The sequence below is a fragment of the Nonomuraea sp. NPDC003707 genome (genome assembly GCF_053587055.1).
Genome location: NZ_JBSFNK010000020.1, coordinates 1 through 110,907 on the forward strand (window position 1 = coordinate 1; position 110,907 = coordinate 110,907).

112 protein-coding genes, 2 tRNA genes and 1 pseudogene are annotated in these 110,907 nt (G+C 69.0%); 56 read left to right on the forward strand and 59 right to left on the reverse strand.

Going from position 1 to position 110,907, the window contains the following annotated elements; all coding sequences use genetic code 11:
• Positions 1-569: 2-deoxyribose-5-phosphate aldolase (gene deoC / locus ACWDRB_RS39620; protein WP_449903039.1), on the reverse strand; the 569-nt coding region annotated here is incomplete at its 3' end.
• A gap of 198 nt (positions 570-767) precedes the next feature.
• Here deoC and ACWDRB_RS39625 point away from each other — a divergent pair.
• On the forward strand, positions 768-914 hold the full coding sequence (locus ACWDRB_RS39625; RefSeq protein WP_192789639.1) for a hypothetical protein: 147 nt from the start codon (positions 768-770) through the stop codon (positions 912-914).
• Positions 915-1,029: 115 nt separating this feature from the next.
• Entirely contained in the window at positions 1,030-3,882 is a 2,853-nt protein-coding gene (locus tag ACWDRB_RS39630) for an ATP-binding protein (RefSeq protein ID WP_449902669.1), read from the forward strand.
• On the opposite strand, the gene ACWDRB_RS39635 is transcribed toward ACWDRB_RS39630, so the two are convergent.
• The 7 genes from ACWDRB_RS39635 to ACWDRB_RS39665 all read right to left on the reverse strand — a co-directional run bounded on the left by ACWDRB_RS39635 (position 3,868) and on the right by ACWDRB_RS39665 (position 8,987).
• Positions 3,868-4,449: a TMEM165/GDT1 family protein gene (locus ACWDRB_RS39635; protein ID WP_350733731.1), complete on the reverse strand. Its 582-nt coding sequence runs from the start codon at positions 4,447-4,449 to the stop codon at positions 3,868-3,870. The genes ACWDRB_RS39630 and ACWDRB_RS39635 overlap by 15 nt on opposite strands.
• A gap of 316 nt (positions 4,450-4,765) precedes the next feature.
• On the reverse strand, positions 4,766-5,803 hold the full coding sequence (locus tag ACWDRB_RS39640; RefSeq protein ID WP_350733729.1) for a UDP-N-acetylmuramate dehydrogenase: 1,038 nt from the start codon (positions 5,801-5,803) through the stop codon (positions 4,766-4,768).
• Between the two features lie 11 nt (positions 5,804-5,814).
• Complete coding sequence (locus tag ACWDRB_RS39645; RefSeq protein WP_449902672.1) at positions 5,815-6,660, reverse strand: hypothetical protein; 846 nt, start codon at positions 6,658-6,660, stop codon at positions 5,815-5,817.
• A gap of 378 nt (positions 6,661-7,038) precedes the next feature.
• The gene (locus ACWDRB_RS39650) at positions 7,039-7,467 is read right to left on the reverse strand and encodes a MaoC family dehydratase (protein WP_350733726.1); all 429 of its coding nucleotides are present in this window, start codon (positions 7,465-7,467) and stop codon (positions 7,039-7,041) included.
• A gap of 1 nt (position 7,468) precedes the next feature.
• The gene (locus ACWDRB_RS39655; RefSeq protein WP_192789633.1) at positions 7,469-7,918 is read right to left on the reverse strand and encodes a MaoC family dehydratase N-terminal domain-containing protein; all 450 of its coding nucleotides are present in this window, start codon (positions 7,916-7,918) and stop codon (positions 7,469-7,471) included.
• A 759-nt stretch (positions 7,919-8,677) separates the two neighbouring features.
• Positions 8,678-8,842: a 50S ribosomal protein L33 gene (gene rpmG / locus ACWDRB_RS39660; protein WP_019632658.1), complete on the reverse strand. Its 165-nt coding sequence runs from the start codon at positions 8,840-8,842 to the stop codon at positions 8,678-8,680.
• Between the two features lie 71 nt (positions 8,843-8,913).
• Positions 8,914-8,987 (reverse strand) — tRNA-Met (locus tag ACWDRB_RS39665).
• Between the two features lie 302 nt (positions 8,988-9,289).
• On the opposite strand from ACWDRB_RS39665, the gene ACWDRB_RS39670 reads away from it, so the two are divergent.
• Entirely contained in the window at positions 9,290-10,036 is a 747-nt protein-coding gene (locus ACWDRB_RS39670; protein ID WP_449902675.1) for a DUF2071 domain-containing protein, read from the forward strand.
• 633 nt (positions 10,037-10,669) lie between these two features.
• Here ACWDRB_RS39670 and ACWDRB_RS39675 read toward each other — a convergent pair.
• The 5 genes from ACWDRB_RS39675 to ACWDRB_RS39695 all read right to left on the reverse strand — a co-directional run bounded on the left by ACWDRB_RS39675 (position 10,670) and on the right by ACWDRB_RS39695 (position 13,248).
• A tRNA-Thr gene (locus tag ACWDRB_RS39675) sits at positions 10,670-10,742 on the reverse strand.
• A gap of 39 nt (positions 10,743-10,781) precedes the next feature.
• Positions 10,782-11,012, reverse strand: coding sequence for a transposase (locus ACWDRB_RS39680; protein ID WP_350733721.1), 231 nt, complete (start codon positions 11,010-11,012; stop codon positions 10,782-10,784).
• Positions 11,013-11,085: 73 nt separating this feature from the next.
• Positions 11,086-11,613 (reverse strand): C40 family peptidase, encoded by a 528-nt coding sequence (locus tag ACWDRB_RS39685; RefSeq protein WP_449902678.1) that lies wholly within the window; start codon positions 11,611-11,613, stop codon positions 11,086-11,088.
• An 88-nt stretch (positions 11,614-11,701) separates the two neighbouring features.
• Positions 11,702-12,664: a GH25 family lysozyme gene (locus tag ACWDRB_RS39690; protein ID WP_449902680.1), complete on the reverse strand. Its 963-nt coding sequence runs from the start codon at positions 12,662-12,664 to the stop codon at positions 11,702-11,704.
• A gap of 50 nt (positions 12,665-12,714) precedes the next feature.
• Positions 12,715-13,248, reverse strand: a complete 534-nt coding sequence (locus ACWDRB_RS39695; RefSeq protein WP_449902683.1) for an AAA family ATPase — start codon at positions 13,246-13,248, stop codon at positions 12,715-12,717.
• 247 nt (positions 13,249-13,495) lie between these two features.
• Between ACWDRB_RS39695 and ACWDRB_RS39700 the strand changes: the two genes are divergently transcribed.
• The 3 genes from ACWDRB_RS39700 to ACWDRB_RS39710 are packed head-to-tail and all read left to right on the forward strand — an operon-like array spanning position 13,496 to position 15,677.
• On the forward strand, positions 13,496-14,437 hold the full coding sequence (locus tag ACWDRB_RS39700) for an ATP-binding cassette domain-containing protein (RefSeq protein ID WP_449902685.1): 942 nt from the start codon (positions 13,496-13,498) through the stop codon (positions 14,435-14,437).
• Positions 14,418-15,161, forward strand: coding sequence for an ABC transporter permease (locus ACWDRB_RS39705; protein WP_449902687.1), 744 nt, complete (start codon positions 14,418-14,420; stop codon positions 15,159-15,161). The genes ACWDRB_RS39700 and ACWDRB_RS39705 overlap by 20 nt, the downstream gene beginning before the upstream one ends.
• A gap of 12 nt (positions 15,162-15,173) precedes the next feature.
• Positions 15,174-15,677 (forward strand): NUDIX hydrolase, encoded by a 504-nt coding sequence (locus tag ACWDRB_RS39710; RefSeq protein WP_363981537.1) that lies wholly within the window; start codon positions 15,174-15,176, stop codon positions 15,675-15,677.
• Here the strand turns inward: ACWDRB_RS39710 and ACWDRB_RS39715 are convergent, their stop codons facing one another.
• On the reverse strand, positions 15,678-16,025 hold the full coding sequence (locus tag ACWDRB_RS39715) for a hypothetical protein (protein ID WP_355206943.1): 348 nt from the start codon (positions 16,023-16,025) through the stop codon (positions 15,678-15,680). It lies immediately after the preceding gene.
• Between the two features lie 474 nt (positions 16,026-16,499).
• Here ACWDRB_RS39715 and ACWDRB_RS39720 point away from each other — a divergent pair, with 474 nt between their 5' ends.
• Entirely contained in the window at positions 16,500-16,766 is a 267-nt protein-coding gene (locus tag ACWDRB_RS39720) for a ribbon-helix-helix protein, CopG family (protein WP_350733709.1), read from the forward strand.
• Positions 16,767-16,786: 20 nt separating this feature from the next.
• Here the strand turns inward: ACWDRB_RS39720 and ACWDRB_RS39725 are convergent, their stop codons facing one another.
• Complete coding sequence (locus tag ACWDRB_RS39725) at positions 16,787-17,722, reverse strand: GlxA family transcriptional regulator (protein ID WP_449902690.1); 936 nt, start codon at positions 17,720-17,722, stop codon at positions 16,787-16,789.
• 71 nt (positions 17,723-17,793) lie between these two features.
• Between ACWDRB_RS39725 and ACWDRB_RS39730 the strand changes: the two genes are divergently transcribed.
• Positions 17,794-18,684, forward strand: coding sequence for an NAD-dependent epimerase (locus ACWDRB_RS39730; RefSeq protein ID WP_449902692.1), 891 nt, complete (start codon positions 17,794-17,796; stop codon positions 18,682-18,684).
• Here the strand turns inward: ACWDRB_RS39730 and ACWDRB_RS39735 are convergent.
• On the reverse strand, positions 18,681-19,814 hold the full coding sequence (locus tag ACWDRB_RS39735; protein ID WP_449902694.1) for an FAD-dependent oxidoreductase: 1,134 nt from the start codon (positions 19,812-19,814) through the stop codon (positions 18,681-18,683). The two genes, ACWDRB_RS39730 and ACWDRB_RS39735, sit on opposite strands and share 4 nt — an antisense overlap.
• Before the next feature lie 62 nt (positions 19,815-19,876).
• Here ACWDRB_RS39735 and ACWDRB_RS39740 point away from each other — a divergent pair, with 62 nt between their 5' ends.
• Positions 19,877-20,317 carry a MarR family winged helix-turn-helix transcriptional regulator gene (locus tag ACWDRB_RS39740; protein ID WP_387838082.1) on the forward strand — a complete coding sequence of 147 codons (441 nt, stop codon included), beginning with the start codon at positions 19,877-19,879 and terminating at the stop codon, positions 20,315-20,317.
• Positions 20,318-20,326: 9 nt separating this feature from the next.
• Here ACWDRB_RS39740 and ACWDRB_RS39745 read toward each other — a convergent pair whose 3' ends face one another.
• Positions 20,327-20,938, reverse strand: a complete 612-nt coding sequence (locus ACWDRB_RS39745; protein WP_449902697.1) for a TetR/AcrR family transcriptional regulator — start codon at positions 20,936-20,938, stop codon at positions 20,327-20,329.
• A 43-nt stretch (positions 20,939-20,981) separates the two neighbouring features.
• Here ACWDRB_RS39745 and ACWDRB_RS39750 point away from each other — a divergent pair, with 43 nt between their 5' ends.
• Entirely contained in the window at positions 20,982-21,998 is a 1,017-nt protein-coding gene (locus ACWDRB_RS39750) for a hypothetical protein (RefSeq protein WP_449902699.1), read from the forward strand.
• A 7-nt stretch (positions 21,999-22,005) separates the two neighbouring features.
• Here ACWDRB_RS39750 and ACWDRB_RS39755 read toward each other — a convergent pair whose 3' ends face one another.
• Genes ACWDRB_RS39755 through ACWDRB_RS39765 form a run of 3 tightly spaced genes read right to left on the reverse strand, consistent with a single transcriptional unit; the run spans position 22,006 to position 24,115 of the window.
• Positions 22,006-22,638 carry a 2'-5' RNA ligase family protein gene (locus tag ACWDRB_RS39755; protein WP_449902701.1) on the reverse strand — a complete coding sequence of 211 codons (633 nt, stop codon included), beginning with the start codon at positions 22,636-22,638 and terminating at the stop codon, positions 22,006-22,008.
• Positions 22,639-22,686: 48 nt separating this feature from the next.
• The gene (locus ACWDRB_RS39760; protein ID WP_449902703.1) at positions 22,687-23,574 is read right to left on the reverse strand and encodes a hypothetical protein; all 888 of its coding nucleotides are present in this window, start codon (positions 23,572-23,574) and stop codon (positions 22,687-22,689) included.
• Positions 23,575-23,590: 16 nt separating this feature from the next.
• Positions 23,591-24,115, reverse strand: a complete 525-nt coding sequence (locus tag ACWDRB_RS39765) for a MauE/DoxX family redox-associated membrane protein (RefSeq protein WP_350733700.1) — start codon at positions 24,113-24,115, stop codon at positions 23,591-23,593.
• A gap of 87 nt (positions 24,116-24,202) precedes the next feature.
• On the opposite strand from ACWDRB_RS39765, the gene ACWDRB_RS39770 reads away from it, so the two are divergent.
• From ACWDRB_RS39770 to ACWDRB_RS39790, 5 genes are all read left to right on the forward strand, one after another.
• A complete protein-coding gene (locus tag ACWDRB_RS39770) occupies positions 24,203-26,923 on the forward strand; it encodes a tetratricopeptide repeat protein (protein ID WP_449902706.1) in 2,721 nt (906 codons plus the stop codon).
• 179 nt (positions 26,924-27,102) lie between these two features.
• On the forward strand, positions 27,103-27,288 hold the full coding sequence (locus ACWDRB_RS39775; RefSeq protein WP_350733697.1) for a hypothetical protein: 186 nt from the start codon (positions 27,103-27,105) through the stop codon (positions 27,286-27,288).
• Positions 27,289-27,351: 63 nt separating this feature from the next.
• Complete coding sequence (locus ACWDRB_RS39780; RefSeq protein WP_449902708.1) at positions 27,352-27,900, forward strand: TlpA family protein disulfide reductase; 549 nt, start codon at positions 27,352-27,354, stop codon at positions 27,898-27,900.
• Positions 27,897-29,738: an ABC transporter ATP-binding protein gene (locus tag ACWDRB_RS39785; protein ID WP_449902710.1), complete on the forward strand. Its 1,842-nt coding sequence runs from the start codon at positions 27,897-27,899 to the stop codon at positions 29,736-29,738. The genes ACWDRB_RS39780 and ACWDRB_RS39785 overlap by 4 nt, the downstream gene beginning before the upstream one ends.
• A complete protein-coding gene (locus ACWDRB_RS39790) occupies positions 29,735-30,223 on the forward strand; it encodes a S26 family signal peptidase (protein ID WP_449902712.1) in 489 nt (162 codons plus the stop codon). The genes ACWDRB_RS39785 and ACWDRB_RS39790 overlap by 4 nt, the downstream gene beginning before the upstream one ends.
• On the opposite strand, the gene ACWDRB_RS39795 is transcribed toward ACWDRB_RS39790, so the two are convergent.
• The 6 genes from ACWDRB_RS39795 to ACWDRB_RS39820 form a co-directional block, all read right to left on the reverse strand.
• Positions 30,196-32,001: an ABC transporter ATP-binding protein gene (locus ACWDRB_RS39795; protein ID WP_449902714.1), complete on the reverse strand. Its 1,806-nt coding sequence runs from the start codon at positions 31,999-32,001 to the stop codon at positions 30,196-30,198. The genes ACWDRB_RS39790 and ACWDRB_RS39795 overlap by 28 nt on opposite strands.
• A complete protein-coding gene (locus tag ACWDRB_RS39800; RefSeq protein WP_350733690.1) occupies positions 31,998-32,495 on the reverse strand; it encodes a hypothetical protein in 498 nt (165 codons plus the stop codon). The genes ACWDRB_RS39795 and ACWDRB_RS39800 overlap by 4 nt, the downstream gene beginning before the upstream one ends.
• A 242-nt stretch (positions 32,496-32,737) precedes the next feature.
• Positions 32,738-32,932 carry a hypothetical protein gene (locus tag ACWDRB_RS39805; RefSeq protein WP_192789616.1) on the reverse strand — a complete coding sequence of 65 codons (195 nt, stop codon included), beginning with the start codon at positions 32,930-32,932 and terminating at the stop codon, positions 32,738-32,740.
• Between the two features lie 74 nt (positions 32,933-33,006).
• Positions 33,007-35,907: a BTAD domain-containing putative transcriptional regulator gene (locus tag ACWDRB_RS39810; RefSeq protein ID WP_449902717.1), complete on the reverse strand. Its 2,901-nt coding sequence runs from the start codon at positions 35,905-35,907 to the stop codon at positions 33,007-33,009.
• A gap of 10 nt (positions 35,908-35,917) precedes the next feature.
• Positions 35,918-36,352, reverse strand: a complete 435-nt coding sequence (gene lepB, locus ACWDRB_RS39815; protein WP_355206899.1) for a signal peptidase I — start codon at positions 36,350-36,352, stop codon at positions 35,918-35,920.
• Between the two features lie 37 nt (positions 36,353-36,389).
• Positions 36,390-36,806: a hypothetical protein gene (locus ACWDRB_RS39820; protein WP_449902719.1), complete on the reverse strand. Its 417-nt coding sequence runs from the start codon at positions 36,804-36,806 to the stop codon at positions 36,390-36,392.
• A 190-nt stretch (positions 36,807-36,996) separates the two neighbouring features.
• Between ACWDRB_RS39820 and ACWDRB_RS39825 the strand changes: the two genes are divergently transcribed.
• On the forward strand, positions 36,997-38,238 hold the full coding sequence (locus ACWDRB_RS39825) for a sensor histidine kinase (RefSeq protein WP_449902721.1): 1,242 nt from the start codon (positions 36,997-36,999) through the stop codon (positions 38,236-38,238).
• The gene (locus ACWDRB_RS39830) at positions 38,223-38,870 is read left to right on the forward strand and encodes a response regulator transcription factor (protein WP_449902723.1); all 648 of its coding nucleotides are present in this window, start codon (positions 38,223-38,225) and stop codon (positions 38,868-38,870) included. Before ACWDRB_RS39825 ends, ACWDRB_RS39830 begins: the two co-directional genes overlap by 16 nt.
• A 4-nt stretch (positions 38,871-38,874) precedes the next feature.
• Here the strand turns inward: ACWDRB_RS39830 and ACWDRB_RS39835 are convergent, their stop codons facing one another.
• Positions 38,875-39,405 carry a DUF4240 domain-containing protein gene (locus ACWDRB_RS39835; protein ID WP_449902725.1) on the reverse strand — a complete coding sequence of 177 codons (531 nt, stop codon included), beginning with the start codon at positions 39,403-39,405 and terminating at the stop codon, positions 38,875-38,877.
• A 123-nt stretch (positions 39,406-39,528) separates the two neighbouring features.
• Between ACWDRB_RS39835 and ACWDRB_RS39840 the strand changes: the two genes are divergently transcribed.
• The 5 genes from ACWDRB_RS39840 (at position 39,529) to ACWDRB_RS39860 (ending at position 46,519) form a co-directional block, all read left to right on the forward strand.
• Complete coding sequence (locus ACWDRB_RS39840) at positions 39,529-40,191, forward strand: rhomboid family intramembrane serine protease (RefSeq protein ID WP_350733677.1); 663 nt, start codon at positions 39,529-39,531, stop codon at positions 40,189-40,191.
• 19 nt (positions 40,192-40,210) lie between these two features.
• Entirely contained in the window at positions 40,211-40,498 is a 288-nt protein-coding gene (locus ACWDRB_RS39845; protein WP_350733675.1) for a DUF1905 domain-containing protein, read from the forward strand.
• Between the two features lie 60 nt (positions 40,499-40,558).
• Positions 40,559-41,617: a threonine aldolase family protein gene (locus ACWDRB_RS39850; protein ID WP_449902728.1), complete on the forward strand. Its 1,059-nt coding sequence runs from the start codon at positions 40,559-40,561 to the stop codon at positions 41,615-41,617.
• 180 nt (positions 41,618-41,797) lie between these two features.
• Positions 41,798-45,928, forward strand: coding sequence for a molybdopterin-dependent oxidoreductase (locus ACWDRB_RS39855; RefSeq protein ID WP_449902731.1), 4,131 nt, complete (start codon positions 41,798-41,800; stop codon positions 45,926-45,928).
• 120 nt (positions 45,929-46,048) lie between these two features.
• Complete coding sequence (locus ACWDRB_RS39860) at positions 46,049-46,519, forward strand: hypothetical protein (protein WP_449902737.1); 471 nt, start codon at positions 46,049-46,051, stop codon at positions 46,517-46,519.
• A 3-nt stretch (positions 46,520-46,522) separates the two neighbouring features.
• Here ACWDRB_RS39860 and ACWDRB_RS39865 read toward each other — a convergent pair whose 3' ends face one another.
• The 3 genes from ACWDRB_RS39865 to ACWDRB_RS39875 are packed head-to-tail and all read right to left on the reverse strand — an operon-like array spanning position 46,523 to position 48,818.
• Positions 46,523-47,554 (reverse strand): ABC transporter ATP-binding protein, encoded by a 1,032-nt coding sequence (locus tag ACWDRB_RS39865; protein WP_449902739.1) that lies wholly within the window; start codon positions 47,552-47,554, stop codon positions 46,523-46,525.
• Positions 47,551-48,402 carry an ABC transporter permease gene (locus ACWDRB_RS39870; protein WP_397373848.1) on the reverse strand — a complete coding sequence of 284 codons (852 nt, stop codon included), beginning with the start codon at positions 48,400-48,402 and terminating at the stop codon, positions 47,551-47,553. The genes ACWDRB_RS39865 and ACWDRB_RS39870 overlap by 4 nt, the downstream gene beginning before the upstream one ends.
• Entirely contained in the window at positions 48,399-48,818 is a 420-nt protein-coding gene (locus tag ACWDRB_RS39875; protein ID WP_355206873.1) for a TOBE domain-containing protein, read from the reverse strand. Before ACWDRB_RS39875 ends, ACWDRB_RS39870 begins: the two co-directional genes overlap by 4 nt.
• 167 nt (positions 48,819-48,985) lie before the next feature.
• Between ACWDRB_RS39875 and ACWDRB_RS39880 the strand changes: the two genes are divergently transcribed.
• Positions 48,986-49,255, forward strand: coding sequence for a substrate-binding domain-containing protein (locus tag ACWDRB_RS39880; protein ID WP_449902742.1), 270 nt, complete (start codon positions 48,986-48,988; stop codon positions 49,253-49,255).
• 34 nt (positions 49,256-49,289) lie between these two features.
• Here ACWDRB_RS39880 and helR read toward each other — a convergent pair whose 3' ends face one another.
• The 6 genes from helR to ACWDRB_RS39910 all read right to left on the reverse strand — a co-directional run bounded on the left by helR (position 49,290) and on the right by ACWDRB_RS39910 (position 57,482).
• Positions 49,290-51,443 carry an RNA polymerase recycling motor ATPase HelR gene (gene helR / locus ACWDRB_RS39885; protein ID WP_449902745.1) on the reverse strand — a complete coding sequence of 718 codons (2,154 nt, stop codon included), beginning with the start codon at positions 51,441-51,443 and terminating at the stop codon, positions 49,290-49,292.
• Positions 51,444-51,517: 74 nt separating this feature from the next.
• Entirely contained in the window at positions 51,518-52,753 is a 1,236-nt protein-coding gene (locus ACWDRB_RS39890; RefSeq protein WP_449902748.1) for a glycosyltransferase, read from the reverse strand.
• Between the two features lie 270 nt (positions 52,754-53,023).
• Entirely contained in the window at positions 53,024-55,165 is a 2,142-nt protein-coding gene (locus tag ACWDRB_RS39895) for a peptidase domain-containing ABC transporter (protein ID WP_449902750.1), read from the reverse strand.
• Positions 55,166-55,225: 60 nt separating this feature from the next.
• Positions 55,226-56,263: a TIGR04500 family putative peptide maturation system protein gene (locus ACWDRB_RS39900; RefSeq protein ID WP_449902752.1), complete on the reverse strand. Its 1,038-nt coding sequence runs from the start codon at positions 56,261-56,263 to the stop codon at positions 55,226-55,228.
• Positions 56,253-57,257, reverse strand: a complete 1,005-nt coding sequence (locus tag ACWDRB_RS39905; protein ID WP_449902754.1) for an MvdC/MvdD family ATP grasp protein — start codon at positions 57,255-57,257, stop codon at positions 56,253-56,255. The genes ACWDRB_RS39900 and ACWDRB_RS39905 overlap by 11 nt, the downstream gene beginning before the upstream one ends.
• 87 nt (positions 57,258-57,344) lie before the next feature.
• On the reverse strand, positions 57,345-57,482 hold the full coding sequence (locus tag ACWDRB_RS39910) for a hypothetical protein (protein ID WP_350733660.1): 138 nt from the start codon (positions 57,480-57,482) through the stop codon (positions 57,345-57,347).
• Between the two features lie 163 nt (positions 57,483-57,645).
• Between ACWDRB_RS39910 and ACWDRB_RS39915 the strand changes: the two genes are divergently transcribed.
• The 3 genes and pseudogenes from ACWDRB_RS39915 (at position 57,646) to ACWDRB_RS39925 (ending at position 59,896) form a co-directional block, all read left to right on the forward strand.
• Positions 57,646-58,239 (forward strand): hypothetical protein, encoded by a 594-nt coding sequence (locus ACWDRB_RS39915; protein WP_449902758.1) that lies wholly within the window; start codon positions 57,646-57,648, stop codon positions 58,237-58,239.
• Between the two features lie 101 nt (positions 58,240-58,340).
• Positions 58,341-58,712, forward strand: a pseudogene (locus tag ACWDRB_RS39920) (hypothetical protein); the annotation flags it as partial.
• Positions 58,713-59,104: 392 nt separating this feature from the next.
• Positions 59,105-59,896 (forward strand): hypothetical protein, encoded by a 792-nt coding sequence (locus ACWDRB_RS39925; RefSeq protein WP_449902761.1) that lies wholly within the window; start codon positions 59,105-59,107, stop codon positions 59,894-59,896.
• 240 nt (positions 59,897-60,136) lie between these two features.
• On the opposite strand, the gene ACWDRB_RS39930 is transcribed toward ACWDRB_RS39925, so the two are convergent.
• On the reverse strand, positions 60,137-60,601 hold the full coding sequence (locus ACWDRB_RS39930; RefSeq protein ID WP_449902764.1) for a hypothetical protein: 465 nt from the start codon (positions 60,599-60,601) through the stop codon (positions 60,137-60,139).
• A gap of 116 nt (positions 60,602-60,717) precedes the next feature.
• Between ACWDRB_RS39930 and ACWDRB_RS39935 the strand changes: the two genes are divergently transcribed.
• Together ACWDRB_RS39935 and ACWDRB_RS39940 are read left to right on the forward strand one after the other, a co-directional pair.
• Positions 60,718-61,152 (forward strand): hypothetical protein, encoded by a 435-nt coding sequence (locus tag ACWDRB_RS39935; protein ID WP_449902766.1) that lies wholly within the window; start codon positions 60,718-60,720, stop codon positions 61,150-61,152.
• Complete coding sequence (locus ACWDRB_RS39940) at positions 61,152-61,511, forward strand: cupin domain-containing protein (protein WP_355206845.1); 360 nt, start codon at positions 61,152-61,154, stop codon at positions 61,509-61,511. The genes ACWDRB_RS39935 and ACWDRB_RS39940 overlap by 1 nt, the downstream gene beginning before the upstream one ends.
• A 124-nt stretch (positions 61,512-61,635) precedes the next feature.
• On the opposite strand, the gene ACWDRB_RS39945 is transcribed toward ACWDRB_RS39940, so the two are convergent.
• Entirely contained in the window at positions 61,636-62,817 is a 1,182-nt protein-coding gene (locus ACWDRB_RS39945; RefSeq protein ID WP_449902768.1) for an MFS transporter, read from the reverse strand.
• A 68-nt stretch (positions 62,818-62,885) separates the two neighbouring features.
• Here ACWDRB_RS39945 and ACWDRB_RS39950 point away from each other — a divergent pair, with 68 nt between their 5' ends.
• A complete protein-coding gene (locus tag ACWDRB_RS39950) occupies positions 62,886-63,875 on the forward strand; it encodes an ArsR family transcriptional regulator (protein WP_449902770.1) in 990 nt (329 codons plus the stop codon).
• A gap of 3 nt (positions 63,876-63,878) precedes the next feature.
• Here ACWDRB_RS39950 and ACWDRB_RS39955 read toward each other — a convergent pair whose 3' ends face one another.
• Together ACWDRB_RS39955 and ACWDRB_RS39960 are read right to left on the reverse strand one after the other, a co-directional pair.
• Positions 63,879-65,192: an aminoglycoside phosphotransferase family protein gene (locus tag ACWDRB_RS39955; RefSeq protein ID WP_449902773.1), complete on the reverse strand. Its 1,314-nt coding sequence runs from the start codon at positions 65,190-65,192 to the stop codon at positions 63,879-63,881.
• A 153-nt stretch (positions 65,193-65,345) separates the two neighbouring features.
• Complete coding sequence (locus ACWDRB_RS39960) at positions 65,346-66,431, reverse strand: cytochrome P450 (RefSeq protein WP_449902775.1); 1,086 nt, start codon at positions 66,429-66,431, stop codon at positions 65,346-65,348.
• Between the two features lie 169 nt (positions 66,432-66,600).
• Here ACWDRB_RS39960 and ACWDRB_RS39965 point away from each other — a divergent pair, with 169 nt between their 5' ends.
• Positions 66,601-67,257: a class I SAM-dependent methyltransferase gene (locus ACWDRB_RS39965; protein ID WP_449902778.1), complete on the forward strand. Its 657-nt coding sequence runs from the start codon at positions 66,601-66,603 to the stop codon at positions 67,255-67,257.
• Between the two features lie 71 nt (positions 67,258-67,328).
• Here the strand turns inward: ACWDRB_RS39965 and ACWDRB_RS39970 are convergent, their stop codons facing one another.
• A complete protein-coding gene (locus tag ACWDRB_RS39970) occupies positions 67,329-67,601 on the reverse strand; it encodes a hypothetical protein (RefSeq protein WP_449902781.1) in 273 nt (90 codons plus the stop codon).
• A 76-nt stretch (positions 67,602-67,677) separates the two neighbouring features.
• Here ACWDRB_RS39970 and ACWDRB_RS39975 point away from each other — a divergent pair, with 76 nt between their 5' ends.
• Positions 67,678-69,252, forward strand: coding sequence for a PucR family transcriptional regulator (locus ACWDRB_RS39975; RefSeq protein ID WP_449902783.1), 1,575 nt, complete (start codon positions 67,678-67,680; stop codon positions 69,250-69,252).
• Here ACWDRB_RS39975 and ACWDRB_RS39980 read toward each other — a convergent pair.
• The 3 genes from ACWDRB_RS39980 to ACWDRB_RS39990 are packed head-to-tail and all read right to left on the reverse strand — an operon-like array spanning position 69,240 to position 71,891.
• Complete coding sequence (locus ACWDRB_RS39980; protein WP_449902785.1) at positions 69,240-70,142, reverse strand: polysaccharide deacetylase family protein; 903 nt, start codon at positions 70,140-70,142, stop codon at positions 69,240-69,242. The genes ACWDRB_RS39975 and ACWDRB_RS39980 overlap by 13 nt on opposite strands.
• On the reverse strand, positions 70,139-71,266 hold the full coding sequence (locus tag ACWDRB_RS39985) for an oxidoreductase (RefSeq protein WP_449902788.1): 1,128 nt from the start codon (positions 71,264-71,266) through the stop codon (positions 70,139-70,141). Before ACWDRB_RS39985 ends, ACWDRB_RS39980 begins: the two co-directional genes overlap by 4 nt.
• Positions 71,267-71,273: 7 nt before the next feature.
• Complete coding sequence (locus ACWDRB_RS39990; RefSeq protein ID WP_449902790.1) at positions 71,274-71,891, reverse strand: DUF1989 domain-containing protein; 618 nt, start codon at positions 71,889-71,891, stop codon at positions 71,274-71,276.
• A 280-nt stretch (positions 71,892-72,171) separates the two neighbouring features.
• Here ACWDRB_RS39990 and ACWDRB_RS39995 point away from each other — a divergent pair, with 280 nt between their 5' ends.
• Positions 72,172-73,545: a serine hydrolase domain-containing protein gene (locus ACWDRB_RS39995; protein ID WP_449902792.1), complete on the forward strand. Its 1,374-nt coding sequence runs from the start codon at positions 72,172-72,174 to the stop codon at positions 73,543-73,545.
• 606 nt (positions 73,546-74,151) lie between these two features.
• On the forward strand, positions 74,152-74,646 hold the full coding sequence (locus ACWDRB_RS40000) for a monooxygenase family protein (protein WP_397373826.1): 495 nt from the start codon (positions 74,152-74,154) through the stop codon (positions 74,644-74,646).
• A 662-nt stretch (positions 74,647-75,308) separates the two neighbouring features.
• Here the strand turns inward: ACWDRB_RS40000 and ACWDRB_RS40005 are convergent.
• Positions 75,309-76,106, reverse strand: coding sequence for an alpha/beta fold hydrolase (locus ACWDRB_RS40005; RefSeq protein WP_449902794.1), 798 nt, complete (start codon positions 76,104-76,106; stop codon positions 75,309-75,311).
• A 124-nt stretch (positions 76,107-76,230) separates the two neighbouring features.
• Between ACWDRB_RS40005 and ACWDRB_RS40010 the strand changes: the two genes are divergently transcribed.
• The 3 genes from ACWDRB_RS40010 (at position 76,231) to ACWDRB_RS40020 (ending at position 80,089) form a co-directional block, all read left to right on the forward strand.
• Positions 76,231-76,446: a 2TM domain-containing protein gene (locus ACWDRB_RS40010; RefSeq protein WP_397373823.1), complete on the forward strand. Its 216-nt coding sequence runs from the start codon at positions 76,231-76,233 to the stop codon at positions 76,444-76,446.
• Between the two features lie 96 nt (positions 76,447-76,542).
• Positions 76,543-76,776 carry a hypothetical protein gene (locus tag ACWDRB_RS40015; protein ID WP_449902798.1) on the forward strand — a complete coding sequence of 78 codons (234 nt, stop codon included), beginning with the start codon at positions 76,543-76,545 and terminating at the stop codon, positions 76,774-76,776.
• Positions 76,777-76,792: 16 nt separating this feature from the next.
• Positions 76,793-80,089, forward strand: coding sequence for an ATP-binding protein (locus ACWDRB_RS40020; RefSeq protein ID WP_449902799.1), 3,297 nt, complete (start codon positions 76,793-76,795; stop codon positions 80,087-80,089).
• A 6-nt stretch (positions 80,090-80,095) separates the two neighbouring features.
• On the opposite strand, the gene ACWDRB_RS40025 is transcribed toward ACWDRB_RS40020, so the two are convergent.
• The 5 genes from ACWDRB_RS40025 to ACWDRB_RS40045 form a co-directional block, all read right to left on the reverse strand.
• A complete protein-coding gene (locus ACWDRB_RS40025) occupies positions 80,096-80,974 on the reverse strand; it encodes a bile acid:sodium symporter family protein (protein ID WP_449902801.1) in 879 nt (292 codons plus the stop codon).
• A 215-nt stretch (positions 80,975-81,189) separates the two neighbouring features.
• Positions 81,190-82,047, reverse strand: a complete 858-nt coding sequence (locus tag ACWDRB_RS40030; protein WP_449902804.1) for a hypothetical protein — start codon at positions 82,045-82,047, stop codon at positions 81,190-81,192.
• Between the two features lie 66 nt (positions 82,048-82,113).
• Positions 82,114-82,497: a peptidase inhibitor family I36 protein gene (locus ACWDRB_RS40035; RefSeq protein WP_449902807.1), complete on the reverse strand. Its 384-nt coding sequence runs from the start codon at positions 82,495-82,497 to the stop codon at positions 82,114-82,116.
• A gap of 401 nt (positions 82,498-82,898) precedes the next feature.
• The gene (locus ACWDRB_RS40040; RefSeq protein WP_363981386.1) at positions 82,899-83,453 is read right to left on the reverse strand and encodes an EF-hand domain-containing protein; all 555 of its coding nucleotides are present in this window, start codon (positions 83,451-83,453) and stop codon (positions 82,899-82,901) included.
• A gap of 407 nt (positions 83,454-83,860) precedes the next feature.
• Entirely contained in the window at positions 83,861-85,003 is a 1,143-nt protein-coding gene (locus tag ACWDRB_RS40045) for a hypothetical protein (RefSeq protein WP_449902811.1), read from the reverse strand.
• 94 nt (positions 85,004-85,097) lie between these two features.
• Between ACWDRB_RS40045 and ACWDRB_RS40050 the strand changes: the two genes are divergently transcribed.
• Complete coding sequence (locus ACWDRB_RS40050) at positions 85,098-85,664, forward strand: DUF6086 family protein (protein WP_449902813.1); 567 nt, start codon at positions 85,098-85,100, stop codon at positions 85,662-85,664.
• A gap of 66 nt (positions 85,665-85,730) precedes the next feature.
• On the opposite strand, the gene ACWDRB_RS40055 is transcribed toward ACWDRB_RS40050, so the two are convergent.
• Together ACWDRB_RS40055 and ACWDRB_RS40060 are read right to left on the reverse strand one after the other, a co-directional pair.
• Positions 85,731-86,240, reverse strand: coding sequence for an Imm21 family immunity protein (locus ACWDRB_RS40055; protein WP_449902815.1), 510 nt, complete (start codon positions 86,238-86,240; stop codon positions 85,731-85,733).
• A gap of 496 nt (positions 86,241-86,736) precedes the next feature.
• On the reverse strand, positions 86,737-87,342 hold the full coding sequence (locus tag ACWDRB_RS40060; RefSeq protein WP_449902818.1) for a TetR/AcrR family transcriptional regulator: 606 nt from the start codon (positions 87,340-87,342) through the stop codon (positions 86,737-86,739).
• Between the two features lie 87 nt (positions 87,343-87,429).
• Here ACWDRB_RS40060 and ACWDRB_RS40065 point away from each other — a divergent pair, with 87 nt between their 5' ends.
• Both ACWDRB_RS40065 and ACWDRB_RS40070 read left to right on the forward strand, forming a co-directional pair.
• On the forward strand, positions 87,430-88,611 hold the full coding sequence (locus ACWDRB_RS40065) for a cytochrome P450 (RefSeq protein ID WP_449902820.1): 1,182 nt from the start codon (positions 87,430-87,432) through the stop codon (positions 88,609-88,611).
• A gap of 5 nt (positions 88,612-88,616) precedes the next feature.
• A complete protein-coding gene (locus ACWDRB_RS40070; protein WP_449902822.1) occupies positions 88,617-89,150 on the forward strand; it encodes a class I SAM-dependent methyltransferase in 534 nt (177 codons plus the stop codon).
• A gap of 189 nt (positions 89,151-89,339) precedes the next feature.
• Here the strand turns inward: ACWDRB_RS40070 and ACWDRB_RS40075 are convergent, their stop codons facing one another.
• The gene (locus tag ACWDRB_RS40075) at positions 89,340-89,678 is read right to left on the reverse strand and encodes a hypothetical protein (RefSeq protein WP_449902824.1); all 339 of its coding nucleotides are present in this window, start codon (positions 89,676-89,678) and stop codon (positions 89,340-89,342) included.
• 319 nt (positions 89,679-89,997) lie between these two features.
• On the opposite strand from ACWDRB_RS40075, the gene ACWDRB_RS40080 reads away from it, so the two are divergent.
• Positions 89,998-90,285 carry a hypothetical protein gene (locus tag ACWDRB_RS40080; protein ID WP_449902826.1) on the forward strand — a complete coding sequence of 96 codons (288 nt, stop codon included), beginning with the start codon at positions 89,998-90,000 and terminating at the stop codon, positions 90,283-90,285.
• 46 nt (positions 90,286-90,331) lie between these two features.
• Here the strand turns inward: ACWDRB_RS40080 and ACWDRB_RS40085 are convergent, their stop codons facing one another.
• Complete coding sequence (locus ACWDRB_RS40085) at positions 90,332-90,886, reverse strand: hypothetical protein (RefSeq protein ID WP_449902828.1); 555 nt, start codon at positions 90,884-90,886, stop codon at positions 90,332-90,334.
• A gap of 1,666 nt (positions 90,887-92,552) precedes the next feature.
• Here ACWDRB_RS40085 and ACWDRB_RS40090 point away from each other — a divergent pair.
• The 4 genes from ACWDRB_RS40090 to ACWDRB_RS40105 all read left to right on the forward strand — a co-directional run bounded on the left by ACWDRB_RS40090 (position 92,553) and on the right by ACWDRB_RS40105 (position 94,973).
• Positions 92,553-92,927 carry a hypothetical protein gene (locus ACWDRB_RS40090; protein WP_449902831.1) on the forward strand — a complete coding sequence of 125 codons (375 nt, stop codon included), beginning with the start codon at positions 92,553-92,555 and terminating at the stop codon, positions 92,925-92,927.
• A gap of 16 nt (positions 92,928-92,943) precedes the next feature.
• Positions 92,944-93,312 carry a hypothetical protein gene (locus tag ACWDRB_RS40095; protein ID WP_449902833.1) on the forward strand — a complete coding sequence of 123 codons (369 nt, stop codon included), beginning with the start codon at positions 92,944-92,946 and terminating at the stop codon, positions 93,310-93,312.
• 540 nt (positions 93,313-93,852) lie between these two features.
• Positions 93,853-94,326 carry a DUF4279 domain-containing protein gene (locus tag ACWDRB_RS40100; protein ID WP_449902836.1) on the forward strand — a complete coding sequence of 158 codons (474 nt, stop codon included), beginning with the start codon at positions 93,853-93,855 and terminating at the stop codon, positions 94,324-94,326.
• A 272-nt stretch (positions 94,327-94,598) separates the two neighbouring features.
• Positions 94,599-94,973 (forward strand): hypothetical protein, encoded by a 375-nt coding sequence (locus ACWDRB_RS40105; RefSeq protein WP_449902838.1) that lies wholly within the window; start codon positions 94,599-94,601, stop codon positions 94,971-94,973.
• 153 nt (positions 94,974-95,126) lie between these two features.
• Here ACWDRB_RS40105 and ACWDRB_RS40110 read toward each other — a convergent pair whose 3' ends face one another.
• From ACWDRB_RS40110 to ACWDRB_RS40125, 4 genes are all read right to left on the reverse strand, one after another.
• The gene (locus ACWDRB_RS40110; RefSeq protein ID WP_449902840.1) at positions 95,127-95,375 is read right to left on the reverse strand and encodes a hypothetical protein; all 249 of its coding nucleotides are present in this window, start codon (positions 95,373-95,375) and stop codon (positions 95,127-95,129) included.
• Positions 95,376-95,588: 213 nt separating this feature from the next.
• On the reverse strand, positions 95,589-96,311 hold the full coding sequence (locus ACWDRB_RS40115; RefSeq protein ID WP_449902842.1) for a hypothetical protein: 723 nt from the start codon (positions 96,309-96,311) through the stop codon (positions 95,589-95,591).
• Positions 96,312-96,865: 554 nt separating this feature from the next.
• Positions 96,866-99,985, reverse strand: coding sequence for a tetratricopeptide repeat protein (locus ACWDRB_RS40120; RefSeq protein ID WP_449902845.1), 3,120 nt, complete (start codon positions 99,983-99,985; stop codon positions 96,866-96,868).
• 44 nt (positions 99,986-100,029) lie between these two features.
• Positions 100,030-100,461, reverse strand: a complete 432-nt coding sequence (locus ACWDRB_RS40125) for a hypothetical protein (protein ID WP_449902847.1) — start codon at positions 100,459-100,461, stop codon at positions 100,030-100,032.
• Positions 100,462-100,916: 455 nt separating this feature from the next.
• Here ACWDRB_RS40125 and ACWDRB_RS40130 point away from each other — a divergent pair, with 455 nt between their 5' ends.
• Positions 100,917-101,480, forward strand: a complete 564-nt coding sequence (locus ACWDRB_RS40130) for an NUDIX hydrolase (protein WP_449902849.1) — start codon at positions 100,917-100,919, stop codon at positions 101,478-101,480.
• On the opposite strand, the gene ACWDRB_RS40135 is transcribed toward ACWDRB_RS40130, so the two are convergent.
• On the reverse strand, positions 101,458-102,675 hold the full coding sequence (locus ACWDRB_RS40135) for an XRE family transcriptional regulator (protein WP_449902851.1): 1,218 nt from the start codon (positions 102,673-102,675) through the stop codon (positions 101,458-101,460). The two genes, ACWDRB_RS40130 and ACWDRB_RS40135, sit on opposite strands and share 23 nt — an antisense overlap.
• A 121-nt stretch (positions 102,676-102,796) precedes the next feature.
• On the opposite strand from ACWDRB_RS40135, the gene ACWDRB_RS40140 reads away from it, so the two are divergent.
• The 11 genes from ACWDRB_RS40140 to ACWDRB_RS40190 all read left to right on the forward strand — a co-directional run bounded on the left by ACWDRB_RS40140 (position 102,797) and on the right by ACWDRB_RS40190 (position 110,825).
• Positions 102,797-103,210: a hypothetical protein gene (locus ACWDRB_RS40140; protein ID WP_449902853.1), complete on the forward strand. Its 414-nt coding sequence runs from the start codon at positions 102,797-102,799 to the stop codon at positions 103,208-103,210.
• A 328-nt stretch (positions 103,211-103,538) separates the two neighbouring features.
• Entirely contained in the window at positions 103,539-104,018 is a 480-nt protein-coding gene (locus ACWDRB_RS40145; RefSeq protein ID WP_449902855.1) for a hypothetical protein, read from the forward strand.
• Between the two features lie 74 nt (positions 104,019-104,092).
• Positions 104,093-104,809 carry a GntR family transcriptional regulator gene (locus ACWDRB_RS40150; protein ID WP_449902857.1) on the forward strand — a complete coding sequence of 239 codons (717 nt, stop codon included), beginning with the start codon at positions 104,093-104,095 and terminating at the stop codon, positions 104,807-104,809.
• A gap of 122 nt (positions 104,810-104,931) precedes the next feature.
• Positions 104,932-105,357, forward strand: coding sequence for a plasmid replication, integration and excision activator (locus ACWDRB_RS40155; protein WP_449902859.1), 426 nt, complete (start codon positions 104,932-104,934; stop codon positions 105,355-105,357).
• Entirely contained in the window at positions 105,358-105,624 is a 267-nt protein-coding gene (locus tag ACWDRB_RS40160; RefSeq protein WP_363981294.1) for a hypothetical protein, read from the forward strand.
• Positions 105,621-105,938: a hypothetical protein gene (locus ACWDRB_RS40165; RefSeq protein ID WP_449902861.1), complete on the forward strand. Its 318-nt coding sequence runs from the start codon at positions 105,621-105,623 to the stop codon at positions 105,936-105,938. Before ACWDRB_RS40160 ends, ACWDRB_RS40165 begins: the two co-directional genes overlap by 4 nt.
• An 85-nt stretch (positions 105,939-106,023) precedes the next feature.
• Positions 106,024-107,451, forward strand: coding sequence for an FtsK/SpoIIIE domain-containing protein (locus ACWDRB_RS40170; protein ID WP_449902863.1), 1,428 nt, complete (start codon positions 106,024-106,026; stop codon positions 107,449-107,451).
• Complete coding sequence (locus ACWDRB_RS40175; RefSeq protein WP_449902865.1) at positions 107,448-107,651, forward strand: hypothetical protein; 204 nt, start codon at positions 107,448-107,450, stop codon at positions 107,649-107,651. Before ACWDRB_RS40170 ends, ACWDRB_RS40175 begins: the two co-directional genes overlap by 4 nt.
• Complete coding sequence (locus tag ACWDRB_RS40180; protein WP_449902867.1) at positions 107,648-109,261, forward strand: replication initiator; 1,614 nt, start codon at positions 107,648-107,650, stop codon at positions 109,259-109,261. The genes ACWDRB_RS40175 and ACWDRB_RS40180 overlap by 4 nt, the downstream gene beginning before the upstream one ends.
• Positions 109,258-109,449: a helix-turn-helix transcriptional regulator gene (locus tag ACWDRB_RS40185; protein WP_449902869.1), complete on the forward strand. Its 192-nt coding sequence runs from the start codon at positions 109,258-109,260 to the stop codon at positions 109,447-109,449. Before ACWDRB_RS40180 ends, ACWDRB_RS40185 begins: the two co-directional genes overlap by 4 nt.
• Complete coding sequence (locus ACWDRB_RS40190; protein WP_449902872.1) at positions 109,446-110,825, forward strand: tyrosine-type recombinase/integrase; 1,380 nt, start codon at positions 109,446-109,448, stop codon at positions 110,823-110,825. The genes ACWDRB_RS40185 and ACWDRB_RS40190 overlap by 4 nt, the downstream gene beginning before the upstream one ends.
• The last annotated feature ends 82 nt before the right edge of the window (positions 110,826-110,907 follow it).

The following is a 110,907-nucleotide window of genomic DNA, read 5'->3' on the forward strand; positions in this document are numbered from 1 at the left end:
TAGGTGGCCAGCTCCCCGGTCTCCAGGATCACCTTCAGGTGCGCGCCGCCGCAGGCCGCCTTGACCGCGACGATGTCCTCCCACACCTTCAGGTAGCGGCCGGACAGGAACGCGCCCCGGTCGATCACCATGTCGATCTCATCGGCGCCCGCCGCCACCGCCAGCGCGGTGTCGCTCACCTTGACCTCCAGCGAGGAACGGCCGCTGGGGAAGGCGGTGGCCACCGAGGCCACCTTGACCCCGGTCCCGGCCAGCGCCCCGACCGCGACCTCGACCAGGTCGGGGTAGACGCACACGGCCGCCACCGGGCCGGCGCCGCCGCCGGGATGGACGGCCTTGGTGCACATCGCCCGCACCTTGCCGGCCGTGTCGGCTCCTTCGAGGGTGGTCAGGTCGACCATGGAGATGGCCAGGTCGATGGCCTGTGCCTTGGCGGTGGTCTTGATCGAACGGGTGCCGAGCATCGCCGCCCGCTGGTCCGCGCCGACCCGGTCAACCCCGGGCAGGCCGTGCAGGAAAGCTCGCAACGCCGAGTCGGACGAGGCGACGTCCGCGAGCGAGGTAGTCACAGTTGACACCAACACAGCATCGCCGACCAGGGCCGTGAGCTCCAAACCGGACCGCCTTAGGCGGTCGGCCCCGGGGTCTTAGGCATGCCGTACGCGTCGGCGTACCGGAGATAAGGCATCCACCCGATGTGGCAGGCAGGGCCTTAGACCGAGTCTTAAAGGTGTCAGGAAGAAGCACGAAATTTCAGGAGACACACCATGCACCCCGAGATCGAGTACGAGCTCATGAAGAACCACGCGAGCGAGCTCCGCAAGGCCGCCGCCGAGCACAGGCGGGTACGCGAGGCCGAGAGGGCCAACAAGTCCGAGCGCCGCTCGGTCTTCGGCAAGCTCCGCTTCTCATGACCATCCCACGAGAGCCCGGCCACCACCTCCCTCGTGGCCGGGCCTCGAAACCCCCGTAAAGGGACCCCCATAAAAGCGTCGAAAGTAATCGATCGGGCATGACATGCTGGATGACATGCGGGGACGTTCTGTCAGTCCCGTCTTCGTCGGGCGGGAAGAGGAGCTGGCGGCTCTGTCTGAAAGCTTCGACGAGGCACGAAAAGGCACGGTGACAGCCGTCCTGCTCGGCGGCGAGGCCGGGGTCGGCAAGACCAGGCTCATCCAGCGCTTCGCCGAGCAGTGCCAGGCCTGTGGCGCCCACGTGCTGTTCGGCGGCTGCGTGGAGCTGTCCACGGAGGGCCTGGCCTACGCGCCGTTCACCGCCGCGCTCCGGCAGCTCGTCAGGGAGCAGGGCCCCGCGGCCGTCGCCGGGCTGCTGCCGGACGGCGCCGAGCGCGATCTCGCGCGGCTGCTGCCCGAGTTCGGCGAGCCGAGCGGCGACGGCGAGACCGACACCGGCCGCGCCCGGCTCTTCGAGCAGTTCCTCACCCTTCTCGAACGCCTGGCCCTCGCCCGTCCCACCGTCCTCGTCATCGAGGACATCCACTGGGCCGACAGGTCCAGCCGCGATCTCATCGCCTTCCTCAGCCGCAACCTGCACGCCCCGCAGGTGCTGATCGTCATGACCTACCGCTCCGACGACCTGCACCGCCAGCATCCGCTCCGGCCGGTGCTGGCCGAGCTGGGCAGGGTGAGCGGCGTGCACCGGCTCGACCTGCCCCGCCTGTCGCGGGACGAGGTCGCCCAGCAGATGGCCGGCATCCTCGGCGAGGTCCCCCAGTACGCCAAGGTCGAGAAGGTCTACGAGCGCAGCGAGGGCATCCCGCTGTTCGTGGAGGCCATGCTGGAGGGCGAGGACTGCGCGTTCCCCGAGTCCATGCAGGACCTCATCCTCAACTCCGTCGAACGGCTGCCCGAGGAGACCCAGCGCCTGCTGCGCGTCGCCGCCGCCGGCGGCATCCGGGTCAGCCACAAGCTGCTGGCCGCCGTGAGCGGCCTGTCCGACGTCGAGCTGGAGGCCGCGCTGCGCCCGGCCATCGCGGGCAACGTCCTGCAGATCGCCGACAACCGCGCCTACGTCTTCAGGCACTCGCTCATCCGCGAGGCCGTGCACGACGAGCTGCTGCCCGGCGAGCACCAGCGGCTGCACGCCAGGTTCGCCGAAGAGATCTCCAAGGACCGCGGGCTGGTCCCGCCGGGGCGCGCCGCCGTCGAGCTGGCACACCACTGGTACGGCGCCCGCAACGACACCTGGGCGCTGATCTCCGCCTGGGAGGCGGCGCAGAAGTCGTTCAAGGCGTTCGCGTACACCGAGGCCGTCCCGCTGCTCGAACGCGTCCTCATGCTGTGGGAGCGCGTGCCCGACGCGGCCGAGCTCATCGACGCCGACCACACCGCCGTCCTCGAACGCGCCTCGGAGGCCGCGAACGCCGGCGGCGAGGCCGACAAGGGCGCCAAGTTCGTCAAGGCCGCGCTGTCGGAGCTGGACGAGGCCCAGGAGCCCGGCCGCGTCGCGCAGCTCATCGTGCGGCGGGTGGGGTTCAAGAACTCCAAGGGGCAGCTCGGCGTCATCGAGGACCTCCGGCACGCGCTGCGGCTCGTGCCCGAGAACGGCGCCGACCGCGCCGAAGTGGTCTCGGTGCTGAGCCGCCACCTCATGTTGCGAGGCGAGATCGCCGAGGCGAGCGAGCTGATCGCCGAGGGGCTGCGCCTGACCAGGGAGCTCGGCGACGGTTGCCTCGAAGCCGACCTGCTGATGAACCTGGCGCTGGGCCACTCCCTCAACGGCGAGAACGAGTCCACGATCACCGTCAACGAGCAGGCGCTGGAGATCGGCACGGCGGCGGGGTCCGCCCGCCTGATCACCAGGGCGGTCGGCAACAACATCGACGCGCTGATCGACATGGGCCGCCACGAGGAGGCGCTGCGCCTGGCCGAGCACGGCTGGGAGCTCGCCAAGAAGTACGGCAGGCTGCGCGGCAGCGGGCTGTTCATCAAGAACAACTGGGCCGAGGCGCTGGAGGTGATCGGCCGCTGGGACGAAGCCATCGAGATCATCGAAGGCGCGCTCAGTCACGGCCCTGTCCTGCGCCACCGGTACGCGCTCCTGCGCGTCCGCGCCGACATCGCCCTGGCCAGGGGCGAGCTGCAACTGGTCGAGGGCATCCTGTCAGAGGTCGGCGTGCTGAAGGACCGGCCCGAGGAGTTCGTCCAGGACATCATCAACAACGCCCGCCTGCACATCGGCTGGCACCTGACGAAGGGCGAGCCGGGGGCCGCGCTCAGCGTGGCCGAGCGCGTGCTCTCGCACCACAAGCAGTCCAGCAAGGCCATGCTCAGCTGGCGGCTGCTCTCGCTGCTCCGCACGGTCTGCGACGCCGCCGAGGCCACCGAGCCCGAACGGGCCGCCGCGGTGCGCGAGCTGGCCGCGGAGGTGGCGGCCGAGCTGTCGGTCATCGGGCCGGTCGTGGAGGCGTACCGGCTGTCGTACACCGGCGACTTCGACGCCGCCGCGGCGGCCTGGGAGCGGCTCAACCGCCCGCACAACCAGGCCAAGGCCCTGCTGCGGGCGGCCACCGCGGCCGCGCGCGGGGGCGACCGCGAGGGGGCGGCGGCCCGGCTGAAGGTGGCACACCCGCTGGCCCAGGCCTTGCGCGCGACGCCGCTGATCGAGGAGATCGAGATGCTGTCGCGCCGGGTGGGCGGGGTTCAGCCCGCCCAGGAGCCATCCGAGCTGCTGACGCCGCGCGAGCTGGAGGTGCTGCGGCTGGTGACCCAGGGCAGGACCAACCGGGACATCGCGACCGAGCTGTTCATCTCGGCGAAGACGGTGAGCGTGCACGTGTCCAACATCCTGGCCAAGCTCGGCGTCACCACCCGCGGCGAGGCCGCCGCCGCGGCCCACCGCCTCTCACTACTGTCCCCCTGATCCGATAAGCGCTTCCGCCAGGAGGACGACGCCGAAGATCGCGAACGCCGCCGCGGCGCCGTACCGGATGACCTTCTCCGGCAGGTGCTTGCCCAGCAGCCGTCCCACCAGGATCGCCAGCGCGTCCGCCGCCACCATGCCGACGGTCGAGCCGATCCAGGTGCCGAGCCAGCCGTGCTGCGTGGCCAGCGTGATGGTGGCCAGCATCGTCTTGTCGCCCAGCTCGCTCAGGAAGAACGCCACGGTCACCGCGATCAGGGCGTTCCTGGTGGTGCGCTGGGCCTTCTTCGACTCGTCCTCGGTCAGCTCGTCCCCGCGCAGCGTCCACGCGGCGAACCCGAGGAAGGCCAGCCCCGCCACCACCGCGATGGCCGTCGTCGGCAGCGCGTCACCGATCAACCCGCCCAGGGCTACGCTGACCAGGTGCACGAGGGTCGTGGCGATCGTGATGCCCGCGAGCACGGGCCAGATCTTGAAACGGGTCGCGAACGTCATCGCCATGAGTTGGCTCTTGTCGCCGAGCTCGGCCACGAAGATGACGGCGAGACTGATCCAGAACGCTTCCAACGGTCCCCTTCCGCGCGACCGAGCCGGAAGCGGCGACCCGGGGAGATTCGGGCACGACTTCGGCCCGGCAGCGTCTCATTGCACAACTGCCAGGCCGAAGGTCTCGTCCGCCCGTATGAGGCCCGTGTGACCGGGCGCGATGAAGCGCCAGTGTGTCGATCACACGATTGGGACTACTCCCCTTCGGAAATTCCAACCAACCATAACAGCCCGCGAACGGGACCTATTCCCCGAGGTCCGAGCACGGGCTTCTCCCGTCCCCGCGTCCCGGGCGGGACCTATTCCCGAGGCCCGAGCCCGAGCTCCCCCCAGACCCCTATTCCCCGAGCTCGCAGCCGACGAGCACGGGCTCGTTGACCAGCGTGACCCCGAACTTCTCCCGCACCCCGTCCCGGACCTCCCTGGCCAGCGCGAGCAGGTCGCCGGTGGTGGCGACCCCGTCGGGGTTGGTCAGCGCGAGCGTGTGCTTGGTGGAGATGCGTACGGGCCCGCGCGCGTACCCCTTCGGGTAGCCCGCCTGCTCGATCAGCCACGCGGCGGGCACCTTGACCGCCCCGCCGGGCAGCTCCCAGCGCGGATGCCCCGGGGCGCGGGAGGCCAGCTCCGCGGCCTCCTCGGGCGTGAGGATCGGGTTGGTGAAGAACGAGCCGGCGCTGCGGGTGTCGGGATCGTCCGGGTCGAGCACCATGCCCTTGCCGCGCCGCAGCGCCAGCACGGCCTCACGGGCCTGCGCGAGCGGCACCCTCCCGCCGGGCTCCGCATCCAGCCTGCGGGCCAGCTCCTCGTACGCCAGCGGGCCCGACATTTCCGAAATATCCAGCGCGTACGTCACCGCGAGCACCACATGCCGCGCCAGGTCGCGCTTGAAGGCGCTGTCACGGTAGGAGAACCCGCACTGCCGCGCCTCCAGATCCACCACCTGCCTGGTGCGGCGGTCGTAGGCACGCACGCACCAGACGGTCTGGGCCACCTCCTGCCCGTACGCGCCGACGTTCTGGATGGGCGTCGAGCCGACCAGCCCGGGGATGCCCGACATGCACTCGATGCCCGACCAGCCCTCGGCCACGGCGCGGGCGACCAGCGGGTCCCAGTCCTCCCCCGCCTCGACCGTGACCAGCACCTGCTCGCCGTCGCGCGAGACGGTCACGCCCTGGGTCGAGACCTTGATGACCAGCCCGTCGAAGCCCTCGTCGGCCACCACGACGTTGCTGCCCCCGCCGAGCACCAGCGTGGGCAGCCCCTTCATGTCCGCCTCGGCCACCAGGGACACGAGGTGCTCCGCCGTGGTCGCTTCGGCGAAGTCGCGGGCCGGGCCGCCTAGGCGCAGCGTGGTATACGGCGCGAGCATCTCCATGGGCCAATAGCTTATGAGGTGCCCAGTATGCGCAGCACGCGGTCGAAGTTCCGGCGGGACTCCCGTGCGTCGTAGTCGGGGTCCACGTCGTGCGATCCCAGCCGCACGGCGGGCAACGGCTCCTCGGGCACGACCAGCTCTCTGTGCCCTTGCCGGAGAGGCCCTCGCTCGTGGGACTCCTGCTGGTTGGCCCCTTGCTGGAGTGCGAGGGAGAGCGCCAGATCGGCGTTCCTGCCGTAGCCGGCGTCCTCGGGCAGGGCTCCGAGCGCCGGGGCCCGGCGTACCGCCATGAGCTCCCCCGTCAGCGCCCGCACCCTCCTGGGCCCGGCCGTGCCCGGCCCCGGCTCCACCACGCGGACCGGCTCCGGCTCCCCGTCCGGGAAGTCCACGCCCCTCCACCCGGCCGCCACGGCGCCCCCCGCGACGGCCGCGACCAGCGGGGTCAGCGCGTCGCCGCAGAGCTCGACATTCGTGTCCATGAGCACGTGCATGTCCGCCTCGTCCAGCCGCAGCAGCTTGGCGCGGCATTCGCCCCAGGTGGCCGTACCCCCTCGCCAGTGCGGCTCCTCGGCCACGTGCCACACGGCGATCCGATCCGGATGCCGGTCGGCCAGCTCGTCCAGCACCTCGCCGGCGCCGTCGACGTCGCCGAGGTCGAAGGCGAGCACGCGCGCGTTCGTGTGCTCGACGATCGATCCCACGCTCTTCCTGACGTCCTCCGGCCAGCCGTCGACCAGCAGGCTCACGGTGACGGTGACGTCCTTGGTCTCCGTACGCTGGCGTTCCAGCTTGACGCCCAGCTCGTCGAGGCGGTTGGTGGCCAGCGAGCTGTCCCAGACGCGCTGAGCGTGCAGCATGGTGTCACCCGTGTCGCCCCGCTGCCCGGGAGCGCCGGAAAAGCCCAATTCGGCAGCGGGATCAATCCGAGCATGCGCCCCGTTGCCCGCCCCTGCCCCGCTCGCCTTGGCCTTCGCGTCAGGCGTACCGGCTTCGGTCGCCCTGGCCCTTGCACCGACAGTCCCGGTTTCGGTGCCGCCGGCGGTGTCCCGTCCGGTGCCGGAGCTGCCCGCCACCTTCTCGACCCGCGCCGGCCGAAGGTGGGCGGGCGGCTTGGCATCGGTCACAGCGGAAACGGGGATCGATCGAACTGTGGGCCAAACTCGTCGCGCGGCTTCGTTCATAGACGTCACGCGTACCCGAGACCCGCCCGAAATATCACCCGGCCGGCCGCCGCGTCAGGACAGCTGGACCACCGCGCGGGCCTTGGACAGCACCTTCTGATCGCCCGACCTGGCGGTGAGCCCGATGACCACCCGCTTGTCCTCCAGCTTCTCCTCCACCACCCCGCTGACCGAGACCGTCGCCCCCTGATCGTCGTCGGGAACGACCACCATCGACGAGAACCGCACCCCGAAGTCCACCACCGCCCCGGGATCCCCGGCCCAGTCCGTGACGAACCGCCCGGCCTGCGCCATCGTGTACATCCCATGCGCGATCACGTCGGGCAGCCCCACCATCTTGGCGAACCGCTCGTTCCAGTGGATCTGGTTGAAGTCCCCGGAAGCCCCGGCGTACATCACCAGGTTGAGCCGGCGCACGTTGTAATCGGCGGCCGGGATCTCCTGACCGACCTCGACCTCGTCGTACTTCACCGTGGCGGTCATCTCAACCGGCCCCTCCGCGCTCGACGATCGTGTTGTAGGTGACGCAGACCGGTTCGCCGTCGACGGTCGTCACTTCGCTCCTGACCGTCAGCAGCTCGTTCCGCCCGGCCGTGCGGATGTCGGTGATCGTCGCGGTCGTGACGAGCTGATCTCCGGCGCAGACCTGCCGGACGTACTCGAAGCGCTGCTCGCCGTGGACGACCATGGCGAGGTTCAGCCCGAGATCGGGATCGACGAGCGCCTCGCCCCCGCTCTGCAGGCTGAACACGATGGGGAACGTGGGCGGCGCGATCACATCGGGATATCCGGCGGCCTGGGCTGCCTCTTTGTCCCGGTAGAGCGGATTGTTGTCACCGATCGCGGCGGCGAACTCCCTGATCTTCACCCGGCTGACCTCGTACGGCGCGCTGGGCGAATAGGTCCTGCCCACGAAGTCTCGGTTCAAGGCCATCAGTGCTCCCTCGCATGTCACCAACCGAGCGCTGCTGAGGCCGACGGTAACAGAACAAGGTTCGGCTGTCGCCGGTGATTATCTTGATTTTGCCCCGCGAACTTTCCCGGCGCCCGGCCCTTTCAAAACTCCCGCCATAACCACCGCCTTCGCTCGGCACGACGGCCAGCGCGCATGACGCCGCCCACCCGTCACTGCACCCACCGACCCACACCCGGCCAACCACATCACTGCGCACCGCCCCACACGCAGCCGACCACAGGCACAGCGCCTGCCGACCCTCTCGGGACCGGCCACCGTCACAACGCCCACTCGCCCCCACAGAGCCAGCCGTCGTCACGATGCCACCGCCCCCACAGGGCCAGCCGTCGTCACGATGCCACCGCCCCCACAGGGCCAGCCAGCGCCACGATGCCACCGCCCCGTCCCCAGGAGGCCAACCAGTCACGGTCACGGTGCCCGCTTGTCCCCGTCTGGGTGGCGACCGGAGCCCCGGCGGCGGCGCGCCGAACCAGGACCAACGCCCACCCCGAACACCCCAGGCACCCACTCCGAACACCCCAAGGCGCCCACTCCGAACACCCCAAGGCGCCGACGGCCACGCCGCCATCCGCCGGCCGTCCATCAGCGGCCAGAGGGGGCCCTGGGGTCCGTGTGGAGTCGCTGAAACCCTGTGCAGACGCGACAAACCGGCGCCCTGTGGTAGGACGCCGGTTGTGCGATATGACGAAATGTGGGGCAGAAGCCCTGCCCGGAGACCTAGCGGGTCTCGCGGTGCGCGCGGTGGCAGCGGCAGTTGGGGCAGTACTTCTTCAGCTCAAGCCGATCCGGGTCGTTGCGCCGGTTCTTCCGCGTGATGTAGTTGCGGTGCTTGCACTCCTGGCAGGCCAGCGTGATCTTCGGCCTAACGTCGGTGGCAGCCACTTGGGAGTGCCTTTCTACGTTCGGGACATGGACACGCCCGTACCCAGGCCTGGTGACCTGGGAGTGGGCAGTAGCGGAGGCCGGACTTGAACCGGCGACACAACGATTATGAGCCGTTTGCTCTGCCTGACTGAGCTACTCCGCCTTTGGGCCGGTAACGACCCCGGCCCCGTAGAGGATACCCGACGCAGCGAGCACATTCGTAACTCGCCCGATCGGGTGGGGTGCTCCCAGTATGCCTCAGGAACCCCCGACAACCGAAATCCATTACCAATCGGCGATGCTCGCCCCCGAACAGCCGACTCCACCTGAAGATCAAGCAGTGGAGGAGGCAAGCGTAGCAGCGACCGGCGCGACGCGCACAACCCCTGAGAGCCCGCGGATCTCGCCGTGGCGCACATGATCCCGCCCGTCCCCGTGCAGCCGTAAGAGCCGTACCTTTTGGGCATGAGCTTCGTGGGCACTCCCCGGCCGCGTCCGCGCTGGCACCACGCGCACACGGATCTGGAGGACTTCGCGATCGTGAGCTACCGGGTGGACGCCGATGCGCTCGCCCGGCACCTGCCCGAGGGCTTCGCGCCCATGGAGGCGAGCTTCGGGGACGGCCCCGGCGCCCTGGTCTCCGCCGTCGCCTTCCGCGACCGGGACTTCCACTTCCGGTTCCTGCCGCAGGCGTCGATCAACTGCGGGCAGATCAACTACCGGGCCTACGTCACGGCGTACGGCAAGGCGGGCGTCTGGTTCTTCGGCACCCGCCTGGACCACCCCGTCGTGGCGATCCCGCAGCACCTGTGGGGCATGCCGTGGCGCCGCGACCACATCCGCATCGAGGCCGACTGGCTGGGCACCCCGGCCCGCTGGCGCCTGGAGTCCACCGACGGCCGGTGCGAGGCGGTCGAGCTCCCGCAGGCTCCGGCGCTGCTGGACGGCTTCACGGACGATTCGGACTGGCTGGAGCAACTCACCCACCCGACCCAGGGCTGGTACCGGCGCAGAGATGGCAGGGTGGGCGCCTACAGCATCTGGCACCCGGTCATGCGGCCTCGGCACCTGCAGGCCACCTTTGCCAGGTTTCCCTTCTTCGAGCGTCTGGGGCTGATCACGCCCGACACGCCCCCGCACTCGGTCCTGGCGCAGGCCCGGATCCCCTTCGACATCCACACCCCACCGCACCGCTTCCACCCGCACGGGTGACCACGCCGCTCGGCCTCGACTGGTACGCGCAGGGCGTAGGCGCAGGGCGTAGGCGCAGGGCGTAGGCGCAGGGCGTAGGCGCAGGGCGTAGGCGGCCCCCGAATGTGGGCGCGGCCCAGCCCAGCCGGAGCGTCTCCGTAGGGCGAGTGGAGCGCTGCAATACGAGCAGCCCGCAGGATGAGCATGCCTCCGCAGGGCAGACGCGGCATCGCAGGGTGGGCGCGCTCCTGCGCACCCCGGCAAGGCAGGCTGGGCAGTGCAGGATGAGCCGCGCCTCTGAAGGGTGAGGGGCGGCCTCCGGAAGGCGAGCGCCCCCCGGGGTGGCGTGGCGGCGCAGGGCAAGCACACCCCTGTGAAGCGGGCCTGGCGGCGCGGGGCAAGCGTGGCGGCGCGGCGGGCCGGTGGCGGCGCGGCGGGCCGGTGGCGGCGCGGCGGGCCGGTGGCGGCGCGGCGGGCCGGTGGCGGCGCGGCGGGCCGGTCATTTGGGGTGGGTGGAGGAGGTTGGGTGGCGTGGGAGGGGTGGTGGTTAAGGGTGGGGGTGGATGTGCTGGGGTGGGGGGGCGAGGGGTGGGAAATGCGAAACGCCCGGCCCCGCGATCTTGCGGGTCGGGCGTTGTGGATGTTCAGAGCGAGAGCCCCCAAACGGAATCGAACCGTTGACCTTCTCCTTACCATGGAGACGCTCTGCCGACTGAGCTATAGGGGCCTGTCCGGCGCTGCGGACAGGTGTAACCATACACGGCAGTCAGCGATGATGCGAACTCGTTCGGGCCTCCGCGCGCTCTTCCGTCCGCCGCCGCGCCGGCAGTTCGATGACCTCGCACAGGTCGGCCAGGTCGACGTGTCTGGCCACCTCCGCCACAGAGGTGCAGTCGGCGACCACCCACCCGTGCCGGCGCACCCGCAGCAGTTGCCGCCCGCCGTGCACCACACCTACGACCTCGTAGCCGTCGAGGCCGACCCATCGCCTGTCCATAGCGGCACACAGTAGCCGCCGGGTCTCTCAATTCTTGCCATGCCACACGCGTTACAGGCCATACCGAATCAGTTCAGAGCCGGTAGAAACCCAAGAAATCCTTCCGACGGGCGATGTCGTCCACGCGCACCACCGCACCGGTCTCGGGCGCGTTCATCATCTTCCCGTTGCCGAGATAGATGCCCACATGGTGGGTTTTGATGGCTTTTTTCGTGATGCTTCCGAAGAAAACCAGGTCCCCCGGCATGGCCACCAGAACCCGCCGCATCCGCCGTACGTGATCGTTGGTGTTCCCCGGCCCCAGCACGTCAGACCCGCTGGCCAGCGCGTACACCCATCGCGCGAACCCCGAGCAGTCGAGACCGCGCGTCCGGGCGGCCGGGCAGGGCCGGATCTTTCCCTGGTATCCCTTGCAGGTCCCGTTCGACGGGCCGGGCTCCTCGGCGTGACCGCCTCCCCACGAGTAGACGATCCTGCGCTGCTCGATCTCGTACGCGATCCGCACGACGTTCTCCGGCACGTACAGCCCGAGCGGCACGGAGGCCGTGGCGACGAGCAGGATCAGCGCCGCCGCCCCTGCTGCCAGCCGCCACCGCCTCATACCGTCCCGCCCCCGACAAGCTCCATGGCCCTCAGGAGTCATCCTGCCTCATGGGGATCTGCGCCGCTCAGCGGCTCCCAGGCAGGCGTCAGCGGGCCTTGAGGGTCAGTTTCACGGAGCCCACGGTGACGTACAGCCCGACCGTGCCCTTCGACTTCGACGGCTTCGTGGTGATCGTGAACGTCGCCTTCTGGCCCCGCGCCAGCTCCCCCACCTGGCACAGCACCGCCGTGCCGCTGAACTTGCACCCGGGCGCCTTCACCACGCGCTGCCCGCCGAACGCCCGCCCCGACACCTTGACGTCCTTGACGGGGTGCGGGCCGGTGTTCGAGACGGTGACCGTGTACGTCTTCCGGTTCCGGGCCGCGCCCGAGACCGTCACCTCGGCCGGCGGGTTGGCCAGCTCCTTGAGCTGGGACTCGGAGCCGTTGAACGAGTTCTGCCCACCGGCCAGCGTGCCCTTCTCCGCCGACTGCCAGAACGTGTGCCTCTTCCAGCCCTTCGGCAGCTCACCGGGGTCGCCGCCCCAGCGGGCGAGCCAGAGCGGGTTCGACTTGAACTTGTCGGAGTTCCCCGTGCAGGTCTGCCACCAGCTCGTGGTGGTGTAGATGATCGCGCGGCGGCCGGTGGCCTCGTGGTACTTCTTCGTGAAGTCCTTGATCCACATGACCATGTCCTTGGCGGACAGGTCGTAGCAGTTGTTCTTGCCGTTCTTGTCCTTGTACGGGTTGTCCTCGATATCGAGCACTCCGGGCAGCGTTTGACCGTCGCTGATCCAGTTGCCGCCGTTCTGCAGGAAATAGTCGGCCTGGGCCGTCCCGTCGGATTCGTGTGGTTGCGCAAAGTGATATGCGCCCCGGATCAGCCCGGCCCCGGCGGCACCGCCGTACTGGGTGTCGAAACTGGGGTTGCGGTAGTCCGTCCCCTCGGTGGCCTGGACGAACGCGAACTTCGCGCCCCCGGAGGCCACGCTTTCCCAGTCGACCTCGCCCGTCCAGTTACTGACGTCGACGCCGGGAACACCGTCGGCCGCCTCCGCGACTCCACCCATACCTAAGGCAGCAATTGCCGCAATTACCCACAGACTTTTCACGCGGGAGATCATTGCGGACCCTGACACAACCCCGCAAGTCCCGAAATATCAACTGTTTTTGAGGTATCAATCCAATAGACCGTCCCAACTCCCAGGGGCCGCGCCCCCGCCGCCCATTCCGCCCATCGCTCGTCCCTGAGCCGGGCCTCGCCGTGGATCGCATGCCGCACCCGCCCCTCGTACCGGCGCCTGGCCAGCTCCGGCGGCACCGCGCACCAGACCTCGCGCACCTCGACCGAGGCCTCGACCCCGGCCCGCTCGAGTCCGGCGAGCACCAGCGGCCGCGTCGGCGCCAGCCAGGGGCTCTCCAGCACCGCGCCCCGCCCGGCGTTCGCCAGCAGCGTCCACATGCTCTCTCCGGCGGCCGCGCCCAGCCGCCTGCTCCATTCCCGCTCGCCCATCCCGGGCGGCCGTTCGAGCACGTCGGCCAGCGTCTCCTTGAGGTCGTCCTTGCTGAAGACCGGCAGGCCGAGCGCCCGCCCCAGCGCCCGCGCGACCGTGGTCTTCCCGGCCCCGGGCAACCCGTTCACCAGCACCACCATCCGGCACACGGTCAGCCATGCTGCCAGCCCCGGCCGGAAATCTTCGCAACACCCGGGAAACCGCACCTCAGCGCCCCGAAATCCACCGTCGCAGGCCATCGTCAGAAACGGCGTTTCCGCAGGTAGGAGGCGTTTATGAACGTGACATTCGCGTTTGCCAAACCGGATTGAACCTGCACAAACTTGATTCGATCCTCAATCGCGCCCCCGACCAGGGGTTATTTCGCCATGCCCGGAGAGGCCGACCATGATCCATACCCGGGGACTGACCCGAGTGTTCAAAGTCAAGAAGGAGCGTGTGGAAGCCGTACGCGGCATCGATCTGGAGGTGGAGGCCGGCCAGCTCGTCGCCTTCCTGGGGCCAAACGGCGCGGGCAAGTCCACCACCCTGCGCATGCTCACGACCCTCCTGCCGCCCACCTCGGGCACCGCCATGGTGGCGGGCCACGACGTGGCCAAGGACCCGGCGGGCGTGCGCGCCCGCATCGGCTACGTCGGCCAGCGCAACAGCGCGGGCGAGAACTTCCTCGTCCGCGACGAGCTCGTCACCCAGGGCCGCTGCTACGGCCTGGACGCCAGGCAGGCGACCGCCCGCGCCGAGGAACTGCTCGACCTGCTCGACCTCAGAGCACTGGCCAAGCGACGCCCCGGCACGCTCTCGGGCGGCCAGCGCCGCCGCCTGGACATCGCGCTCGGCCTCATCCACCGCCCCGGCCTGCTGTTCCTCGACGAGCCCTCGACCGGCCTCGACCCGAAGAGCCGCGCCGAGGTCTGGCAGCACATCCTCCAGCTGCGGGAGACGTACGGAACGACGCTGTTCCTGACCACCCACTACCTGGAGGAAGCCGACAACATGGCCGAACGCGTGGTGATCATCGACAACGGCCGGATCATCGCGGACGGCACCGCCGAGCAGCTCAAGAACGACCTCGCCGGCGACCACATCACGATCACCACCAGCACGGAGGAGGAGGCGCGCAGGGCCGCGGAGCTCGGTGGCGGCGCCGCCGACGGCACCACCGTGCGCCTGCGCGTCCCCAACGCGGCCGCCGCGCTCCCCGACTACCTCAGAACCCTGGACGGCTCCGGCATCAAGGTCACCACCGCCGAGACCATCCGTCCGACGCTCGACGACGTGTTCCTCGCTCTTACCGGGAGAAGCCTCACCGATGACGACATTCTTTCGTGACACCGCCACCGTTTTCTCGCGGGAGTTCAAGCCGGTCGTGCGCGACTCGGTCGGGCTGCTGTTCGAGATGGGGCAGCCGCTGCTGTTCCTGTTCCTGTTCGGGTCGCTGCTGGACGGGGCGGTCGGGTCGTCGTGGCAGTGGTTCGTGCCGGGGATCCTGGTCATGATGTGCCTGACGGGCCCCATGTCCGCCGGCTACACCCTGCTGGTCGAGCTGATCGGCGGCTCGCTGGAACGCCTGATGGTCACCCCGCTGAACCGCACGGCGATGCTGGTGGGCCGGACGTTGAAGACCATGATCGTGCTGCTGGCCCAGGCCGTCCTGATCATCGTGCTGGCCGTCCCCCTGGGCTTCGAGCTGCATCCGGCGGGCGTCCTGGCGGGCCTGGCGCAGCTGGTGGTCTTCGGCGTCGGCCTGGGCTCGCTCTCGTTCGTGCTGGCCATCAAGTCGGCGCCCGGCGGCACGCTCTTCTACATCGTCAGCCAGTCGATCATGTTCCCCCTGCTTCTCCTCTCGGGGATGATGCTCCCCCTGGAGACGGCTCCGGCGTGGCTGCGGACGATCGGGTACGCCAACCCGGTCACGTACATCGTCGAAGGCCAGCGAGCCCTCTTCTCCGGCAACCTGACAAGCCCCTCGATCCTGTACGGGACCGTCGCCGCCTGCGCGATAGCCGCGATCGGCCTGTATCTGGGCAACCGGGCCATGCGCCGGGGTGTCTGAGACCCTTGAGGGATGACTCATCTGACGGTCCCCTGGATCCCCGTACGCCATCGCCTGGACGTGATCCTGTCCCCGGCCCTCCCGCCTGTGGACAAGACCACGTCGGCGTTCGCGTTCGTCTCGGACCAGACCGGCAGAACGCTCATGACGTGCGTGGACGAGGAGGGCCGCGGGTGGGACATCCCCGGCGGCCACCTCGAACCCGGCGAAACGGCCCTCGACGCCGCGGCCAGGGAGCTGTATGAGGAGACCGGCCTGCGCCTGCCGGCCACCGCGCTGTCCGCCTTCGCCTGGCAGCGCATCGAGCTCCTGGACGCGGCCCCGGCCGGCTACCGGTACCCGCCGCTGACGTACATGGTGATGTTCAGGGCCCGTCTCCCGCATCCGGGCCGGCCGACCCGTCCGCCGGCCGGCTCGGAGAGCACCAGGGCGGACTGGCTCCCGCCGTCGGAGATCGCCCGCGTCTGCCCTGATCGCACCTGGTTGCCGCTTCTGGACGGCCTGAGCCCGCACTAGCTACTTGGGCGCCTTCTCGGCGAAGAGATAGCCGCCCACGATCACGAACCCGATCTGGAAGAGCCAGAGCCGCACGTCCGCCACCTCGGGTTTCATCTGGCTCCACGCCTGCTCCGGCAGGAAGCCGGGGCCGAGGATGCTGGCCAGGACGACGGTGATGAGCACGCCTAAGTAGACGCCGATGAACCAGCTGCGATGGCGGACCGCGGTCTTCTCCAGCAGCTGCACCACCGGCGAGTCCGGGGGTGGCGGGGAGAGATCCACCAGTTCGCTCTTCGGTCGGACGTCCTCGGCCCCCTCGGCCCCGGATCGATCTCCGGCGCCAGACGGCTGACTGGCTCCACTCATGTTTCCTCCATCAGCCCAGTCGTCAGGGCTGACTACGGGGAGGTGCGTTGGACCACCTCAGACTGCGATGGGACCCACCTCGGAGAGCGAGCCACGTGTTTATGTCAGATTTCTGCCGCTTCATGCGGGATTTCTGCCACGCTGCCCGATCGCGCGCCCCTGCGGGATAACGCACATCCTAGGGGCCTGTGGGATTCGAGCGCGCCTTTAGCCCACATTTCATGATGCCGCGACGCGTACGATTTGCCAGTATTAACCGCATATGAGGCACAGATCTTTCCGCACCGGTATAACGTTCTTCCTTCGAGGTGTGACAGGACAACACTCGGTACGGATCGGACCCGTTCCTCATGGCAAGCCAGCGTGTATAAAAAGCATGCGCCTATCGATGAGGACCGAGAGCAGCGAGACGTCGGAGCATCCCCGCCCTCTACTCCACGTGCCCCCTTACCCCAAGGGCCAGGTGACATGACCATGACGCGTGAGTCCACCGGCAAGGACCCCAGGCTCGAGCAGGAGAGGAGCAACAACAACAGCAATTTCGTCCGGCTGTCCGTCAATCTGAGCCACGAAACCGCGCAGACCTTCAAGGCACTGGCCGAGCGCAAGGGCCTGTCGTTCACCGAGGCGATCCGCCGCGCCATCACCATCTGGAAATTCGTCGAGGACCAGCTCGCGCAGGGCCACGAGCTGGCCATCGTGGAATCCGACGGAAATCCGCGAAAAATACTGTTCCTCTGATCAGCCATTCAGCGGGGGCCTTATGACGGAAGAGGCTCTCGGGTGAAGCTCGCGCGGTAGGCCGTGGGAGTGAGGCCGACCCGGCTGACCAGGTGTTTGCGGAGGGAGTCCGCGCTGCCCAGGCCGCTCCGCCCGGCCACCTGGTCCATCGGCAGTCCGGTGGTCTCCAACAGCTCCCTGGCCCGGTCGACGCGCCGGTGCAGCAGCCACTGGAGCGGGCTCAGCCCGGTCTCGGCGTGGAAGCGCCTGGTCAGGGTGCGCACGCTGATCCTGGCGTGGCCGGCCAGGTCGGCCAGGGTGAGCGGGCGGTCGAGGTGTTCGAGCGCCCAGGCCCGGGTGGGGGCGAGCGAGGTGCCGCGTTCGGGAGGCAGCGGGGTCTCGATGAACTGGGCCTGCCCGCCCGGCCGTACGGGGGAGACGACCGCGAGCCGGGCGGCCGTGTTGGCCACCGCCGCCCCGTAGTCGAGCCTGATCAGGTGCAGGCACAGGTCGATGGCGGCCGCGGCGCCCGCCGAGGTGAAGATGCCGCCGTCCTCGACGAACAGGACGTCGGGCCGCACGTCGACCGACGGGAAGCGGGCGGCGAGGTCGTCGGCCAGCCCCCAGTGGGTGGTGGCGCGGCGCCCGTCGAGCAGGCCGGCCTGGGCCAGCACGAACGCGCCCGTGCACAACGAGGCGATCCGCGCCCCGCCGGCCGCGGCCTTCCGCAGGGCGTCGAGGACCTCCGGGGGAGCCGGCTCGCCGCCGCTGCCGACCGCGATCACCGTCTCGGCCTCCTCCAGTGCCTCCAGGCCGTGCGCCACCACCACGTCAGGGCCCCCGACGGTCGGCACGGGGCCGGGCCGCGCCGTACAGACGCGTACGTCGTAGTGCGGGACGCTGTTGAACACCATGAGCGGGATCGAGACGTCGAAGCCCAGCACGGGAGGGACGATCACTGCGGCGAGGCGGTGCATGGCCAGATCCTCCGGATAGTTGGCATTCCGGCCACTATGCTACGAGGCCGCAGGTCGGCACGGTTGTCATCATGAAATTTCACGTGATCGTGGGTCGCGGGGCCACCGCGTCGAAGACCGCTCTGCTGCTGGCCGAGGACGGCGAGCGGGTACGGATGATCAGCCGCACGGGCGGCGGGCCCGACCACCGGCTCGTCGAGAGGGTCGCCGCGGACGCGACCGACACCGACCGGCTCACCGAGCTGGCCGAAGGGGCGGACACGCTGTTCACCACCGCCGTGCCGCCCTACCACACCTGGCCCGAGCAGTTGCCGATCCTGTCGGCGTCGCTGCTGACCGCGGTGCGGCGGACGGGGGCCGCGTACGTCATGCTCGGCAACATCTACGGTTACGGGCCGGTGGACGGTCCGATCACGCCGCACTTCCCGCTGGCGGCGACCGGGCCCAAGGGGCGGGCCAGGGCGCGGGCGTGGGAGGAGGCCGCCGCCTCGGGGGTGAAGGTCACCGAGGTGCGGGCCGCCCAGTTCTACGGCGCCGGCGCCTTCTCGGTGTTCAGCCTCCTGGTGCAGCGGCCCGTGCTGGAAGGCCGGCTCGTCCTGGTGCCGCAGGAACTCGACGTTCCGCACGGTTACTCGGCGATCGACGACACCGCGCGCACGCTGGTCGCCGCGAGCCGGGAGGAGCAGGCGTACGGCAGGGCCTGGCACGTGCCCACCGCGACCCTGTCGGTGCGGGAACTGGCCCGGCGGCTCGCGGAGCTCTCGGGAGCGCCCGCGCCGCGGCTGGAGGAGATGACGGAACGCGACCTGACCCTGCTCGGGATCACCGATCCGTTGTGGGGGGAGATGCACGAAGTGCTCACCAAGCCGGGCCACCCGCTCGTCCTCGACTTCTCCGAGACCGAGAAGATCCTCGGCGTCGGCGTCACCCCGGTCGATGATGTGCTCCGGCAACTGATCTAGCGTCGCGAGACCGCCGGCTCATTGAGGCGGTTGCTGAAGCGGGCGAGCATGGCGGTCTGGGACGTCTCGGGGAACAACCGGGCGATCAGCGGTGGGACGCGCCAGTTCGCGGGGTTGCGCCTGGCCAGCCGGGAGACCAGGGAGATGTACGGGTAGCGGAGCTTCTCGTAGGCGCGCAGCCGTACCGCCGGGTCGTCGCCGCCCTTGGCGAGCTCGCGCCCGAGCACCCACGCGTCCTCGAGGGTCTGGTTGGCGCCCTGTCCCAGGGTGGGCGGCATGATGTGGGCCGCGTCGCCGACCAGGGTGATCCGTCCCTTGCCCCACGCCGGGCGCACCTTGGTCCAGTGGTGGCCGAAGAACTCGAGGTCGTCCTCGGTCGCGCCGGCCAGCACCTCGGGGACGGGTGACGCCCAGTGCCCGAACCGCCGCCTCAGCTCGGCCAGCGGCGCCGCCGGCCGCGGATCGGCGGGCGACCAGCGCATGTCGAACCACCACTGCAGCAGGCCCTCACCGGCGGGCATGAGCCCGCACGCGCCCTCGCGCCCCGAGATGATGAGGTGCCGGTGCGTGCCGGCGAGGTCGATGTCGATCCGGCTGAGCCCCTGCCAGGTGCCGAAGGTCGCCGGCCGTACGGCGCCGCCACCCCACAGGCAGCGCCGTACGACCGAGTGGTGGCCGTCGGCTCCGATGAGCAGGTCTCCCCTGTCCGTGGAGCCGTCGCTGAAGGTCGCCGTGACCTGGCCGTCGTCCTGGGTCACGCCCCGGCAGGCCAGGCCGTGGCGGACGAGGTCGCCGGGCAGCCCGTCGGCCAGGCGTTCCAGCAGGTGGCGACGGGGGACCGCCCTGGTCTCGAAGCCGAAGCGGCCGGCCGCGTGGGCGATGTCCATGCTGGTACGCAGCCGGCCGCCGGCGGTCAGCGCGTCGATCCGGTCGATGCGGGCGCCGACGCCGTCGAGGCCGATGCCGAGATCGTTCAGCACGGCGGTGCCGTTGCTCCAGATGAGCACCGCCTTGCCGCCCGTCCGCCGGGCCGGAGCCTGCTCGTAGACCCGCACCCGGTGACCGGCGGCCAGCAGCACGCGCGCGACGGCCAGGCCGCCCACCCCGGCGCCTATGACGAGAACATCCATATCTCCTCCAAAGCGGAGTATCTTCGATTCGAAGATACTCCGCGATGGAGTAGGTTAGGAAGGTGGCCCACGAACATCCAGACGACGTCTTCCGCGAGTTCCTGGTCGCGGTCCTCCTGCACAACGAGGCGGTCGCCGACCGGCTCGGCCTGCAACCCGTCGACGTCGCGGCCGCCATCCTGCTGGAGACGCGCGGACCGCTCGCCGTGGGGGCGATCTCCGAGGAGCTGGGGCTGCCGTCCGCCTCGACGACCCGGCTGATCGACAGGCTGGAGAAGGCGGGCTACGTACGGCGGGTGCGCGGCGAACGCGACCGGCGCACGGTCACCGTGGAGCTGGTCGAGGGCGGCCTGGACGACTACAACGCCGCCTGCGAGGCATCCAGGCGGCACCTGGCGGCGATCAGCGCGCACTACGAGCCGGAGCAGGCGATGGTGATGCTGGACATGTTCAGCCGCGTCACCGAGGCCTACCGATGCGCCACCAAGGAAGTACGGGGGTGAACCCCGGCGTCACCGCGGCCGGGCCGGCTCGGCGTGGTGCGCGATCAACGGCATGACGAGCTGATCGACGATCTCGGCGAGCGCGTCTTCGGACAGTGGACGCCGGCGGAGCAGCGTCTCCGTGGCCACGAGCGTGAAGGGCATCGTGGCCACCCGGACGGGGAGCCGGGCCCGGGCGAGTTCGCCGCGCTGCGCCGCGCGGTCGAGCAGGGCGTTCATCTCGTCCTCACCGGCCCGGCCGACGCGCTCGTCCAGGTAATCGGTGAGGTCGCTGTCGTCCGCCCGGCCGTCGCCGATCGCCTGGAGCAGCGGGGCGAGCTCGACCATGCGCGCGCTGACAGTACGCAGCTGGGCCAGCAGGTCGGTGCGCAGGGAACCGGTGTCGGGCGCGAGCGGCGGCAGGGGCGGCGCCTGGTGGCGGAGGGCGGCCAGGACCAGGTCGCGGCGGTGCGGCCAGCGGCGGTAGAGCACCGTCCTGCTGGTCCGGGCGCGCGCCGCCACGGCGTCGTAGGTGAGCTCGTGGTAGCCGACGGCCCGCAACTCCTGCCAGGCCGCCTCCAGGAGGGCGTCCTCGAGTGCCGCGCCCCGCCGACGCCGGCCCCCGGCCTGCTCATTAGACACATCATGTACCTTAACAGTCGACATAAGATACAGACTGCACCTTATGGAGGCGTTCATGCGCGGCAAGGGCATCCACTACGACACCGGGACCTTCCCCAACGGCGACACCACCCGCAGCGTCTTCGACCCCGAGACGGTGGCCCGCGAGATGCGCGTCATCGCCGGCGACCTGCACTGCACCGCCGTCCGCGTCACCGGTGGCGACCCCGAACGGCTCAGCATCGCGGCCGGGCACGCGGCCGAGGCGGGGCTGGAGGTGTGGTTCTCACCGTTCCCGTGCGAGCTGACCGAGGAGGAGATGCTCCCCTACTTCGACGACTGCGCCGACCGCGCGGAAGCGCTGCGCCGCGACGGCGCCCGCGTGGTGTTCGCCACCGGGTGCGAGCTGAGCCTGTTCGCCCGCGGCTACCTGCCGGGCGACACCTTCACCGACCGCATGCAGACACTGCGCGCCGCGCCGGAGGTGCGGGCGGCGGCGCTGGCCGTGATCCCCGAGCGCGTCAACGCCTTCCTGCCCCGCGTCGTGGCCTCCGTACGCACCCGCTTCGGCGGCCAGGTCAGCTACGCCTCGATCCCCATCGAGGAGATCGACTGGACGCCCTTCGACATCGTCGGCGTCGACGCCTACCGCAACCGGCACAACTTCGCCACCTTCGCGGACGACCTGCGCCAGTACTTCACCCACGGCAAGCCCGTGGCCGTCGCCGAGGCGGGCTGCTGCACCTTCCGGGGCGCGAGTGACTGGGGCGCGGGCGGCTGGACCGTGGTCGAGGAGGGCGGCCGGGTCAAGCCCGGCACCGTACGCGACGAGGGCGAGCAGGTCCGCTACATGGACGAGCTGATGGCCGTCTTCGAGGAGGTCGGCATGGACACCGTCTTCTGGTTCAGCTTCGCGGGGTTCGAGCTCCCGCACCGCTCCGACCCCGTCCATGATCTCGACCTCGGCTCGTACGGCATCGTCAAGATGCTCGACGGCGCCCCGGGCCGGACCTACCCCGGCCTGCCCTGGGAGCCGAAGGAGTCCTTCCACGCCCTCGCCCGCCGCTACGGAGCTCGCTGACGGGCGCTCACGACGCGCCGAGCCGGACCTCCGCCACCGGTCGCCAGTCCCAGGCCGTCTCCGGGCCGTCCTGGTTGACGACATGGATGCTGCGGATCGTCACCTCGCGCTCCGGAAGGCGCTCCCCGAGCGCGTCGATGATGGGCGCCGCCGGGCCGTCCGCGTTGCTGTAGGCCACGGTGACGTGCGGGAGCCACATGTCATGGGCGAGCACGCCGTCACGGCCCGTGGCCGCCCGGGTGGCGAACCGCGCCGCCTCCAGCAGGGGCCGCAGCCGCTCGGCCGGCCGCGCCTCCAGCACGACCGCCTCGGGGTGGTAGAGCACCCGCCCCAGCGTCACCGTGATCGGCGCGACCCGCGCGAGCTGGCCCGCCGCCTCCGCGGCCATCACGGTCACCTGACGCTCGGTGATCTCGTGCGAGTATCCGGCGACGAACGTGGTGAGGTGGATGAACCGCCGCGGCACCAGATCGAGCCCCGCCAAACCGGCCAGCCGGTCGTGCGCCTCCTCGACGATGGCCCGCGCCTGGGGGTCCTCCCCCAGCAGAACGTGCCAGTAGAGCCGGCCCTGCCCCGGCGGCAGCATGAGCGATCGGCGCTTCTCCCAGCGATTCGCCATGCGCGTCGGAAGCGGGCTCACGCGTCCTCCTCGGTGGGCGCGGGCAGCTGGTCTGCTCACGCAGCGTGGTCACGATATCCGACTCGGTGAGCCGCGGTCACGAGGGGAATTGCGGGAGAGCCGCACGTAGGCCCGGTCGTCGAAACTCTCGGCGCCGGCGGCGACCGCCTTGGTGGCCGCGTGTTCCATGATGCGCAGCCGATCGGCCCGTAACGAGGCCCGGAGCTCCGTTTCGGCTGCCGCGAGGGTCTGCTCCGGGCCGAGGTAGCCGTCCGACGCCAGCACCACCTCGTCCACGTCCTCCGCCAGCACGAACGTCTCCACGAACCGCTCCGGGACCGGCCGCCCGTCCAGCACGCCGTATCCGAAAGGACCGGCTTCATCCCGGTTGGCCAGCACGGCCTGGCGCTCCAGCACCGGCCGGATCAGCGCCCGCCCCGGATCGGTGGCCGCCAGGTCCTCCGGGCGCTCTCCCTGCAGCAGCAGGCAGTGCAGGTAGGCGGCCCGGGCACCGGCCAGCACCGTGTCGATCAGCTTCCCGCCGGGGTGACGACGCCACCCGCCGTCGCGGTGGCCCAGGGCGACGTGGACGTCGCCCACGCGCCAGACCAGCCGCCGTCCCGGCCACACCACCGCCGCGACGGCGGCCGGCGCGAGAAGGTCGTCGTCGGCGACGGACCACTTGCGGCGCAGCTCCATGAGCTCCGCCGAGACGGCCGCGACCGCCTCCGCCACGGTGACGTCGTCCGGCAGGGTGACGAGGGTCTGCGCGACGCGATCGGCGGCCAGGGCCCCGCCGCTCGCCCCGCCGTAGTCGCGGCCGGACTTGTCGGTGACGCCGTCGATCACCGCCGCGCAGCGGACGCCGCCGCCGTCCTCGATGACGACCACCCGGTCCTCGCCGGGTCCCGCGCCTTTCGCGCGCACCGCGCGCTCGGCCACCCGCCAGCCCGCCACGTGAGCCGCCGCCGGCTCAGGTCGTCCGGAGCAGTGAGACGAGATCGTCCCACCGGGCCATGAGCAGGCCCAGTACGGCACCGAAGACACCGACGATCGCGACGATGGCCGGATCGAAGGAGCCGTTCACCAAGGAAGCGGCCAGCCCGAGCAGCGCCACCGCGATGAGGATGCCGTTGCGGGCCACGTGCGCCATGCTCAGGGGCGTCCGGGAGGCGCCGAAGCAGCGGCAGGGAACGGCGGCGCCCCTCCGTACCACCATGATGACGGCGACGGTGAGGCAGCCGAGCAGCCCGGCCGCGAGCACGAACGACGCCGATCCGGCCCAGCGAAGGGGGACCGCGGCCAGCACGATGACACCGGCCTCGGCCACCGCCGTCGCCGTCGCGGCCGCCGGCGCCCTGGCATTGTCGATCACCGCCATCGCCTTGATCGACTGGACGAACTCGTTCCAGGCCCGGCGGCTGGAGACCTTGCTCGCCAGCGCGAGGACGAACACCGTGAGCAGCAGCAGTCTGCTCGCCACATCGACGTACTGCATAGACCGCAACCTGCCACGGCCGCGCAAATACGGCAAGAGCACCACTGCGTTAGTCTTCGAAGATCCACGAGCAAGGGGTGGACCGTCGTGCTGATCCGGTTACTCGGCCCGGTGGAGGTGGAGCGGTCGGGGCAGACCCGGCCCGTACGCCCTCCGCAGGTCGCGCTCGCCGTCGCCGCGCTCGCCTGGGAGGTCGGCCGGGTCGTGCCGGTCGACACGCTCCTCGCCCGGGTCTGGGGCGAGCAGGTCCCGCCCGGCGCGCGGCGCACCCTGTACACGATCATCACCCGCATCCGGCGCGACGTGCTCGCGGATGAGGGCGCCGTCGTCCGCCGGCTCGGGGGTTACCTGCTCGACGTGGACGAGTCCGCGGTGGACGTGCCGCGCTTCCGCGGCCTGGCCGACCAGGCGATGGCCGTACCGGACCCGGTGCCGCCGCTGGGCGCGGCGCTGGCGCTGTGGCGTGGCGATCCGCTGACCGGGCTGCCCGGCGAATGGGCCGAACGGGCCCGCCACCGCCTGCGCGACGAGCGCAGGGAGCTCCTGCTGCGCTGGGCACGGGTGGTCACCGGCCGGGACGCCGCGGCCGCGGTGGCGGCGCTGTCGCCGCTGGCCGAGGAGTACCCGCTGGACGAGCTGGTGGCCGCCGCGCTGATCGAGGCGCTGCACGCGTGGGGGCGGACCGCCGAGGCGCTGGCCCACTTCGCCCAGGTACGCCGGACGCTCGCCGAGGAGCTGGGCGTCGAACCGGGTACGCCGCTGCGGAGCGTCCACCGGAAGCTGCTGCGCTCCGGCGACACGACCGAGGCCGCGCGCCCGGTCCCGGCACAGCTGCCGGTCGGCCTGCGGCACTTCGTCGGCCGGTCGGCCGAGCTGGACCGGCTGGCCGCGATCGGCGAACAGCAGGCCACCGCGGCGGTCTGCGCGATCTCCGGGCCGCCTGGGGTGGGTAAGTCGACGCTCGCCCTGCGCTGGGCCCACCTGCACCGCGACCGCTTTCCCGACGGGCAGCTGTACGCCGATCTCAGCACGATCGACCCGGCCGACGGGGCCGTGGTCCTGCCCCGGTTCCTGGGCGCGCTCGGGGTCACGGAGGCGCAGGTGCCGTCGGGCGTGGAGGCGCAGATCGGGCTCTACCGCAGCATGCTGGACTGCCGCCGGGTCCTGGTCGTGCTCGACGACGCCCGCAGCGCCACCCAGGTCCGCCCGCTGCTGGCCACCGCGCCGGGGTGCCTGACGCTGGTGACCGGCCGCTCCGAGCTGTCCGGGCTCGCGGTCACGGCGGGGGCGCACCTGGTCGGCCTGGACGTCCTGCCCGGCGACGACGCGCACGACCTCCTGGTGGCGTGGCTGGGCGAGGCCCGGCCGGCGGCCGAGCCGGAGGCCACCGCGAACATCATCCGCCGGTGCGGCCGGCTGCCGCTGGCGCTGGCGATCGTCGCGGCGCAGCTGGCGCGGCGCACCGATCTGCCGCTGGCCGAGGCCGCCGCGGACCTCGAGCGGGCCGACGCCGATCTGGAACCGTTCGCGCACAGCGACCCCGCGATCGACCTGCGCCACGTGTTCGGGCGCTCGTACCGGGACCTGCCCGTGCCGGCGGCCCGGCTGTTCCGGCGGCTCGGGCAGCACCCGGGGCCGCACCTGCCGCTGTCGGCGGCGGCGAGCCTGGCCGCCCTGCCGGTGGGGCGCACGCGGGAACTGGCCGCGCACCTCGACCGCGCCAACCTGGCCGAGATCCGCGCGCCCGGCCGGCTGCGCCTGCACGACCTGCTGCGCGTGTACGCGTCGGAGCAGGCGCGGGCCGCCGACACCCGGGCGGCACGGCGGTCGGCGACGCGGCGGCTGCTGGACTACTACCTGCACTCGGCCTGCGCCGCGAACGGGATGTGTTACCCGCACCGCGACAACCTGCTCCTGGACCCGCCGGCGCGGGGCACCGTGGTGGAGCGGTTCGCCGGGCCGGCGGAGGCCCTGTGGTGGTACGCCGACGCGTCGGTGACGCTGCCCGCGCTGCTGGCGGAGGCCACCGCGGCCGGGTTCGACGGCCACGCGTGGCGGCTGGCGTGGGCGTTCGCGGAGTTCATGCAGCGGCGCGGCCTCTGGGAGGAGATCCTGCGCACCCACGCGGTGGCGCTGGCCGCGGCCGAACGGCTCGGCGACCGGCTGGCCAAGGCCCGCTGCCACAACAGCATCGCCCGCGCCCACGCCCGGCTCGGCCGCGACGGCGAAGCGGTCGAGCACTTCGAGCGGGCGGTCGAGCTGCACCGCGACCTCGGCGAACCCGTCCTGCGCGCGCACGTCCACCTCGGCCTGACCGTCGCGCTGAGCCGGACGCGACCCGATGAGGCACTGAGCCACACCCTGCACGCGCTGGAGCTGTTCCGGCAGGCCGGCGACGTCGGCGGCGAGGCGCGGGCGTTGAACAACTCCGGCTGGCTGCGGTCCCAGCTCGGCGAGTACGACGAGGCGCTGGCCGACTGCCGCCGGTCCCAGCGGCTCCTCGCAGGCCTCGGATACACCCAGGGCGAGGGGCACGCGTGGGACAGCGTCGCCCACGTCCTGCACCTCAAAGGCGACTACGCGCAGGCGGTGGCCTGCTTCGAGCGGGCGGCGGAGCTGCTGCGCGACTGCGACGACCCGCACGCGGCCGCCGAGACGCTGGTCCGCCTGGGCGAGACGCACGTCGCGGCGGGTGACATCGCGGCCGCGCTCGACACCTGGAAGCAGGCGGCGGAGTTCTTCGACGCCGTTGACGACGCGCAGGCGGCGAAGGTCCGCGACCGCATCGTCTCCTTCCACCGTCCCTGATCCGCACGCGCCTGCGATCGCCCGCCTGAACTGCCGAAACAGGCCGTTAAGAATTCATTGAGAAATCGCTCAGACCTCTGGCGCACGCTGCGACGGGCGGCGGGACGGCGGCGTGGTCCGGCGTACCGCTTCCGCACGGGCGGGCGCCGTCCCGCCGGAACAACCGAAAGGAAAGTTCGATGCGCGTCGTGACCAGAATGGCCGACCGGCTCCTCGAGCTGATCGCGCCGCACTCCGTGGCCAGGGCTACCGACTGCGGTTATGAGTGCTGCAGTTTCCCGGCGTTCACCGCGAAGTACTGCTGCTACTACCCGAACGGCAGCCGCAGTTGCGGCGGCTGCAAGAGCTACATCTACTGCTCGTGACCGCACGTTGAGCGGGTGCCCGGCTGGCGGGCCGGCCGGGCCCTTTACACGGAAGGTTGTCTCATGTCCTATTTGATCGCCGTCGTGGCCCTCATCGGCGCTTTGTGCCTCGTGGGTCTGGTGCTGACCCTCGGCGTGATCCGGCGGCTTCGGGAGCACACCAAGCTGCTGGACGGACTGTATGAAGCCGTCGACCTGATGGGCGGCCCTTCCGGGCCGGGCGCGGGGCCGGCCGTCGGCGACGTCGCCGGTGATTTTGAGGCGACGACGGTGGACGGGAGCCCTCTCACCCGGGATCTCCTGCCGGACGGGACGGTCGTCGCGTTCTTGTCGCCCGATTGCCGCGGCTGCCATGAGAAGCTTCCCGGCTTCGCCTCGTGGGCCGCGGACCAGGACCGCTCGCGGGTGCTCGCGGTGGTCGACAACCGATCGGGTGACCCCGCGGAGATGGTCAGCGCTCTGAAGCCCGTGGCACAGGTGATCGTGGACAGCGCTGTGAGCAACGCGTTCGGCGTGCACTCGTTCCCGACGTTCCTCCAGGTGACCGCGGGCGGCAGGCTGCTCGCGGTGGCGCCCGAGATCTCCCGGCTGCCGGCCGGGTCGCCTGCGTGAGCGAGCCGGCGCCGACGTCGCGGGGGCTGGCCAGGAGCGCGGCACGCGCCGCCGCGATGGTGTGGCGGTCGGCGCCCGTCCACGTCCTTGCCTACCTGGCGGTCACGCTGGTGGGCTCGGCCACCCCGATCGCCGTGGCCTGGCTGACCAAGGCCGTGCTGGACGGGGTGGCGCTACGGCAGACCGACACGCTGCTCGCCCTGGCGGCGGCCGTCGCCGCCGTCACCACGGTCGCCGCCGTGGCGGCGCACGCGGGACATTACCTGCGTGCCGAGGTGGATCGCAGGACGGCGCTGCACGCGAAGGACGAGCTGTTCGCGGCGGTCTCCGGCTTCACCGGTCTGGCCAGGTTCGAGAGCCCGGCATTCCTTGACCGGCTGCGGCTGGCCCAGCAGAGCGCGAGCAACCCCGGCAGGCTGGTGGACACCGCGCTCACCACCGCTCGCAGCGCGGTGACGGTCGCCGGCTTCGTCGCGTCCCTGGCACTCGTCAACTCCGCCTTCACCATCCTGGTCGTGCTGTCGGCCCTGCCGGCGCTGCTCATCGAGCTGCGGATGTCGCGGCAACGGAACACGATGTTGTGGCGGATCGGGCCGGCCGAGCGTCGCGAAGGGTTCTACGCGCACCTGATGTCCACCGCGGACGCCGCCAAGGAGATCCGCCTGTTCGACCTCGGCGCCTTCTTGCGGCTTCGCATGCTGGCCGAGCTGCGCACCGCGAACGCCGAACGCCGCCGGATGGATCGGCGGGAGCTCCGCATCCACGCGAGTCTGTCAGGCGCCTCGGCGATCGTGGCCGGAGCGGGCCTCATCTGGGCGATCCTGGCGGCGGGACAGGGACGGCTCAGCGTCGGCGACGTGGCGATGTTCGTGGCGGCGGTCGCCGGCGTGCAGGCGGCGCTGGACAGCATGGTGTCGGCCGGCGTGATGGCGTACGAGCACCTGCTGACCCTTCATCACCACGTCGCGATCGTGACCGCCGAGTCCGATCTGCCGGCGCCGGGCGCTCACCCGTCGCTGCCGCCCCTGCGCCGGGGCATCGAGCTGCGCGACGTCTGGTTCCGCTACAGCCCGGACCATCCGTGGATCCTGCGCGGCGTCAACCTGTTCATCCCGAACGGGTGCACGGTCGCGCTGGTCGGGCGCAACGGCGCCGGCAAGAGCACGTTGGTCAAGCTCCTGTGCCGCTTCTACGACCCGACGCGCGGGGCGGTCCTGTGGGACGGCGTGGACATCCGCGACGTGCCGCCGGAGACGCTGCGTGCCCGGATCGGCGCCGTCTTCCAGGACTTCGTGTCATACGAGCTGACCGCGACCGACAACATCGCCGTGGGCGACCTCGCCGCCGCCCAGGACCCGGCGCGGATCGAGCAGGCGGCGCGGGACGCCGGGATCCACGACGTGGTCGCGGCCCTGCCGCGCGGCTACCGCACGCTGCTGAGCCGTGGATTCCCCCAGGACCCGGACGACGAGCAGGACGACGCCGACTCCGGAGTGCTGCTCTCCGGCGGGCAGTGGCAGCGGCTGGCGCTGGCCAGGGCGTTCCTGCGCCGCGACCGGGACCTGATGATCCTCGACGAGCCCAGCGCCGGCCTGGACCCCGAGGCCGAGTACGAGGTGCACGGCCGGCTCGCCACGCTGAGGTCGGGGCGGACCAGCGTGGTCATCACCCATCGGCTCGGCGCGATCCGCACGGCCGACCGGATCGTGGTGCTGACCGACGGCGTCGTCACGGAGCAGGGCACGCATGCCGCCCTGCTGGCCGAGGGCGGCACGTACGCCGAGTTGTTCGCCCGGCAGGCGACCGGCTACCGGGACGACGTGGAGCTGTCGCGGTGACCGGCGCGATCGTCGTGCTGGCGGCCGTCGGCGTCGTTCTCGCCGTTCTCCGGGTGCGCCGGCGATACCTGGTGGTGACCGTCCAGGGGGAGAGCATGCTGCCGGCGTACCGGCCGGGTGAGCGCGTCCTCGTCCGGCGGACGCCACCGGGAGCGCTGCGCCCCGGGCAGGTCGTCGTGCTGAGCGGCTTCGCCCACGCCCGGCCGGGCGAGCGCCCGCGGGAACCGCACCAGCAGCTGGGCGCGGGCCCGGGCTGGATCATCAAGCGCGTCGCGGCCGTCCCGGGTGACCCGATCCCCCGCGACACCGTCCCCGCGCTGCGGACCGAGCCGGGCACGCGGGTGCCGGCCGGACGCCTGGTGGTGCTGGGCGACAATCCGGACCACTCGCTCGACTCCCGGCAGTCCGGCTACCTGGCGGCGGATCGCCTGTTCGGCGTGGTGCTGCGCAAGATCGCTCAGCCGATGTCGGCGCCCTCGCGGTAGCCGCTGGCCTGGGTGGCGAACAGGTGGGCGTACCGGCCGCCCAGCGCGATCAGCTCGTCGTGGGTACCCTGCTCGACGATCCGGCCGTCACCGAGCACCACGATCAGGTCGGCGTCGCGGACCGCTCCGAGCCGGTGCGAGACCAGCAGGCTGGTGTTGTCCGCGCGGTGTTCGCGCAGCCGGCGGTGCACCTCGTACTCGGCCTGCGCGTCCAGGCCTGAGCTGGGCTCGTCGAGGATGAGCAGGTCGCGGCGCTCGCGCACCAGCGCGCGGGCCAGGGCCAGGCGCTGCCACTGGCCCCCGGAGAGCGCCACGCCCGCCTGCGGGTCGTCGTCGTCCTCGGGGCCGAAGAAGACGCGGCTCAGCATGGTGTCGTAGCCCCGGGGCAGCGCCTGGACGGTTTCGTGCGCGCCCGCCAGCTCGGCCGCGGTCCGGAGCCTGGCGCGGTCGGACATCGCCTCGACCTCGCCCACGCCGATGTTCTCCGCCGCGGTCAGGTCGTAGCTCATGTAGTCCTGGAAGAGCACGCCCATCCTGGCGCGCAGCTCGGCGGGTGGCACGTCGCGGATGTCGATGCCGTCCCAGAGGATCGCGCCGCGGGACGGGTCGTAGAAGCGGCACAGGAGCTTGATCAGCGTGCTCTTGCCGGCCCCGTTGAGCCCCACCAGCGCGACGGAGGCGCCGTGGGGGATCGTCAGGTCCACCCCGCGCAGCACCCAGGGATGGCTCTCGTCGTACCGGAACCACACGTCGTGCAGCTCGATGCCGCGGCGCAGCGCGGGCAGCGGCTCCGGTTCGCCGGGCGTGGGCAGGTCGCCGGGCAGCGACATGACCCGTTCGTGGTGGGCGAACAGGAGCAGCGCCTGGCGGGCGTTCGCGGCGTTGTCCACGGTGGCGGTCAGCGCGGCCTGCGTGCCCGCCACGGCGGCGGCGAACGCGGTCACGTCGCCGAGGGTGAGCCGGCCGTCCAGGGCGGAGTACACCGCCCAGAGCAGCCCGGCGCCGCTGACCGCGGCGGAGAGCGCCGCGAGCGCCGACTGCGTGAGCGCCTCCCGCCGGTCCAGCCGCCGCTCCCCCGACTGCAGGACGGCCAGCTCGCCGAGCACCCGCCGCTTGAGGAAGTCGCCGAGCCCGAAGAGCCGGACCTCCTTGGCGGCCTCCACGTCGGTGATCAGGGAGGAGTAGAAGATCTGCCGCCGGGCCGCGGCGGACTGCCCGGCGATCATCTTGATCCGCCGCTTCTCCAGGGACATCCTCGCCGCGAGGACGGGCAGCGCCGCGAGCGCCACCAGGCCCGCCATGAGCGGGCTCAGCACGGCGAGGGCGACGAGAAGCCCGGTCAGGGCGATGACGTTGCGCCCGAGGTCGAACAGGCCCGAGGTGATCGGCCCCATCGCGTTGCCCGTCGCCTGCGCGGCCATGCGCAGCTCGTCGAGGAACACCGGATTCTCGAACCGCGACAGGCCGTGGAACGTGTTCACCCGCGTGTACAGGCGATCCTGCAGCAGCAGGTCCAGCCGTCGATCCGTCTCGCCCCGCAGATAGCCGGTCAGCTGCGGCAGCACCCCGGCGACCAGCCCCAGCACGACGAGGCTCGCGACCGGGGCGAGCACGCGTTCCGGCCGGCCCGTCGCCAGCCCGTCGACGAGCGTCTTGGTCGCCCACACGGTGGCCGAGGGCAGCAGTCCGGCCAGGACGGTGGCGACCAGCTGGCACACCGTAAGCACCGGCCCGGCCCGCCAGCACAGCAGCGCCAGGGTGGCGGCGCGACGGGTCACTTCGCCGGTGCCATGGCGGCGAGGTCGGTCAGCTCCGTGTCCGCGGCCACGACCCTGCCGTCCTGGTCGGTCCGCAGGAACGTGGGGAACGCGTGGATGTCGAGAGCCTGCACGATGCGCAGCGCGTCCTCGCCCGTGACGACGCTCGCCACGCCGCCCACCACCTCGACCAGGTCCGCGGTCTCCTCGACGGCGCCGGAGATGACCGCCAGGGCGCTCTGCCCCTTGGCCTCCGCGGCGAACTGCGGCGCGCGCTCGTGGCAGGTGTCGCAGCCGACGTCGAAGAAGCCCACGAGCCGCGGCCCCGCCACGTCCTGCGGCAGCGTGCGCCCGACCAGCACGCGGGGATCGTACGGCATGAGCGTCGACGTGCCCGCGAGGCGTTCCAGCTCGGCGGTGTGCTCGCGCAGCCGGCGCAGCACGCCCAAGGTGAGCACCAGGTCCAGCAGGCACAGCAGGCCGACCAGCACGACGGCGACGATCAGGAAAGGCATCGGACAACCCCTCTTCAGGCGGTGAACAGCTCCAACAGGTCGTCGAGGCGCACCACGAGCAGAGCGCCCACGGCGGCGGCGACGAGAGCGAGCGCGACACCGGCCGGATGCGCCACCGCGCGCCGGACGCCGCCAGGACGAGATTGCGGATCACGTGTGGCCGGCCGAGCGGCGTGACGGACGCGCCGAACGTGTCCGGGGACCGGCGGCGGAGGAGGCCGCCGCCGGTCCGCGCGTTCTACCTAGCCGCCGCAGACCCTGAAGGCGTAGCAGGACCCGCAGCGGGTCGTGCCGCCGGCGGTCGTGCAGATCTTCCTGAAGTCGGAACGCTCCCTGCAGTAGCAGTGCACGTACCACTCCGCGGCCGCCTTGGCGGACGCCTTCGGGACGAGCCTGTCGAGAATCCTGTCGCCGAGCTTGCCCAAGACAGAAGTCATGTTCGCTCCTTGTATAGCGATGCGGTCAGGCCGAAACGCTATTTGGGGGACATACAGCGACCGATACAGCCGCGCTACACCTGGGCGGTGAGCAGCCTTTCCAGCACCGGGTTAAGACGCATCGACGGATCCGCGAACAGTTCCTCGGCCCGCCGGGCGTCCCCCGCGGCACGCGGGTCGCCCGACGCCGTCCTGGCCCTGGCGAGCTGGCGGGTGCAGGCGGCGTAGCCGTACGCGTCGCCGATCTGGGCGGCCAGCTCCAGGGCCCTGAGCAGGTCGCGCTCGGCCGCGGCGAGGGCACCCTGCCGCAGCCGGATCTCGGACCTGCTGAGCAGCACCTCCCACTCGTCCTCCCGGTTGCCGGTCTCCTCGCAGCGGGCCAGCGCCTCGTCCATCGCGGCCAGCGCCTCGTCCCGCCGGTCGAGCAGGCAGTAGGCGCGGCCGAGCGCCGCCAGCGTGATGCTCTCGCCGTTCAGGTCGCGATCGGCCCGGCGGACGGTCAGGCACCGTTCGAAGCGGTCCACCGCCTCGGCGTCCCTGCCCAGCTGGAGCAGGAGCTCGCCCAGGCTGTGGCCGACCAGCCCGACGCGCCTGGACCCGTGCGTCTTGAGCAGCCGCAGGCTCGCGCTGATGCGGCCGAGGGCCGCGTTGAGGTCGCCGGTCTGCATGTGCAGCCAGCCGAGGTTGTGCAGCGCCATCCCTTCCTCCTCGCGGTTGCCCAGGTCGCGCCAGAGCCCGAGCGCGCGCCGCATATGGTCGCCGGCCGCCTCCCCCTGGCCGGCCCGCCACTCCAGCAGCCCCAGGGTCGCGAGCGTGGACGCCTCCGCGCCGCGGTCGCCGTCGCGCCGCGCCACCTCGATGGCGAGCCGTGCGATGGTCTCCAGCTCCCGCCAGTAGCCGCCCTTCATCACCGTGGCCTTGACCAGGGTCATCAGCTCGATGGCGAAGCGCGCCGTTTCCGGCTCCCCGCGCGCGGCCTGGACGGCGGCCGCGACCAGGCAGTGCAGCTCCGTGTCGAGCCACCGCACGGCCGCGGCGGGGTCACGCAGCACCAGGCCGGGATCGCGCCGGCGCTCCCGGGTCCCGCCGCCGGCTCCCAGGTGCGACTGCAGCAGGTCGCGCAGCTGGTGGCAGAGGTCGAGGTACCAGTCCAGGGCCCGCCGTACGGCCAGGGCCAGGTCTTCCGGCGAGTCGTGGGAGGCGGCCAGCTCCCCCGCGAAGAGCCGTAGCAGGTCGTGCGTGCGGAACCGGCTCTCGCCGACCGGCTCGATCAGGCGCGCCTCGACCAGCTCGTCGAGCACGGTCTCGGCGGTCTTCAGTTCGACGTCGGCCAGCGCGGCGACGAGCTCGACGCCCACCTCCGGCACCTCCAGCACGCCGAACAGGCGGAAGACGGTCCTCGCGGCGCTCGTCAGGGTCGCGTAGCCGACCTCGAAGCAGGAGCGGACGCGCAGGTCGGCCGCCTGCAGCTCGTCCAGCCGCCGCCGCTGGTTGCTCAGGCGCTCGTTGAAGCCCGCGAGCGACCAGTCCGGCCGCCCCGCGAGTCGGGCGCCGGCGATGCGCAGCGCCAGCGGATGGTGGCAGCACCAGCTCGCGATCTCGGCCGCCGCCTCCTTCTCGGCGGCCACGCGCGCCTGACCGGCCAGCAGCGCCAGCATCCGTACCGACTGCTCCTCGTCGAACATGTTCACGGCGATCGGTACGGCGTCCAGCGTCGTCAGGGCCGACCGGCTGGTGACCAGCGCCGCGCAGCCACCGCCCGCCGGCAGCAAGGGAGCCACCTGGGCGGCGCCGACGGCGTTGTCGAGGACGACCAGGACGCGCCGGTCGGCCAGCACCGACTGGTAGAGGGCGGCCGCCTCCGCCGGCGCCGCGGGCACCTCGCCCGGAGGCACCCCCAGCGCGCGCAGGAAGCGGCCGAGCACCTCGTCGGGGCGCAACGGCGACAGGCTCGGTGTCGATCCCTGGAGGTCGGCGTAGAGGTGGCCGTCGGGGTACCGGTCGGCCACGCCGTACGCCGCCTTCATGGCGAGCGTCGACTTGCCGATCCCGCCGGGGCCGTGCAGCGCCAGCACGGGCGGCCCCGCGCCGGCGCCCAGCACGGCGTGGATCCGGGCGAGCTCGGCAGAGCGGCCCACGAACACGCTCGGCGCGCGCGGCAGCTGGCGCGGCCGGGGCCTCCCGTCGTCGGCGGGGGCCTCCTCCTCCGACAGCAGGGCCGGGTCCCTGCGCAGGATCAGCTGATGCAGTCTGCGCAGGTCAGGGCCAGGATCGATGCCCAGCTCGTCGGCGAGGACCTTCCTGGCGGCCCCGAACGCGTCCAGCGCGCCCACCACGTCGCCGCTCTGGTACAGGGCCACCATGAGCTGGCCGTGCAGCCGCTCGCGCAGCGGGTACTGCCCGATCACCTCGCGCAGCCGCTTGGCCGCCGTCGCGTGCCTGCCGAGGGCGAGCTGGATGTCCGCGTGCTCCTCCACCACGCTCAGGTAGTGGTCGGTGAGCCGCGCGACCACCTCCCGCAGTGTCGGCCCCAGAGGCACGTCCTCGGCCGCCATCCCCTGCCACAGCGCGAGGGCCCGGGTGTAGGAGTCCAGGGCGGTGCTGAGATCGCGCCTGCCCAGCGCCTGGCGGGCGTGCGCGGACAGCGCCTCGAACTGGAAGAGGTCGAACTCCTCGGGCTCGACCCGCAACAGGTAACCGGCGTCCGAGGTCACCAGCCGCTCCACGGCCGGGTCGGCCGCGGGGGGCATGAGCTTGCGCAGCTGCATGAGGTACGTACGCAGGTTCGCCACCGCGGAGCGGGGCGGCTGGTCGTCCCAGACCTCCGCCACCAGTGACCGGATCGGTACGACGTGGCCCGCCCGGGCGAGCAGCATGGCGAGGACGGTCCGCTGCTTGGGCGCCGTGATCATCGCCCATCCCGCCGGCGGGTCGTCGCCCTCGATCCGCAGCGGTCCGAGCATCCGGAACTTCACGTCCCGCCGCCTACAGGGCAGACCCGCCCAGCCGGCGCAGCGCTACCCCGAGCAGGCGATCGGCCGGGAAGAAACCGCGCTGCCGCGAGTCGACGCTGCGGGGGTTGTCGCCGTAGACCACCAGCGCACCCGCGGGCACGCGCTCCGCGGCGCCGTCCACGTCCGGCGGCACCGGGTCACCCGGCAGGGCGACGGCGCGCTTGATGTTCCAGCGCGTGCCGTCCATCCCCACTCGTGGGTCGGACGGAGGTTCCAGCACCACGACATCGCCCCTGGCCACCTGGCCGATCCGGCGCCGCCGGACCAGCACCCGGTCGCCGTCGTGCAGGGTCGGAGCCATGCTCGTCCCCTCGACGGTGACCACCACGTAGCGCCGGCGGGCCACCAAGGCGCCGGCCGCCGCCGCGAGCACACCGGCGAGCAATCCCATGCTGATCAGCTTCATCCGCTTTTCCACCGCCGCCCCAGGGAAATATTGATCTTTATCCGGCTGAGGATCGCCGTTGGCTCCGCACCCTGTCAACCGCTGGGAAGGCGGCGCGCAGGCCGGATCCGTTGACGACGAACCCGACCGCGGCGATGGGGAGGGCACATACCGCCTGCGTCATGGCGAACCACATCGGGCAGATGCCTGGGATCATGTCGACGGCGACGATCGCGACCGGCATGACGATCGAGATGACGCGTACACGCAGATAGGCCCACCGGGCTCCCCGTGCGGCGAGGACCGTCAGCCAGTAGGTCACCGCGGCGCTCGCGAGCACCCCCGCCGACCGGCCCCACATGAACGAGGTCACCGTCTGACCGCCGATCGCGAGGACGGCGACCGTGGCGAGCACGGCGGCGCTGAGCGCGCCGTAGGCGGCGATGAGGATCTTGACCTTGCCGAAGGATTCCATGTCTGTTTCATCCCTTGTGTTGTCTGGAGTGGTGATCACGCTAGGGAGGGCATGGATGGGGGCGGTATGGGGCTGGACGTACGGTTGGGTGGGTCCAGACCCACTTCAGGGCCGATCCGGCGGGGAGCGGCTCCGGCGCGGTGCACAGTGAAGACACCAAGCCGTGGTCGTGAAGTGAGAAGGAAGAATCATGCGACAGTGGGTGTCGGGCGCCTGCGTGGGGTTCGTGCGTGCCTGCGTGGTGGTGGCCGTCACCATGCCGGTCCCGGCCGTGTGGGCCGCCGCCGTGGCGCTGTGGATCTGGTGGTGGGGCGGGGACCCGTGGTCGGGGACAGTGCCGTTCGTGTGGGCGTGCATCGGCACGCTCGCCCTGGCGCGCCCGGTGAGCCGGATGGTCCGCGCCGTCGTCGCGAAGTGGACGGGCACCGTCATCCCCGCCGGAGATCGGCAGGCCGCGCCGGTGACGCAGCTGTCCACCGGATATTGGTGGAACGGCTTCAGCTACGAGCGCACCAAACGCGACGCCCTCATGGACCAGAAGTGGCGGACCCGGTGGAGAGATCCCGGCTTCTGGCGCGACCTGCAGTTCACGGCGATCGCGCCGCTCACCGCGGGCGTGGTCGCCGCCGTCCCGCCGGCCGGAGCCGTGGCGGCGGTCCTCGGGTTCAGCCGGTCGTCGCTCCTCGTCGGGGTGCTCGGCCTGGCCGTGGCGGTCGCCGCCGCCCCGTACGCCTGGCGGCCCGTCGTACCGGTGGCCGTCCGCTTCCTGCGCCCGTCGCCCGCGATGACGCTGGCGGACCGGGTCGATGAGCTGACGGCCCAGCGCGCGGACACCACGGTCGCGCAGGCCGCCGAGATCCGCCGGATCGAGCGGGACCTGCACGACGGAGCGCAGGCGCGCCTGGTCGCGCTCGGGCTCTCGCTGGCGACCGCGGAGAAACTCATGGAGACCGACCCCGACCAGGCCAGGACGCTGCTGCGGGACGCGCGGGTGGGCGCCGCCACCTCCCTGAACGAACTGCGCGAGCTGGTCAGGGGCATCAGCCCGCCGGTGCTGAACGAGCGCGGGCTCGTCGACGCCGTCCGCGCTCTCGCCCTGGACAGCCCGCTCGACGTGGCCGTGAGCGCCGGCGTTCAGCTGCGCCTGGACCCGCCGATCGAGTCCGCCGTGTACTTCGGAGTCGCCGAACTGCTGACCAACGCCGTCAAGCACGCCCACGCGACCCGGGCGCGGATCTCGATCACCCGCGACGAGACCGGCATCGCCGTCGACGTCGAGGACGACGGCCGGGGCGGGGCGAGTGTGAGCGCCGGGGGCGGACTCGCGGGGCTGCGCCGGCGCCTGGCGGTCTTCGACGGCACCGTGGAGATCACCAGTCCGGCGGGCGGTCCGACGCGTGTGAGGATGGTCGTGCCATGCGAATCGTTGTAGCCGAAGACCTCTACCTCCTGCGCGACGGGATGGTCCGCCTGCTCCAGGCGTACGGGCACGAGGTGGTGGCGACGGCGACCACCGGGCCCGAGACGCTCGACGCGCTGCTGAGGTGGCGGGCCGATGTCTCCGTCGTCGACGTCCGCATGCCGCCGACCCAGTCCGACGAGGGCCTGCGGGCGGCCCTCGCCGCCCGCGGCGAAGTGCCGGGGCTGCCGGTCCTGATCCTTTCGCAGCACGTCGAGCAGTTGTACGCCCGCGAACTCCTGGCCGACGGCGCCGGCGGCATCGGCTATTTCCTCAAGGAGAGCGTGTTCGACGCCGATCAGTTCATCGACGCCCTCGAACGCGTCGCAGCCGGCGGGACCGCCATGGACCCGGCGGTCATCGCCAAATTGTTGTCCAGCGGGTCCTCGGACCGACGACTCGGACAGCTCACCGAACGCGAATACTCCGTGCTCGGCCTCATGGCCGAGGGATTGTCCAATCAGGCCATCGGCCGGCGGCTCTTTCTCAGTGAGAGCGCTGTCAGCAAGTACACGACCTCCATGTTCGGCAAACTCGGCATCATTGATGACGACAACAACAACCGGCGTGTCCTCGCCGTACTCACGTACCTGAACAAGCCCTGACGCCTTAGGCGAGCGCGTCAGCCTCGTCGAGCAGCGCGGACAGTCGTGGGTAACGGCGGCGCATCTCCTCGGCATCGCTGAAGTCCCACATTTCCCCGAGCCTCGGATACTCCCCGGTGACCTCAGGGAGTTCTTGGCCGGTGACGCGCTCGTAAGCCTTGCCGGGGGCGTACATGAAGGCCTCGCATTCGCACTCGTCCGAATCGTCGAGGATGCTCCTGCGGGCGGGCTGGCAATCCGCCAGGGAATCCGGATCGTCGAGTGCGGCCTCGTAGGTCCGACGTCCCTGGCCGACCAGCCAGCAGCGGAAGTATTCGAAGCCGTCGTCGGAGCAGCCGCCGTTGATGAGGTACGCGGCTCCCCACAGGTCGAGGCGATGCGCTGCGAGGCGGAGGTCGGTGAGGTGCTGGTCGAACGCGACGATCTCCGGCGGCGACAATCGGCCGAGCCTTGCGACAAGTGCGTCGCAGTCGTCGTCGGGGCCTGCCGGCGGAGGGCATTGCGCGAGGATCGCCCAGAAGTCGTCACGCGTCATGATCGGCATTCTGAACGCCGAGCCGCAATGCCGTCCACCGCACAAGGCGGCTGCTGCCGTATTCGTGATCGACGGCCCCGATACTGATTCCCGGAAAAGGCACGGAGGCTCAGGAGGAATCACGTGGAAGCCAAAGGCCCTACGGCCGAGATCATGATCGCTGAGGCGCGCAAGGCATTATGGGTGATGGTCGGAGCGCTGGCCGTCATCTGGACGATCCAGATCGCCAACTGGGCATCGGGCTACACGCTGAGTTACGAGTACGGGATCCAGGCGTGGAACCCCGCGAGCCTGCCCGACATCGTGTCGGCGCCGTTCCTGCACTGGAGTTGGGCGCATATCGAGGGGAACTCGGGGCCGTTGTTCATCTTCGGCTTCCTGTCCGCTTATCGGGGCGTGCGCAAGTTCCTCAGCGTGACAGGGCTCATCATCCTGGTCAGCGGTCTCGGCGCCTGGTTCACCGCCAGCCCCGACGCCACCGGGGCGGGCGCGAGCGGTGTCGTCTTCGGCTACTTCGGCTACATCCTGGTGCGCGGCGCGTTCGACCGGCATCTCATCGACATCGTGGTGGGCGTGGTCATGGCCCTGTGCTTCGCCTACCAGTTCGCCGGCCTGCTGCCCCAGGAGGGGATCGGCTGGCAGGCTCACCTGTTCGGCTTTGCCGGCGGCCTGGCGGGCGGCTGGATATTCCGCGAACGCGGCCGGTCCCGGCGCACGCCGTCCGCCCCACCGCAGCAGAGCCCTCGGAGCGCGCTGCTGAAGGAGCTGGACGATCTCGGGCTTTAGCAGCTCCTATCCTGGGTCGATGAACGTGGAGTTCAGCAGTGAGATGTGGTTCTGGAGGGGGCCGGCGCCCTGGCACTTCATCACCGTTCCGGACGAGGAGTGCCGCGATCTGGAGACGACCGCCGGCGCGGTGAGCTATGGCTGGGGCATGATCCCGGTCACGGCCCAGATACGGGAGACCCGGTGGAAGACGTCGCTGTTCCCGAAGGACGGGCGCTACATCGTGCCGGTGAAGGCGGGGGTGCGCAAGGCCGAAGGGCTCGACGTGGGGGACGTGGTGACCGTTCGCCTGACCGTTGACCTCTGACACATCCGGGCGTCGGCGGGCTACTATTGCGAAATAGTCGCAATAGCGAAGGATGTGCAGATGATCCGACGGTCGCTGTTCCTGCACGCGCCGATCCGGCGTACGCCACGAGTGATGCTGGAGCAGATGCTGGCGCTCGTGGACGACGACACCCCGCCGGACGGCCCTGACGGCCCCGTAGCGGTGCTGGAGCGGCGGCTGGCCGAGCTCCTCGGCAAGGAAAGCGCCCTGTTCTTCCCCAGCGGGACGATGGCCCAGCAGGTCGCGTTGCGCCTGCACGCCGACAGGCGCGGGCGCCGCACCTTCGCCGCGCACCCGCAATCGCATCTCGACGTCTGGGAGGAGCAGGGTTACAACGCCGTCCACGGCCTGCGGATGCGCCGCACCGGCGACCCGCACGAGCTGATGACCACCGACGATCTGCGGGCGACGGGCGAGCCGCTCGCGGCGGTCGTCTGGGAGTTGCCGCAGCGCGACCTCGGCGGCCTGCTTCCGGAATGGCAGGACCTGTGCGAGCAGGTCGCCCTCGTACGGGCCACCGGCGCCGCCGCGCACCTGGACGGCGCCCGGTTGTGGGAGGCCCAGACGTACTATCGCCGGCCGTTCGACGAGATCGCCGCCCTCTTCGACACGGTCTACGTCTCGCTCTACAAGAGCCTGCAGGGCGTACGGGGCGCCGTGCTCGCCGCCGACACCGCCACGGTGGACGCGGCCCGGGTGTGGCGCCAGCGGCTCGGCGGCGGCATCCGAGACGCCTGGCCGCTCGCCCTGGCCGCCCTCGTCGGCCTCGACACCCTGGCCGCACGTATGCCCGCCTACCGCGAGCACGCGGTCGCCATCGCGGCGGCCGTCAACGCCGACGGCGCCGCCCACGCCCACCCCGATCCCCCGCAGACGCCGCTGTTCCACATCCACCTGCCGGCTCCCAGGCGCGCCGTCGAGCGGGCCGGCGAGGAGATCCTCGCCGAACGCGGCATCCAGCTCTGGGGACGGGTCCGCTCCGCGCCCGGCCCGAGCCGATGCAGCTTCGAGATCAGCGTCGGCGACAACGCCATGGAGTTCACCCCCGGCGAGGTGGTCGCCCTCATCCGCGACGTGCTCGCCCGCGCCACCTCGTGATCCTGGGCGTGTGGCGGGCGGGGATCGGCGGTGATGCGGATGTAACCGGCGGCGGTCGGCTGCTGTGACATCCGCGTAACGCCTGTTTCTTACGTTTTGCGCGTTGGATCTGCCCGGTGCGGCTGCGGCGCGCCCACGGAGAGGGAACGTCGTTCAGGCCCTGTCGAAGGGGAAGGGCCGATGACGGCGACAGACCCGAGCAACGCCATCGCGCGTGTGAAGACCGTCTGCTCCTACTGCGGCGTAGGGTGCGGGATCGTCCTGGACGTGGCCCAGGGCGCGGACGGGCGGCGGCGGGTGGTCAAGGTCGCCGGCTACAAGAGCCATCCGGCCAACGCCGGTCGCCTGTGCACCAAGGGGGCGACCAGCGCCGACATGCTCGCCGCCCCGGGCCGGCTGGAACGCGCGCTCGTCAGGCCCGCCAGGGGCGTGCAGCCGGAGGAGAGCGGCGTCGACGCGGCGATCACGGCGACCGCCCGGCGGCTGCGCGCGATCCTGGACGAGCACGGGCCCGACGCGCTGTCGTTCTACGTGTCCGGGCAGATGACCCTGGAGGCCCAGTACCTGGCCAACAAGCTGGCCAAGGGGTTCGTCGGCACCAACCAGATCGAGTCGAACTCGCGGCTGTGCATGGCCAGCGCGGGCAGCGGTTACAAGCTGTCGCTGGGCTCGGACGGCCCGCCCGGCTCGTACGAGGACTTCGAGCGCGCCGACGTGTTCTTCGTCATCGGCGCGAACATGGCCGACTGCCACCCCATCCTGTTCCTGCGCATGATGGACCGGGTCAAGGCCGGCGCCAAGCTGATCGTGGTGGACCCGCGGCGCACCGCCACCGCCGCCAAGGCCGACCTGTTCCTGCAGATCCGGCCCGGCACGGACCTGGCCCTGCTCAACGGGCTGCTGCACCTGCTGGTGGAGAACGGGCACGTCGACGAGGAGTTCGTCGCCGAGCACACCCGCGGCTGGGAGGCCATGCCGGACTTCCTGCTCGACTACCCGCCCGCCAAGGTCTCCCAGCTCACCGGCATCCCCGAGGCCGACCTGCGCCAGGCGGCCCAGTGGATCGGCGAGGCCGGCGAGTGGATGAGCTGCTGGACGATGGGGCTCAACCAGAGCACCCACGGCACCTGGAACACCAACGCGCTGTGCAACCTGCACCTGGCCACGGGCGCGATCTGCCGCCCGGGCAGCGGCCCGTTCTCGCTGACCGGCCAGCCCAACGCGATGGGCGGCCGCGAGATGGGCTACATGGGCCCCGGCCTGCCCGGGCAGCGCTCGGTGCTGGTGGAGCAGGACCGCCGGTTCGTCGAGGACCTGTGGGGCATCGCGCCCGGCACGCTGCGTACCGACGTCGGGCAGGGCACGATCGAGATGTTCTCCCGGATGGCCGAGGGCGAGATCAAGGCGTGCTGGATCATCTGCACCAACCCCGTGGCCAGCGTCGCCAACCGCAGGACGGTGATCGCGGGCCTGGAGGCCGCCGAGTTCGTCGTCACGCAGGACGTCTTCGCGGCCACCGAGACCAACGCCTACGCCGACGTGGTCCTGCCCGCCGCCCTGTGGGCCGAGACCGAAGGCGTGATGATCAACTCCGAGCGCAACCTCACCCTGCTCCGGCAGGCCGTCGATCCGGTCGGCGAGGCGCTGCCCGACTGGATGATCATCGCCAGGGTCGCCCGCGAGATGGGGTTCGAGGACGGCTTCTCCTATTCGAGCGCGGAGGAGGTGTTCGAGGAGATCAAGCGGGCGTGGAACCCGGCGACCGGGTACGACCTGCGCGGCGTGACGTACGACCGGCTACGCGAAACCCCCGTGCAGTGGCCCGCCCCGCCCGGCTCCGGCGAGCGCAACCCGGTCCGCTACCTCAACGACGGCCGCAGCCAGGAGACGCTCACGCGCGAGGACGGCAGCGGCCCGCGGCTGGCCTTCGCCACCCCCGACGGCCGGGCCGTCTTCTTCCCACGTCCGCACCTGCCCGCCGCCGAGCTGCCCGACGACACCTTCCCGTACGTGCTCAACACCGGGCGGGTGCAGCACCAGTGGCACACGCTCACCAAGACGGCCAAGATCGCGAAGCTGAACAAGCTCAACCCCGGCCCGTTCGTGGAGATCAACCCGGCCGACGCCGCCGAGCACGGCATCGGCGAGGGCGATCTCGTGACGGTCTCCTCCCGGCGCGGGCGGGCCGTGTTGCCGGCGGTGGTGACGGACCGGGTGATGCCGGGCAACCTGTTCGCGCCGTTCCACTGGAACGATCTCTTCGGCGAGTACCTCAGCGTCAACGCCGTCACCAGCGACGCCGTCGACCCCATCTCCTTCCAGCCCGAGCTGAAGGTGTGCGCGGTCTCCCTCGCCAAGGTCGCCCCGGACCCCGCCACGGCCGCCCCTGCCCCGGCAGCCGACGTTCGTACGGCCGAGGAGGTGCGGGCACCGGTCGCCGTCGGCGCGCTGCGCGGCCTGTTCGGGCTCGCCGACGTGACCCCGCCGGAGCTCTCCCCGTCGGAACGCCGCTATCTGTCCGGATTCCTGTCCGGCCTGGCGAGCACCCCGCTCGACGGAGCGGACGTACCGGTGCTGCCGGGTCATGCGCCCTTCGCGCCGGACCACGCGGTGTGGGTGAACGGGGCTCTGGCCGGCGCCTTCTCCCGCATCGTCCGCCCGGCGCGGAAGCCCACCGAACCGGGGCCCGCGCCCGCCGAGCAGGAGACCCCGGCACGCGAGATCGTCATCCTGTGGGCCTCGCAGACGGGCAACGCCGAGGAGTTCGCCGCGGCCAGCGCCGAGCTGCTGGCGGGCGCCGGCCGCAACACTCGGCTTCTCAGCATGGACGACTGCGCCCCGCAGGCCCTGACGCCGGACGCGGACCTGCTGATCATCTCCAGCACGTTCGGCGACGGCGAGGCCCCCGACAACGGCACCGCGTTCTGGGACGCGCTCGCCGAGCCCGAAGCGCCGCGGCTCGACGGCGTACGCTATGCCGTCCTCGCCTTCGGCGACTCCAGCTACGACGACTTCTGCGGCCACGGCCGGCGCCTCGACCGGCGCCTGGAGGAGCTCGGCGCGCTCCGCCTCGCGCCACGCGTCGACTGCGAGCCGGACGAGCACGAACGCGCCCTGGACTGGCTCAACCAGCTCCTGTCCACCCTCACCGATCCCGGACCGGCGCGGAGCGAACCGACGACGGCCATGCCGTCCGGCACCCGCGCCACCCCCTTCACCGCGACGCTGTCGGCGAACCGGCTGCTCAGCCTGCCGGGCTCGGCCAAAGAGGTTCGCCGGTTCACCTTCGACACCGGCGGCGAGCTGACCTACCAGGCGGGCGACGCCCTCGGCGTGCTGCCCGTCAACAGCCTGGACCTGGTCATGGAATGGCTGGCCGGCACCGGCCTCAGCCCCGCCGACACCGTCGAGCTCCCCGGCCTGGGCACGCTGCCGCTCCGCGAGGCCCTGTACCGCCACCTCGACATCACCAAGATCACCCCTGGCCTGCTGAAGTTCGTCGCCGAACGCACCCACGACCGCGACCTCTCCCGGCTCCTGCGCCCCGGCAACAAGGGCGAGCTGGACAAATGGGTGTGGGGTCGCCAGGCCGTGGACGTGCTCGCCGAGCTCCCCGTGCGCGCCACGGCCCAGGAGTGGGCCGACGTGCTCAAACGGCTCCAACCACGCCTGTACTCCATCTCCTCCAGCCCGCTCACCAGCCCCGACCGGATCAGCCTGACGGTCTCGGTGGTGCGCTTCCGCAACCCGCGCGGCAGGACGCGGGGCGGCGCGTGCTCGGCGTACCTGGCCGACAGCCCCGAGCAGACCACCGTCCCCGTGCACGTCCAGCCCACCAAGCACTTCCGGCCGCCCGCCGACCCCGGCGCCCCCATGGTGATGATCGGCCCGGGCACCGGCGTGGCTCCCTTCCTCGGCTTCCTCGACGAACGCCGGGCACTCGGCCACCCCGGCCGCAACTGGCTCTTCTTCGGCGAGCAGCGCCGTACCACCGACTTCTACTACCGCGACGAGCTGGCCGCGCTGCACGACGACGGCCTGCTGACCCGCCTGGACCTGGCCTTCTCCCGCGACCAGCGGGCCAAGGTCTATGTGCAGGACCGGATGCGCGAGCACGGCGTGCAACTGTGGAGCTGGCTGCAGGAGGGCGCGCATGTGTACGTGTGCGGCGACGCCGCCCGGATGGCCAAGGACGTCGACCAGACCCTGCGCGACATCGCGGCCCGCCACGGTGGCCTGGCCCCCGACGACGCCACCGCGTACGTCAAGCAGCTCGCCGCGGCGAAGCGCTACGTACGCGACGTGTACTGAAAGCGGTGCTGATCAGCCTATCCTCATCTCATCTGCCATGAATATGCCGAAAAACCCTTGCAGATACGTGTGATCTCGCGCGACCGTGGGGACAGGCATGCCGGAGGCGAGGAGGCGGCCGTGCAACCGACGTCGATCGATCTTCCGATGGCCGGTCAGACAGCTCTGTGGGGCGACGTACGCCTGCCCGCCCTGCTGAGCGTCGCGACGCTCGGCTCGATGGCGCAGCGGGAGACGACGGTCAGTTTCGAATGCCGCACCTCCGGGCCGCGGCGCCATTACTTCACCGGGCCGCTGCTCATCGACGTGCTCCAGGCCGCCGAGCCGCTGTTCGAGCCGGCCGAGCGCAAGGACCGGCTGCGCTATCTGATCGCGGTGCTGGGACGCGACGGCCACCGCGCCGTGCTGTCGTGGGGCGAGATCGACCCCGAGTTCGGCAACACGGCGGCGCTGCTCGCCGTCACCATGGACTGCCGGGACCTGACCGAGCAGGGGCCGCACCTGGTGATGCCGGGAGATCACTGCGGATCACGGCACATCAGCCGGGTCACCGACATCAGGGTGTGCGCCGCCGACCGGTTATGGGTCTAGCGTTCATGCTGGGTAGGCGTGGGTCTCGCCGGCCTTGACCGAGGCCCAGATCTGCTGGCCCGGGGTCAGGTCGAGGTCTGCCAGGGCGGCGGGGGTGATGTCGGCGAAGGCGGTGATCGGGCCGTCGAGGTGGACGCGTACGTTGTCGCCGTGCCGTTCGATGCCCTCGATGCGGGCCTCCCACAGGTTGCGCGGGCTCCCGTCCGGACGCGTCCGGTAGAGGGCCACGGCAGCGGGCGGGAACGCGACGAACGCGGGCCCGTCGAGCCGTTCGGAGGTGTGCAGCAGCAGCTCGCCGACCTTGACCCGCGCCCCGTCGGCCAGGCCCCGGTACAGGTTGAGCCCGACCAGGCGGGCCACGTAGTCGGTACGCGGGTGCCGGGCCACCTCGGCCGGGGTGCCCTGCTGGACGACGGCGCCGTTCTCGATGACGATCAGCCGGTCGGCCAGCACCATCGCGTCCAGGGGGTCATGGGTGACCAGGACGGTCGCGCCGTCGAAGTCGGCCAGGTGACGGCGCAGGTGCGAGCGGATCTCCAGCCGGGTGTGGGCGTCGAGGGCGGCCAGCGGCTCGTCCAGCAGCAGCAGGCTGGGCCGTACGGCCAGCGCCCGGGCCAGCGCGACCCGCTGGGCCTGCCCGCCGGACAGCTGGCGCGGCTTGGCGGCGGCCCGGTCGGCCAGGCCGACCCGTTCCAGCAGGACGGCGGCCGTGCGGCGGGCCTCGGCCTTGGGGACGCCCTGGCAGCGCGGCCCGAAGGCGACGTTGTCGAGCGCCGTCAGGTGCGGGAAGAGCAGGTAGTCCTGGAAGACCATGCCGATCGGACGCTGCTCGGCGGCCAGCGGGTGCAGATCGCGGCCGTCCAGGACGATCTCGCCGCCGGACAACGCGACGAGCCCGGCCAGGGCGCGCAGCGCGGTGGTCTTGCCCGCCCCGTTGGGTCCGAGCAGGGCCACCACCTCGCCCGCGGCCACCTCGAACGCGATGTCGAGGGTGAAGGCGGGCCGGGAGACCACCAGATGGGCCTGCAGCGTCATGGGCTGCTCACCCACCGATCCCGCAGGCTGGCCAGGATGATCACGGAGACGGCCAGCAGGACGAGGCTGAGCACGATCGCCGCCTCCGGCTCGGTCTCCAAGGCCAGGTAGACGGCCAGCGGCATCGTACGGGTGGTGCCCGGGAAGTTGCCCGCGAACGTGATCGTCGCGCCGAACTCCCCCAGCGCCCGGGCCCAGCACAACACCGCCCCGGCCACCACACCCGGCGCGATCAGCGGCAGCGTCACCCGCCGGAACACGGTCCAGCGCGAGGCGCCGAGTGTGGCCGCCGCCTCCTCGAAGCGCCGGTCGGCGCCGCGCAGCGCGCCTTCCACGCTGATCACCAGGAACGGCATCGCCACGAACGCCTCCGCGACGACCACCCCCGCCGTGGTGAACGGCAGCGTGATCCCCAGCGACGACTCCAGCCACTGCCCGACCAGCCCGCGCCGCCCCAGCACCAGCAGCAGCGCCACACCGCCCACCACCGGCGGCAGCACCAGCGGAACGGTCACCAGCGCCCGCACCACCCGCCGCCCCGGGAAGTCCACCCTGGCCAGCAGCCACGCCAGCGGCACCCCGAGCACCAGGCACAGAGCCGTCGCGATGGTCGCGCACACCAGCGACAGCCGCAGCGCCTCCAGCACCTGCGGCTCGGCCAGCCGCTCCAGCAGCGTGCCCCACGGCGCGCGGATCAGCAGCCCGGCCAGCGGCAGCACCAGGAAGGCCAGGCCCACCAGCGCGGGCACGACCAGCATCCACGGCAGCCGCCCGGAAGCCCGACGGCCCGGGCGACCGGCGGACCCGCCTTTCAGGTCCGCCCGGTCGGCGCGCTCGGGATCGGTCATGCGGATTGGCTGCTGCTCACGCGCTCGTGACCGGGGATCTCGACGACGACGTTGGTGGACTTGATCACGGCGACCGCCACCACCCCCGCCTCCAGGCCGAGCTCGTCAGCGGCCTGGCGGCTCATCAGCGACACCACCCGGAACGGCCCGGCGGCGATCTCCACCTGCGCCATCACCGCGTCCCGGATCACCTCGGTCACGATCCCCCGAAAGCGGTTACGCGCCGAGGAACGGCTGCCGCTCTCGATCTCCTCGACCTGGGCCCGGGCGAAGGCGGCCAGGTCGGCGCCGTTCACCTGGCGATGACCGTGCTCGTCCCGCTCGGCCGCCAGCCGCCCCGCGTCCACCCACCGGCGGACGGTGTCGGCGCTGACCCCGAGCAGCGCCGCGGCCTCGCTGATCCGAAACGTCGTCATAGGCCCTCACCATACCTTTCGCACATTCGAGGCCAAGTACGGTTCTGCCATGGCATCCACGGCCGAACCGTCAGGGCCACGCCGTGAAGCCCTCGTGCCGGACGGTCCAGCTCCCGTCGCTCGGGAAGCCCGGGCAGTCGGCGTCCGTGCCGTCCCAGCCCGCTGCCATGAGGGATGCGCCTTCAACAACGAAACCGCCGTCGCCGTGCTCGCCGGCCTGCACGAGCACGGCCGGCCCCGCCGACCTGGCCGTCATCGGAGCCGACGACATCCCCACCGCGCGCCTGGCGAACCCGCCGCTCACCACCGTCTGCTACGACCTGCACGACGCGGCCCGCCACCGCGCCGAGACGATCATCGCCGGCCTCGCCGGCCAGACCACCCGCCCCGCCGTCATCTCGGCCGATCCACGAGTCATCCAGCGCTCATCCACGTGAGGTGTCCTACCTTGGCCTCGCCCTGGAGCCGAGGTCAGGAGCTCGTGAGGATGACCAGTTGCTGGGTCGCCCGGGTCATCGCGACATAACGGTCGACCGCTCCTTCGATGCCCTCGCCGAACGCCTCCGGGTCGACGAGAACGACCAGGTCGAACTCGAGCCCCTTCGACAGCTCCGGAGTCAGCGACCGCACGCGAGACGTCCCCTGGAACGTGGGGTCGCCGATCACGCAGGCGATCCCGTCGGCATGCGCGGCGAGCCAGGTGTCGAGGATCGGGCTCAGCTCCGAAACAGCCCCGTGTACGACGGGGACGTCGGTGCTGCGGATGGAGGTCGGCACGTTGGCGTCCGGGAGCGCGGCCCGGATGACCGGCTCGGCCGCCGTCATGATCGCTTCCGGCGTTCGGTAGTTGATGCTCAGGGACGCCAGGTTGACGCGGTCGAGCCCGACCCGCTCCAGCCGTTCCTGCCACGACTCCGTGAACCCGTGCCTGGCCTGGGCCCGGTCCCCGACGATGGTGAAGCTCCGGGACGGGCACCGGAGCAGCAGCATCTGCCACTCCGCGTCGGTCAGCTCCTGAGCCTCGTCCACGACGATGTGCGCGAACGGGCCGGCGAGCTGGTCCGGTTCGATACCGGGTGATGCGTTCTCGTCGACCAGGGCGTCCCGCAGGTCCTGTCCGCGCAGCATCGTCACCGCGCCTTCACCGTCGTCATCGGCCTCGAGCAGGTTGTCGACGACCCCGGCCATGCGCTCGCGTTCGGCGGCGACGGCGGCTTCCTGCCGCCGCTTGCGCCGCGCCGCCTCCGGGTCGCCGAGCCGCTGCCGCGCCGCGTCCAGGAGCGGCAGGTCGGACACCGTCCAGGCCTGGGCGTCCGCGCGCTGCAACCGCCGGACCTCGTCGGGGCTGAGCCAGGGGGCGCACATCCGCAGGTAGGCGGGTACCGACCACAGGTCTCCGACGAGGTCGGCCGCCTCGATCAGCGGCCACGCGCGGTTGAAGGTCGTGAGCAGCTCCCTGTTCCGCAGCAGCGACTTGCGGAGCAGGTCAGGTGAGATGTCCTCGTTGTCGTGCTTGTCCGCCAGGACCGTGAGCAGTTCCTCCCAGACCTGGTCGCGCGCCTCGTTGTGCGGGGTGCCGGGCTCCGCCGCCTCGAACGCCTCGGCCCAGTCCTCGGGGCTCAGCCAGATGTCGGACCAGTGGGTCGTGACCGTCATCCCCTTGGTGGGCGCGTTCTCGTAGAACCTGACGGCCGGCTCGATCGCCTTGACCAGGTTCGCGGACGACTTCAGGCGGGCCACGTCCGGGTCGGTCTCGATCGCCGCCGTGGCTCCCTCGGCGACGAGGTCCCGCAGGGTGCAGGTCTGTACGCCCTCCTCACCGAGGCTGGGGAGGACGTCGGCGACGTAGGCCAGGTACGGCTGGTGCGGGCCGACGAACAGCACGCCACCCCGGCGGTGACCCAGGCGGGGATCGGAGTAGAGGAGATACGCGGAGCGGTGCAGGGCGACGACGGTCTTGCCCGTACCCGGACCGCCGTCGACGACGAGAGCGCCGCTGGATCCCGCGCGGATGATGGCGTCCTGGTCGGCCTGGATGGTGCCGAGCACGTCGCGCATCCGTGGCGACCGGCTGCTGCCCAGGCTGGCGATGAAGGCGGACTGGTCGTCGAGCGCGGCGTGGTGCCCTTCGAACCCGTCCGAGGTGAACACCTCGTCCCAGTAGTCGCTGATCCGGCCGCGGGTCCAGCGGTACCTGCGGCGGCTCGCCATACCCATCGGGTTCCCGTGGGTGGCTCCGAAGAACGGCTCGGCAGCGGGGGAACGCCAGTCGAGCAGCAGCCGGCGGCCCTCGCTGTCCGTGAGGCCGAGTCGTCCGATGTACACGGGCTCGGGGTCGTCCGCGCTGACCATGTGTCCGAGGCACAGGTCCAGACCGAAGCGACGCAGTGCGCGCAGGCGGGCGGAGAGCCGGTGGATCTCCAGGTCCCGGTCCAGGGCCGCCCGCCCCTTTCCGCCGGGCGCCTTGCGCTCGGCGTCGAGGCGGTCGGACAGCTCGGAGATCGACTGCTCAAGGCTCTCCGCGATGGCCGCGAAGTGCCGCTCATCGCCGGCGATCAGCGCCGGGTCGGCCTTGGGGGCAAGATGCTCGGGCAGGTCGAACACGCCGGCGGTCAGGGGATTCACGTCATCAGCTCCGATGTGAGGTCGCTTGCGAAGGTCGGCGTCTGGACCGGCGTGACAAACCCGGTCGCCGGGGTTCACGCGGATGCGGACCGCCTTTCCGGGCTGACCATGTCGAGCAGCAGCTTCGCGGCCGCCGCCGCCCCGTCGGTGCGGATCGTGCCGGCCACGGCAGTCGCTCGTACCCGGGTCTCGGGGGCCAGAGCCGTCCTGAGCGCGGCCGACAGGGACTCGGCGGTCGGAGCCGGACCGTCGTGTGCCGCGCCGATGCCCAGCTCGGCCACCCGATCCGCCCAGTACGGCTGATCCGTCGCCTGGGGCACCACCACCTGAGGCGCGCCGGCCCGCGCGGCCGTCGTCGTCGTGCCCGCGCCGCCGTGGTGCACGACCGCGGCCACCCGGGGAAACAGTGCCTGCTGGTTGACCTCGCCGACCACGAAGCAGTCGTCCCGGTCGTCGATCAGAGCCAGGTCGGCCCAGCCGCGCCTGACGAGCGCGCGGCGGCCCTGCGCCCGGACCGCCTCGATGGCCACCCGGGCGACATCCTTGGAAGCGTGCATGGGCATGCTGCCGAAGCCCACGTACACCGGCGGTTCGCCGGCGTCCAGGAACGCCACCAGCTCGGCCGGGAGCGGGCGAGCATCCGGCAGGATCCACGCGCCGGTCTGTACGACGTCGAGCTCCGGCATCCCCTGCCACGGGTCCAGGGCCGGGTCCGTCGCCAGCCACGGCTGGTCGCCGATGACGTAGTCGCGAACGTCGTCCACCGGTGGCAGGCCGTTCGACGCCCGGCTGGTGTTGAGCGCCGCGCCGAACAGCGCGTTGATGCTCTGGGCGTCCAGGTCCCACAGCACGCGGTTGTCGGTCACCTCCGGCGGGAACGGCCGGCCCTGATAGGCCAGCGGCGGGCGGTGCGGCGACGGCAGGGTGAGCTGCTGGAAGGTCACGGACACGGAAGGGATGCCCAGTTTCTCGGCCACCGACCGCGCACCGGCGGCGGCCGGCATCATGCCGGTCGCCACCAGCACGTCGCACCCCTCGGCCGCCGCGGTGACCGTGTCGAACTGGCCGGCGATCAATTCGGCCGCGCGCTCAGGCAGGGATGACGGCGGCGGCGCCGCGGTCGTCAGCGCACGCGCCGACTGACCGACCGGCACCAGCCGCACGCCGACCCCGGCCAACAGCTGCGCGAACTCCTCGTCCGGCGGCGCGCACACCCGCACCTCCGCGCCGAGCTCCCGCAACCGCACCGCGAGTGCCGCCATCGGTTCGACGTCCCCGCGCGACCCGTACGTCGACAACACCACACGCACTTCGCGTCCCCCATTTCCGCAGGTTCTGGCCTCGGCGGACGATTCTGCGGCATGACCCGGGTCTTGTGGCAAGCCCCCCGGTGCGCTATACGTTGAGAGTGGAAAGGCGCGGGTCTCCCCTTTCCCTTCATCGTCCGCGACGCCACATACGGACAGCTCAGCCACCGAACACGGGGTGACCCCCATCCGCCGCAGGGCCTCCCGGGGGACACCTCCCGCACGACGGTGATCATGGCAGGACGAGCCGACAGTCGGCCACCCGGGTGCGCCTCAACGGGGGTTGAGGGCCGGTGTGGGGCCGGGCGACCGGTGCTGGTGCCGCACCAGGTAGGCGTAGTGGCCGTCGTGGGTCATGAGTTGGTGGTGGGTGCCGGCCTCGATGATCTGGCCGCGGTGCAGCACGACGATCAGGTCCGCGTCCTGGATCGTGGACAGCCGGTGGGCGATGATGACCTGGGTCTGGCCGAGCCTGAGCAGGTTGCGGCGGATGCGTTCCTCGGTGACCGCGTCCAGCGCCGCGGTGGGCTCGTCCAGCAGCAGGATGCGGGGGCGGTGGACCAGGGCACGGGCCAGCGCCAGGCGCTGGCGCTGGCCGCCGGACAGGCGCGTACCGCCCTCTCCGACGTTGGTGTCGTAGCCCTGCGGGAGGCGCACGATCTCGTCGTGGAGTTCGGCCAGGCGGGCGGCGTGCTCGACCGCCTGGTGGTTGACGGGGGTGAAGCCCGCGATGTTGGCGGCGATGGTGCCGGAGAACAGGTGTGGCTGCTGGGTGACCACGCCCACCTGCCGGCGCAGCCACTGCCGGTCGAGTTCTTGCAGCGGGATGTCGTCGAAGCGGACCTGCCCGGCGGTCGGCTCGGTCAGGCCGATGAGCGTACGGCCGAGGGTGGTCTTGCCGGATCCCGACGCGCCGACGATGGCGACCCGCGCGCCGGCCGGGATGCGCAGGGAGAGGTCGCGGAGCACCGGCGTACGGGCGTCGTAGCCGACGCTGATCTTGGTGACGGTGACGCTGCCGCGCAGCCCGCCGTCCGGACGGACGCCGCCGATGCGCTCCTGCGGCGTACCCATCAGGTCGGCGATGCGGCCCAGGTGTGCGGCGGCCAGTTGCAGCTGGTAGACGATGCCCAGGAGCGACGCGAGCGGCGTGGTCGCGGCGACGGCGAGGGACACCAGGGCGAGCCGGTCGCCCAGCGTCCCGGAGGTCGAGGCGAACACGGTCACCAGCAGGCTCAGGTGGAGCGCGATCTGCAGGGTGGTGGTGGCGGTCTGGACCGCGGCCACGTGCCGGTCCCGGGCCGCCCCGGTGGTCAGCTCCTCCTCGTGGTGGACGCGCCAGCGGTCCGCCGCGGCCGCCTCTCCGCCGGAGGCCTTGATCGCCTCGATGCCGGCCAGGCTGTCGACCATGGTGGCCTGGGTGGCGGCGGTGGTGTGCAGGGCGGCGAAGGCCAGGTGCATGCCACGGCGGGCGGTGGCCAGGACCACACCGGCCTGCAGCGCCGCCGCCGCGAGCGTCACCAGCCCGAGCCCGGGCGCGGCGAGGATGAGCAGGGTCAGGTACGTCACCGCGGTGGCCAGGTCGAACAGGAAGGCCAGCGACTGTTCGGTGAGCAGATCGCGCAGCATGGCCACCCCGCTGAGCCGGCTCAGCAGGTCGCCGCTGGAGCGGCGCTGGAAGAAGCGGTACGGCAGCGCCAGCGTGTGGCCGACGAGTGCGCGCATCCCCTCGGCCGCCACCGAGGTCTGCAGCCGGATCAGCATCCGGGCGCGGGTCCAGGACGTCAGCCCGTACACCAGCACGACGCACAGCGCGGCGGCCGCCAGCGTCGTCGCGTCCATCGCCACCGGCCGGTCCACCACGAGTTTGGTGAACAGCGGCACGGCCAGCCCGAGCAGCTGCGCCGTCAGCGAGGTCAGCAGCACCGCGACGATCAGCCCCCGGTTGGCCAGCGCGGGTGCCAGCAGCGGGCGCAGCACGCGCCAGGGCCGGGGCCGGGCGGCGGGGGTGAGCCCGGTGGGGGCGTCGGCCAGCAGGACCTTGCCGGAGTATCCGGCCTGGAACTGCTGCTGCGACAGTCTCCGCCGGCCCCGCGCCGGATCGATCACGGTGGCGCCGCGTGGGCCGATGTGCTCGACGACGACGAAGTGGTTGTTCTCCCACACGGCGATGAACGGCGCGGGCAGCGCGCGGAGGGTGTCGATCGGGGCGCGGCAGGCCCGTAACCGCAGCCCGAAGCGGGCCCCGGCCTGGATCATCTCGCGCAGGCTCACCCCGTCCACGCCTTCGGCCAGGTGCTCGCGTATTTCCGCCAGGCCCGTGCGGCGGCCCAGCGCGCTGAGCACCATGGCCAGGCAGGCGGCGCCGCAGTCACTGCGGGCCAGTTGCATCCGCAGCGGCACGCGGCGTCTCACCGCCGCACCTCCCCGATCCGGTACGCCATTTCCCTCACCGTCACATCCGCCCGATCGCGCTCAGAGCCAGAACCACTGGATCTCCGCGGTACGCCGCCGCTCGTCCAGCCACGCCTGGAAGGCCGCGTCCCGCGCTGCTTCCAGCACTTCCGGCGCGCCGGGGTCGGGCGGGACGACCTCGTGGACCGCCCCGGCCAGATGGCCGCCTTCGTAGGGGACCGGCCCGATCGCCGTTCGCTCGGCCGCCGTCCGCAGGGGCTCGGGCAGCCGGGGGGTGAGCGTGGTGGCGGCGTGCAGCTGCAGTCTGTGCCCGGGGCGTTCGAGGGCGGCCAGGGAACGGGCCGCGAAGTCCTGCACCGGACCCTCCGACAGGGCGCGCAGCTCGTCGGCGTGGGGACCGGTCACCCACACCGCGCGCCGCATTGTGAAGTCCTCCGGGTGCTCGGCCAGGTGGCGGCGGGCGGGTTCGCCGGCGAAGCGGTCGCGGATGCGGGCGGTGATCGCCTGGGTACGGGCGTGGGTCCGGAACATCTCCGGCGACATGCCCGCCTCGGCCAGCCACTCCAGCGTCTGCGCCTTGCCGGTGAGCCCACGGCGGCGACGGAACTCGTCGGCGGCGGCCTGGATCTCGGCCTCGGTCGGCGACTGCAGGACGCCCTCCAGCTCGTTGAGCAGGATGCGGTGGTCCACCAGCCGCTCGTGGAGCTGCTGGTCGCGCACGCCCAGGGCGCGGATGGTGGACAGCGCCACCGCGATGGACAGCCCGACGCCGTCCACGCTGAGGACGTTGGCCGCCGCCCAGTGGGTGGAGTGGTCCACCAGCCACGGGACGCCGTCTTCCGCCTCGGCCGACAGCGCGACGGTGCCGCCCTCGGGGTGGTCGAGGAGCAGGTCGTAACCGACCCGGGTCGTCCCCGGCGGCTCGTCGACGACCAGTTGGGCGCGCAGGTGCGGCCGCGCGGCGGCCCAGTCACGCGCGCGCCGCCGCGCCTCGCCCACCTGGTCCTGCGCGGTCGGCAACCCCCGCAGGAGCGCGACCGCCCCGGCGAGGTCGTCGGCGAAGGAGGTACGGACGGCGGTGCTCTGGTCAGCGGGCATCGGCGGAGTCCTTTGAATCGGGGCCGGTGGTGGTGGCGGTGGTGAGCCAGTCGGCGATGGCGTCGCTGATGGGCATGCCGGTACGCAGCTCGACGAAGGCCCATTGGCCGTTGACGTTGAGCTCCAGGAAGACGTACCGGCCGTCCGGGGTCACGATGAAGTCCAGCGCGCCGAAGCTCAGGCCCAGCCCGGCCACCAGGCGGACACACCGCTCGGCGATGTCCTGCGGCAGGTCGTAGGCCGCGTAGCCCACCTTGGTGTCGTCGTAGTGCCGCCAGTCCACGGTGGTGAGCCGCGAGGTCTGGGAGTCGATGCGGGCGGCGAACACCTGCTCGCCCACCACGGTCACCCGCAGCTCGTACGCCTTGGGCAGGTTCGGCTGCAGTATCGCCGGGCCGTGCCGGAGCCGGTGCCGCCCGGTCAGCCGCCGCCTGGGCACCGTCGCGGTGAACAGGTGACGAGCCTCCCCGTCCAGCGTGAACGGGTGGAATCCGAGCGTCTTGGTGATCATCCGCCCGCCGGCCTGGTTCCACAGCGGCACCAGGACCTCGGGATCGTTGGTCACCACCGTGTCGGCCACGGTCAACCCGAGCTCGGCGGCCCGGTACAGATGCAGGAGCTTGTTGTCGACGGCCGCGGTGTACTGCGGCGGCGCGGGCATCCACCGGGCCCCGACCATGAGGTCGTACGCGCCGGTGACAGCGATCTTGGCCGTGTGCTCGGCGAAGGCACGCTGCGACGGCTCCGGAACCTCGAGCGCGGACGGCCGGTCGGGGCGCCGGTCCCACACCGCGCTCACCTTCGACAGGTCGTACGTCTCGCCCCGATAGGTCAGCACCTGGCGCCAGCGGCCGTCGAGGCAGCTGGTGGTGAGGGTGGAGGCTCCGGGGTAGTCGGCCTCGTCCCACCACAGCAGCGGCACGCCGCGCTCGCGCAGCTTGGGCAGCACGACGTGTATCGAGTCGTCGCGGTGGCTGCTGATGATCAATAACACAGTCGTTCGGTCCTTTGCTGTCGCAACAGCGGGGAGCCGCTTGACGGGCTCCCCGCTGCTCACCGGGCCGCGGTCATCGCGGTCGGATCACGTCTTCCAGCAGTCGCCCTTCTGGCTGGCGGTGCAGAGATAGGTGCTCCAGTCCGGTTCCATGCCCGCGATCACCTCCAGCTCCTCGCCGTCGAGCTCGGAGACACCGGCGGGAAGGTCCTCGATGTTCAGCATGCTGTTCACCCCCCTTCTGGTTGCGCAGGGCCGTGATCTACGACCCTGCGAGTGATCGTGGCGATCACGACTTGTGATCCACTGCAAAGGCGGCTGAAGCTGACTGCGAACGCAGGTCAGCACGACTGACATCCCGCGTCCTCGCGCTCTTAGGCTGCTCGCCATGGACAACGGCGGAACGTCTCTTCGAGCGGCGGACATCACTGCGGCGCTGGACACGGCGCTCACCGCCATGCGAGCCGCGGGTGCCGACATCGCTTACCGCCTGGGGGGCACGAGCGCGGCTCTCCTCCAGGGGGTTCAGCTTCCTGTCGGGGACATCGACCTCCTGGTGGCGCGGCGAGAGGAGGTGGATGAGTTCGGTGCCGCGCTCGCCTCGTTCCCCTGCCTTCATGCCGCCTCGTGGATTCCCGCGTCCGCGCAATACTTCGCCAGGTACGAGGTGCACGGGGTCAAGGTGGAGATGAGCACCGTCGAGAGGCAGACCGACTCCGACGCGATGGAATGCGTCGGTCGCGGCCCATGGCAGCACTGCGTGTGGATCGCATGTGGCTCGCACCAGGTTCCCGCGGTTCGGCTGGAACTACGGCTGGCGACGGAACTCGTACGGGACAGGGCCGACCGTTACGAACCCCTCCTCGACCACATGAGCGCGCAAGGGTGCGACTTCGACCTGTTGCATCGGGCCATGAGCGGCCAGGGTCTGTCGGCGGAACGGCAGCGCCTGGTCTGGGATCGCCTCGCCCCGTCACGATGACCCGCACTCGGACTGGTGCATCATCGGTCCATGACGGATGAGGCCGGCTACCTGCTCGACAACGCGCGGGCCGAGGCCGGGGTGCGTTTGAGGCGTTCGACCTCGTGCACGCGCGCCTGGTGCTGGTGCACGTCGCCGACCGCGAACGTGCCCTGCGGTCGATGATCGCGGCGCTGAAGCCCGGTACCCGGCTCCTTCTCGAGGACGCCGACCTCGCGTACGGACGGCGGCTTCCCGGGCTGCTCCGCGCCGCCGGGCTGGTCGACGTGGCGGCCGAGGCGTACTTCCCGATCGCCTCCCCCGCCTGCGACCTGCTGGAGACGGCGACCATCGCGCACATCCGCGAGGGCCTGGTCGCCGGCGGCCACGCGACCGAGGAAGAGGTCGAGCGGCACCTGGCCAACGTGGCGGCCGGCGGCATGGACCTGGCGACCGCGCCGATGGTGTCGGCCTGGGGACGCACCCCGGAGTGAACTACGCCGAGACTTCGGGCAGCGCGTAGCGGCGGCCGAGCCCACCGCCGGCGCGCGGTCCAGCACGGCCGCTTCGTCGAGGTTGTGCCGGCGAGACGCGGTTCCGCCGTCAGCCCGCGCGGGTGGCGCCGTTCTGGACGGCAAATCGCCGCTTATCCGCAAATGTGAATTAATCGGAACCAGCGCCATGGCATGTCTCACGACATGCAAAGAAACGCCAAAATATTTGTGCGACGACGCCTTCTTTAAAGGTATCGAATTTGACGGGTTATTGGGGTTCATTGAGGTGAATGAGATAATCCTTGCGGGTATGTACGCTTCTGTCTGAATGCCTACCGAGATGTGGGCGTCGGATTTCGCGTCGATTTATCCATGAATGGAAACGAGAGCACGTGAATACTGAAATTCGGCATTTGCCGACGCCGCGCAGCGCCCGTATCGCCAAGCTGGCTCTGGCCGCTGCGGCCACCGGCCTCATGTTCGTTCCGCTCGGCCAGGCAGTGGCGAGCGCGAGCGTGGGCTACGTCCCGACGCAGCCGGCCGCGAACTGCGCGAGCGAGTGGGGCGTGTGCGACGTCCTCTGGTGGGGCCGCGAGGACAAGTCCGACCACGACGAGAAGTTCGAGCACGGCAAGAAGTTCGACCACGACAAGTTCGAGCACAACGAGTTCGAACATGAGAAGAAGTTCGAGCACGACGAGAACGAGCACGACAAGAAGTTCGAGCACGACGAGAACGAGCACGACAAGAAGTTCGACCGCGAGAAGTTCGAGCACGACAAGAAGTTCGACCGCGAGAAGATGGACCGCGACAAGAAGTTCGACCGCGACAAGAAGTCCGATCGCTTCAAGTTCGACCACGTCAAGATCGACCACGTCAGGTTCGACCATGACAAGAAGTTCGAGCAGGAGAAGAAGTTCGACCGCGACAAGTTCGAGCACGACAAGAAGTTCAAGCACGACGAGAACGAGCGCGAGAAGAAGTTCGAGCACGACGAGTCCGAGCATGACAAGAAGTTCGAGCACGACGAGTCCGAGCATGACAAGAAGTTCGAGCACGACAGAAAGTTCGAGCACGACAAGAAGTTCGAGCACGACCGGGACCACGACAGGGACCACGACAGGGACCACGACAGGGACCACGACAGGGACGACGACAAGTTTGACCACCACCACGACTGGTAAGTCGTAACGCACGATACAAACCAAGGTGAGATGGCCCGCCCGGGGATAAGCTCGGCGACGACGTCCTCCGTCGAGACCGAGGGCATCCCCTGGCACTGTGATCGGCGATTGAGCCGGAATCGCTCTCGGCCGCCCGAAAACGCGGGTGACAAAATGCCGTGGCAAATTATTTGCCACGGCATTTTCGCTTGGCGTCATCCGAGCCGGCGGAGTTCGGAGTAGCAGGCCGGCGCCGACGACTCATCCTCCAGGGCAGTCGCTGTCTCCACCGCTGTACTCGGCGCAGTAGCCGGACGGCAGCGGCGGCGGACCCCGACGCAACTCCGCTTGGCGCGCATCCATGTACAGGCCTCGCAGGACAAAACCGACGCACGCCACTGCGACGAGACCAAAGACCCACGCGCGTACGACTCTCCTGGTGAAGACGCAGATGCCGGTGGCGAGGACGGGCGCAGCCGTGAAGATCACCGCGGCCGCGGTCATCCAGGCGTTCATGCCCGCACGATCGCCTTCGGGATATCCCAGGCCGGCGACGATCGACTGCCAGAGGCACAGCGGAACCCCGATCAGCCAGACGAACGTCAAGAGAACGAGGATCACGCCACTGACGTCGCCCGTCTCCGCATCTGCCGTCTCCATGCCATGGTGAACAAAGCACGGGAGATTCACGATTCCGCGCCGAAATGCCAGGCCCGGCAGAACCATGCCTCCCGCATGCCCGACTCCCTCCGCCACGAACCCACCCACCTGCCCGAACCGGCAGCGGCGCGATTCCCTGCAGGGAATCGCGGTGGCGCGGGGGAATCAGCACACTGCTGTGCATGAGCAACCCACTCGACATCAAGCAATGGGCCGACCGATACGTCGCCCAGTGGAACGAACCCGATCCGGCCGCGCGGGCCGCGCTCATCCGCGAAATGTGGGCGCTCGACGGGGTCCAGGTGCTGGTCGACCCGCCGCAGGAGATCCGTGAGGCCGCCGCGGGGCTGGCGTTTCCGGTGCCGCCGCTGGAAGTCCGGGGTCACGACGCCTTGAACGCCAGGGTGACCCGTGCGTACGAGATGTTCGTCGCGTCGGGCGAGCACCTTTTTGAGTGCGCCGAAGAGGCGTCCCTCCTGATGTCCAACGTGCTCGGCATCCGGTGGTCGATGGTGTCGACCCACACGGGACAGGCCGTCGGCGGCGGCCTGGACATCCTCGCCCTGGACAGCGATGGGCGGATCCGTACCGACCACCAGTTCATCGGAGTGAGTTGATGCGCTTCACCAGGATCACCCGCACGGAGGACGGCGGATCAGCGTTCGAGGACGGCGAGATCGCACTGGAACACCGGCAGGTGGCCGACGGGGTGCCGGCCATGGCCGTCGGTGGGCTGCCGTCGAGAGATGGCGTGCAGTTCCTGCGCAGTGCCGCGTTCGACAGCACCGCGCACCCGGCGCCACGAGAGCAGTGGGTGGTGATGCTGCGCGGGGTGATCGAGGTGACGGTCAGCGACGGCGGCCGGCGTCGCTTCGGTCCCGGCGACCTCGTACTCGCCGCCGACACCACAGGAATGGGGCACGTCACGACCGGCGTCGGCGACCCGCCGTTCGAGGCGCTGTTCATCCCCGTCTGACCGCCGACGCGAATCCGGCGCGAGCAGCCGTGGAGCGCTTGGCGCCCGGCTTGCGGCAGCTCGCGCGGCGCCTCCGCGGGCTCGACCCGCTCCTCCCCGTGGAGGTCGCGCAGCCTCCGACCGATCAGGCGGGGATGGCCGGCTGCCGTTCCTCGTGCCTGCCCAGCACCGCGAGGGTCAGGGTCACGGCGACCGACCCGAACGCCAGCACCGTCATCGCCGCGGCCGGGGAGGTCAGTTGGGCCACCACACCCGCGAGGGCCGCGCTGATGCCCTGCATGGTGGACATGCCGACGGAGTGCAGGCCGAGGGCTTGGCCCACGAGGTCGTCCGGGGTGAGGGACATCAGGCGTTCCTGCAGGACCAGGCTCGCGCCGAAGCCGACGGAGGCGACGACGACGGCCACGGCCGACAGCGCCACTCCCGGCTGCAGGACGAAGAACAGGTACGGCGTCGCCAGCAGCAGGCGCAGCGGGACCGCGAGACGGGGGCGCAACGCGGGCGGCACCAGGCGGCCCACCGCCACGTCCCCTAGGAACATGCCCAGCGCCCCGCACGCGAACAGCGTGCCGGCGGCTCCGGGGGCGTACGAGATGTAGAGCGACTCGCAGCCGACCACCAGGCCGTTGGGGATCCACAGGCCCAGGTACGTCAGGCGGCGGGGGCGCGAGGACCACAGGAGGGCGTTGGTGCGCCAGGTCGCCGAGACGGACGGGCGCCCGGAGGAGCGCGGCGGCCGGGCCGTGAGGCCCAGGCGGGTGGCGAGGGCCGACATCACGTACAGCGCCACCGCCAGGAGCAGGCATGTCCTCGGGGTCAGAAGCGTCAGCAGCGCGGCACCCGTCGCGAACCCGGCCACCTGCATCAGGCCCCAGAGCATGTTGAACACCGAACGGCCCAGGACATAGCCGTCTTTCGACAGGATTTCGGTCAACAGTCCTGAGCGCGCTCCCCCGCCCAGGGACGCGACCAGGCCCTGCGCCAGCACGACGGCGAAGACCGCCGCGACCGGCAGACCGGGCAGCGCCAGCACCGCGGTACCGGCCGCGAAGGCGAGGGCGAGGCCGGACAGGATCGCGCGCGGGGGCAGGCGATCGGCGCCCGAGAGCAGGAACGTGGCCCCCGCCAACTTCGCCAGCTGCGGGCCGAACATGCTCACCGCTGACAGCAGCGGGGAGCCGGTGGCCTGGAAGACCAGCGTGCCGAGGGCCAGGGCGCCGATCGTCTGAGCCGCGGCGAAAGCGGCGTAAGAGAGCAGGAACGGGGTGAACTCCGGGGTGCGGAACAGGGTTCGATAGCTGCGCATACGTCGGAGTCTCGGAGCGGCCCGGGGGTCGTGTTTACTGTTTCGCCGACGCGCGAAAGGTTGTACGCATGGGCCTGTGGCAGATCGACACCGATGTCCTCGCCCGTAGCCGGTTCGTGCTCTCGCCGTTCGCCGAGACCTTCGCGAGCCTGAAGCTGCTGCACGCGGGGACCGGTGCCCATCCGGGCGAGGAGGCCTGGCTGCGCGCGCACCTGCCCGGCTACCGCGTGCGCCTCGCGGCCGATCCGGTGGCCGCGCTGGTCGTACGGGCGGCGCTCGGCAGGTCCTGGATCGCCGACTTCTTCTGCCCCACCTCGTGCGAGGGGGAGAGTTTCGAGGCGACCGTGGCCCGGGTGCGGGCGACCGGGGCCGAGGAGGCGCGGGCCAACCTCCGCGTGTCCCTCCGGGGCCCGCTCCCTGCCGCCCTGGAGCGGGACGACCTGCCCGAGCGGGCGACCGCGCTCCTCACGTACGTCTGGGAGGAGACCGTACGGCCGTACTGGGAGCGTCGGCGGCGCGTCCTGGAGGCCGACATGGTCGCGCGGACCGCGCGGGTGAGCCAGGGCGGCTGGGCGGCCGTGCTGGACTCGCTGAAGCCGGGGACGCGGTGGCTCGGGGAGAGCCGGTTCCAGGTCAACCTGAACGCGTATCAACCGCGGGAGATCGCCGCCGGGGCCGAACTGCTGTTCATGCCGGTGACGCCGAGGACCGGGTGGGTGTCGTGGGAGGGACGGGAGCGGTACGCCGTCGTCTATTCGTGTCTCGGGGTGCTCGCCGAGGACCACGACCGACGACCCGTCCCGGCCGGGCTCGGGGCGCTGATCGGGACCGCGCGGGCCGGATTGCTGGTGCTGCTGGGGACTCCCATGAGCACGACCCAGCTGGTCGCCGTGACCGGTCAGGGGCTGGGGTCGGTGGGCCGGCATCTGCGGGTGCTGCTGGACGCGGGGCTGGTGGAGCGGCGGCGGGCCGGGCGGTCGGTGCTGTACGTGCGGACGGCGGCCGGGGAGGTGCTCGTGGAGGCGTCGGGGACCGGTCCCCTGCCGGGCCTCGAGTGAGCCCTACGATCGCCAACCGTTGGCGGTCAGGTCGGGGTCGGTGGCCGCGTTCAGCAGCCGCCGGCCCCAACCGTAGGTCATCGGCAGCCAGTTGAAGTCGTGATCCGGTCCGACGATGTCGGCCAGCTCGATCAGCTTCATCGTCTCCACCACCGCGGCGAGCGGCTTGGCCACGCACCATGCGCTCCGCATCCGTTCCGGAGGGACGGTGTCGGCCCAGGCGGCGAAGAAGGCGTCGAGGTAGGCCGCGGCGTCCGGCTCGGACGCGTCGTGCAGCCATGAGGCCAGATCGAACAACGGGTTCGTGACGGTGGCGAAGCTCCAGTCGTGCAGCAGGATCTCGTCGTCGCGCACGACCACATTGCCCGGGTGGAAATCGCGGTGGACGATCGCCGCCGGGATGGCCGCCTCGTCCAGGCGCTCGGCGCACCCGACCAGATACGGTGTCAGTGCCTGCAGCCGGTCGGCCTCCTCCTCGGTCAGCGCCCGATCCAGGTTCTTCGCAAGCTTGGGCGCCCGCCAGATGTCGTCGCGGGCCAGGGTCGACCGTACGCCGTCGGCCAGCGAGGTCGGGGTGAGCGGGACACATCCCGCGGCGATCAGCTCGTCCCCGCGGTGAATGGTCTCCTTCTGCACCGTGACCAGCTGTGTCAGGCATGCGCGACGCTGCTCTGGGGAGACCGCCCAGCCGTCCACGCCGCCGAAGTCCTCCGCGAGCCACCAGCGGTCACCGGGTGACGTCGCGGTGATGGTGGCGAACGGCGCGATGCGCAATGACGCCAGGTATCGAGTGATGTCCGGTTCGCGAGCAAGCCTCGGCAGGACCGCCTTCAGGTACAGGTCACCCCGGTCAGTCGGCGTGCGCAGCACGGCTGACATGCTCCAGTGCTTGATCTGGCGGCTCGGACCGAGCCGAACGCGACCGGCAGCCTTGATCTCCCCGTCGATGTAGGACTCGGCTCGCTCGAACCAGCCGGGCCCGAACCAGTCGGAGGCGGGTGGCCGGGATCGCGCCGCCCGGCAGTCGAGTGCCAGGCTCTGCCCGGTCACCGCATCCTGACCGTGCCACACGAACCCATCGGCGGAGACCGGCCGCGCCCCGCCGGCTGCCAGCAGCACCACCGTCGTGAAGTCCAACGGCTCCAGGACCACGGTGGACAGCCCGAGTTCGCGACGAACGCGATCGGTCAGCTCGCTGTCCATCGGCGGCCACCTGCCGTCGAACCGCATCCGCGGCAACGCCGGATTGCCGCCGGCCATGTCGCACAGCACGGCACCGTCCTGGTCGACGATTGCCAGCACGGCTTCCGACGACATGATCAACCCTCCAAGGATCGACGGAGTTCACGGGACAGCGCGCCGGCGTCGTTCATGACTTGTATTCGTCCTGGTGGACGGTCTGCGAGGGCTCGGTGCGGGCGACGATACGGCAGAAGACGCACCTCCTGAGCGGCATGATCACAGCTCGCTTCACTGAGTGATCAGGCGCATCCGCTGGATGTCGACCCCGACGGGGGAGATCGTAGCCTCCAGACCGTCCTCGGGCACGCGCCAGCGGCCGGGGAAGGCCTTCCGCAGCGCCCGGATCGCGACGACCGCCTGGCTGGTGGCGAGTCGCAGGCCCAGGCAGACGTGGATGCCCGTGCCGAAGGACAGGTGCGGGTTGGGGTCGCGCGTGGCGTCGAACACGTCGGGGGCCGCGAACACCAGCGGGTCCCGGTTGGCGCGGCGGATCGAGGCCACCACCCGCGCCCCGGGTGGGATCGTGACGTCGTCCACGTCCACCTGGGCAGTGGTGAAGCGTTCCGCGCCGCCCACCGGCGGCAGGTAGCGCAGCACCTCCTCCACCAGGCCGGGCGTCGGCGCCGTGGGGAAGCGTTCCAGGCACAGGACCGCGTGGTAGATCAACCTGGTGGTCGTCTCGTGGCCCATGACGATGAGTGTGGTGGCCAGATCGAGCAGTTCGCTCTCGTCAAGCGTCGCCGCCAGGGCCGGGATCATGCCGCCCCTCGGCTCGGCGACCACCTCGCGGATGCAGGTGCGCAGTTCGGCCAGGTCCTGGTGGAAGCGCGCCTGCCGTACGGGGTCCTCGGCGTTGGCACCGGCGAACTCGGAGATCGTGATCGTCCAGCGTACGAAGTCGGCCCTGCGCTCTGGTGAGATGCCGAGCAGCCCCGCGAGCGTGGCGACCGTCAGCGGCGAAGCGAACCCGTCCACCACCTCACCAGGCCCCTCGACCAGCAGTTCCCTGGCGGTCTCGGCGATGGAGGGCTCCAGGGCCGACACGGCGCGGGGAGTGAAAACCCTGGCCACCAGGCGGCGCAGCTCGTGATGGCGGGGCGGATCGAGCGACGGCAGGCTGCGCAACACGGGATTGTCGTGGTGAGGTGCCGGATGTGCGCCGTGGGCGAGTTCGTCGGAGGAGAAGGCGGCGTGGTCGCTGAGGATCCTGCGGACATCAGCGTGCCGGGAGACCACCCACGCCTCGAACCGCTCATCGAACTGGACCGGGCCGGGCGCGGGTGGATGGGCGAAGATACGTTCCTTGACAGACATGCCCTCCACCCTGGGCGAACGGCCTGGCAAACCGCTGCCGGATCGCTGCCGTACACCCGCTGGAAAGGGCGACGACCTGCATGGCCGTCAGTCGATCATCTCGGAGCCTGAGTCCCCGGCCGGAGGCGAAGGAGTGCGTTTCGGCTGTGTGCCCTCGTAGGGTTCGTTCATGGATTGGCAGACTTGGCACGATGCGTACGACGTCCCCGGTTCACAGTTGGCGCGGCGCTTGCAGGTCGTCCAGGAACGGATACGGCTGGCGTTGGACGGCTGCCCGCCCGGTCCGCTGAAGCTCGTCAGTCTCTGCTCGGGTCAGGGCCGCGACGTGCTGGAGGTGCTGACCGATCATCCCCGCCGTGACGATGTTCGGGCGCGTCTGGTCGAACTGGACCCGGGCAACACCGCCATCGCCGAGGAGGCGATCAAATCAGCGGGAGTCCGGCAGGTCGAAGTGGTCACGGCCGATGCCGCGCTCACTGACCATTACCGGGATTCGGCGCCTGCCGAGATCGTGCTCGTGTGTGGGGTGTTCGGCAACATCACGGATGAGGACATCGAGCGCACGATCGACACTTGTACCCAGTTGTGCAAGACGGACGGAACGATTATCTGGACTCGGCACCGCGGAGCTCCTGACCGGGTGCCGTTGATCTGTCGCTGGTTCGAGGAGCGTGGCTTCGAACGCGAATGGCTATCGGAGCCGGATGCCGGCTTCGGTGTCGGTGTCCACCGCTTCACGGGTCAGTCGCGTCCCCTGATCTCGGGACGGCGCATGTTTACCTTCGCCGGCTATGACGTGCTCAGAACCGAGAACGCCGAAACCTGAGGAGTCTCCTCAGCCATCGTGGTCATGTACCCCATGAGGATGCCAACTCCGGGAGGTCGGACCGCTGCGGTTCAGGTCTTATTCCAGTTGTCGAGGATGATGACGGGCGCCTCTTCTACGTCCAGCCATTCGGCTTCGATACCCATGCCAGTGGACGCCTCGACGAAGGCGAACGCCGCGCTGCGCTTGCCTCGGTAATCCTCCGGATCAAGGCGGTCGAGCATGCTGCGGAAATCGGCCAGGATGCTCGGATCGCCCTCCTGGATGGCGTGCTGGGTGAAGATGAAGTTGCGCATCCGCGCCCTGATCTTGCTGCGTGTGGCCTCCTTGATGACGTAAACCACACAAGCAGGCGAGACCGTCCATTGATGAGTGGATAATCTTCTATAGATTGAATCCATCGCTGTATATAGTTACAGCGTGTTCACGCTCCAATCCCTGCTGGATCGCGCCTCGCTCGAACTCCGTGTACTGGTGCCGGGCCAACCGGGCGCATTGAATGCGCCCGTCGCATGGGTGCACAACACCGAGCTGCCCGACCCTTCGCACTACGTACGCGAAGGGGAGATCGTGCTGACCAACGGGTTGTGGCTCGAACGGGTGCCTCCCGCGCAGTTCGTGACGAACGTCAAGAAGGCCAAGGCCAGTGGCATCGTGTTCGGCTTGCGCGCGGAGATGCCGGAGACTCCCGACGCGCTGGTCGAAGCCTGTCGCGAAGCGGAGTTGCCGCTGCTGGAGATCTCCGTCGCGGTGCCGTTCACGGCGGTCTCGCAGGCCATGGCCGACATGCTGACCGACGAACGCAAGCAGTCGCTGGTCGGTATGGTGCGCCGGGGAGACGCCCTGGCCACGGCGATCTCCCGGGGTGCCGGTGCCTCCGGCGTGCTCGATGTCCTGCGCCGTGAGCATGACCTGCCCCTGGCGGTGGTCGACAGGATGGCGCGTTCCCTCGCGGTGGCCGGCGCGAGCCTGGACAGCGACCAGCTGCATGCCGTGGCCACGGCATTGGCCAAGAAACCTCCGGCGCTGGAGGTGGAGCTGGGAGATTTGGGACAAGCGGCGCTGTTTCCGGTGGGTGCCGTCGGCGACATCGACGCGGCTCTCATCTGCCTGCGCCCTTTGCGTGAGCTCACCACGCCCGAGCGGCAGGCGCTGGAGCAGACGGCTCGGTTCCTCAGCCTGGAGGTGGCGAAACAGCAGGCGGTCCAGGCGATCGAGATGCGCTTCGCCAGCGAGCTCCTGGAGATGGTCCTCTCGGGAGGCTGGCGGGCGACGGAGGTTCCTGGCCGGCTCCGCGCGTTCGGCGTGGATCCGAGCGGTCCGCTGGCCGTGTGCGCCGTGGCGTTCGCGGACGGCGAGGCCGCGACCATGCACGGGCTCGCGGAGGTGATCGTGGAGTTCTACGCCGTCGAGGGAGTGCCGGCAGTCGTGGCCGGCGGCACGCAGGACGTCGTCGCCGTCCTGCCATGGCGTCATCCCGAGCATGAGCTGCCGTCGCTCGCCCAGCGCCTGGTACGGAGCATCGAGCGGCGCTTCCCTGGGCTGCGCCCGGTCGTCGGCCTGGGAGGACTCGCGGCCCACGCGGCCGAGCTGCGCCCTCAGCTCCTGCAGTCCAGGGAGGCGTGCCGCGTGCTGCGGCGCACCCGCACGGGTCCGTCCGTGCGGGCCTTCGCCGAGCTGGGCACGCACCGGCTGCTCCTCGGGCTGCTCGACGCCGAGACCTTGAACGAGTTCGCCGGCAAGATCCTCGGCCCGATGAAGGACCATGACGCGCGGCGGAGCGGCGAGCTCGAGCTGACGCTGCGGACGTTCCTCGATCATGACGGGCAATGGGCGGCGACGGCCGCAGCGTTGCACATCCACGTCAACACCCTGCGCAACCGGCTGGCCAAGATCGCCGAGCTCACCGGCAGGGACGTGGGGCGCACGGAGGACCGGGTCGATCTGTTCCTGGCGCTGACCGTCGAGGCGATGGACTGGGCTCAGTCCGGGTAGACGTCCGGATCCACCACCGGGGGCCGGGGCCGGCGCACGGTCAGGCCGGCGTCCGCGGCCGAACGCTCGGCGACGTCACGGCAGCGGGCGAAGGACACATCCGCGCAGCTCTGCGCGTACTCCAGGAACTGCCGCAACGCCAGCGCACGGCCGGGCCGGCCGGACAGGAACGGGTGAACGCACAGGTTGAACAGGCCGCCGTAGTGGCGCATCCCGTCGAGCTCGGCCCGCCACAGCTCCAGCACCTTCACCGGAGACTCGATGACGGAGCCCACATGAGGTGCGGGCAGGAACGCGTACTGCTCCCAGTCGTCGAGCGACCAGTGGACGGGCAGCTCGACGATCTCGCCGGCGGGCGTGACCACTTTGTACGGCTTGTCGTCCCCCATGAGAGAGGAGTCGTAGCGCAGGCCGTACTCCGCGACCAGGTCAGCCGTCCGCCAGGACGCTTCCCACAGCGCCGCTCGGTGTCCCCGAATCTCGATGCCCTGGCTGTCGAAGACCGCCAGCGCGCGCTCGAAGTCCGCGCGTTCCTCCTCGGCGGTCATCGATGTGGGCGGCCGGTGGCTGTAGGAGTGGTGCGCCACCTCGTGGCCCCGCTCGACGATCGACGGGGCGAGTGCGGGGCGGTGCTCGGCGACCCAACCGGGCACGAAGAACGTGGCGGGGACGCCCAGCTCGTCCAGAAGATCGAGGATACGGGGCAGGCCGACCTCGGGACCGTATGCCTGGTGGGACATCGTGCTCGCGTGGTCGGCGAAGCCGCGGCCCTGCGCGAGCACAGGGGTCTCCGCGTCCACGTCGAAGGTGAGCGCCACGACCGCGGCGGACCGGCCACGCCAGCCGCCGCGGATCTCGCCCGCCTGCTCGACTCGCCCGGACGCGCTCAAGCCGGCACTCCGGCCGCCGGTCGCCACAGGCGGGCGTTGCTCAGCGTCGCCATGGGCTGGAGCATCTGGCGGTCGAAGTCCGCCAGGGGCAGCCCTTGGGCCAGGCGCCGCGGGAAGTCCGGGTTGGCGAGCGCTCCCCGGCCGAGGGTCAGTACGTCCGCGTGACCGTCCTGCAGCACCATGGCGGCCCGGGCGAGGTCGTGCATGCCGCCATTGGCCAGTACGGGCAGTCCGGTCACCTTCCGGGCCAGGCCCGTGATCGTCACCTGCCCGTCCAGGGTCGCGGTCTCCACCCAGTCCCGTCCTTCACTGGCGATGTGCAGGTAGCTCGCCCCCGCTTCGGCGAGCGCGGCGAAGATGATCTCCGCCTCCCTGGAGCCGCCCGCCCATCTGTGGGTGAAGTCGTTGACCTTGCCCTGCGACAAGCGGATCCCCACGCAGAACCGCGGACCGACCTCAGCGTGGATGGCGGAGACGATCTCTGCCGCGAGTCGTACCCGGTTGGCGACCGTGCCACCATAGCGATCGCCGCGCTGGTTGGTGTAGTCGGTCAGGAACTGGTCCACGAGGTAACCGTTGGCGCCGTGCACCTCGACCCCGTCGAAACCCGCTCGCCGGGCGCGGACGGCCGACGTCACGAAGCCGTGCACCACCTGGTAGATGTCGTCCTGGCTCATCGCGCGGGGCGTCGGCCAAGGACCGTACCCGCCGTATTCCGGCATCTTCTGCCCGCGCGGCAGGATGGCCGACGGCGCCGCCGTGTCGTCGCGGTAGCGGTTGCCCTGCGACAGCGCGCCCGCGTGCATGAGCTGAAGGATCATCGGCGCTCCGGCGTCGTGCACGTGGCTGACGACGTCCCGCCAGGCGGCCTCGTGACCATCGGTGACGATGCCGGGCTGGTTGGCGTAGCTCTGGCTGTAGCGCGTATCGGTATAAGTTCCCTCGGTCAGGACGAGGGAGAAACCACCGCGGGCGAAAGCCGCGTAGTAGTCCGCCATCTCGGCCGTCGGCGTTCCGTCGGCGGCGGCGGACACCCTGGTCATGGGCGAGACGGCCAGCCGGTTGGCGAGGTGGAGATCGCCGATGCGGTCCGGTCGCAGGGCGGGATGCTGGATGTCGTTCATCGTTCGCTCATTCCTTGACGTCGCTTGTGTCGTCCTGACCGTTGAGGAGATCGATCGCCAACGGTGTCGGCTTGTGCCCATTGATTCCGACCAGGTCCTGCGGGCAGGCCGAGACCACGAACACGCAGTCCATCGCCGCCTCCAACGTGATCGCGTCGTTCGGGCGGCTGATCGAGCTCAGCCAGCTCAGCCGGCCGTCGTCCGTCACGGGGATCCTCATGAACACGTTGACGGGCTGCGGAGTAACCGCGATGGCGAGACCGAGTCCAGCCATGCTCGTGGCCAGGTTGTCCGCGCAGGACGCGTGGAACCCCGACACGCCCAGAGCACGGTAGCGGGCCGGGTCGCAGGCGGCGATGAGCATGTCATGCCGCCCGGGCGAGGTGTCCTCCACCAGGGTGAGGATGGGCCTGCGCCGGTCGGTGACGAACTGCTCGCCGATCGCCGGGAACAGGCGGCTGGTGGCGGCTCGGGTGTGTGACGCGCTGAGGTGCTCGTTCACGTCGTCCGCGGCGAACGCGAACACATCGCCGACCTGACCTCCCTGGAGGTCGGTGACCCGTACGCGCTGACCGGTCCTGACCTTTACCGCCCGTCCTTCGGTGGCGGGCACGATAACTCGCATACCGACAGCCAACCAGCCGGCACACGGACAGGCCATGGAGATTTCCCCTGCGTTTGTACGGGGAAGTGGATGAACCTACAGTTTCGCAAGGTCATCCGCTGGGACCCTCCGTCCTCCTGACGCCGGGCACGTCCAGATAGCTGAACAGCATGGTGGTCCGCAAAGTCCGCCGGTCGGCCTCGTCGTACAGATGCTCGTAGGCAAGCGGACGGCGGGGCGGGCCGAGACCTTCTCGGCTACTACAACGACCCTATGAGAGGAAATTCGAGGGTTCGGGACGATGACGGCTCAGCCCGTCAAAGAAGGCCACAGAAACGCCGAAGAAACAAACTGCGTGCTTGCATCCCCCTCGCAGATCTTTCCTCGTGAAAGGATTTCCATGGCGTTGTCGCATCCCTCTTCGTCTGACCACGGCCCTTCGCGCCGCTCCGCCCTCGGGTTCCTGGGCGCGGTCCCGCTGGCGGCCGGTGGTCTGCTCGCCTCGCAAGGAACCGCCGAGGCGAACGCCGACCGATCCTCGGGCTCTGGCCGCATTCCCAAGGACCTGCGTCCTGGAGGCGCCTTCGACCAGCACATCAAAGAACTGGCGGACAAGGATCAGTTTTCCGGCACCGTGATGCTCGCGCACCGCGGCCGCCAAGTCCTGGCCCGCGCCTATGGCTGGGCGGACAAGGAAAGCAAGATCCCGAACAAGATCGACACCATCTACGCTCTGGCCTCGTCCTCCAAGCCGTTCACCGGGCTGGCTGTCGTGCAGCTCGTCCAGCAGGGCAAGCTCAAGTTCTACGACCTGGTGAGCAAGCATCTGGACGGCCTGCCGGCAGAGATGGCCGAACGCATCACCGTGCACCACCTCCTCACCCACACCAGTGGCCTGGGCGACGCCCGGCGCCCGGGCGAGCAGCCGCCACCGGAGCAGATCCACAACAGCTACGAGCAGCAGATGGCAAGCTTCTGGACGAATCTGAAGACCTTCGAGCTGGAGTTCGCCCCGGGGACGAAGAAGGCCTACAGCAGCATGGGCTACACCCTGCTCGGCGAACTCGTGGCGAAGGTCTCCGGCATGTCGTTCCAGGACTTCGTCCGCCAGAACATCTTCCTCCCGGCCGGCATGGAGGACTCCGGCTACTACGACCGCCGCCAGTGGCTGACCGACAAGCGCATGGCTCACCCGTACATGTATCAAAAGGACGGCACGCGGGTCGACGCCGTCCGCAACCTCGACAAGGGCTCCGTCTACGGCGACGCCGGCCAAGGCAGCAACTCCGCCCGGGGATGGAGGGGAACAGGCGGCGGCAACGGCTTCGCCACCGCCCCGGACCTTGTACGCTTCGCGATCGCGCTGCAAGGCGGCAAGCTCACCGCCCGGCCCTACACCGAGTTGTACGTGAACGGAAAGATCTCCGCCAAGCCGCTGAAGCCGGACACCTCCGGCAACTCCCTCCGCGGGGAGACCTTCCAGGCGTACGGGCCTGTGGCCGCCACCTACAACAACCAGCGCATCATCACCCACGGAGGCGGTGCAGGCGGCATATCGACGAGCTGGTCCATCTACCTTGACCTGGACTGGACGGCCGTCATTCTGAGCAATTATGACCTGCAGAGCATCGAGCCGATCATCGACCTGGAACGACGCCTGATCACCGGCGCCTAGCCCGCCGAAGCCGACACAACCTAGCGGGTCGAGCTGACGACGAACGTTCGGGGCGCGTGGCTCGACAAATGTGCCGGGGGCACAAGCCACGGCTGATGGCCGACGACGTGACTCCGGAGAGGGGTCGCCCGGCCATTCTCAAAGCGCTGAGGGTGGCATCTTCGCCACTCTCAGTCTCTAGCGTGGGGCGGTTGCTTCACCCAAGCTGTTGCCGAGGCCCGGTGTCCAGTTCGACGCCGGTCCCGACACCAGCCGACAGGGAAGTCGCCGTTCACTCCTCTCGGGTTTCGTTCAGTGCTAGTCAAGTTCGCTTTCGTACGTTGAGGCTGCTGAGGATCGAACTCAAGCGTGGAGGGCCACAACGATGACGACCACCCGCCGAACACTGCTGGCCGGATCCCTCATCCGCGGCGGTGTTCAGGGCAGGCGGGTCTTCGGCGCGTTGATCCCCGAAGGGTTCGGCCACCCGCGAACTGTTGGGCACCGGCGCCGAAGAGGCGCTTCTACGCTCGCCGTGGCCTCCATCAAAGCGACGACCCGCCCACGCCGGCACATGACCAGCCCATGCGTAACCCGAGCCAAAAGGAGCGTTGGATGCCAACTCGCGTGAACCGGCAGACCGTCGATCTGTCCGCCTATCCAGACCTCATCGTCCTGTACCTCGGCATGCGGGTGAATCATCTGTACGGGATCCGGACCTTCTTCAGCTTCGGCCGGAAGATCAGTGAGTCGGTCGCGGGTAAGCCGGACGGGCTCTTACTGCACGAGCCCGTTTACTACTCGTTCTTCCCGATGAACATGGGGATGCGTCAGTACTGGCGGGACCTGCCGTCGCTGCTCGCCTTTGCCCGGTCCGAGCCGCATCGGGAGTGGTGGTTGGACTTCCTGCGGGACTCGGGCGGCACCGGTTTCTGGCATGAGACGTACTCGGTCAAGGGTGGCATGGAGGCCGTCTACGACGACGTGCCCAAGCCGATCGGTTTTGGACGGTTCGCTGGGATCCAGCGCGCTCGTGGACCCATGTTCGGTTCCGCGGCCCGTCTGGGACGCTCCGATGACAGCAGCCCGGTCCTGAGCGAGACAGACCTCTACGGGTCCTAGCCGCTCGGGCCATCGTCGGTGACCGCAGAGGGTGTGCGCCTGGTAACACTGACGGTGGCGAAATTCATGGGTGCTACAAATGCCCGCGAATGACGCGATCGTGGCCGGCAGAACGTGCAGGCTCTGCCTGATGACGCGCCGGAACAGCCCGCCTCGGTGGGCATGACCATCAGTGCGGCGATGGACCGGCCCCGGTTGGCGGGAGCGCCGTCGAGGTAGGCGAGGCCCTCGACACCGAGGTGGTAGTTCAGCGGCACGACGATGATGCCGCCGTCGCGCGATGTGCTGGGCGTCGTAGCCGGGGCTGCCGGAAAGGTCGGTCATCGTCGGTGGGAATGCGCGTCAGGTGCCTTGCCGGGGAAGCTGCCGGGGCTACCCTGGAAGATCAGACGCTCCGGCTCGATCACCGTCGCGTCCCGGACTGCCGCTGGGCACGCCGATCAGCACCAGGAGCGTCAGGACACCGCCGTAGCCGGGGATCGGACCGCGTGTTCTCGTATCGGTCGGCGACGCGGCCGCCGAGGTGGTTCGGCAGTGCATAGGCCTTCGTACGCACGCTGATGCATCGTCTCCTCCTCCAGACGATCAACGGAGATCAGGGGCGGGCGGCGGGCGCCGCCCGCGGGGCCGTCAGGCGAAATCGGTACGGCCCTGATCCGGCGTCAGCGCGCGGCGCGTTTGATGAGGTCGGCAGTCACGGCAGGCTGCGAGATCATCGCGACGTGCGAGGCGCCGACCTCGTGGACCTGTGCTCTGGCCCGCCGCGCCATGAACCGCTGGGCCGCGGCGGGCAGCACCTGATCGTTCCGAGCGACGAGGTAATGGGAGGGAATGGTCTTCCACGCCGGGGCGCCGGACGGCTCCCCGAGCGTGCGCGCGTCAGCGGGCCGCTGGCCGGCCTGCATCAGGTCGGTGGTCGCCCTCGGCACGTCCCCGGCGAAGACGTCGTGGAAGAACTCCTTCTTGATGTATCCGTCGACGAGGTTCTCACTGTAGGGACGGAAGTCCAGCGCCGCCTCATTGAGCTTGCTTCCCGGATACTTCGTCTGCAGGTCCAGCAGCGACTCACCCTGGTCGGGGGCGAACGCGGCCACGTAGACCAGCGCTTTCACGTTCGGGTTGCCGGTCGCGGCGTTCGTGATGACGATCCCGCCATAGGAGTGCGCGGCGAGGACGATCGGGCCGCTGAGGGTGGCGAGGATGGAGGCCAGGTAGGCGGAGTCGGCGGCCACGCTGCGCAGTGGGTTCGCCGGGGCGATCACCGGATAGTTCTCGCGGATGAGCCTGGCGCTGACGTCGTTCCAGCCGGAGGAATCGGCGAACGCGCCGTGCACGAGCACCACGGTGGGTTTGGGCTTGGCTTCCGGCCGGGGCTGCGCCTGCGCCTCGGACGTTCCCAGCAGGGTGCCGGCCGCGACCGCGGCGGATCCGGCCAGCACCGCTCGGCGGGTCGTCGTCATAGTGTGGTCCTTTCAACGTATGCAGTTTGCACCTCAATTGCGGGTCAGAGTAGATCCCGGTAGTTGACGATCGCTGAGCCCGGTAATTCAGTCTTTGGTAAGTACGTCGATCTAGCCTGCAGGCATGAAAACAAAGAAGAGCGAGACCGCCCGGAAGTGGGGTCTGCGGATTCACCTGCTCTTTTATGTGCTGTCCAATGTGGTCCAGGTCGTGGTCTGGTCTCTCTACGACTCGGGAAACCACTTCTGGCCTATATGGTCGATAGTCTTCTGGGGCATCGGGCTGGCCTTTCACGCCTGGAGCGTCTACTCACCGCCCCAATCGAATACCGCGCACTGAGCCGAGCAGTCGGAGAAGTGGGGATGGCCGACGTCATTCTCGACTGGTCCGCCACCCGGGGCGGCCGGTCAGTGGGCACAGGCCGGCGGTCGAATTATGGAGACCGGAGCCAGGAAGCTCGAATCCGACCCGGCACACCCCATTCACCTGCTCACCCGCTTGGCTGACGCCGGTGAGGCGGACGAAGGCGGCGTCGGATGGCGCCAGACCCGCGGTCAAGTCCTCAGCGTCGCCGCAACTGAGCAGGACGGAGGTTGGGGTATCCAGGGGACCGCGGCCGTGATGTCCGGCACGCGCGCCAAACTGGACGAGCGCCTGAAACTTCCGTGACGATCCTGCCTGGCAGGTGGATCCCTTCTACGACCAATCCTGGGCCCATATACTCGGTGCACGCTGCGTCCCGAAGCGGGTCGCAAGCGGACCAATCTGTCATGTCCATCCGGGAGTCGACGTGACCGGGCCCGCCCATCCCGTTCGGCCCGACGGCGAAGATCCGCCGACCGGTGCCGGTTCGCTGCGCCTGCAGATCCTCGGTCCGCTGCGGCTGTGGCGTGATGGCGCCGAACTGGACGTCGGCCCCCGGCAGCAGGCGCAGCTGTTGGCCCTGCTCCTGGCGCGCGTGGGTCATCCGGTCAGTACGAGGGAATTGATCGACCTGCTCTGGGCCGATGACGCTCCCGCCAGCGCGCTCAACCTCATCCAGAAGTACATCGGGGCATTGCGGCGGGTGCTCGAACCCGCGGTCCCCGCCCGGGCGGCCGGTACGTACCTGCACCGCCGCGGTAACACGTACGCGTTCAGCGCCGGCCCCGGCACGCTGGACCTCGTCACGTTCCGGGAACTCCTCGAAGCCGCCCAGGCCGCCCTCGCCCAGCAGGCTCGCGAAGTGGCGCTCGACCACTACGTCAAAGCACTCGGCCTCTGGCGTGGCCCCGCGGGTGACGGGTTGTCCTACGGATCGGCCGCGATGTCGATCCTGGCCACCCTGGACGACGAGTTCTACGCCGCCTGCGCGGCGGCGGCCGAACTGGCCGTGTCGTTACGCCGGCCGGAGCGGGTGATCCCGTCACTGCAACTGGCCGCGTCGATGGCGCCGTTCCACGAACCCGTACATGCCGGCCTCGTCACCGCCCTCGGCGCCGCAGGACGGCAGGCGGAGGCGCTATCAGCGTTTCACGCGGTCCGTGGCCGCCTCGCCGAGGAGCTCGGCATCGACCCCGGCCCGGCGCTGCAGGCCGCGCACCTGCGCGTGCTGACACAAACCCCGACGTCGCCGGCGGTGACGAGCACGGAAAGTGAGAGTGACCGCGCACCGGCGAGCCTGGTCGGCCGCGGCGAGGAACTCGGCGTGCTGCGGCAGACCATCGAGGCGGCGCTCACCGGCCGCACCGGGCTCGCCATCGTCGAAGGCGAACCGGGCGCGGGCAAGACACGCCTGCTGGAAGAGGCCACCGCCGCCGCGGACCGGCGTGGCGCGCTCGTCGTCTGGGCTTCCTGTTTGGAAGGCGACGGAACACCGTCGATGTGGCCGTGGGAGCAGGCGCTCACCGTTGTCCTCGACAGCCTGCCCGCGTTGGCGCGCGAGAAGTGGCTGGCCAGCGAACTCGGTCGCCTCCTCGAATCTCGGGACGATGACGCCGCGCCGCCGGTTTCCGGCGGCCGCGCCCAGTTCCGCCTGTTCGAGCAGGTCGTCACCTTTATCGGCCAGGCCTCGGCAGAACGACCGATGCTGCTCGTCATGGACGATCTTCAATGGATCGATGCCACCTCACTCCAGCTGTTCAACCACCTGGCGGGCCGGCTGCCCGCCGGCACCGCGATCATCGGCGCCCTTCGCGACCGCGCGCCCACACCCGGCCCCGACCTTTCGCGGGTCCTGGCCGCCGCCAGCCGACTGCCCAACCACCGCAGGATCCAGCTCGGCCCGCTCAGCCTGACCGACGTGGCCGAACTCATCCGCCGCGAGACCGGCCACGAACCCGGTACGGACATCGCCCGCAACATCCACGTTCGCACCGCCGGCAATCCTTTCTTCGTCCGCGAACTGTCGCGGCTCCTCAGCGACCGCGGCGCGCTCGGCGACGGCAACGCATCGGCCCGGGCAGGGGTGCCGTCCACCGTGCGAGACGTCGTCCGCGACCGGATGGCGGGCCTCGACGACAGCGCTCGCGACCTGCTGCGGGTCGCCGCGCTGATCGGCCGCGAGGTCGACCTCGGCCTGCTCGCCCGCGCCGCCGGTGTCGACTTCGCAGACTGCCTCGAACTCCTCGAACCGCTGCGCGCGCTGGGCCTGCTCGAAACGGGGCCGGAGGACCCGTTCTCGTGGCGCTTCGCGCACGACCTGGTCCGCGAATCGATCATGGAGACAACGGAGCAGCTGCGGACCATCCGGCTGCACCTGCGTATCGCGGACGCGCTCGAAGAGAGCCAAGCGGACGACGAGTCCATCACCGAACGTCTCGCCTTCCACCTGTCGGCCGCCGGTCCCCTCGCCGACCCGGTTCGTACCGTGGAGGCGCTGAAGCGCGCCGGTCGTCGCGCGACGACCAAGCTCGCGTTCGCCGCCGCCGACCGGCACCTGCAATCGGCCGCCCAGATCGCGCGGAACGCCGGGCTCCCGGAACTCGAGCTCTCCGCCCTCTCGCTACTCGCCATCGCCCCGCGCCGGCAAGCCGGGTTCGGCGGCACGACGTTCGATCTGCTGGAGCGTGCGGAACACCTGGCCCGCCAACTCGGCCGAGAGGTGGAGGCCGCCGGCCTCCTCTTCGCTCGCCTGTTCGGGGCCTACACCTTCCTGGAGTGGGACCGCGTTCGTCTGGTCCGCCGGCTGTACGAGCAAGGGGAGGTGTCCTCCGATCCGGTCGTCCGCGTGTACGGCCGGCAAGCCTGGGGCCTGCACCAGTGGGACATCGGCAACATCGGCGAGGCATACCGGTGCTTCAGTGAGAACAACCCCGCCCTTCTCGACGGGGTCGTCTCCGCGCACAGCGAGACCCCGATCCGGCGAGACGTCTCGGGTGAGTGGCCCGGCTGGCAGGCCGTCATAACGGCACTGCACGGTGACGCCGGGACGGCGGAGACCATGATCGACAAGTGGAACGGCCCCGACGACTCGTATGCGGTCGCGACCTGGGCCTACTACACCACGATCATTGCTTCGATGGCCGGTGACGCGGCCTGGGTGATACGCACGATCGAGCGGTGGATGGCCGTGGGCACTGGCCGCGCCGCCGTCCAGCAGGAGCACTACGTACGGCTGAACTGGTACTGGGCCCGTGCCCTCACAGGCGATGACCCGGCCGGTATCGCGGCGGAGGCCGACCAGCTCCTGGCCGGGACGCTGGTCGACCCGCCGCGGTGGGGCGTCGCGTACCACCACGCGCTGATCGCCGAGATGTGGCTGGCCGCCGGGATGCCGGACGAGGCGGGCGTCGCCCTCGACCGAGCGGACCAGGCCCTCGAGGCCTACGGCCAACGCTACGCCGAAGGACTGGTCCTGCTGCTGCGGGCGCGCCTGCTCCACGCTCGCGGCGAACCGGCCGAAGTCGTACGAGCCGCTGCCGAAACCGCCCGCGACCGGTCCGACGAACGCGGGTCCCACCTCTTCGCCCGCCGCGCCGAGAGGTTCCTCACCGAGCTTTGATCGCACTCAGGCCCTCTGTGGATGCCGTCGAGCTCGGCTCCTGATCAACCAGCCGAACCCGGTCGCCGTGAAGAACATGACGATGCCGTACACCGCGCCCGGGATGGCGATCTCGGCACTGTTCAACAGCGTCGGGCTCAGCGCGATCGTGATGGCGAGCCCGGTGTTGTGGATGCCGATCTCGAACCCGGCCGCGGTGGCCGCACGGTGGTCGACGCCGGCCAGGCGCGGCACGCCGTAGCCGATCAGCAGGCTCACGATGTTGAAGACCAACGCGGCGAGCCCGACCGAGACGAAATAGCCGACGAGGTTCTCCCGCTCCGCGTACAGCACGGCGTAGATGACCCCGACCAGGACCACGACCGACAGCGCCCGGACGGGGAGGTTGAGCCGCCGCGCCGCCTCCGGCGCCCATGCGCGCACGAGCATCCCGATCGCGACCGGCACGATCACCATCACGAAGACCTGCAGTATCTTGTCGAACTGCAGCCCGAGGGCGGCCCCATCGGGCAAGAAGTACCCGGCCGAGAGGTTCACCACGACCGGCAGGGCGACCACGGCCAGCACCGAGTTGATCGCGGTGAGCGTGACATTCAGCGCGACGTTCCCACCGAACAGGTGGCTGAACAGGTTGGCCGCGGGGCCACCGGGCGACGCCGCGACCAGCAGCAACCCGACCGCCAGCTCCGGCGGAAGCCGGAAGGCGAGCACCACGCCGAAGCAGATCGCCGGCAGCAGCACGATCTGGCACAGCAGCGCGACCGCGGCCGCCTTCGGATACTGGCCCACCCGCCGGAAGTCGTCCAGGGTCAGGCTGAGGCCGAGGCCGAGCATGACGATGCCGATGGCGAACGGCAGACTGGCCAAGATCAACGCGGAGCCCATAGCGGACATTCTCGGGCATACCTACAAGTTCTGGTAGGTCTCCGCAAGGTTTGTCGGGCGGGGGACGGTGGCTACCACTCGTCAGCAGCCTGGCCATTGCTCAGGTCGGCAGTGCGTGATCAGCGTGAGGCATTCCGAGCCGCGGGGACTGTGACGGCGACCGTCCCAGCCACCTCGCCGACCTGCGCGGCCAAAGGGCATGCACGAGGTGCCGGTCAGCCGCGGGCGAGGACGGCGCGGGCGGCCGCGAGCTGCCGACCCTTGGTCTCCTGAAGCGCATGGAACTCGGCGGGGTGAGCCGCGACGGCATCGTCCTGGATGCGTTTCTCCACGGCCGACCAGATGGAGACGAGGTCGGTCCGCGCCTTGCACCCCACGTCCGCCTGCGCCGCGCGGATCTCCTCCTGGGAGGCGGGACCGCCCTTCATCCACTGCCGGTCGGTGATGGCGGCGAGCGGGTCGGCGTACTGCCGGCCCTGCTCCCGCATGCACGTGCTCCAGGCCCGGAAAACCTGGACGACCTCCGGATCCCCCTGAGAGCGCTCGAAGGTCTCCGAGATGAGCCTGTTGAACAGGGCCTCGTCGACCTGCGGGGTGCCCTGCTCCAGGTGGTCCCGCGCCTGTTTAAGGCAGCCGTCCTTCTCGCCGTACGCGGCCTGCCGTTCCTTCGCCGACAGGCTTCGCATACGGCCGGCACGTGCGGCGGCGCGCCGGGCCACGGTAGGGCGGTCCGGCGGGTTGTGATAGCCGAAGAGGCGAGCGATCTCCGGTTCGACGACACCGTAGCGGCGGCGGTTGGCCGGCTCCACGTCCTCCGCCGCGCTCTGCGGCAGCACCTCCCACGCCATGCCCCGCCGCCGCATGCAGTCGCGGATGAGGAGCTCTTCGGCGCCCTCAAGGATGCCGATGTCCGACGGGGAGAAGTTGTAGCGGTCGAAGGGGATCGAGAGCTCGCGCGCCTCCGCCCCCGGCGTCGGCACCGGAACCCGCGGCTCCGTCGCCGCCGCCGTCGAACAGGCGGCTGTCGCCGCGATCAGGAGCACCCCGACCGCTCCCCGCAGCCGAACAGACACGCTGATTCCTCCGATCGGCCGCGGGGCCGGGTACCGAACTCGGTGTCCTGCGAGCGGTTCGGGGCCTTACGGCCTGACGTACCTGATGGAGCTGGTCTTGTTGTCGAACCCGTTGTTCGTCAGGTCGCCGTCCGAGGAGGACGGCTTCGCCGCGTAGCCGTACGCGCCGGAGCAGTTGGCGGAGTTGTAGAACTGCACCCTGGCGGCGCTGTTGTTCCGCATGGAGCTCGCCTTGTTGTTCACTTTGAGTGCGTTGTAGCACAGGCCCCAGCCCTCGAACATGAACTCCTCTTCTGCGCCCTTGAACTTGTCGTGCTCGTACAGGCAGAAGGCCAGCTCGCAGGAGCTCACTGCCGGGTCCACCTCGGCCTGCGCAGTGGAGCCGGCCCCCACCAGGCTGACCAGGGCCAGCGCCACCACACCGGCGCTGCGCACCCTTGCTCGCTTCATGCACACCTCATTCTCGTGGAGCCGAAATTGTTGTGATCATAGTCAGGTACATGCCGGAAAATTCCACGAATTCGGTTAAGTGGTGAGCATGCGCCACCTCGTGTGCACGGCCGTGACCCCACCTACATGCGTTATGGCCGGGAACGTACGCCTGTGGGGGCGATCCTGTGCCGGCGGCGGCCGTGGACGGCCGGACACAAAGCGAGAGGCCCGTCACCGCGTTTCCGCTGGTGACGGGCCTGCAAGGTACGAACTTGCATAGGCTGAGCCGACGGTCCCGCCAGAACGGGACCGTGGCGTGCGGCCAGGCAATCTTTTCGGGTACGCACCGTACGACCTCGACCGGTTATGGATCGTGGCAGCCAACCTTACTGACAGGCCGCAACCCGCAGCGGGAGAGCTCAGCCCGCACCCGTCTGCCCCAGGATCGCCGATCCAGGGGCAACGGGGTCTTCACTTGTGAGCAGCACCCAAACGCCTTCGGCGTACTCCTGGCGGGAGATCCTGCCGTCGCCGTCGGTGTCCAGTTGGGCGAAAGCACCCTCGGCCACCTCGTGGGGGATACCCATCCCGCTGAAGAAGTGATCGAGTTCCGGCGCTGAGATGAACCCGTCTTCGTCGGTGTCGGCGGCATCGAAGGCGGCGCACGACAACGCGCTGGTCATCTGCTGGAACTGCGGATGGCTCGCGACCAAGTGGTCCACCGCCTGGGCGAACTCCGCCTCGCTCACCGCGGCATCGCCATCGAGGTCGGCGTCCTCGCGGATGTGTTCCCACCAGTCCGCGCACAACTGCTGAATGGCCTGATGCTGACGCGAGCCCGGGTCAGGGGCCACCGCGGCACATACCCTGTCCGCGATGCGCTTGAAGTCATCGGCAGCGATCTGCCCGTCGCCAGTGCTGTCAAGCAGTGCGAACAGGGCAGCGACGTTGGACTCGTGCAGAGAGCGGGTCACAGGTGTACCTCCCGGATCGAACGGCGTGGATCGCGACCGATCCCTAAGTATCCGGATGGCTCCGCTCAGTGACAGATGGCGTCATGGTGGCGACGCGGCAACACTAATGTGCCTTGAGAGAGCGCGTGGGAGCAGTACGCCGGTGTTCGCGAAAGAACGGCCTCCGAGAGAGAGTCCGACACCGGGGGGTCGACACCCGGATCACTGTCAAGCCATGTGGATCGTCAGCCACGCCTCAGCACTCGACATCACCGATAACCCTGTATCTTCCGCCGATGCGGATGCGATTCGTGGCGAACAACAGTCGTGTGTCGTTACCAAAGCCGAGGCCCGCATGAAGACCGCTCCCCGGATCGCCAATGCCTACAACATCACCCGGCGGTGGCCCCGGTCGCCGGGTGATGCCGCTATTCGATCGTGCGGAGCGCGCCCTCGGCCAGCACGTGCGCCGCCTTGATGCCGTCGGGCACGCCCGGGGCCTCCAGCCACTTCGGTTCCAGGTGATCCGCCCAGTCGATGATCCCGGAGGCGAGAGCCAGCGCCTGCGCGTCGCGGCCGTGCACGAGTTCCACGGCGAGCCGCAGGTACGCACCCTGCCGCGTCCCATCGAGCTCGGCGGCCAACGCAGCGATCCGGTCGGCGGCCCGCACACCGTGCCCGGGATGCTGCGCGGCAACGACCGCGAGCACGAAACGGATTCCCGGCGGCTCGGCGTCCCACCGGTCCAGCAGCACCGGAACCTGGTCACCGACGGTCCGGAACACCTCCTCGGTCCATGCACCCGGCTGGAGCGGCTCCTCCTCGTCCAGCGCGAGGTCGGCGAACGCGACCAGGTTGTCGTTGCGGCGGCCACCGGCGACCATCAGCCACAGATAGAGGTCCCGGCGCTGACGCGCGGGCACCGTGTCGGCGACGATCAGCTCCGTGAGGAACGGCAACGCGGGGGCGGTGGCCTCATAGCAGTCGCCCTGGTGCAGCAGGTCGTCGCCGAACAACTCGTCGAGGACCTCGTCCCACTCCCCCGTCCCGTCCGCCAGCTCGCGCAGCAGGCCGGGGACGTCGTCGGCGGAGCCGTGCGCATGCTCCAGGTCGCCCCACGGCACGTCGTCGAGACCGGCCAGCTCCACCATCCCCGGGGTGGCGAAGTCCGGTGTGAGCGCCAGTGGCTCCAGAGGTGGCGCCGGAACGACGGTGACCTCCGGGACCGGCGGACGCGCCTTCGTCCCCTTCACCTCGATCGGGGCCGTCCAGCTGCGATACTCGGCCATCCTGCTGACGTCGAACCGGCTGCCGCCACTGGGCCGACCGCCATGCATCCGCGCGATCGCCGCGGCTTCCCGGCTCACCGCCTCGATCTGCCGGTGACCCGCGGTGTCGACCGGGTAGGGCCCCTCGTCGAGCGCCATCACCAGCCAGCCACCGTCCGGGTGCGGACGGGCGAAAACGCAGGGGAACCCGTACTCCGCGAGTTGCTCGGCGAACGCCTGCGCCGCCCCCTCGTCGGGCACGACGAAGTCGTGCATCCCCGCCATCGCGCTCCAACCGGCCACGCGCTCGTCTCCGTCCCGCCGCTTCTGCTGTTCCTCCTGCCAGCCTGCCAGATCGCCCGCGTGCTGCCCGGCCTCCCGCAGAAGGTGAGCTCGGATGACCGAGTCCGTCCTGATAGCTCGTCCGGGTTACTGCGATGGACCCGCGGCGATACCCGGGGATGCGTTGGAAACGCTAACCTTCGGGCCCAACGTCGCGGCCCGAACGGCGGGCGCGGTGGAACGCGAGGTGAACATGAGCCAGTACTTCCAGATTGGCGATCAAGTCCTCTGGAACCCCTCGAACGGAGTCGCCGGCCTGTTCATGCGATCAGCGGAAGCGCTTGCCCCCGAGACAGGATTGCCGACGGGGCTCGGCCCTATGGTGAGCGACGAATGTGAGGTTGACCTGGCCGCCTTCGCAGCCTTCGTGAGTGCGCTAATCGAGCGCTACGAGCGTTCGAACCATCCCATCCTGCACTCACTCATGGAGGGCTTCATAGCGACGGCCCTCGTTCTCGTTGAGCGCGGCGGAGCAAAACTGCCCGTGCCCCATGCGAACGATGGCGGCTGGAGGGATGTGCAGGTGAGCGAACATTCCGCATGGCCACCAGGTGGCCAGGTACGTGATGTTGAGCGATGGGCGGCCCTTTCTGGGCAGCACGCTCGGGCAATGCCGCACTAAGGCTCCTACGACACCCGACCACATGATCAATGGAAGAGCGACACAGACGCGGAGTGCGCCCGGGGCTCAGGTTCCCGGCTGGAGCTGGACGAGGATCATCCAATTGTCCTCATCCTTCATGTAGGTGGCTCGAACCCTGTACCGGCCAGGCTCCAGATCAATAATGAGTCGATCGTCAGGCTCCAGCTCAGCACCGGGAATGGCCGAGTCGAAGAGCACGACCGCCTCCCGCACCTCCCAGTTCAGGTCTTCGTCATCATCCCAATCCGGCTCTGCCGCCAGGGCTCGCTTGGCTGCCGCGACCAGCTCTGCTTCGGAGTATGCGGCGGCCCAGCGCAGGAAGAGGCGTTCGGTCGGCAGATAAGTCGTCAAGGCAGGTTCGTCGCCGAGAACAAGGGCTTGCCGCGCCCCAACGGTGACGGTACCGATGTAGCCCTCAACAGCGCAGGCGCGGCCGTAGTCTCCCCAGGTCTCGACGGCACCATCGTTGTCGTTAACACCCGCCCACGTGTTCAGCTCGGACTGGGGGATGGCGATCAGTGGACCTCCGGCGGTGCTGACCCAGGTATGCAGCACTGATGACCTCGCTTTCGATGCATGATCGTTCTTGGGGGGACAAGGTACCCGCAGCAGTCAAATCCTCGAAGGGCGCACAGGCGACCCGCTGTCTCCCTATGGCCGAGTCAGCGCCCACATGCTTAGCCACGCGATCTGAGAACACCGTTATCCGGCTCTTCCATCGCCCCCGACCACGAATGGAGACCAGCCATCACCAAGCGGTCGTGGGGCGGCGGCGCGAGCACCGATCCGGTCGCGATCCCCGCCGGCATCGGTCGGTTCATCTCGCCCCACCGCCTTGCCGAGAGAATCTCTCCCTTCGATGCTATCCAGCTCACCGACGCCCGAGCTCAGTGCTGTCCGACGTCCCCGCGTGGGAGCGTTGGCCCGCAATGAGGACCCTGCTGCGGACTTTCAAGCGCTGATCCGCCCAATCCAGTCACGTGTTCTGAGACCTGATCGGAACCGATCACTGCCGATGATGGCCGTACGCGGTGACCCGCTGTTGGACGGCTCAAGGTTGGGCGGCGGCCATGACACCGTGTACGGCCTGATCGATGCGCTGAGCGGCCTGGTCGGGGTCGGGCTGGCCGGCATCCAGCCAGGCGATGACGGCCTCGAGTGTCAGGGTGGGGATCAGGTTCGCGGCCCAGTCCAGCCAAGGGCCCGCAGGGATCCTCCTGGCCAGGTTGCGGCGGGCGACCTCACGAGAAGCGGAGGTCATGGAGTCGATCAGCTCGCGGAAGTCGGGCTCGCGGGCCGCGTAGCGGAACAGCAGCCTGAAGCCGTCGGGATCAGCCGCGGCAGCGCGCACGAGGGCAGGGAGGGCGCGCTCGTCGAAGTCGTCGGTGCCAGTGGCCTCGGCCAGCCGCACGCACGCCCGGTCGAGCACGGCTCGGTACAGGTCGGCCTTGGAGTCGAAGTGCCGATACAACATCGCCCGGGTCAGTTCGGCCTCGGCGGCGATGTCGTCAAGGCCGGTGGCGGCGTAACCGGCACGGGCGAAGGCGCGGGTGGCAGCGTCCAGGATCTGCTCACGCCGCTCGGCGCGCCGCAGCCGCCGCACCGGTGAAGCCGGGACGGCCTCAGAGCCGGTACCGCCTGCTTCGGGGTTGCTCATCCCACCTCCGCTTGTAGAAGAAGAAGTATACATGTAGCTTTTTAGACACCGAAGTATACAAATCTGCGTCTACCTCTTGGGGGAGTCGTGTCCGAACCCGTCCGGCTGCCGTTCCAGCAGCCCGGCCCGATGCAGCCGGCGCCGCTGCTGCGCCGGCTGCAGGCCCAAGGCCCGATCCACGCCATCCGCACCGCCGTCGGCGACCCGGCCTGGCTGGTGACCGACTATGAGCAGGTACGTGCTCTGCTGGATGACGACCGGCTCGGCCGCGCCCACCGCGAGCCCGAGCGCGCCTCCCGCACCGGTGAGTCAGCACTGTTCGGCGGCCCGCTGGGCGACTTCGACACCGAGCAGGCCGACCACCGGCGGATGCGCTCGCTGCTGCAGCCGCATTTCTCGCCCAAGCGCATGCGCGCGCTGCGCGGCCGGGTCGAGACGCTCACGGCGAACCTGCTGGACGAGATGGCCACCGCCGGCCCACCTGCCGACCTGCACGCCGCGCTCGCCCTGCCGCTGCCGATCGCGGTCATCTGCGAACTCCTCGGCGTCCCGTTCGAGGACCGGGCGCAGTTTCGCGCCTGGACGCAGGCTGCCGCCGACATCACCGACCGGGCCCGCTCCGAGCAAGGGCTGGCCGAGCTGTTCAGCTACGGGCAGCAATTGGTGGCCCGCAAGCGCGCCGCCGGGAAAGTGGACGCCGATGTGATCTCCCGGCTGGCCGCCACCGACGGCGTCAGCGACGACGATGCCGCCGCGATGGGCATGACTCTGCTGTTCGCCGGGCACGAGACCACGGTCACCGTGATCGGCAACGGCGCACTGTGGCTCCTGACCACCCCCGGCCAGTGGCAGGCCCTCGTGGACGACCCATCCCGGATCGACGCTGCCGTGGAAGAGATTCTGCGCGCGCCTGGTCTGGGTGGCAGCGGCATCCCCCGCTACGCCCGCACCGACCTGGAGATCGCCGGAGCCCACGTCCGAGCCGGGGACCTGGTGCTGCTGGACACCGGCGCGGCCAACCACGACGCCGCCGTCTTCGCCGACCCCGACCGCTTCGACCTCGACCGGCCGCCGGCGCCGCACCTGACCTTCGGCCACGGCGCCCGCTACTGCATCGGCGCGCCACTGGCCCGCATCGAGCTGCAGGTCGTCTTCTCCCAGTTCGTCACCCGCTTCCCCGCCCTGAAGCTTGGCTGCGCGGTGGAGGAGCTGACCTTCAACCCGAACGTGCTCACCGGCGGCCTCACCGCCCTGCCCGTCACCTGGTGACGACCATGGTGAGGACGACCGTACGGCGGCCGGTCTTCGGCCGGATGTATCCCAAGATGGCCGCCGCCATGGACGAAGGCGGCATGGCCGAACGCCGCCAATCGCTGCTGTCAGGCCTGACCGGTGAGGTGGTCGAGGTCGGCGCGCCGGTCGCCGTCGAGGTGGTGCCCGGCCTGGCCGAACACCTGCCCCTGACCGATCGCAGCGTGGACGCGGTGGCGTTCTGCATGGTGCTGTGCCCGCTGCCCGACGTCGGTGCTGCTCTGGCCGAGGCGCGGCGGATGCTCAGGCCAGGTGGGCAGGTGCGCTTTCTGGAGCACGTACGCGCTGACACGCCCGGTCTCGCTCGGGTGCAGGATGTGCTGGATGCCACCATCTGGCCGCACCTGGAGGGCGGCTGCCACATCGGCCGCGACACCCTGGCGGCGATCGAGCGTTCAGGTTTCATCCTGGGGGACGTCGAACGTTTTCTGTTCCCGCAGGTGCGTACCCCGTTCTCCTTCCATGTCCTCGGCACGACCACGCTCGGCGTCAGCTGATCAGATGGCAGGGATGGTGCTGTGGGCGGCCCGGGCGAGCAGGGTGGCTGCGAGCACGGCGGCCGTCCAGTCGATGACGAAAAGGCGTCCGTCGTCGTCGATCAGGTTGAGGGAGGTGCAGGTCGCCGTGGCAGATCACTCTGCGAATGCTTGACCAGCGGGCGACGCCGGCCGAGATCGCTCGCTTGATCAGCCCCAGCTGATCCGTTCCTCCAACAGCGCCTGCTGGGCCGGGTCGGCGGTCAGCTCCAGCGCCCGCTCATCGGCCCGGCGTGCCTCGTCGCGGCGCCCCAGCTCGCGCAGCGGCTCGGCCAGGATGGCGTGGAACAGGGGGTAGCGCTCCAGCCCCGGGCCGAGCACCTTCAGCTCCACCAGCGCGGCCTCCGCCCCTTGCACGTAGCGCACCGCGATCGCCCGATGCAGGCGGGCGACCGGCGACGGCGCCAGGTACAGCAGCATGTCGTACAGCATCACGATCTGCGGCCAGTCGGTGCCGGCGAAGGTCTTGGCCTCGGTGTGACAGGCCACGATCGCCGCCTGCACCTGATACGGCCCCGGCCGGTGGTAGGTGCGCGCGGTACGAGTCAGGAGCGCGGTCGCCTCCTCGATGGCCTGCCGATCCCACAGCGAACGGCATCACACGTGGTCGCTTGCCTTGGCGTCAGCCAGCGGGCGCGCCAGGCGCGCACCACCCCTGACTGAGATCATCCCGGAGCTGGAGGCCCCATTAGGCATGGTTGTACGGTGGCCGCCATGGATGCGTCGTATACCGCTGATGCTCGTGGGATCAGGCAGACCTATGTACCACGTCGAGGGCAGGCGGACACCGTCCAAGGCGAGCTGTTGCGTGCGGGTGGAGAAGCTTCGAGATGAGGCGCAGCGCAACGGCAACGTCAACTGGGACGAGCACTATGAACGTCTCCTGGCCTACCTGCACGCGACGCTCACCGGGTCGGGGCTATTCACCGAGGAGACCTTGGCGGAATTGGCCATGGACCTGGATCGCCTGGCGGACTTCGAACGCCCCCTCACAAATGACGCGCCTTTCGACCGCATCACGTACCGCGTCGTGGACTGGTGCCGCGCCCAGCCAGAGCCGGCTCGGCACGAGCAGGACCCACATCTGCAGCGATGAGCATGGCCTCGCCAGATCGGCGGCGATCAGCCACGTTTCCAGGGTCCTATTCGATGAGCGTCCACCCCTGGCTCTGGGCCCTGATCAACTCTCGGATGAGGCCACGTGTATTTGGGTCCCGTTCCGCGATCATTCGTAGGGCGCCAGTCGCCTGCCCTACTCGCTCGACGATCGCCGCGATGACATCGATCGTCTCTCCCTGCTGGCCGGTGTACGCCTCGAAGCCTGGCTCGGGCTGAAAACAGCCCCACCAATCGAGCAGAACGCAAAGAGCAGCCTGCCTCGGCGGCCCCGGATGCTTGACGATGATCTCCAATAACACGTCGGTTCCTGCGACGGCTGCCGGATAGAGCGTTCCTGCGTGATCGTTTCCTACGACTGATCGAACGCCGCCTCCTTGGTTCAGGTCATTACAAGTACACCTGAGCAAGTTGGCGAAGGCCTCCGCGACAGCTTCGGGCCGGTACCACCTCGGTCCTGGGATCGACGCCCAATCCACGGCTTGAGGATGCATGGGGCTAGCGTAGGTAATGCCCGATTTCAAAGCTTCTTGGCCGGGAAGGTAGACCTTCGCTATCAGCTTGGGAATTGTCGGGATCACGCCTCGTAGCGTGGCCGAGCTGGCCGTTGGGCCGTTCCTGAGTGACCGTGGTTGCCCCCTCATCACCCTGGCTAATGGCACGACGATCAAAGCTCTGAGTTGGGCTCGGCGGGGACCCGGCGGCGATGGTGCGAAGTCGTTCGATCTCGGCGAAGATCACTTGATCGCTGAGCACAGACCGGGCAGTGAGCCCTTGGGGCCCCGGTTCGCTGTGGTACTTGCGAAGAGAGAAGCAGAGGCCGGTTCGAAGGTTTGCTAGTTCCCGGCGGAGCGCGTCGCATTCGGTGATCAGCTCGTCTACGTCGTCCAAGGTGAAGAGTGTCTTGGAGAGACCTTCTATGGTCCAGCCGCGCTGGCCGGGTTCCCAGAAGATATCGATCTCGATGCCTTACGCGGAGATACCAACCCTCGGCGTTGACGTCGACCACGACGGGGGGTTTCGTCGGGCAGGCCGGTGAGGTAGTTGAGGAGTTGGCGGACGGTGAGCATAGGCGCAGGGTGGCACGGATTGCGCACCTGCGTACACCCGACCCGCCTGATCATCCTGTCTGCCGTCGTCCCGCCCGAAGGGGAAGCGGGCCGGGGCCACGGGGACAAGGTGGAGCGCCCCACCGGACGAACGACCTTGGCTCCGTGGCCCCGGCCCGCTCGGCGTAGCCCGGGACGATGGCGGGCGGGATGATCAGGCTTCTGCCTCAGCCACCTATGGACCCCGCCCTCCGCACCTCCGATCATCCTGGAGCCGGAGTGCCCCCGCCGGAGGCATGATCTTCACTAGTCGTCCTGAGCAGAGCCTGGTCGGGACGCTTGGATATTGAACGCGTCTTTCGTCGGAACCGTGCTGAATCACGAGCTGTAAGAAGCTCCGTGACCAGGGCCTTTGCCTCTACTTCGGTGATCTCCCAGTTGGTTCGCTCAGAGCTACGGGGTATGTAGTGAGGTTCCAACTGCGCCAATGCCTCAATCGCCACCTGCTGTGCCTCGATGAAGCGCTCCAAGCCGCGTTCGGCCAACTGGTTCGAAAGCTCTTGTGCTCGTTCGACATCGCCACCGAGTGCGTCCGGCGCGACGCTGACCGGACGGTATCGAACCACCTGAGCCGTGCGGATCGCTGCGATTGCGTTGTCGAATGCAGTCCTTCGGGCGCTCGCACGGCTGAGTCGCGCATTGACCCACGGAGCTAGGAAGCCCCCAAGCAGGGCGCCTAACAGTCCGAAAACAGGTGCGATCCATGTAGCGAGAGTGCTGCTTGTTCCCATAGACGCGAATTCTGACAGCGAGTCGCTGGCATCTGGGCTGAGCCTGAGATGACACGCGGCCCGCGCGTCGCGCGCGAGAACGGCCTCCAGGCCGCACGCGCAGCGTGCGGGCGTGCGCGGGCCGCGTGGCGGCGCGCAGCGCCGCCGCTTGACGAGCTCGGCGGAGTATCCCGCCGCACCTACTACCGCTGACGTGAGATCGGTAAGGCACCGGAGGGCATCCGCCTGCCCAACGGCGAACTCCGCATCTACCGCAGCGATCTCAACGCCTGGCTCGGATCCTCCGGAGCGCCGCATGACGACCTCGTACCGCCCGCGAACTCCGCACGGTCCTACGCAAGTGCCTTCTCTTGCCCGAGGACAAGCGGCCAGAGGTGCCACAGCAACATGCCGCTGCCGCCGCCTGGATGAAGGCAGCCTCCCTCGATCTGGCCGGCCTGGAGGAGGCCAAGACCGTAAGACTCGCTCTCCAAGCCCTGACGTTGTGCCTCGATGGCAAGGCGGCGGCCTCGACGACGATCGCCCGCAAGCGCGCCGTCTTCCACGCTCTCCTGGAGTACGCGGTGGAGCTGGAGGAGCTTTCGGCAAATCCGCTGCACAAGGTCAAGTGGAAGCCGCCCAAGACCACCGAGACCGTAGACCCGCGCGTCGTGGTGAACCCTCGGCAGGCACAAGAGCTGCTGACCGCGGTGACCTACGTAGGGCGACGAGGCAGGGGCCGGCGGCTGATGGACCGACAGCGGGGACGCCCACGAAGAACGCGGCCTCAAGCATCGAGGTAGACAGGATGTCCGCCCAGTGCCCATCCCGCCAGAGCTGGTCAAGATCCTCCGCGAGCACATCGCCGAGTACGGGACCGCCAAGGACGGACGCATCTTCCGCAGCGAACGGGGCGGCGTCGTCGCCTCCACCGCCTACACCGAGGTCTGGCAGGACACCCGCCTCCTGGCCTTCACACCCGCCCAGGTCGCCTCCCCGCTCGCCAAGCGCCCCTACGACCTCAGGCATGCGGCCGTCTCCCTCTGGCTCAATGCGGGTGTCTCAGCCCCGGATGTGGCCGAACGAGCGGGCCACGGCGTCGACGTTCTCCTGAGGGTCTACGCCAAGTGCATCGACGGCCAACAGGAGATCGCCAACAAGCGGATCAGCGACGCCCTAGCCGCATGACCACGTCCCAGCCGCACCCAGAGCCCCGGCCCACCACCGGGGCTCTTCTACTTGGCCGCGTATTGGCCGTAACCAACGGCCGACCTGCGGAAACGCGCTCAAGATCATTGCACGTATATTGGTGGACCAGCGACAACGGGCCGCTCAGAGCGGCATCTGGCTGCATACCCTTGAAACGCAGAAGAGGCCCCGAAGGGCCTCTGAGCTGCGCTTACTGCGTGTGGCAGGTGCAAGGTTCGAACTTGCGTAGGCTGAGCCGACGGTTTTACAGCGGACCGATGGTTCAGACGCCGGGTGCTCTACGACCTGCGGTTCTGCCGACCGCGGCACCGACAGTCCCGCACTTCATCCCGCGCATATCCCGGATCTTGAATCTCGGCCTTGTTCTGGTGTCCTAGGAGAGACTTGAACCGTTCGCCTACCTCCTGAGCCACCTTGAGGAGCCTTGGCTGGAGCTCGACCCATCGGTCTAGCAGACCACTTCTGGCGAGGCTTGCGCATCCCACCCTGCCTACATCGGGAATTGTTTAGAGTCACCGCATGCAGGTCGATCAGTATGTATATTTCGCGCTCAAGAGTGAGCATGTGTCCGCTGCGGAGATGGCGGCACGGCTCGGCCTTGAGCCTGACGTGGTCACGGTCCGAGGCAATAGAAGGCTGGAACCGCCGCACCCGGCCGTTCATATCTGGCAGGTCAACGGCCCACGGTCCTCAGAGCGGCCGGTGGATGACATGATCTTGGCCCTGGTCGGCCGGCTGGAACCCTACGCCAAGATGATCGGCGCGGTGGCCGAAGAACTTGATCGGCATGAACCTGGACACACGGCGACCCTTCAGGTGGTTCGATTCTTTGGCGATGAAGAGGACGGGGTCGCGGCCCCGGTGGTGCCGGCGCTTCCAAGCACCCCGGCGCGGCATCGGCCACTGGGATGGCATCTGGATCGGCGAGTCCTGGACTTCTTACAGATCACACGTGCCGAACTCGACGTCGATGAGTACGGAGACAACCTGTAGCAGAGCGTTGGGAATCGAGCCCGCGGTGGTCAACTTGGGAACTGCAAGAAGTCCCGGCTCACCGATCGCTCCCGGCCACTTACAGTCACCAACCGCAGGCGGACGATCGTAAGTGCAGTACCCACTATCGACAGTTTTACAGCTCGTGACCGTTCCTACCGCCTCAATGCTTCTGACCTGCTGTGCTGTCTTGTCAGAATGCCTCGACCCAGCAAGATCATTGCACGCATATTGCACGGCTCCCCGGACGCCACCGTGAGACCCTGGAACCTGTGGATCAACCCGCTGAGGCAGTCTTCCCAACAGACAAGCTAAGCGCGCTTCGCCTTGGCAGGACCCTCGTCGCCGAAGTCGAAGCGGGCCAGCCGCAGTATCGGGCATGGATCGAGATCCGCCCACTGCGAACCGAAGCCGACGATACCGCCCGACGAGAAGGCTGGACACGTAACGGCGAGAGGCGCGGCTTCCAACTGACACACTGCGAATACGTCATCGAGCATCTCGACAGCTGGGACTACGACATAGGACGCGACGAAATCAAACGCATCGTCGCCACCGACGAGGCTGACCTCCTGACCTTGCTCCAAGAGTGGGGTGTAGCACCCGAGCGGTTCGCCTATCCCTGGAACACGGACTTTCCGGCGTAGCTGGCGCCTTCGAGATGGAGCCTGCAGCCGTCGGATTAGAAGTGGATCGTCGTTCCTTGCTCCCATGGCGGTTTGACCTGCGGCAGATCTCTCGCTTCCACACGGCTGAGGGCGGATCATTCCGAGTATGTTCCGGATCTTGCCGGGATACACCTACGAGTAGAAGCCTCGCCCGTACTCCTTCCGAGACTTTCCGAAGGCATCCGGCCGGGCCTCACGGAGGGCCTCATAGCGCTCCGCGAACCTGTCGATAGCTTCGGGGATCGAATCGCCGAACTCCTGCCGCATGATCAACAAAGCCTGGATGATGCGTTCGTTGACGATGTGATCGTCTATGATCGTCCACAGATCTCCCACAAGAGCATTCTCTCGGACTATCAGCTTGGGAACTGCAAGGATCACAGCTCATCATGGCCCTGAGCTGGCCGGCTGGCCGGTCGTGAGTGACCGTGATTGCACCCTCGTCACCCTGTCTAATTGCACGCTAATGTACGACGATCAGCCAGCGACCTGGGGTTCTCGCGCGACGCGCGTACCTTTCCCGTCTGATCATCCCGGGCTCGCAGCTGGGTTCTAGGTGGGACGATCCTTCGGGGATTGGTAGCCGCTTCGACGTCAGAGCTGCTCGCGTTCCCAGGACGGCCCCGCGATGTTCGGCGGCGTAGTCACCCAGCCCTTGACGGAATGCCAAGTGGCGGGCCACTCATGAGGAGGACGCGCCAGGATCGCGCAGACCTCACGCGCCAGTTCGGTCGGGCTACGGCCGCGCCAGGGAGTGGCGACGAAGATCTGGTAGTCATCCTCGATCTCAAGCCAGACGTCGAACAGATCAGGACCTCGGGGGACGGCTCTCTTGGCGCTGAGGCCGTAAGTCAGCAGTCGGTCATGGTCAATGCTCGTCAGGACCAGCCGCCCCGCGGTGCGCATCGGGGTCTCCCACGAATGATCCGCGGCGACCCGCGCGACCTCCAGCTCGTACTGAGTGGCCGAGAAGCAGGCGCCTCGGTCCGCGGGCACCTCTCTCGACCATTCCCAGCGCACCAGGTCCCCATCACGGGTGATGGTGACGTCCGTGCCCCCGCAGTCGTAGACGCCGCATGCGCCGCAGCGAGCGATCGCGACAGTGTGCGGCCGGGAATCGGCCAGCAGTCGATCGGCCGGGACCAGGACGTCGTACGGATCCATCCCCAGCCCCGCCCCGGCGGAGGTCATCTCCGCTCCGTTGACGTAGACCTGCAGTTGGAATGATTCGCTGCCTGGCCTGCTGGACGCGGGCGCGACCGCCAAACGGAGAAGGTCGACGCCCAGTTCTCCGCCGTTCCCGTTCACACCACTCATGATCCACCATCACGACGGCCTGACCGCCCGCTTTCAGCGATAACCCTGTGGGGACGTGCAAGCCTGATCATCTACCAGCGATCCGCCTGGGCTCGGGCCACGCAGAGAGACACACGTAATCCGGTGGGCCGGGGCTGAGGAACGAAGCCCCGGACCTTCGATCGCCCCCAACCATGTCCGGCGAACAGCCATGCAGTGGCGATCGTAGGGCTGCATCTGTGCGGTGGCGCGGCAACCCCGGTCGGAGCGTTCGGTCCGTACGGTGGGGCGGCGTGCGGTGGCCGGCCCGGTATCCCGCCGCCGTCCGGGACCGGCCCCCAGGCCGCACGCCCGGACGGCGGGCGGGCGGAGGGCCGGGAGTACGGCGGCGCGCCGCGCCGCCGCCTTGATCCCTATAAGCAGAATTCGGCAAAGGAGCACGAACGATACAACGAACAGCCGCCTGAAATCGATTGAAAACCAGACGGCACGGAGTGCCACAAGGCTCGAGGATCCGAATCGGCCCAACAACATAATCTCTCGCCTCTGAATGCGGATCTGACAGTTAGAGCGCACTAACTAACCATTGGCGGATCCTCCGACGTAAGCACTGCAGCCGCAAAAAGCTTTCGGAGCTTCCTAACGAGAGGATGTTCAGATCCGAGCATCCTCGTCTCTATCTCCAAAACCTCCGCATACTCCTCTTGAGCTTCGGCGTAACGTCCCTGTTTTATTACCACACGCGCTATATCCCAGCGAGTAGCCAACGTGTCAGGGTGATCGTCACTAAGGACCCGCCCCTGGACATCCAGGACCGCGCGAAACTCTCCCTCAGCCTCGGAATACCGCTTCCGCAACTCAAGCACTTTTGCCATATTGCACCGCGTATCTAAGGTGTCAGGATGCTCGATACCAAGAAACCTTTCTTGGATCTCTAGGACAGCACGAAACTCCTCCTCAGATTCGTCATACCGTCGCAGCTTCGACATCACTCTTGCTATATCGCAGCGCGTAGTTAACGTGTCGGGGTGCTCAGTATCAAGGACGCCTTCCTGGGCATCCAGAGCCGCGCGAAGCTCCTCCTCGGCCTCGGCGTACCGTCCCTGCGATTCGAGCACTCTCGCAACATTGCACCGCGTATTCAAGGTGTCAGGATGCTCGATACCAAGAAACCTTTCTTGGATCTCTAGGACAGCACGAAACTCCTCCTCGGACTCGACACGCCGTCCCCGCTTCGACATAACTCGCCCGACGCCAGAGCGGGTAATTAGGGTGTCAAAGTGCTCAACGCCGAGGATACGTTCTTGCATATCTAGGATGGCTTGCAGCTCTTCCGCAGCTTCCGCATACCGCTCCTGAAGCTCGATCGTCATCGCTATTTCATAACGTGTGGTTAACGTATCAAAATGCTCTGAGCCAAGCACGCGATTTTGCATCTCGAAAACGGCTTTATATTTCTCCTCCGCCTCGACATATCGCCCTTGCCGATAGGTCAGTCTCGCTATATCGCAACGGACGCTCAGGGTGTTAGGATGCTCTACACCCAGAACTCGTTCTCGGGCCTCAAGAACTTTCTGAAACTGATCATAACTTTGATGATATCTATGCTGCCTGGCCGCTGTTAGCGCTATAGCGTGTACTGTCGTCAATGTGTCCGGATGCTCAGAACCCAGCACTCGTTCCCGCGATTCAAGAACCTGCCGGAACTGTTCTTCAGCCTCGTTATGCCGCCGCTGCCCCCCCAACATCCGCGCGACTTCATGCCAAGTTCTAAGCGTGAACGGATGTTCAGCGCCCAATACTCGCGCCTGTATCTCAAGGACAGCCCGGTACTCCTGCTCAGCCTCAGAATAGCGCCTTTGCCCTGCCACGGTAACGGCTAACGCATGCCGGCTGGTTAGCGTGTCGGGATGCTCAGCTCCTAATACACGCTCCCGAATTTCCCGAACTGTACGAAACAAATCTTCGGCCTCACTGTGGCGTCTTTGGCCAGCCACAGCAACCGCTATTGCATGCCCAGTGGTCAACGTATCGGGGTGCTCAGCCCCTTGCACCTCGGACTGCTTCGCAAATATGGCACGAAACTCATGTTCAGTTTCGGCATACCGTCCCTGCAACGCTATCGCAACTGCAAGATTGCGGCGCGTTTCTAGCGTATCAGGATGCCCTACCCCTAAGATTTTTTCACGAGACCGAAGAATGACACGGTGTTGATTCTCCGCTTGGCGATAAAGTCCTTGAGCATTCGCTACGCGTGCGGCCAGATGAGCCACTTCAGCAAGGGAACGTATCGCTGTAGTCGACGGGCCCGGTTCAACAGGCAAGGCGTGGAACAACGACCATATATGCGGCATCATGGACTGCCATAGGCGCCAGGTTGCAGGATCTTCTGGCCCTTTGTCTGCGAAATGGCTCGGAAGGTTCGCTAGAAGTTGCGCTAATACGATCTGATACTTGTCATACTCTACTCTGTCACCCTGCCGACCAGTGACTCGCACCAGCGGATGCAGGCTTAGCGTCGCAGGATCAGACGATATATCTAGGTCAAGCAGGCCGAAATTGGCCAACTCGGTCAAGGATTGCCAAATTTGCACACCAGTGATTCCGGTAAATGCTGGCAAGTCCTTCATAACGGACGGAAATAGAACTAATTCATAAGGTATAGGCGCATCCTCCATAGTTGACAGAAGTCGCAATAGGGCGCGAGCATAGCTGGTGCCATTCGTTTCAATATAATCTAGAGAATGCTCCCAAGGCCAACGGATTATTTCTTGGGACTCTTCTTCTGAAAGACCCTCACTCGACGCAATGCTCGCCATCTCTGCATGGCCCACAACAAGCGCATCAAGATAATCCTTGAAAGAGCGCGGTGGGGGAGTCTCCGTGGATTGCGATGCGAAGACAGCTGGAATAGCTCTAATTCTTGCTAGATAAGATCCAACGAGACGCAACCCCAATGGCAAGAACCCCAATTGGGCAGCTAATGCTAAAGCTTCAGAACGAGTTCCCGCCTCTACGCCCGCATAGTCGATTAGCACCTGAGCGGCATCATCGGCGTCTAGTGGTGCTATAGCATGCAGCCGAACCCAAGCGCCCCAAGTACTACGCCGCCCATCTCGGCTGGTCACGAGCACCATGCCCGCGACCCCACGAAGCGGCCGAATCCAACCAGTACCCTCGGCCACTCTCCTGCCAGCCAATTTCAGCATAGCTAGATCGTCAGCATTATCTACTATTAGCAGCCATGGTGACTCTCGAGTGGTAAGCCGCGACCAGAGTAGATCCGCGATATCGGCCCGGCTCAGATCATGAGCAGGCACTCCTACTCGATACGCAAGAGCCTGCATACCTGCGCTGAACTGCACTTTGTCGGCGGCCGTCAGCCACCATACCTCTACATCACGCTCCTGCATCCTGTAGGCAAATTCCAGCGCCACCCGACTCTTACCAATGCCACCCAACCCATGCAACACATGCACCCTTGGTGCTTCGGAAAATGCCTCCCAACTATCCTCTAAGGTAGTCAATAGCAAATCACGCCCTCGCAGTCGGCGCTCCTCGCTCCGCTGACCCAACGGAGGATGTAGCGAGATCGCTGCTTGGGCAGAGCCGTGGCCTGGCATACCAAAGTTGATAATTTGCACGCCTTGGCCCTGTACTGCTTGCTGCGCGTGATCGAGGGCCTCGGCATGCATATCCCATGAACTTGGGACTGACCCTTCAGAGTCGGACCCTTCCTTCATTGCGGCGAATTGAAGGTATTGGTCTGTACACCCTGCCCTTGTACAGCCTGCTGCGCCTGCCCAAAGGCAACCGCGTTGAGCTGAGTCTGCCCGGCCGACATTACCTGATGGCCTGCTTGCGCTACTAGTGCCTGAACTGCCGAAACTAGTTCCTCATCTACACGTAGCGCCTTACCAATCTGCACACGCAGGGCTGCCTGCAGATCAGCATTTTCCGGATCAGTGGCCAAATCGCGAACCGCTTCAGGCGCATCTGCTTCGCTCTCGGCTGTACCAAATATCCTTTGAAGAATCCGGCGTCCCCACCCTACTGTCGCATCGGCCGCCTCGTCATTGGCTCTGGCCAACACCGCTGCCCCATACGTATTAACGGCTGCGACTACGTACGGCGATACCTGTGCCACCAGTTCGGATAGGTCTGCGCTCACCTACGAGCCTCCTTGCCCGGTTGCGACTTGACAGCTACGCGGTCATGTTGCCTACGCATCTGAATCTAGCTCGCCGGCGCACGCGAGAACACCTAAACATTCCAATTACGCCTGTGATTACGGACGTGTGGCTGGGTGGCTGTTGAGTCTCAGCTTGTCTGTGGGCGCTCGACACGTGCTCCAATGGAGCGACGTGCCTGAACCCTGTAGTGAGGGTTTTCCAACCTGAAGCAGCAGGTCAGAGGGCCTGATGACAGCAACATGTTGATCGAGAAACAAAGAAGACCCTGCTAGGGGGTTGTCGACCAAGATCAACACGTCCTCCAGGGGATTCGAACTGCTGTTCTGTGTGCTGCGCTGTCGTTGTCATCTCGAACGCTGTTCATGCACCGTGCGATGTGACCGTCTAGCTGGAATGCATGTACCTCGGAATAGCAAGGCGGTAGCTTCACGGTGTGGCTGATGACGCTGAGCTGACGCGCTGGGTCGTGCATGGGGAACGGCTGATCTACGACAACCGGTGGATTCGGCTGGGCCTGGCCGACGTGGAGATCCCGGGTGGGGAGCGGTTTGAACATCATGTAATCCATATGGACCGGGCGGCGATCGCGGTCGTGCTGGATGAGCAGGATCGGGTCTTGCTGATGTGGCGGCATCGGTTCGTGTTCGATCGGTGGGGGTGGGAGCTTCCTGGCGGGCTGGTCGAAGCCGGCGAGGATCCGATGGTGACCGCTGCCCGGGAGGTGGAGGAGGAGACCGGGTACCGGCCCAAGAACGTCGAGCGCCTGGTGAGCTACCAGCCGATGGCTGGCATGGTGGATGCCGAGCACCTGCTCTACGTGGCGCGCGGGGCCGAGCTGGTGGGCACGCCTGAAGGCGAGGTGGAAGCCGACCGGATCGAGTGGGTTCCCATGGCGGAGGTTCCCAGCATGATTGCCGGCGGGGACATCTGGACGTCCGGGACATTGATCGGGTTGCTTCAGGCTCAGGTGTGGCTCAACGGCCGAGCGCGCGGTTGACGGCTTTCGACAGTTCGTCGATGCGGCGGCGCTGTCTGCGACTGCCGGTCATGGTGGCCAGTTGCTGAGCGCGTTGGATGTGGGGTTGGGCGGCTTCGGGGTCGCCGACGGCCAGGAGGGCATGGCCGAGGTCGCAGCGGACGCCGGATTCGGCTCTGTTGTAGGTGCCGTCCATACCGGCGAGGGCCGACCGGAGGTCTTCGGCGGTGTCTGGGTCGCCGAAACGTACGAGACAGTTGCCGCGCCAGCGGGCTATGTGGTGGGCGTTGATGGACAGGTACGGCATTTCCGCATCGCCGTCCCCTTCGGGAAGGAGGGCGGCGGCCTGGTCGAGAGCCGCGCGGCAGGTGGTCTCGTCGCCGAGGATGGCGGTGGCTTCTGCTTCGGCTGCTGAGAGCCAGGTGCGGAGGCGAGCCGGCAAGTGGCCGCCGTGCTGCTCGTGAACATGCTGCAGGAGTTCGGTGGCTTCGGCGGGGCGGCCGAGCTCCATGAGGACGTACGCCTGTTCGCCAGAGACGTAGGCCAGCAGGGCCACGTCGTCAGCCTCATATGCGGCGGCCTTGGCGCGCTCGTAGTGCGTCCAGGCGTCGTTCAGGGCCAGGGTGTTGATGGCCTGCCATCCCGCGAGTGAGGCGGTTTCGGCGAGTAGGTGCGCCAGGTCGGCGCGTAGGCCAGGGCGGATGGCGTGGCGGTGGGCGCGCTGGATCTGGGCCATCTGGGCGTGCATCTTGTCGGCGATGGCAGGACCTCCGAGACGGCGGTCCAGCAAGCGCAGGTTGTTCGTGTCAGTGCGAAGGATCATGACCGTGGTGGGGTCGACTGCTGCGGCGGCGTCCAGGCGGCTGATTAGTTCGGTGGTTTGTTCCTCGTGTTCGTCGTCGTGGTCGCCAGTAGGTGAGGCGATGTCGAGCGGGGCCAGGCCGAGGAGCATGCGGGCGTGATCGGGCAGGCGTAGGCCAGAGGCGATGCGCTCGATGACGGCGAGTTCTTTGATCGTTCCGTTGCCACGGAGGATGGCGTTGACGCGGGGCTGACCGAGGCCGGTGGCGGTGCCGATGCGGACCTGACTCGCGCCGTATTTGACCGCAAGACCGAAAAGTCCGGCAATGTCGCGCTCTCTGAGAATTTCCCGGGTCTGTTCCTGTTCCCAGACAACGGCGGGTAGCTCAATTGGGTCGAACGCGCCATTCTGCATTGCTGACCTCCGGCTTTGTCAATGTCCGGATGATGCATTGCCGTGTGGCGGAGCCTATATCCCATCGTCGTATACCAGCGCGGGATAGGTAAGAAAAGTATCGGCAACCATGCTGTCCAGCATGACAACGCCAGTCAGATGCACAGAGTGCGAGGGACGGGGCTGGAAGATCGTCACCCGGCGCGGCCACGTGGCGGCTTCGGGGCTGGGTCTGGCGGCATCCGCCCAAGAGGACTGCCTGCACTGCCCGGGGCCGGCCGAGACGCCTCAGGAGCGGTTCGAGTGGGAAGTCCGCATCACCTCGGAGCAGGGTGAGGCCCTGGGACCGTGCGGGTCCTCTGCCTTCCAGGCCACCGCGATGGACGAGTTGCGCAAGGCAATGCGGGGCATGCCGGGTGACGCCTCTATTCGAGGCAACATCGTGCGCAAGGTCTTCGACTTCGGCGCGGGTGCGGATGGCTGGTCAAGCCGTCATATCTTCCGGGCATATCTTGACCCAGCGGGTTCCGTACTATTTGAGCGGGTCGCCAAATGATCGCCCCCATGATGATCGGTACAGATCCCTGCCGGTCGGCCGAGCTCCTGCAAGAGGCATTGCGTCACGACGGAATAAAGGCCGATGTCCACGACGGTTATGGGCTGGCGTTGGTTTCGGTCTGGGTGGGCCTGATCGTATGGTGCGACGGTGGGCGCTTTTGGTGGCGTACCGGGTGGAATGCCGGTCGTCGACGCGTCATTTATGCCTGGCATCCGGCGACTGATCCATTTCGGGCGGCTCGCCGCATCGCTATGCGGTACGAGGAATTGCGCAACCAGCAATGCACTGAGGTGGGCCGACACGAGGCGCCCTCTGCGGAGCCTCAATGAACACGTGGGAGCGTGTTGGGAGCCGCGCAACGATCGTGACCATGGAGCACAGCCCCGCCTCCACGCGGGCCTACCGATCTATGTTGATCGGGCGCGAAGGGCGGGTGGTGGCGGTGCTGCGCGAGGGCAACGTCGCTCTCCTGAAGCTCGACGGCGAGTGGTACGACCTTCCGGAAGGTGCGCAGCGTTGGGCTGTCGCGTGGGATGACCTTGCGATTCATGAACCGACGGGCGAGTCTGAGGTCGCTGTCCAGACGTACGTGGCTGGCTTCACGAGAGAGGGCCGCGTCCTGAAGCAGCACGCCGTCGTGCCTGGAACGAAGCTCGCCATTTGTTCTTCGCCGGTCAAGCCGCTGCCCTTCTGCGGTTGGTCGCTGACCTTCTCCCCCGCTGCCCCTCAGGCGTGCGCGGAGTGCCTCACGCTCCTCGATGCCCTTGATCGAGACGGCAGTAAGGTCACTATGCCCGCACCCTGATGGGGCCTGACAAGCACATCCTTAGCCGGTACTGTGCTTGTGCGCATGAGTGCAAGAGCGAACGGGCGGTTGAGATGAGCATGGACTTCGCCCCACCGAAATACGCCCAGGTGATGCGGGCTATTCAAGAGCGTATCGAGTCGGGCGAGTACGCCCCGGGCGACATGCTGCCGTCCGAAACACAGCTCGTGCGCGAATTGGGCGTTGGCCGAACCACGGTAGTGCGTGCCCTTCAGACGTTGGCCATGCAAGGTTGGATCGAGCGCGAACACGGGCGCGGCTCCTTTGTGAAGGGTCGTCCGGAGAGCGCGGCCGAGCGGGTACGGCCCAGCCAGATGACTACCGAACAGGGCGAGAGCGCCGATGCGGTGGTGGAAGCCGGGCGCGTTCCAGCCCCACGGCATGTAGCGCGTCTGCTGGGGGTTGCCGAGCAAACCCCAGTGATCATGCGTAAGCGGGTGGCTCGACAGGCGGACGTGATCTCGGCCGTGGAGACGGTCTGGGTGCCGCTGGAGCATGCCATCGGCACCGACCTGGACAAGCCCGAACCCTTGCGGCGCGGCATCCGCCAGCACCTCCAGGCCGTCAAGCACCTGCGCTTCGACCACATCACTGAGCGAGTCAGTGCGCGTACGCCCACTCAGGAGGAAGCCGAGCTGCTCGGGTCATCCAACCCGGTCCTCGGCGTGCTGGCCACCGTGCATGACCCGGCCGGCGACGTGCTGATGGTGGCGAGCCTGGCCCTGCCCGGGAGCCTGCACGAGCTCGAAGATGTCTTCAAGGTGAGCTAACTCTTACCCGCCACTTACCAGTCATCCACTTGTGCGGACGAGTTGCAGTCACTTACTCTCAACTCATGCGGACAAGTGGACGAGCGAACGAAGGGCTCTCCACCGCTATCGAGAGGAACAGCATGGCAATCCAGGGACCCATCCCCGTCACGTACAACATGGTCTTCCCGCACGGCTGCTACATCGTCGGCGAGGTCGAGCCCGTCAAGGACTTCGACGCCTCGTCCAACGGCCGGTTCGTGCAGGCCCGCGACAAGCAGACCGCAGAGCTGGTCTGGCAGGTCGCGGTCATGGACGGTGACCCGACCCTCAAGCCCGCCCAGAAGACGGTGGCGGTCAAGATCCTGGCCCCGGTCCAGCCGGTGCCGCCCTCCCCGATGCCGGGCCTGCCGTTCACGCCGGTCGAGTTCGACGGCATCACGATCACGCCGTACGTCAACGCCGCCGGACGGCTCGCGTACTCGATCAAGGTCCGCGAGATGCACGCACCCCGCCAGACCACCCAACCCGCCCAGAGCAAGGCTTCGGCCGGAAAGGACGCCTCCTAAATGACCCGTCGCCGTACCCCGCGCAACAGCGTGATCCGGCTGACCACCGGGCACGCCGCCCGCACCCTCAATCACCCGTACGCCCGCCGTGAGCCCGTCTTGGCGCTCGACTTCGGTGCCACCTCCGTCCTGGTCACCACCAGCGGACCCGTGACCGTGGAGGACCTGGAGTTCGCGCGCCAGCTCGCCCGCGAGGCCCACCGCTTCGCCCGCTCCCTGGAGCGCAGCTTCTACGGGCTGCCCGACGGCAAGGGGGTCGCGGCATGAGTCTCGGCCCGTACACCTACGTCACGCTGTCCGTGCGCCCGGAGTCCACGCCGCACGTCGGCGTCTCCTTCCACACGCCCGACCTCAAGGTTCGCGCCGGACTCCTGCTCAGCAGCCCGCGGCCGTACCTGGAGTTCAACTCTCACGAGGCCGACGTGCACATCTCCACCACCGGAGCCGGGCCGGTCACCGACACCGACCTGACCGTCGCCCGAGAGATCTTCAACGCTGCCGCTCGCTACCTGGCCGAATGCGAGCAGCTACACGCCGAACAGTCGGCCACCACCAAGGACGCCACCGACCCGGCGGCCTGACATGAGGCGGGGCCGCTGGAAGCGGCAACTTCCGGCGGCCCCTCGGTTCTCCCCTGACTTCCACATCACGAGAGGTTCCCAGCTTATGTTCAAGCGGCTGCCTGGCGACGAGGCGCGCAACCTCGTCTCCACCACGCCCGACACGGCCGTCGTCTTCCGCCCGGCCGTCGTCACCACTCCCGCCATCATCACCATCGTCATCCTGATCTGTCGCACGCTCGCCGAGCTCGTCCGTACGATCTGGCGCCACCCCATCGCCACCGCCATCCCGGTAGCCCTGGGCGCTGCCTGGTACTTCTACGGCTGGCCGCTGGCGGCATCCCTGCTCGGCACTGTCGTCTTGGTCCTGGGCTCGTGGGCGTTCATCGACCGGCCGTCGTTCGCCCGTCTCGTCGGCTACCGGCTGCTGGCCTGGTGGCGGCTCGTCTGGATCTACCGGCGGCACTGGCAACCCGTCATGATCGTCTCCGGTCTCGGCCGACACCTCCGGGGCCGCGACTACCTACCCCGGCTCGGCAAGGTCACCTGCACCTCGTGGGCCGACCTGGTCACCGTGCGCATGCTCAAGGGACAGGCCGTCAAGGACTGGGCTGACCGCACCGACCACCTGGCCCAAGGGTTCGGCGCGAAGTCGTGCCGCGTGGCGCTGTCCCGGGCCGGTCGGTTGACGCTGACCTTCCCGCGCAGCGATCCACTCGCCTCGCCCCTGCCAGCGCTCGCCATACCGGAGGAGCCGACCGTGGGGCCGGTCGAGATCGGCAAAGGCGAGGACGGGCGGCCGTGGCGGCTCAAAGTGCACGGCACCCATGTCCTCGTCGCGGGCGCGACCGGGGCCGGCAAAGGGTCGATCATCTGGTCCGTCATCCGCTCACTGCTCCCCGCCGCCAGCGCGGGCCTGGTCGAGTTGTGGGCGCTGGACCCCAAGCTCATGGAGCTGTCCTACGGGCGCGACCTTTTCGGCGATCGGTACGCGGCCACTCCCGAGGAGTGCGCCGACCTGCTGGAGGAGGCCGTCTGCGTCATGCAGACACGGGCTGCCCGCTTCGCCGGACTCCAACGCTCCCACACACCCACCGTCGATGATCCATTCGTCCTGGTCGTAGTGGATGAGGTGGCGTTCCTGACGGCCTACCAGTCCGATCGGCAACTTAGGCAACGCATCTCCGCGGCGCTGGCCACCCTGACCACCCAGGGCCGCGCGGTCGGCGTCGGCGTCCTGGCCGCGCTTCAGGACCCGCGCAAAGAGGTCATGAACATCCGCAACCTGTTCCCCGACAAGATCGCCCTCCGGCTCGACGAGTCCGAACAGGTGGACATGGTACTCGGCGACGGCGCACGTGATCGAGGCGCTCTCGCTGACCACATCTCCCCCGTCCCGGAGATCGGCGCTGGCGTCGGTTACGTCCGGCTGGAGGCCAGCCCCGAACCCGTTCGGGTGCGCGCCGCCTACGTCTCCGACGCCGACATCTGCGCCATGGTCGACGCCTTCGGCCCGCGCGAGGGTGCGGCATGAGGATCTGCTTCCACGGCACCGCCGACGAAATCAGCCTGGTCGCAGGCCGCCCGCTGATGGTCCTGCTGACCGCTCACGACCTGCCCCACATGCGGGTCTTCGAGCTCTACCACCCCCGCGTCCACGCCCACCCGCACCTGGAGCACTACCGGCTCTGCGCCCGGCTATCCGAGACCACCGGCGAAGGGAGAACCGCATGACCCATCCGCACGATCGCGCACTCCCCCGGGCCGTCCGCCAAGCCATGCCGATGGCCCGCGACGTCCTCGAAGAGGTCGCCAAGCTTCACGGGGTCTGCATCAGGCCCATCCCGCTGCGGCGGCTCGACATCGTCACCGGCAAGTCCGAGATCATCGACGTTCCGTGCGGGGCCGTCCTCGCCAGCAAGTGCCCGCCGTGTGCCAAGCGCAACCGGCAGCTCCGCATGGCTCAATGCCGCGAGGGCTGGCACCTCGACACCGAACCGGCCATCACGCCGGACGAGCCGAACGAGGAGCAGCGCTGGCTGGTCGAATTCCGCGCCGACATGCAAGCCAGGCGTGACGCCGCCGAACAGGCCGGCGACGACACCACAGACCTGGACGCCGTCCTGTCCGGCCTCGATGACGAGATCAACGCCGCTGGCATGCGGGGCAGCGTCACCGGATCCGCAGTGCCCAAACGCACCCGATCGACCCGGCGTCGGCAGGATGCACCCGACCTGCCCAAGCGCAAGATGACCCACACCACCCTTGGACGCACCTTCACCAGCGCCGACGGCAAGACCTACCGGCCGTCGCTGTTCGTCACGCTCACCCTGCCCAGCTACGGCAAGGTCCGTGACGGCGTCCCGCTCGATCCTGACACCTACGACTACCGGCGCGCTGCTCGGGACGCGCTGCACTTCTCCAAGCTCGTGGATCGCTTCGTGCAGAACCTGCGCCGGGTCGCGGGCTATGACGTGCAGTACTTCGCGGCCGTCGAACCTCAGAAGAGGCTCGCCCCGCACCTGCACATGGCCGTCCGGGGCACTCTGCCGCGCGCGGAGATCAAGCAGATAGCTGCGGCCACCTACCACCAGGTGTGGTGGCCTCAAGCCGACGAAGTGCGCTTCGAGGGCGATCGGCTGCCAGTGTGGAACGAGGAGGCCGGCTACCTCGACCCGGCAACCGGCGAGGTCCTGCCCACCTGGGACGAGGCCCTCGACTCCCTCGACGAAGACGCCGAGCCGCTCCACGTGATCCGCTTCGGCAATCAGGTGGACGTACAAGGCGTCCTCGCTGGTACGCCGGACGCTGACCAGTGCATCCGATATCTGTCCAAGTACCTGACCAAGTCCATCGGCGAGACCCTCGATGGCGGCCAGGCCCAGCGCGAGCACGCCGCGCGCATGGTTGATGCCCTCCGCTACGAGCCGTGCTCGACGACATGCCCGAACTGGCTGCGCTACGGCGTCCAGCCCAAGAACGCCAAAGCCGGGATGACCCCCGGCCGGTGCCGCTCCAAGGCGCACAAGCCCGAACACCTCGGCTACGCCGGGCGCCGCGTCCTGGTCTCCCGCAAGTGGTCCAACAAAACCCTCGCCGAGCACAAGCAGGACCGCCGTACCTGGGTCCTGGAAGCCCTCGGCCAGGCCAACGAACCGACCGACCCACACCGCTACATCTGGCGGCCCATCCCGGCCGGAGACGCCAACGTGCCGCCTCTCGCCGTACGTCTCCTGCGCACCGTGGCCGAACGCCAACGCTGGCGAGCCCACCTCAGAGAGCTGGAAGCCAGAGCAGCCGGACAAGATCTTTCGGCAACTGAAGATATGGGGAGGGCTGCATGACCAAGCGAAACGAGTTGCTGACCGTGGCCCAGGTCCTCGACGAACTGGGCGGAGTCTCCCGCCGCACCTTCTACCGCTGGCGCGAGATCGGCAAGGCACCGAAGGGCATCCGCCTGCCCAACGGCGAACTCCGCATTTACCGCAGCGACCTTGACGCCTGGCTCGAATCCCTCCGGAGTGCAGCATGACGACCTCATACGACGTGAAGTTCTGGGAGATCCGGCGGAACAAGTCCAGCAAGTCACCCTCCTACGAGGTGCGCTGGAAGGTCGGCGGCCGGGAGAAGTCCAAGACCTACAAGACCAAGGCCCTCGGCGAGAGCTTCCTGACTGACCTGCGGCAGGCCGCGAGACGGGGAGAAGCGTTCGACTTGGAGACCGGCCTCCCCGAGTCGATGATCAAGGCCAAGGACGCGCGGACAGTCCTCGACTTCGTGAAGGCGTACGTTGAGGCGCGCTGGCCACACGCGGCTGCCAAGAGCCGTGACAGCATGTCCGACGCGCTGGCTACGGCTCTCCCAGCCCTGACGACCGACAAGGCAGGACGGCCGGATGCAACCCTCCTCCGTACTGCCCTGCGTCAGTACGTCCTCCTCCCCGAAGACAAGCGGCCCTCGATGCCCGTCGACATGGCGCGGGCCGTTCGCTGGCTGGAGGCGGCCTCTCTCACCATGGAGGACCTCAACGAGACCAGGGCAGTCCGCCCGGCCCTGGACGCCCTCACGCTCCGCCTCGACGGCAAGAAGGCCGGCGCCAACACGATCAAGCGAAAGCGCGCCATCCTGCACCACGTCTTCGAGTACGCGGTGGAGCTGGAAGAGCTGCCGTCCAACCCGCTGCACCGCATCAAGTGGAAGCTTCCGAAGACGACCGAAACAGTAGATCCGCGGGTTGTGGTCAACCCTCGCCAGGCCAGGGAGCTACTCGTGGCGCTCACCTACGTGGGCAAGCGCCAGCGTGGCGGGAAAGGACGGGGACAGCGGTTGATGGCCATGTTCGCCTGCATGTACTTCGCGGCCCTCCGGCCTGGCGAGGCAGTCAGTCTTGGTGAGCAGGACTGCTACCTCCCGGCGGACGGCTGGGGACGGCTCACCCTCGACGGCTCGCGCCCCGAGGTGAACCGCCGGTGGACCGACACGGGAGACGCTCACGAGCTGCGCGGTCTCAAGCATCGAGGCGAGGATGACGTCCGCCGCATCCCGATCCCTCCGGAACTGGTCAAGATCCTTCGGCAACACATCGAAGAGTTCGGTGTCTCCCCCGATGGGCGGCTGTTCCGCAGTGAACGGGGCGGCGTCGTCGCCTCGACGGCTTACACCGAGGTCTGGCAGGAAGCCCGCACCCTGGCTCTCAGCCCCGCCCAGGTCGCCTCACCGCTCGCTCGGCGGCCATATGATCTCCGGCACGCGGCCGTCTCGCTCTGGCTCAACGGCGGTGTACCGGCTCCGGAGGTGGCAACCCGTGCCGGCCACGGGGTGGATGTCCTGCTCCGCGTCTATGCCAAGTGCATCGACGGTCAGGAAGAGATCGTCAACCAGCGGATAGCGGACGTACTCACCGCATGAGATCACGAACAACACTGCTCGAAGGGCTCCGGCTTCCCCCGGGGCCTTTCGGCGTTACAGGGCCACATCATCCCGCGCACAT

Excerpts from the sequence above, each read along its gene's own strand:
- ACWDRB_RS39950 (WP_449902770.1), top strand. The coding sequence starts at position 62,886 with ATGGGCCTGTGGCAGATCGACACCGATGTCCTCGCCCGTAGCCGGTTC.
- ACWDRB_RS39780 (WP_449902708.1), top strand. The coding sequence starts at position 27,352 with ATGTCCTATTTGATCGCCGTCGTGGCCCTCATCGGCGCTTTGTGCCTC.
- ACWDRB_RS39865 (WP_449902739.1), bottom strand. The coding sequence starts at position 47,554 with ATGACGCTGCAGGCCCATCTGGTGGTCTCCCGGCCCGCCTTCACCCTC.
- ACWDRB_RS39945 (WP_449902768.1), bottom strand. The coding sequence starts at position 62,817 with ATGCGCAGCTATCGAACCCTGTTCCGCACCCCGGAGTTCACCCCGTTC.
- ACWDRB_RS39850 (WP_449902728.1), top strand. The coding sequence starts at position 40,559 with ATGATCCGACGGTCGCTGTTCCTGCACGCGCCGATCCGGCGTACGCCA.
- ACWDRB_RS39995 (WP_449902792.1), top strand. The coding sequence starts at position 72,172 with ATGACGGCTCAGCCCGTCAAAGAAGGCCACAGAAACGCCGAAGAAACA.
- ACWDRB_RS39870 (WP_397373848.1), bottom strand. The coding sequence starts at position 48,402 with ATGACCGATCCCGAGCGCGCCGACCGGGCGGACCTGAAAGGCGGGTCC.
- ACWDRB_RS39930 (WP_449902764.1), bottom strand. The coding sequence starts at position 60,601 with ATGGTTCTGCCGGGCCTGGCATTTCGGCGCGGAATCGTGAATCTCCCG.
- ACWDRB_RS40185 (WP_449902869.1), top strand. The coding sequence starts at position 109,258 with ATGACCAAGCGAAACGAGTTGCTGACCGTGGCCCAGGTCCTCGACGAA.
- ACWDRB_RS39880 (WP_449902742.1), top strand. The coding sequence starts at position 48,986 with ATGAGGGATGCGCCTTCAACAACGAAACCGCCGTCGCCGTGCTCGCCG.
- ACWDRB_RS39700 (WP_449902685.1), top strand. The coding sequence starts at position 13,496 with ATGATCCATACCCGGGGACTGACCCGAGTGTTCAAAGTCAAGAAGGAG.
- ACWDRB_RS39800 (WP_350733690.1), bottom strand. The coding sequence starts at position 32,495 with ATGCCTTTCCTGATCGTCGCCGTCGTGCTGGTCGGCCTGCTGTGCCTG.
- ACWDRB_RS40180 (WP_449902867.1), top strand. The coding sequence starts at position 107,648 with ATGACCCATCCGCACGATCGCGCACTCCCCCGGGCCGTCCGCCAAGCC.
- ACWDRB_RS40175 (WP_449902865.1), top strand. The coding sequence starts at position 107,448 with ATGAGGATCTGCTTCCACGGCACCGCCGACGAAATCAGCCTGGTCGCA.
- ACWDRB_RS40005 (WP_449902794.1), bottom strand. The coding sequence starts at position 76,106 with ATGACGACGACCCGCCGAGCGGTGCTGGCCGGATCCGCCGCGGTCGCG.
- ACWDRB_RS39805 (WP_192789616.1), bottom strand. The coding sequence starts at position 32,932 with ATGACTTCTGTCTTGGGCAAGCTCGGCGACAGGATTCTCGACAGGCTC.
- ACWDRB_RS40015 (WP_449902798.1), top strand. The coding sequence starts at position 76,543 with ATGGAGACCGGAGCCAGGAAGCTCGAATCCGACCCGGCACACCCCATT.
- ACWDRB_RS39910 (WP_350733660.1), bottom strand. The coding sequence starts at position 57,482 with ATGCTGAACATCGAGGACCTTCCCGCCGGTGTCTCCGAGCTCGACGGC.
- ACWDRB_RS39965 (WP_449902778.1), top strand. The coding sequence starts at position 66,601 with ATGGATTGGCAGACTTGGCACGATGCGTACGACGTCCCCGGTTCACAG.
- ACWDRB_RS39720 (WP_350733709.1), top strand. The coding sequence starts at position 16,500 with ATGACGCGTGAGTCCACCGGCAAGGACCCCAGGCTCGAGCAGGAGAGG.
- ACWDRB_RS39750 (WP_449902699.1), top strand. The coding sequence starts at position 20,982 with ATGGAGGCGTTCATGCGCGGCAAGGGCATCCACTACGACACCGGGACC.
- ACWDRB_RS39900 (WP_449902752.1), bottom strand. The coding sequence starts at position 56,263 with ATGCCCGCTGACCAGAGCACCGCCGTCCGTACCTCCTTCGCCGACGAC.
- ACWDRB_RS40025 (WP_449902801.1), bottom strand. The coding sequence starts at position 80,974 with ATGGGCTCCGCGTTGATCTTGGCCAGTCTGCCGTTCGCCATCGGCATC.
- ACWDRB_RS40145 (WP_449902855.1), top strand. The coding sequence starts at position 103,539 with ATGAACACGTGGGAGCGTGTTGGGAGCCGCGCAACGATCGTGACCATG.
- ACWDRB_RS39830 (WP_449902723.1), top strand. The coding sequence starts at position 38,223 with ATGCGAATCGTTGTAGCCGAAGACCTCTACCTCCTGCGCGACGGGATG.
- ACWDRB_RS39670 (WP_449902675.1), top strand. The coding sequence starts at position 9,290 with ATGAGCTTCGTGGGCACTCCCCGGCCGCGTCCGCGCTGGCACCACGCG.
- ACWDRB_RS39725 (WP_449902690.1), bottom strand. The coding sequence starts at position 17,722 with ATGCACCGCCTCGCCGCAGTGATCGTCCCTCCCGTGCTGGGCTTCGAC.
- ACWDRB_RS39630 (WP_449902669.1), top strand. The coding sequence starts at position 1,030 with ATGCGGGGACGTTCTGTCAGTCCCGTCTTCGTCGGGCGGGAAGAGGAG.
- ACWDRB_RS39825 (WP_449902721.1), top strand. The coding sequence starts at position 36,997 with ATGCGACAGTGGGTGTCGGGCGCCTGCGTGGGGTTCGTGCGTGCCTGC.
- ACWDRB_RS39650 (WP_350733726.1), bottom strand. The coding sequence starts at position 7,467 with ATGACCGCCACGGTGAAGTACGACGAGGTCGAGGTCGGTCAGGAGATC.
- ACWDRB_RS39855 (WP_449902731.1), top strand. The coding sequence starts at position 41,798 with ATGACGGCGACAGACCCGAGCAACGCCATCGCGCGTGTGAAGACCGTC.
- ACWDRB_RS40165 (WP_449902861.1), top strand. The coding sequence starts at position 105,621 with ATGAGTCTCGGCCCGTACACCTACGTCACGCTGTCCGTGCGCCCGGAG.
- ACWDRB_RS39705 (WP_449902687.1), top strand. The coding sequence starts at position 14,418 with ATGACGACATTCTTTCGTGACACCGCCACCGTTTTCTCGCGGGAGTTC.
- ACWDRB_RS40140 (WP_449902853.1), top strand. The coding sequence starts at position 102,797 with ATGACAACGCCAGTCAGATGCACAGAGTGCGAGGGACGGGGCTGGAAG.
- ACWDRB_RS39715 (WP_355206943.1), bottom strand. The coding sequence starts at position 16,025 with ATGAGTGGAGCCAGTCAGCCGTCTGGCGCCGGAGATCGATCCGGGGCC.
- ACWDRB_RS39645 (WP_449902672.1), bottom strand. The coding sequence starts at position 6,660 with ATGCTGCACGCTCAGCGCGTCTGGGACAGCTCGCTGGCCACCAACCGC.
- ACWDRB_RS39625 (WP_192789639.1), top strand. The coding sequence starts at position 768 with ATGCACCCCGAGATCGAGTACGAGCTCATGAAGAACCACGCGAGCGAG.
- ACWDRB_RS39875 (WP_355206873.1), bottom strand. The coding sequence starts at position 48,818 with ATGACGACGTTTCGGATCAGCGAGGCCGCGGCGCTGCTCGGGGTCAGC.
- ACWDRB_RS39730 (WP_449902692.1), top strand. The coding sequence starts at position 17,794 with ATGAAATTTCACGTGATCGTGGGTCGCGGGGCCACCGCGTCGAAGACC.
- ACWDRB_RS39935 (WP_449902766.1), top strand. The coding sequence starts at position 60,718 with ATGAGCAACCCACTCGACATCAAGCAATGGGCCGACCGATACGTCGCC.
- ACWDRB_RS39940 (WP_355206845.1), top strand. The coding sequence starts at position 61,152 with ATGCGCTTCACCAGGATCACCCGCACGGAGGACGGCGGATCAGCGTTC.
- ACWDRB_RS40120 (WP_449902845.1), bottom strand. The coding sequence starts at position 99,985 with ATGCATGCCGAGGCCCTCGATCACGCGCAGCAAGCAGTACAGGGCCAA.
- ACWDRB_RS40170 (WP_449902863.1), top strand. The coding sequence starts at position 106,024 with ATGTTCAAGCGGCTGCCTGGCGACGAGGCGCGCAACCTCGTCTCCACC.
- ACWDRB_RS40010 (WP_397373823.1), top strand. The coding sequence starts at position 76,231 with ATGAAAACAAAGAAGAGCGAGACCGCCCGGAAGTGGGGTCTGCGGATT.
- ACWDRB_RS39685 (WP_449902678.1), bottom strand. The coding sequence starts at position 11,613 with ATGAGGCGGTGGCGGCTGGCAGCAGGGGCGGCGGCGCTGATCCTGCTC.
- ACWDRB_RS39710 (WP_363981537.1), top strand. The coding sequence starts at position 15,174 with ATGACTCATCTGACGGTCCCCTGGATCCCCGTACGCCATCGCCTGGAC.
- ACWDRB_RS39775 (WP_350733697.1), top strand. The coding sequence starts at position 27,103 with ATGCGCGTCGTGACCAGAATGGCCGACCGGCTCCTCGAGCTGATCGCG.
- ACWDRB_RS40070 (WP_449902822.1), top strand. The coding sequence starts at position 88,617 with ATGGTGAGGACGACCGTACGGCGGCCGGTCTTCGGCCGGATGTATCCC.
- ACWDRB_RS39765 (WP_350733700.1), bottom strand. The coding sequence starts at position 24,115 with ATGCAGTACGTCGATGTGGCGAGCAGACTGCTGCTGCTCACGGTGTTC.
- ACWDRB_RS40060 (WP_449902818.1), bottom strand. The coding sequence starts at position 87,342 with ATGAGCAACCCCGAAGCAGGCGGTACCGGCTCTGAGGCCGTCCCGGCT.
- ACWDRB_RS40115 (WP_449902842.1), bottom strand. The coding sequence starts at position 96,311 with ATGAGTGGTGTGAACGGGAACGGCGGAGAACTGGGCGTCGACCTTCTC.
- ACWDRB_RS40160 (WP_363981294.1), top strand. The coding sequence starts at position 105,358 with ATGACCCGTCGCCGTACCCCGCGCAACAGCGTGATCCGGCTGACCACC.
- ACWDRB_RS39735 (WP_449902694.1), bottom strand. The coding sequence starts at position 19,814 with ATGGATGTTCTCGTCATAGGCGCCGGGGTGGGCGGCCTGGCCGTCGCG.
- ACWDRB_RS39915 (WP_449902758.1), top strand. The coding sequence starts at position 57,646 with ATGGACAACGGCGGAACGTCTCTTCGAGCGGCGGACATCACTGCGGCG.
- ACWDRB_RS39835 (WP_449902725.1), bottom strand. The coding sequence starts at position 39,405 with ATGACGCGTGACGACTTCTGGGCGATCCTCGCGCAATGCCCTCCGCCG.
- ACWDRB_RS39680 (WP_350733721.1), bottom strand. The coding sequence starts at position 11,012 with ATGGACAGGCGATGGGTCGGCCTCGACGGCTACGAGGTCGTAGGTGTG.
- ACWDRB_RS39655 (WP_192789633.1), bottom strand. The coding sequence starts at position 7,918 with ATGGCCTTGAACCGAGACTTCGTGGGCAGGACCTATTCGCCCAGCGCG.
- ACWDRB_RS39985 (WP_449902788.1), bottom strand. The coding sequence starts at position 71,266 with ATGAACGACATCCAGCATCCCGCCCTGCGACCGGACCGCATCGGCGAT.
- ACWDRB_RS39690 (WP_449902680.1), bottom strand. The coding sequence starts at position 12,664 with ATGGGTGGAGTCGCGGAGGCGGCCGACGGTGTTCCCGGCGTCGACGTC.
- ACWDRB_RS40190 (WP_449902872.1), top strand. The coding sequence starts at position 109,446 with ATGACGACCTCATACGACGTGAAGTTCTGGGAGATCCGGCGGAACAAG.
- ACWDRB_RS40100 (WP_449902836.1), top strand. The coding sequence starts at position 93,853 with ATGCAGGTCGATCAGTATGTATATTTCGCGCTCAAGAGTGAGCATGTG.
- ACWDRB_RS39820 (WP_449902719.1), bottom strand. The coding sequence starts at position 36,806 with ATGGAATCCTTCGGCAAGGTCAAGATCCTCATCGCCGCCTACGGCGCG.
- ACWDRB_RS40150 (WP_449902857.1), top strand. The coding sequence starts at position 104,093 with ATGAGCATGGACTTCGCCCCACCGAAATACGCCCAGGTGATGCGGGCT.
- lepB (WP_355206899.1), bottom strand. The coding sequence starts at position 36,352 with ATGAAGCTGATCAGCATGGGATTGCTCGCCGGTGTGCTCGCGGCGGCG.
- ACWDRB_RS39845 (WP_350733675.1), top strand. The coding sequence starts at position 40,211 with ATGAACGTGGAGTTCAGCAGTGAGATGTGGTTCTGGAGGGGGCCGGCG.
- ACWDRB_RS39955 (WP_449902773.1), bottom strand. The coding sequence starts at position 65,192 with ATGTCGTCGGAAGCCGTGCTGGCAATCGTCGACCAGGACGGTGCCGTG.
- ACWDRB_RS39960 (WP_449902775.1), bottom strand. The coding sequence starts at position 66,431 with ATGTCTGTCAAGGAACGTATCTTCGCCCATCCACCCGCGCCCGGCCCG.
- ACWDRB_RS40035 (WP_449902807.1), bottom strand. The coding sequence starts at position 82,497 with ATGAAGCGAGCAAGGGTGCGCAGCGCCGGTGTGGTGGCGCTGGCCCTG.
- ACWDRB_RS40050 (WP_449902813.1), top strand. The coding sequence starts at position 85,098 with ATGACCGAGTCCGTCCTGATAGCTCGTCCGGGTTACTGCGATGGACCC.
- ACWDRB_RS40090 (WP_449902831.1), top strand. The coding sequence starts at position 92,553 with ATGAAGGCAGCCTCCCTCGATCTGGCCGGCCTGGAGGAGGCCAAGACC.
- ACWDRB_RS39990 (WP_449902790.1), bottom strand. The coding sequence starts at position 71,891 with ATGCGAGTTATCGTGCCCGCCACCGAAGGACGGGCGGTAAAGGTCAGG.
- ACWDRB_RS40135 (WP_449902851.1), bottom strand. The coding sequence starts at position 102,675 with ATGCAGAATGGCGCGTTCGACCCAATTGAGCTACCCGCCGTTGTCTGG.
- ACWDRB_RS39640 (WP_350733729.1), bottom strand. The coding sequence starts at position 5,803 with ATGGAGATGCTCGCGCCGTATACCACGCTGCGCCTAGGCGGCCCGGCC.
- ACWDRB_RS40155 (WP_449902859.1), top strand. The coding sequence starts at position 104,932 with ATGGCAATCCAGGGACCCATCCCCGTCACGTACAACATGGTCTTCCCG.
- ACWDRB_RS39695 (WP_449902683.1), bottom strand. The coding sequence starts at position 13,248 with ATGGTGGTGCTGGTGAACGGGTTGCCCGGGGCCGGGAAGACCACGGTC.